The organism is Rathayibacter sp. Leaf299 (assembly GCF_001423055.1).
Taxonomy (GTDB): Bacteria; Actinomycetota; Actinomycetes; order Actinomycetales; family Microbacteriaceae; genus Rathayibacter; species Rathayibacter caricis.
This window is the reverse complement of sequence record NZ_LMNT01000002.1, coordinates 115,344-228,349: the sequence shown is the minus strand read 5'-3', so window position 1 is coordinate 228,349 and position 113,006 is coordinate 115,344. Positions and strand designations below refer to the sequence as shown.

The window sequence follows — 113,006 nt, the reverse complement described above, 5'->3', positions numbered from 1 at the left end:
GCGGATCGCGTCGCTCGGGCGGTGCGGGCGGAGGTTCCTGCCCTGGATCGTGATGGTGCCCGCCGAGACGCCGTCGGCGCCTCCGATCGCGCGGACCAGCTCGGTGCGGCCGGCGCCGACGATGCCGGCGATGCCGAACACCTCGCCCTCGCGGACCTCGAAGCTGACGTCCTCGAAGCGGCCGTTGCTGCCGGTGAGGCCGTCGATGCCCAGGACCACGCGGGGACGGGGCGCCGCGATCTCGGGGAACAGGCGCTCGACCGAGCGGCCGACCATCTGCTCGACGAGCTGGTCGGGGTGAATGCGGCCGTCCTCGTGCTCGGCGATCTTGCGGCCGTCGCGCAGTACGACGATGCGGTCGGCGATCTGCGCGATCTCGGCGAGGCGGTGGCTGACGTAGACGAACGAGACGCCCTCGGCGCGGAGCGAGCGGACGGTCGCGAACAGCGCGTCCGTCTCGGCCTGGCCGAGCGCGGCGGTCGGCTCGTCGAGGATGAGCAGGCGCGCGTTCAGCATCAGCGCCTTGGCGATCTCGACCTGCTGCGCGCCGGCGACGCTCAGCTCGCGCACGAGCTGGTCCATCCGGCCCTGGAAGCCCAGGCGGCGCAGGTGCACCTCGGCCTGCTCGCGCATGGCCTTCGCGTTCACGAAGCCGGCCCTGCCGGGCCAGCGACCGATGACCACGTTCTCGGCGACGGTCAGGTCGCCGAGCAGCCGGGTCTCCTGGTGGATCAGCCCGATGCCGGCGGCGATCGCCTCGGCGGGGCTCGACGGCGAGTACGGCTCGCCGCGCCAGGTCATCGATCCGCTCGTCGGCGCCGTGACGCCCGCGATGATCGAGGAGAGCGTGGACTTGCCCGCGCCGTTCTCGCCCAGGAGCGCGACGACCTCTCCCGGCCGGATCTCGAGGTCGACCCCGTCCAGGGCGGTCGTCCCGGGGTAGATCTTGGTCGCTCCGGTGACGACGAGCCCCGGCTCGGTCGAGCGCGGCGAGGTCTGCTGCTCCATGGTGCATCTCCTTCGATGTCGGCGGGAGGAAGAGGGGAGGCGGGCGGCGCCGGGTGGGCGCCGCCCGCCGGTGGTGGTTACGGGTGGGTGGTGATGAAGGGCTCGACGTTGTCCTTCGTGGTCAGGACACCCTCCTGCAGCTGCTCGGCGGGCACCTCTCCGCCGTCGGCCAGCTCGAGAGCCGACTCGAGGGCGAGCTTGCCCATGCCCTGGGTGGGCTGGGTGATGGTGGCGCCGAGGGTGCCGTCCTTCACGGCCTCCAGGCCCGCCTTGTCACCGTCGAAGCCGACGACGAGGATGTCGTCGCGTCCCGCGGCACGGGCGGCGGCGGAGGCGCCGAGCGCGAGCGCGTCGGCCCGGCCGAAGAAGACCGTGATGTCGGGGTTCGACTGCAGCATGTCGGTGGCGATGTCGTAGCCCTCGTCCTGCGCCCACTGGAGCGACGCCTGGCGGGCGACCTCCTTCATCCCGGGCGCCTTCTCGATGGCCGTGGTGAAGCCCTCGTCGCGCGCGAGCTCGGGCGTCGTGCCGACCTGGCCCTGGATGACGCCGATGTTGGCCTCTCCGCCGGTCTGCTCGACGACCCAGTCGCCGAGCGCCTCGGCCGCAGCGACGCTGTCGGTCGCGATGAAGGTGTCGCCGGGCGACCCCTCCGGGTTGCGGTCGACGGTGACGATCGGGATGCCGGCCGAGTTCGCCGCGCGAACGGGGACGGTCGCGGCGGTCGCTCCGGCCGGGATGTAGATGATCGCGCTGACGCCCTGGGTGATGAAGTCCTGGATCTGGCTGACCTGGGTGTCGGAGTCGCCCTTGGCGTCCGAGACGATGACCTTGACGCCCTGCGCCTCGGCCTCGGCCTCGACCGACTGGCGGATCTGGTTGAAGAAGTCGGCCTGGAGGTTCGCGACGGCCAGGCCGACGGTCTTCTCGCCGTCCTCGCCGCCGCCGGCGGTCGAGGCGCAGCCGGTGAGCAGGGCGGCTGCGGCGACGAGCGTCACGGCGCCCGCGGTGATCTTGCGGAACATGGTTCTCCTTGGTGGGGTGAGGGCGACCGACTCTGGTCGCCCCGGGAGGGGTGGGTGGGAGGGAGGGAGCGCTAGGCGCGCTTGCGGCGCAGGACGTCGGCCATGACCGCGATCGCGATCACGAGGCCGATGACGATCTGCTGGAGGAACGGCGAGACGCCGATGAGGTTCAGGCCGTTGCGGAGGAATCCGATGATCAGGACGCCGATCACGGTGCCGGTGATCCGGCCGACGCCGCCGGTGAGGCTCGCGCCGCCGATGACGACCGCCGCGATGACGTCGAGCTCGTAGCCGGTGCCCGCGGTGGGCTGGGAGGAGTCGAGGCGCGTCGCGAGGACGATGCCGCCGACTCCGGCGAGCGCGCCCGCCGCGACGTACACCCAGGTCGTGACCCGCTTCACGGGGATGCCGGCGAGGCGCGAGACCTCGGGGCCGCCTCCGATCGCGAACACCGACCGGCCGCCGACGCGGTACTTCAGGTAGGCCCACGCGGCGATGTACAGCGCGATGACGACCATGATCGTGACCGAGAAGAAGCCCAGGAAGCGGTTCGCCGAGAGGTTGAAGAACCACTCCGGGTAGCCGACGATCTGCTGGCCGTCGGTGATCATGTTCGCCAGGCCCCGCGCGATCGACATCATCGCGAGCGTGGCGATGAACGGCGGGAGCTTGGCGATCGTGATCCCGAGGCCGTTCAGCGCTCCGGCGAGACCGCCGACGGCGATCGCGGCGAGCATCGCCAGCGGCAGCGGCCAGCCGCCGTCGTGCGAGAGCCAGCCGAGCACCATCGTCGACAGGCCCAGGATCGCGCCGACCGAGAGGTCGATGCCTCCGGTGATGATGACGAGCGTCGCGCCGATGGCGAGGATGCCCAGCACCGTGACCTGGTCGACCACGTTGACGAGGTTGCGGGCGGTGAAGAAGTTGGGCGCCACGATCGACAGGACGATGAACAGGGCGATGAGGCCGATGAAGCTCCCGGCGCTCCCGCCGAAGTAGGAGGAGACCGGCCGTCGCCCTGTCGGGGTGATCACCGGGTCCTTCAGCAGTGGGGTCTGGATTGACATTGCATGCTCCGTTGGATGAGAGGAGAGAAGGAGGGAGGGGGCGGGACGGGTCAGTTCATGAACATGCCGCCGTCGATGTTGACGGTCTGGCCGGTGATGTACGAGGCGGCGTCGGAGGCGAGGAAGAGCAGCAGGTTCGCGACGTCGGCGGCCTCGGCGGGGCGCTTGAGCGGGATGTCGTCGATCCACTCCTGGATCAGCTCGCCCGGCGCGTAGTCGCCCAGCCGGCGGCCCCACTCGCGGTCGTTGTAGTCCCACATGTCGGTCTTGACGATGCCGGGGCAGTAGGCGTTGACCCGGACCCCGTCCTTGGCGAGCTCCTTCGCGAGCGACTGGGTGAGCCCGATCACTCCGAACTTGCTGGCCGCGTAGTGCGGAGTGAAGATGAAGCCCTGCCGCGCCTGGCCCGACGCGGCGTTGAGGATCACCGCGTGCTGGCTCTTGCGCAGCAGCGGAGCGGCCTCGCGGCAGCAGAGGAACATCGCCGTCGTGTTGACGGTCAGCACCCGCTGGAAGTCGGCCAGGCTCAGGTCGTCGAGGTCCGAGATGGTGATGATGCCGGCGTTGTTGACGAGGACGTCGAGGCGGCCCCAGCGCTCGGCGGCGTCGGCGAACACCGCGCGCACCGCCTCCTCGTCGGTGACGTCGGCGACGACTCCGTGCGCGTCGTACCCGGCCTCGCGCAGCTCCTGCGCGGCCTGCTCGACGACCGCGTCGCGGTCGATCAGCAGCACGGAGGCGCCGGACTCGGCGAAGGCGCGGGCGAGGGCGAGGCCGATGCCGCGTCCGGATCCCGTGACGGCGGCGACCCGACCGGTGAAGTGGTCGAGGTAGATCGGTGAGGCGACCGTGTCGGTCATGGCGTGCTCCTTTGCATGCGGGGAGAAGAAGAGTGGTGCGGGCTAGAGCAGCGAGTGCTCGCGGTGCTCGGCGGGCACGGGCGGCTGGTGGCGGGCCCGGGCGACCGCCTCGAGCCAGCGGGCCCGGCGGCGCTCGGCGGGCAGCGGATCCGCGGAGCCGGTGAACGAGAACCGCGCCGGACGCACGCTCTCGAGCCGGGCGGGGGTCCAGAGTCCGATCGAGAGGCCGGCGAGGTGCGCGACTCCGAGTGCCGACAGCTCGGCGACGGTGGACCGGGCGACGGTGCGCCCGCCGAGGTCGGCCTGCTGCTGCATGAGCCAGTCGTTCCGCGAGGGGCCGCCGTCGGCGAGGATCGTGTCGATCGGGCGTCCGGTGAGCGCCTCGGCGGCGCGCAGCACGTCGTCGATCTGCAGGACGATCGACTCGAAGGCCGCCCGGGCGAGGTGCGCCGGAGTGGTGCCGAGGTCGAATCCGGTGAGGACCGCGGTGGCCGCGGCGTCCCACCAGGGCGCGCCGAGGCCCGCGAAGGCCGGAACGAGGGCGACGCCGTGCGCGTCGTCGACCGTCCTGGCCAGCTGGTCGAGCTCGTCGGCGCTGCGGCCGAGCAGGCGCGAGAGCCACAGCACGGTCGCTCCGGTCGAGAGGACGTTGCCCTCGAACGCCCGGACGGCCCCGGTCGCCGGGTCGCCGAGCGCCCACGCGACGGTGCGGGCGAGGGTGTCGGAGTCGCCGAGGTCGCCGTCGGCCGAGATCCCCATGATCGAGGAGCCGGTGCCGTAGGTCGCCTTCACCGAGCCGGGCTCGCGGACGCCGTGGGCGAAGAGCGCGGCGTGCGAGTCTCCGAGCACGGCGTCGATGCGCACGCCCTGGGCGAGGGCCGCCACGCCGACGATCGGAGCGGTCGGCTCGTCCGACGCGGCGAGGCGCGGCAGCGCGGCCCGCGGGATCCGGAACAGGGCGAGCAGGTCGTCGTCCCAGTCGACCGTGCGGACGTCGAGCAGCTGGGTGCGGCTCGCGTTGCCCGCCTCGATCCGGTGCTCGCCCGTGAGCCGGGCGATCAGCCAGGAGTCGACCGTGCCCAGCGCGAGGCGGCCCGCGCTGCTGAGGCTGCGGTCGGGGTCGACCGCGTCGAGCAGCCACTCGAACTTGAGTGCCGAGAACATGGGGTCCAGCGGGAGGCCCGAGACGCGGCGCACCCACGGGCCGTCGCCGGCCGCGAGCAGCTCCTCCGCCCGGGCGAGCGTGCGCCGGTCCTGCCAGCCCAGGACGGGGCCGAGGGCCTCGCCCGTGACCCGGTCCCAGACGACCGCGGACTCGCGCTGGTTCGCGAGCCCGACCGACACGATCCGCTCGCCGAGCGTGCCCGCGAGCGTCTCGAGGGTGCTCGTGACGCTGCGGAGGATCTCCTCGGCGTCCTGCTCCACCCAGCCGGCCGCGGGGTGGAGCTGGCGGAGCTCGACGGCGGCCGACGCGATGATCGCGCCGGAGGCGTCGACGGCGACGGACTTCGTCGAGCTCGTGCCCTGATCGACCGCGACGACGACGGCGTCGTCGCGAAGGGAGTCAGCCATTGCTCACGGCTTCCCGCGCGGCGCGCGCGATGCCCTCGACGCTCAGCCCGAAGTGCTCGAGCAGGAACTCGGTGTCGCCCGTGGGTGCGAACTCGGTGAGCCCGAGGATCCGGAGGGGGACACGGGCACCGCCGCCGAGCTGCGACACGATCGACGCCACGCCGGCACCGAGGCCGCCGGCGATGTTCGCCTCCTCCGCCGTGACGATGGCGCGGGTCTCGTTCGCGGCGGCCGTGACGGCCTCGACGTCGAAGGGCGCGATGTAGGAGGCGTTCAGCACGCGGGTCGAGAACCCCTGGCCGTCGAGCAGCTCGGCCGCCTGGACCGCCCGCGACACGAGCGTGCCGGTCGCGATGATCGTGACGTCGGTGCCCTCGCGGACCGTCTGGAAGCGGCCGCGCTCGAGCGTCGACTCCGGAGTGGACACGTCGGGCACCTTGTGCCGGCCGACGCGGAGGAAGGTGGGGCGCGGGTCGGCGACGGCCTGGCGCACGGCGAGACGGGTCTGATGGCGATCGGCCGGGACGATGATGTCCAGTCCCGGCAGCGCGCGCAGCCAGCTGAGGTCCTCGACCGAGTGGTGGGTCGGGCCGAGCTCGCCGTAGGCCATGCCGGGCGACATGCCGCAGAGGATCACCTTGTGCTGGCTGTAGGCGACGTCGGCCTTGACCTGCTCGAGCGAGCGGCCGGTGAGGAACGGGCTCGCCGCACAGACGAAGGGGATGTACCCGGCGCTCGCGAGACCGGCCCCGACGCCGACGAGGGCCTGCTCGGCGATCCCGACGTTGATCAGCCGGTCGGGGAACTCGCTCTTGAACGCCCCGAGGTTGGAGGAGCCGACGGAGTCGTTGCAGACCGCGACGATGCGCTCGTCGGTGCGGGCGAGCTCGATGAGCTCCTCCGCGAACGCGACCCTGTTGTCGTAGGCGGCGACGGTCGACACGGTGGTCGTCTCCCTGCTCATGCGAGTTCCTCCAGTGCCAGGACGACCTGCTCGGCCGACGGGACTTTGTGATGCCATTCGACGCGGTCCTCGATGAAGGAGACGCCCTTGCCCTTGATGGTGTTCGCGATGACCGCGACCGGCTTGCCGGTGGTCGAGGGCCCGAAGGCCTCGAGGAGCTGGCCCCAGTCGTGGCCGTCGATGATGCGCAGCTCGAAGCCGAAGGCGAGGAGCTTCTCGTCCAGCGGGTCGAGCGAGGAGGTGTCCTCGGTGCGGGCACCCTGCTGGAGGCGGTTGCGGTCGACGATCGCGGTGAGGTTGTCGAGGCCGTAGTGGGCGGCCGTCATGAGGGCCTCCCAGTTGCTGCCCTCCTGCATCTCGCCGTCGCCCATGACGGCGAAGACGCGGGAGCCGTCCTGGCTGAGCTTGGCCGCGAGGGCCTGGCCGACGGCGACGGGCAGACCGTGACCGAGCGGACCGGTGTTGGTCTCGACTCCGGGGACCTTGTTGCGGTTGGGGTGGCCGTTGAGGGCCGAGAGCGGGGCCATGAACGTCGTGAGCTCGCTCGGGGAGAAGTAGCCGCAGCTCGCGAGAGTCGCGTAGAGCGCCGCGGCGCAGTGGCCCTTGCTGAGGATGAAGCGGTCGCGACCGGGCTTGGCGGGGTCGGACGGGTCGATGCGGAGCGTCGAGTTGAACAGCGTCGTGAGGATGTCGGTGACCGAGAAGTCGCCGCCGATGTGGCCGAGGCCGGCGGTGTCGATCATGCGGACGATGTCGCGGCGGGTGTGCCGCGCGCGCTCGTCGAGGAGGCGGTCGCGGACGTCGGCCGGCGCCTGTGCCAGTTCGGAGGTCAGCTCTCGCCATCGAGCGAGCTGACCGGTGTCGGCTTCGAGCATTTGAATACCTATTCAGTAGCGGGTGAACGTGCTGTCTGTGGTCGTGACTTTATACACGGGCGGCGCCGGATGGCAATGCTTTCGGGCGGATCGAGCCCGGATCGCGCTCGGTTCGCGCTCGGTCCGCGCTCGGTCCGCGCTCTTTGACACGCCCCGCGGCCTCGCGATACGCTCGGCGGGCACTTGTGTGAAACGATTCACGCACCCCTCCGAACGAAGGAGCCGCTCGATGTCGAGTGACGTCCCCCTCACCCGGGTCTGCTTCCAGCTCCAGGTGAAGCCCGACCGCCTCGAGGAGTACAAGGAGCGCCACGCGGCCGTGTGGCCCGACATGCTGAGGGCCCTGAAGGCCACCGGCTGGAACAACTACTCGCTCTTCGTCCGCGAGGACGGGCTGCTCATCGGCTACGTCGAGACGCCCTCGATCGTCGACGCGCAGGCCGCCATGGCCCGCACCGAGGTCAACGCCCGCTGGCAGGCCGAGATGGGCGAGTTCTTCGTCGACCTCGACGGCGCGCCGGACGAGGGCTTCCTCCCCCTGACCGAGGTCTTCCACCTGGAGGACCAGCTCGCGGCGCTCGACGCCGCTCCCACCCCTCTCGCAGAAGGACACGCCTCGTGACCGAACTCACCCCCGACGTCCTCGCCCAGCTCGAGCAGCAGGCGATCGAACTGCCCTCGTGGGCCTTCGGCAACGCCGGCACCCGCTTCAAGGTGTTCGCCACTCCCGGCACGCCCCGCACCATCGAGGAGAAGATCTCGGACGCGGCGACCGTCAACGAGCTCACCGGACTGGCGCCGACCGTCGCGCTGCACATCCCGTGGGACAAGGTGGACGACTACTCGGCGCTCGGCGACTACGCCGCGTCGAAGGGCGTGGCGCTGGGCACCATCAACTCCAACACCTTCCAGGACGACGACTACAAGTTCGGCTCGCTCACGCACTCCGACCCGGTGATCCGCCAGAAGGCGATCGACCACCACCTCGCCTGCATCGACATCATGGACGCGACCGGCTCGCGCGACCTCAAGATCTGGCTCGCCGACGGCTCGAACTACCCCGGCCAGCAGGACATCCGCGGCCGCCAGGACCGTCTCGCCGACTCCCTCGCGACCATCTACGAGCGCCTGGGCGCCGAGCAGCGGATGGTGCTCGAGTACAAGTTCTTCGAGCCCGCGTTCTACCACATGGATGTGCCGGACTGGGGCACCTCGTACGCGCACGTGGCCGCCCTGGGCGACCGCGCACTGGTCTGCCTCGACACCGGCCACCACGCTCCCGGCACCAACATCGAGTTCATCGTCGCCCAGCTGCTGCGCCTCGGGAAGCTCGGCTCGTTCGACTTCAACTCGCGCTTCTACGCCGACGACGACCTGATCGTCGGAGCCGCCGACCCGTTCCAGCTGTTCCGGATCCTCTTCGAGGTGGTGCGCGGAGGCGGCTACGGCCCCGACTCGCCCGTCGCATTCATGCTCGACCAGTGCCACAACGTCGAGGACAAGATCCCCGGCCAGATCCGCTCGGTGCTCAACGTGCAGGAGATGACAGCGCGCGCGCTGCTCGTCGACCGCGCGGAGCTCGAGAAGGCGCAGCTCGCGGGCGACGTGCTCGGCGCGAACGGGATCCTGATGGACGCCTTCTACTCGGACGTGCGCCCGGCCCTCGCCGCCTGGCGCGAGACCCGCGGCCTGCCCGCGGACCCGATGCGCGAGTACGCCGCGTCGGGCCGCGCCGAGCAGCTCGCCGCCGAGCGCGTCGGCGGCACCCAGTCCAGCTGGGGCGCCTGACGCCCCGCCTCCCCTGCTGATCGAGCATCCCGCGCAGCGGGCGTCTCGAGATCCCCGTCACCCGTACCCCCGGCGAACGCGGGTCTCGATACGCCCCTCCGGGGCTACTCGATCAGCAAGCGGGATCTGAGGGGACGCAGAACCAAGGCTGAGCGGCCGATGGCACGGATCGGCGCGGAACCGCGACGCTCAGCCTTACTTCTACAGCCCGGGCTGGCGCACCGCGCGACGTCCGGCGCCATCCCGCCCCGGCCCTCGCGTCGCTGCTACTGTGGAGTCAATCGACCCCCTCCCAAGCCTCTCCACGATGCTCACACGGGAGGGGCCTTTTCTTTGTCCCGAGGAGGCCGACGTGGGCCTCAAGCCCGGTCTCTCCTCCCCGCAGCTGGTGCGCCTTCTCCTCGACCGCGGTCTCGAGATCGCCGATCCGGACGCCTGCGCCCGCTTCCTCGACGTGCAGGGCTACTACCGGTTCTCCGGATACCTCCGGTACTTCCAGCGCGCACCCCACCGCGGAGACGACCGCTTCGAAGAGGGGAGCACGTTCGAGGCGGTCAGGGCGGTCTACGACGCGGACGCACTCCTCCGCGAGACGCTCACGGGCCCGCTGGCTCGTGCCGAGTTGCTCCTGAGGAGCCGGACTGCTCAGGCGATCGCCGAGATCCACGGTCCGTACCGCACCTACCTCGAGACGAGCTTCTACACCGACGCGCCGAGCGCGGAGCCGACAGCCGAGTCGTGCCTGAAGGACATCGAGCGGAGCAGGGAGCGGCACATCCTGCGATACAGGGACTCCACCACAGGCACGAGGTTCGACGAGCTGCCGGTGTGGTCGGCCGTGGAGGCCTGGTCGTTCGGCACGCTGTCGAAGTGCATCGAGCGCGGAGACGGAGGAGCGCTGTCCGCAGCAGTGGCAGCGCGTCTCGGCGCGGCCCGGTCCGGCTTCGCCTCCCGCGTGAGAGCTCTGGTCTACCTGCGCAACAGATGCGCCCATCACAGTTGCCTCTGGAACCACTCGCTCATCGATGCGGGCCCCACACCCAACAACGTCCGCGCGAAGGCGAAGCGCCTCGCCGGCCAGTTCGATCCGCGCTCAGTGCTCGACGCGGTCGCGTCTCTCGACGACATCCTCCGCCGGGGCGAGGGCGGGCTTCCCGCACTGCCCAGCCTGGTCGAGAAGCACGCCTCCCACGCAGTGCTGTGGCGGGGTCTCGCCGCACCGCAGAGCCCGCGCGATCACACCGCGGCCACCGCGCCCGCTCAGTGACGTGCTCGCTGCGGAGGCGCGCACCGCGTCGATCCGCTGATGCCTCACTTCTGCGGGTCGGGCCCGCGCACCGCGCGGCTCAGGGCCTCGATCACGTCGTGCGCCGCCTCGCGGCCCGCGCGGGTGGGCACCAGCGGGTAGACGTGGAGCTGGCCGACGGCCTCGTGCAGCTCGAACGGCACGCCGACCGCCGCGGCCTTCGCCGCCAGCAGGTGCACGTCGGGGTTCAGCACGTCGCGGGTGCCGGTGAACACGGTCAGCGGCCCGAGTCCCGCGTACTCCCCGAACAGCGGGCTCACCGCCGCATCGAGCAGGTCGAGCTCCCCGCGCCAGTGCTCCGCGAGCACGCGGCCGCCGGGGGTGCCGAGCCACGGATCGGTCGGCTGCACCTCCGGGATGCGCGGGTTGCTCCACGAGAGGTCCAGCGCCGGCGAGATCAGCACGGTGCGCGGCAGCACCACCCCCTCGTCGCGGAGCGCCAGCGCCGTCGACAGCGCGATCTGCCCGCCGGCGGAGTCGCCCGCGAGGCAGGTGGGTCCGTAACGCTCCAGGCTCCTGCGCACCAGGGCGAGCACACCGTCGCGCGCTTCGAGAGCGGTGCCGAACGGCACCAGCGGGTAGATCGGCAGCGTGACGGCGATCGACGCCTCCGCCGCGATGCGGGCCGCGAGCCGCCAGTGCTGCGGGTGGATCTCGTTGACCCAGCCGCCGCCGTGCGCGTACACCGTCCCTCCGACCACGCGGCCCCGCGGAACCAGCGTGTACACGGGCCATCCGTCGACGTGCTCGACGTCCACGCGGATCCCGGACGCCAGCCGCGCCGGCGGCCCGTACGGCGCGGGCCGCAGCTCCGCCTCGCGGATCCGCCGCCGGGCCCCCTCCTCGGTCACGAACGTGCGGTTCGCGCGGGCGAGCCGCAGCGCGAGCGGGACGAGGGCGTCGGGCACCGTGAGGGTCATCCCGCGAGCATCACCGACGGCAGTGGGCGGACGCTGGACGTCAGCGGCGCCGGTCAGCGGCACCCATTCGAGCTGGGGCGCCGGACGCCCCGCGCGTGTGCTTGCGCCTCCCGACGAGACGAGGGCACACGCGCAAGACCTCCATGCATAACGCAGTCGATCCTCACATAGGTACGGACGAGGCCCAGACTCCATTCGGCCCCGCGTATGACTGGGTGATCGTGCCGTTGACGCCTCTCCAGAACAAATTCTCGAAGCCGTTGCTCCGATAGATCAGCGCCATCGGAGACGCGACGCCGCTGGTCGAAGGCAGTTGAGAGGGCGTCGACCAGTTCGTCGAGTACCAGACGTGCCAGGGCGTGCCGTTCGTCGAGGCGTAAGCGACGTCTACCGTCGAGCCCGAGACCACTGCCACAGGGTCTCCGGACACGTTCGTGGCAAGAGACGTCCCAGTCGCCTGCCAAGCAGTTCCATCGAAGTAGGACTGGCGGAGCGTGCTGCCGTCACCGCGCCAGAAGACGTTGATCCGCGCCGCGCGGACGACGGCAGTCGGAGTGCCTGCGAGCGGGCCGTCCTGAGGGAGCGCCGTGGCCGGCTGCCAGGGTCCGCCGTTCGCTTGGTAGACGTGCTGCAAAGCTCGGTTCGCACCCGCGAAGAAGACGTCGACTCCAGCGTTGGTGATGACCGCGAACGGATCACTCGCAAGATTGCTCGCGAGGACGGGCGACACAGCCCAGGCTCCGTTCTGGAAGTAGCTCTGACAGAGGCCGCCGTTAACATTCCGATAGAAGACGTTGATGGTCCCGTCCGGCCTCCGCACAACCGAGGGGCGCCCGGCGATGTCGACCAGAGTCGGCAACACGGAATCCCCGGCCCAATTCGCCCCGGTGAACCAGTTGTGGTGAAGCTTGTTATCCGTTCCGCCGTAGAACACGTCGTGCGTGCTCGTTCCCGTGCTCACGACCGTAGGCGCGGTCTTCAGAGAACCGCCCAGCGATTCATTACCACTCCAGCCATTGCCGACGTTGTAGCGGTGATAGAGAGTCGGGTTGGAGTCGGATCCTCGCCAGTAAACGTCCATGGTCTCACCGCGCCCCAGCACGCTCATCGCGGCTTTCGCGGAGTCCGTGGAACTCGGTGCGGACGGCGAGAAATAGTCCCACGGATTCCGCCGCACTCCACTCGGATCTACGAGGTGCCAATGCAAGTGTTCGGCAACATTGCCTGTGTTTCCCGTATAGGCCACGACATCGCCCGCATTGAAATGCTGCCCGTCCACTCCGACGTAGGTGGAGAGATGCGAGAACACATCGTGCCAACCGGGATTGGAGTCGTGCTCGAATCGGCAGCTGTTCCCAGCGCTCCCGTTGTTGGGAACCCGCCGCATCGTGCCTGCAGTGCGCGCGATGACCGGAGTGCCAATGGCCGCGACGATGTCCACCCCGCCACGAGCGCCAGCGGTGCGGTTGAGATGATGCTGCCACGAGACATATGGATCGCGCTCATCGCTCGCGATGACTGTCGACGGACTGGCTTTCTGATAGTTGTTGAGCGCCATCATCGGACCTCTTCTTCGATCATCACGTCACGCACGGCAATTCCAGTCCTGCCATGTCGTGACCGCGACTTCCGCATCGGCGGGAGTCGCGGTCACGAGAACGGTCGCCGCACCTCCCGCGACTCCCGCTAGTACGACGAGACGTCGAGTAACAGTGGTTGCCCCCTCAGGAGCGAATGATTCGATCATTGCGCCATCTAAGCACTCTCGACTCCGGTCGAGTCAAACGTTTTTCCTCCAGGCGCGCGACGTCGCTGGAAAAAGAGCTCGACAACCGCCAACGATCAGTGCTTCGCGCTGGTTCAGGCACTCCTTCGGGGGTGTGTCGGAGGGAGGGAATGAGCGCTTCTCGCATTGGCCGATGAACTACATACGGGGGCTGGCGCGACTTAAGTCTCAGGAGTATTTCGAGTATACGCGTATTACCATTGAAAGATGTCGATCACCATCTTCGACGACGTGGATCACCGGCGAGGAACACAGGCATCGATCCCCGGACTCGCAATGCGGACCATCATCGGGTCCGCCCACTGCGGGGAGGGCTGTGGGAGCGCCGGGACAGCGAGAGCGCGATCCATCGACACATCCGGCGGATGAGTCACATGCGGCCAGTGTCCGCGGTCAGCCGCCCAGCGCCGACTCGCGGGCGACCATCCCCGGAGCGAGAACGGGGCGGCGGTCGGCGCCGTCTGAGCTCGAGCAGGTGCTGCGCGACCAGGCGTCCGCCCGCGACGTCGTCGACCGAGACGCAGGACTGCCGTAGCCCGCCGGCTCGCCCGCCTCCGTGCATCCCGCCAGAGCCCCCGCGAGCAGCACCGGCACAGCGATCGCCCGCCGCCTCACCGCGACGCCCCCACTCCGGCGCCGACGAGCACGTCGTCCATCCCGCCCTCGCGCCACTCGCGCAGCAGGCGGTGGAAGGCGATCGGTCCGGGGCTGTAGGAGGCGCCGCCGATCGAGCGGGTGCCCTCGCCGTTGTAGTACCCGGGCGTGCACTCGGCCTGGAAGGCGCGGGTGTCGGCGGCGGTCTCGTGCACGGTGCGCACCCACGCCTCCTCCGCCTCGACGCTCGGCTCGAGGTACCGCGCGCCGACCTCGCGGCCGCGGGCGATGACGGCGGCGATGTGCTCGGCCTGCTCGAGCAGGATGTGCGCGAAGTTCACCGAGTTGGCGTTCTGGATGCCGCTGAGGTGGAACAGGTTCGGGAAGCCGTGCGACGAGAAGCCGTGCAGCGTCCGCGGGCCGCGGCCCCACGCCTCCAGGAGCGTCCGCCCGCCCCGGCCGACGACCGGCAGCGTGCCCGACATCACCCCCGAGATCCCGACCTCGAAGCCGGTCGCGAAGATCACGCAGTCGACCTCGTAGGCGGTGTCGCCGACGACGACCTCGGTCTCGGTCATCCGCGTGATGCCGCCCGTGTCGGCCGTGTCGACGAGGCGGACGTTGGGCCGGTTGAAGGTGGGCAGGTAGGTGTCGCTGAAGCCCGGGCGCTTGCACATGTAGCGGTACCAGGGCTTGAGCGCCTCGGCGGTCGCGGGATCCTCGACGACGGAGTCGACGCGGGCGCGGAGGCGGTCCATCGTGTCGAGGTCGGCCAGCTCGTCGCGCAGCTCGCGCTCCTGGGGCGGCAGCGACGTGTCGACCGCACCCGAGAGGATCTGCCGCTGCAGCTCGACCGTCTTCGTCCAGCCGTCCTGCACGAGCGACTCGTCCACCGGCTCGCCGGCGAGCACCGCGAGGAAGTTCTCCATCCGCTCGCGCTGCCAGCCCGGGCGCAGCGACGCGGCCCACTCGGGATCCGTCGGCCGGTTGTCGCGGACGTCGACCGTGGACGGCGTGCGCTGGAACACGATCAGCTCCCGAGCGTCCTCGCCGACGTGCGGGATCACCTGGAGGCCGGTCGCGCCCGTGCCGACGACGGCGACGCGCTTGTCGGCGAGGCCGGTCAGGCCGCCGTCGGGCGTGCCGCCGGTGTAGCCGTAGTCCCAGCGCGAGGTGTGGAAGGTGTGGCCGCGGAAGGTCTCGATGCCCGGGATCCCGGGGAGCTTGGGCTGCGTGAGGGTGCCGGAGGAGGTGACCACGAACCGCGCGCGGAACCGGTCGCCGCGGTCGGTCTCGACCACCCACTCCTCCGCCTCCTCGTCCCAGGTGAGCGCCGTGGCGCGGGTCTGGAAGAGCGTGTCGCGATAGAGGCCGTACTGCTCGGCGATCGCGACCGCGTGCCGGCGGATCTCCTCCCCCGGCGCGTACCGCTCGGACGGCATCCCGCCGACCTCCTCGAGCAGCGGGAGGTAGACGGACGACTCGATGTCGCAGCGCACCCCCGGGTAGCGGTTCCAGTACCAGGTGCCGCCGACGTCGCCGGCCTCGTCCATCAGGCGGAGGGAGTCGACGCCCGCCTCGCGCAGGCGGGAGGCGGTGAGCAGTCCGCCGAAGCCGGCACCGATCACGAGCGCCTCGACCCGGTCGGTCTTCGGCTCGCGCTCGGTGCGCTCGGTGTACGGGTCCTTCGCGTAGTAGCCGAACTCGCCCGCCGCGCGGCGGTACTGCGTCGCGGCATCGGGGCGGGCGCGGCGGTCGCGCTCGGCGCGGTACTTCGCGCGGGCGGCCTCGAGGCGGCGCCGGTCGTCGGGGTTCAGGTCGGTCATGGTCGTCTCGCTTTCGTCACGCGGGTCGGCGCGATGACGAGGACCCGTGGCGGGACGACGGCGGGGAGTCCCCGCGTGCGCCGACACGACTTCGGATCGGATGTACTGCTGTGCTGGAGGAGCGGGCGTGGGCCGGGCGCGATCGGCCGCGTCCTGCGCGACCGACCGCTCCGGGCGCTACTGCACCGACCAGCCGCCGTCGGAGGCGAGGATCACGCCGTTGACGTTCGCGGAGTCGTCGCTGAGCAGCCAGGTGATCGACGCAGCCATCGTGTCGGCCTCGACCACCGGCGGGATCAGGGCCATGAACGGAGCGAGGCGCTCGCGGGCGAAGTCGGACGACATCGTGCCCTCGATCGCCGTGGCGGTGGGTCCGGGGGCGACCGCGTTCGTCCGGACGCCGGACGGGCCGTAGAGGAACGCCGACGACTTCGTGATCCCCACGACCGCGTGCTTGGACGCCGTGTAGGCGGTGCCGGCCGCGTTGCCGCGCAGCGACGCCTCCGAGGCGATGTTGACGATCGCCCCGCGACCGGCGGCGAGCATCGCCGGCAGCACGGCGCGGCTCAGCGCGAAGGTCCCGTCGACGTTCACCGAGAAGACCCGGCGCCAGAGCGCGTCCTCCGCCTCGTGCAGCGGAGTCATGCCGTCCATGATCCCGGCGATGTTCGCGAGGCCGTCGATCCGCTCGCCCGCCGCGGACACGATCGAGGCGACACCCTCGGACGAGGTGATGTCGGCGACGACCGTCACGACCGAGCCCTCCGGCGACGCCGCGGCGAGGGCCTCGACGCCGGTCGGCACGACGTCGACCGCGATCACGCGGGCGCCCTCGCGCACCAGGCGGCGGGCGGTCGCCCGGCCGATGCCGGAGCCCGCACCGGTGACGACGACCGTCTTGCCGTCGAACCGGCCGGAGCCGTCCTGCGACTCCTCCTCCGTCTCCTCGGGCGGGATGACTCCGCCGTTCGCCTGCTTCACGAGCGTGTCGACGAGCTCCTGCGGGAACACGCCACCGCCCAGCTCGACCATCGCGCGCAGCGACAGTCTCGCCGCGGGGCGCAGCGCCTCCTCCGTCTGGCCGCCCTGGGCGAGGATCCCGCGGAGGATCGGACCGCCGACGGCGTCGTCGAGCCACTCCTGCAGCGTGTTCTTGGAGGTGAGGGTCATGGGGTCTCCTTCGATCGGGGGTGATAGTGAATATCGCACCTGAGACTGAGTCTCACCCGCATATCCCCTCCGTCGGCGTCGCCGCTCCGAAGCACTCCTGGCGGGCGCTCCGGCCCGCCGCCTCCGGAAGGACCCCGCATGCCCATTCCCGCTGTCGACTACGCCCACATCCGCCTCACCGTCCGCGACATCGCCGTCTCGCGCGCGTTCTACGACTCCGTCTTCGGCTTCGACATCGCCTTCGAGGCGCCGCCCGCCGATGCGCCCGCCGAGGTGCAGGAGCAGCTGGCCTTCCTCTTCGGCGGAGTGATCTACTCCTTCCCCGGCGGACTGCTGGGCCTGCGCCCCGTGGCCGCGGCGGGCGACCGCTTCAACGAGGACCGCGTGGGGCTCGACCACCTGAGCTTCACCGTCGCCGGAGCGGACGAGCTGCGGGCCTCCGTCGCCGTCCTCGACGAGCTGGGTATCGCGCACGAGCCCGTCAAGGACACCGGGCCGCTGAGCATCCTCGAGTTCCGCGACCCCGACGGCATCGCGCTCGAGATCTCGGCCGCGAACTGAGCCGGGCCGGGGAGCCGGGACGCCACCGACTCCTAGGCTGACCGCATGACCGCACCGCTCCGCGACCGCACCCGCGCCCTGCTGCGGGCCGAGCTCGCCGACGCGGTGCTCGCCGTGTTCCTCGACCGCGGCTACTCCGCGGTGACGGTGGAGGAGGCCGCGCGCGAGGCCGGCGTCTCGCGTGCGACCTTCTTCCGCTACTTCCGCAGCAAGGAGGACGTGGTCGTGGCCGCCGTCGACGGCGACCGGGTCGACTACGCGGCACCGGTGCTCGCGCTGCCCGTCGGGGCCGCACTGTCCGGCTGGGAGCTGGTGCGCGCCTCCGTGGAGCCGGTCGTCGCCGTCGCGACCCGCGCGCCCGACGTCTACCGGGCGCGGCTGCGGCTGATCTCGAGCGAGTTCACGCTGAAGGCGCGCCTGCGCGAGCGCCGGGCCGAGGGAGCCGAGGCGCTGGCCGACGCACTCGTCTCGCGGGGTGTCGAGCCGCTCACCGCGCGAGTGCTGGCCGCCGCCGGCCTCGCCGCGGTCGACGTGGTGTGGGAGGAGTGGGCCGCGCACGAGGACGCCGACTTCCGCACGATGGTCGACGAGGCGTTCGCGCGGCTGACCAGGGGAGGGTGACCCGGCCGCCGCCGACGGACCACACTGGTGGCATGACCGCGACGTCGATGATCGACCCCTCCGTCCCTCCCTCCGGCGCGGGCTGCGTCGAGTGCGACCGCACCGGAGCGTGGTGGGTGCACCTGCGCCGCTGCGCGCTCTGCGGGCACATCGGCTGCTGCGACGACTCGCCCAACCGCCACGCGACCGCGCACTACGAGACGACCGGGCACGCGGTCATCCGCAGCTTCGAGCCCGGCGAGGACTGGTTCTGGGACTACCGCACCGGCGACTACGCCGACGGGCCCCGCCTCGCCGACCCGCAGGAGCACCCGCTCGACCAGACCGCGCCCGGCCCGGCGGACAGGCTGCCGGCGGACTGGCGCGAGCAGCTGGACGCCGGGCGCTAGCGAGGGCGCAACAGGCCGCTGGATCGACGACGCTCGAGCGGGGTGTGCGAGGCCGATGCGCGAGTGGATGCGCGGCCGCCGACCCGGGACACCGTGTCGCTCTGGCGGGAATCGAAGCGCATGCCGGCGTCTTCCGGCGATACGCTCGTGTTCGACGACCTCGACCTCATCGGCTGAGCCGACACCCGTCCTCCTCGACGATCCGGAACCGCAGCAGGTCCGACTCCTCTCCACTGCGGTACCCGACCCTCGCCCAGACAGCCCGGAAGGCCCGCCACCTCATGAACGACTCCCGCCGCCCCCTGGCCGGGCTCTCCCGCCGCACGATGCTCACCGGATCGATCGCCGGAGTCGGCACCGCCCTGGCCTACGCCTCCCCCGCCGCCGCCGCCGACTACTCGGTCATCCCGAAGCTCCCCGGGGAGATCTCGCGCACCGGCACGGTGCTCTCCCGCTCCGGCCGGAAGTCCTACGAGGTCGTCGACGTCCTCATCGCCGGCGACCGCGCCCGGCTCTTCGTGCCGCACGCTACCCGGCCGTCCCTCACCACGGGCGTCGGAGTCGTCTGGTACTACCACGCGCGCGGAGCCAACCACACCTCGCTCACGACCGCGTTCGGCTACACGGCCGATCAGCTCGTCGACCGCGGGTTCATCAGCATCTGCCCCACCTACGGCGGCAGCATCTGGACGAGCCAGCCCGCGATCGACCTGCAGAATCGCGTCGTCGAGTGGGTGACGGGACAGTGGAAGGTCGACGTCAGCTTCCTCCGCGCGAACTCGGGCGGAGGGCCATTGATGGCATGGGCGTACGCGAACGAGCTCGTCCCTCAGGTCCGGGGCGCCTACCACGCCAGTGCGACGTACGACATGGAGGAGAAAGCGACTCGCGACCCCGCGACCGTGATGCAGTACTACAACGACGACATGGCGCTCGTGGCCGCCACGAACCCGGCACGCATCCCGCAGTCGTCCTGGACCGGCGCGCGATACCGGATCACAGGGACCATGGACGACACCGTCGTTCCGTTCGAGAAGCACGGCGTCGCCCTGCACGCGGCGCTCCTCCCCGTGGCCAAGGAGGCGACCATCGTCCACCACACGGGCGAGGGCGCGGTCTACGGGCACATCGTCCCGAGCTTCACGAACAAGGACATGCTCGACACCTTCCAACGCTGGATGGCCGAAGGACCCGTCGACGACACCCCTCCGGCGGAACCGACCGCGCCCGGAGCGGGGACGTACGAGAACGGCTCGCCGCAGATCACGACCACCGGCACCTGGAAGACACTCTCCTCCCCGGCCGACAGCGGCGGCAGCATCAGCTACTCCACCTCCACCGGCGCCTCCGCAGCGCTCACCTTCACCGGCACCTCGGTCAGCTGGATCAGCCGCAAGACCTCCTCCTCCGGCATCAACGAGGTCTGGATCGACGACACCCTCGTCACCACCGTCGACCGCTACAGCGCCACCACGCGCTCCAACCAGACCGTCTGGACCAGCGGCACCCTCACCGCCGGCASCCACACCATCACCATCAAGCGCGGCTCCACCAAGAACCCCGCCTCCACCGGATCGAACATCGTCCTCGACGCCTTCCTCGTCACCGACACCCCCGCGCCCCCGCCGACCCCGGTCCCTGCGCCCATCGCCGACTGGTCGTTCGCCGAGAGCGCGGCACCCTACGCCTCAGCGGTGGCGGGCGCGCCCGCTCTCCAGCAGGGCCTGAAGTCGACCGCGACGCGGATCTCGACGCCCTTCGGCGGAGGAGTCCGGTTCAACGGCACCACCGACTTCCTCGTGGTCCCGAAGTCGGACATCGGTGTGCTCAACGTCGGCGCCTCGACCGGCGCGGTGACGGTCGCCGCGTGGGTGCTCAGCACCGACTCCAACAACGCCAACATCGCCGGGATCTGGGAGGAGTCGGCCGTCGGCCCCCTGCGCTCCTACGCCCTCTTCAACGACCTCCCCGACTACGGCGGCGACGACATGGTCTGCATGGAGGTGTCGAAGCAGGGCGGTCCGACTCCCGGCTACCCGTTCTCGATCGACTACTCGTCCGAACCGCGGAAGATGACGCGCGGGGTGTGGGAGCTGCACGTCGGCACCTACGACGGCGAACTCGCGATCGCCTACCTGAACGGCGAGTCGACCTCCTACCCGAGCTACACCGACAAGCAGGGCGCGACCTACGCGAAGAACCCGTACGTCTACCCCGACGGCCTCAACGCGGCTCCCGGCGACTTCATGGTCGGAGCGGTCGGCCGCGACGGCAAGCTGATCAACCTGCACAAGGGCAGCATCGCGCGGCTGCGCGTCTGGGACCGGGCGCTCACGGCCGACGAGGTGCGCGCTCTGCACGCGGCGGAGCGGGCCGACCTGGGGTAGCGCCCACTCCTCGAGAATCGTCGTACTCGAGCTCGAGTACGACGATTCGTGAGGACTCGAGCATGATCGGCCTTTCCGTCTCTCCCTTCGGCGGGGGCTGCGTCGAGTGCGACCGTGCACCACGAGACGACCGGGGCGCGGCGTCATCCGCAGTTTCGAGCCGGGCGAGGACCGGTTCCGGGACTCCCGGACCGACGACCACGCGGACGGGCCGAGGCTCGCGGAGACGCAGGAGCACCCGCTCGACCGGACCGCGCCCGGGCCGGCGGACCGCCTGCCCGCCGACCGGCGGGAGCAGCGGGAACCGGATGTCAGGCGGGCCGCGCGACCCGGGCTGAGGCGGTGGCCCACTCGAGCGCGAGGGCGTCGAGCGAGAGGTCGAGCGCCGCGGCGAGGGCCGCGACGGTACCGAAGGCCGGGCTGGGGAGCCGACCCGTCTCGATCTTGCGGAGCGTCTCGGGCGAGAGCCCGGCCTGACCGGCGATCTCGTTCAGGGTGCGCGGGCCGCGGGCACGCCGCAGCGTCTCGCCGAGCCGGCGGCCGGCCTCGAGCTGCTCGGGAGTGAGGGGGGCGCGGACCATCACGGCTGTCTCCTTCGTCCGGGCGGTGCAGTGTCGGTGGTATTTTCATACCGCCTTTCGGTATTACTGTACCGGCATGATCGAGCTGCACACCCCCGCCGAGATCGACGAGATGCGTGCGGCGGGCGCCTTCGTCCGCGACACGCTCGCCTCCCTCTCCGCACGCGCCGAAGTGGGCATGAACCTGCTCGAGATCGAGCAGGCCGCCCGCCGCGCCGTCGACGAGCGCGGAGCCGTCTCCTGCTACTGGGACTACGCGCCGTTGTTCGGGAACGGCCCCTTCCGCAACGTGATCTGCACCTCCGTCAACGACGCCGCGCAGCACGGACTCCCGCACGACTACCGGCTGCGCGACGGCGACGTGCTGAGCCTGGACTTCGCCGTGTCGGTCGACGGCTGGGTGGCCGACGCGGCGGTGACCACGATCGTCGGTCGGGCCCGGAGGAGCGACGAGGAGCTGATCCGCTCGACCCGCGACGCCCTCGCGGCCGGCATCGCGGCCGCCGTGCCGGGCAACCGCGTTGGCGACCTGTCGGCCGCGATTGGCGCGGTCGCCGCCTCCGCCGGCTGCCCGGTGAACCTCGAGTTCGGCGGGCACAGCGTGGGCCGCACGATGCACGGCGACCTGCACATCCCCAACGACGGGCGCGCGGGCCGCGGCTACCGGCTGCGGCCCGGCATGGTGATCGCGCTCGAGCCCTGGTGGTCGAGGACGACCTCGCGCATCCGGATGGACCCCGACGGCTGGACCGTGCGCACGGCCGACGGCAGCCGCGCCGCGCACACGGAGCACACGCTCGCGATCACGGAGGACGGACCGCTGGTGCTGACGGGGTGACGAGGGCCCGAGTCCGGCGCGCACCGGGTCGGGATCGACTCCGCAGGAGTTGTCGTACTCGAGGCCCAGCACGACGACTTCCGCGGACTCGATCGCACGCGGGAGGGCCCGCGCCCGCGCACCCGCCCACTCCTCAGAAGTCGTCGTACTCGAGCTCGAGTACGACGATTCGTGAGGACTGGAGCGGCCCGAGGTGGCACGCTCGACGCATGAGCGCGCAGAAGACCAGCCCCACCGACGCGAGCGTCGACGAGTTCCTCGCCGCGGCCGTTCCGGCCCGCCGCCGAGAGGACGGAGTCGCGCTCGCCGCGCTCTTCCGCGAGGTCACGGGCGCCGATCCGGTGATGTGGGGGCCGTCCATGGTCGGCTTCGGCAGCTACCGCTACGTGTCCCCCTCCGATCCGCGCCGCACCGGCGTCTGGCCGAAGACGGCGTTCTCGCCGCGCAAGGCGCAGCTCTCGCTCTACGGCCTCAAGGACCTGCCCGAGGGAGCCGCGCTGCTGCCCGAGCTCGGCCGGTACACCGAGGGCGCCGGCTGCGTCTACGTGCGCACCCTGGACGACGTCGACCTCGACGTGCTGCGCCGCCTCGTCGCGATCGCCTTCTCCCGGAGCGACGACCCCGCGGGTCCCGCCCGCTGACACCGGCGGATCACCCGCCTCGTCCATCCGGCGCGACACGTGTCGTGCGGACGGATGACGCCGGTGGGTCCCCGGGGACGACGACACGGCGCTCGGATCCGGGGATCGTGGAACAGGTCGGATCGCACCCCGCGCTCCGCACCCGAGGAGGATCCGATGTCGATCGCCACCGCTCCCGTCAGCACCGCAGAGGTCGGCCCCGCGCCCGGCGCCTCCGCCGTTCCCGCCGTGCGCATGCCGACCGCCGTCGCGCCGACCGTCGCGCAGCACCGTCTCCGCCGGATCGCCACCGCTCCCCTGCGCGGCGCCCTCTCGGTCGTGTTCGTGGCGTCCGTCGTGGCCGGGACCCTCTTCCAGGGAGTCGGCTACCTCAGCAACGTCGGCCTCCGCGCTCTCGACGAGCCGCACTCGCTCTGACCCCGCACCGAACCCGCATCCGCACCGACTCCGGAAGGCCCCCATGCTCTCGACCGATCCCGCCCGCCCCGACTCCGCCCTCGCCCTCCTCGGGTCCGTCGCAGTGCCGCTGACCGTCGTCGATCTCGGCGACAGCGTCGATTTCTTCCTCGCCACCGTCGCTCGCCGCGACTGAGCCGGCGGGGTCAGTCCCCTCCGCCGCTTCCTCCGCCGCCGTCGCCGCCCGAGGATCCGCCCGAGTCCGAGGAGCCCGACGATCCGCCCGAGTCCGAACCCGACGATCCGCCGTCGTCCCGTCCGTCGCCGTCGGACCGGTCATCGGAGTAGCCGCCCGCGGCAGCGGAACCACCGCCTCCGTCGCTCGCCCCGCCGCCGGGTCCTCCGCGACCCGAGCCGTTCAGCATCCCCCGCTTCTGCACCAGCAGCACGACGACCGACGCCAGCACGCCGAGTCCGCCGACCAGGGCCACGGCGATCGAGATCGCTCTCTCGTCCACGGGAACTCCTTCTCCGGGCACGCATCGGCCGTGCACCGCGGCCAGCCTAGGCACGTGCGTCCGGGCGCGGCCTCCGTCCCGCGGAGGAAGCCGGCCGCGTCGAGCCCTCGCGCTACGGTGTGCGGATGACGACCGAGAGACAGCCGACGATCCGCGACGTCGCGGTGCGGGCGGGCGTCTCCTACCAGACGGTCTCGCGCGTGCTGAACGACAGCCCGCAGCTGCGGCCGCGCACCCGGGAGCGCGTGCTCGCGGCGATCAGCGACCTCGGCTTCCGGCCGAGCGCGGCGGCGCGGGCGCTCGCGACGAGTCGCAGCGGGCTGATCGGGATCCTCGCCGCCGAGAGCCACAGCTTCTACGGCACCGCGACCGCGATGGCCGCGATCGAGCAGGCCGCGCGCGACGCCGGCTACCGGGTGCCCGTGGTCAACGTCGCCTCCCCCGACGCGGAGTCGCTCGCCGACGGGCTGGAGCACCTCCAGCGCGAGTCCGTCGAGGCGATCGTGGTGCTCGCCCCGCAGGAGCGGGCGCTCGAGGCCATCGAGAGCCTCTCGATCGGAGTGCCGTTCGTCACGCTCGGCGCGGCCGGACGGGGAGCGGATCCGCGACTCCTGGTCGATCAGGCCGCCGGCGGGCGGCTGGCCACCGAGCACCTGCTCACCCTCGGGCATCGGAGGATCGCGCACGTCGCGGGTCCGCAGCACTGGGTCGAGGCCCACGCGCGTCTCGAGGGGTTCACCACGAGGCTGGCCGAGGACGGCCTCGAGCCCGCCCGCGTGATCGAGGGCGACTGGAGCGCCGAGTCCGGCTACCGTGCCGGGCTCCGGCTGCTCGACGACGTCGCGGACCTCGACGCCGTCTTCGCGGGGAACGACCAGATGGCGCTCGGACTCCTGCACGCGTGCGCCGATCGGGGTGTGCGGGTGCCGGACGACCTGAGCGTCGTCGGCTTCGACGACGTCCCGGAGGCGGCCCACTACCTGCCGCCGCTCACGACGATCCGCCAGGACTTCGCCGAGGTCGGCCGTCGCACCATCGGCGTCGTCCTGGCCGAGCTGCGCGGCGAGACCGCGGCGGTCGACCTGCCCGTCGCCCCGCAGCTGGTCGAGCGGGCGTCGACGGCCCACTCGGACCGCTGAGCAGCAGAACCTCGGCTGGGAGTGCGCCTCAGCCACGATGGTCGCTGAGGCACGCTCGCAGCCGAGGTTCTGCACGCAGCCGCCTCGTTGCCAACCCCGCGGTGCGTCGCCTACTCTGACTCCTGGCTTTGTGAACGGTCACATCGCCCGAGCGAGGAGCACGATGGACCAGCGACGGCCCCTTTCCGCCCCCGGTGGAGACGCGATCACGAGCGGCGCGACCGCCCTCGGGATCGAACTCGGATCCACCCGCATCAAGGCGTGTCTCGTCGACGCCGCCGACCCGTCGGTCGTGCTGGCGACGGGCAGCCACGAGTGGGAGAACCGGTTCGTCGACCGGCGCTGGACCTACTCCCTCGAGGACGTCTGGTCGGGCCTGCAGGCGGCGTTCGCCGACCTCGTCGCCGACGCGCAGCAGCGCCACGGCGTCGCTCCCACCACGTTCGGGGCGCTCGGCGTCTCGGCGATGATGCACGGATACCTCCCCTTCGACGCGAGCGGCGAGCTGCTCGTGCCGTTCCGCACCTGGCGCAACACCAGCACCGGTCCGGCCTCGGAGCAGCTCACCGAGCTCTTCGGTGCGAACATCCCGCTGCGCTGGTCGCTCGCCCACTTCCACCAGGCCGTGCTCGACGACGAGCCGCACGTGGCCGACGTCGACTTCCTCACGACCCTCGCGGGCTACGTGCACTGGAAGCTGACGGGCCGCAAGGTCCTCGGAGTCGGCGACGCGTCGGGCATGGTCCCCACCGACCCGGCGACCACCGACTACGACGCCTCCGTGCTCGAGGCGTACGACGGCCTCGTCGCCGGCCGCGGCCTGCCCGCGCTGCGCGACCTGCTGCCCGAGGTGCTCCCCGCGGGCGCCGAGGCCGGCGAGCTCACCGCCGAGGGCGCGCTGCTGCTCGACCCCACCGGCGCGCTGCAGGCCGGCGTGCCGTTCTGCCCGCCCGAGGGCGACGCCGGCACCGGCATGGTGGCCACCAACTCCGTCGCCCCGCGCACGGGCAACGTCAGCGCGGGCACGAGCATCTTCGCGATGGTCGTCCTGGAGCGGCCGCTCGCGAGCGTCCACCACGAGCTCGACCTGGTCGCGACTCCGGCCGGCGACCTCGTGGCGATGGTGCACTGCAACAACGGAGCGAGCGAGCTCGCGACGTGGGTCGGCCTGTTCTCGCAGTTCGCCGCGGCGCAGGGCCTCCCGGCCGACAGCGACGCCGTCTACGGCACTCTGTTCCGCGCGGCGCTCGAGGGCGACGCCGACGCCGGCGGGCTCCTCGCCTACAACCACCTCGCCGGCGAGCCGATCGCGGGCCTGGTCGAGGGCCGTCCGCTCGTCGTCCGCACCCCCGACTCGCGCCTCACGCTGCCCAACTTCATCCGCGCGCAGCTCTACGGCGTCTTCGGCACCCTCGCGCTGGGCATGCGCGTGCTCGCCGAGGAGGGCGTCGAGCTCGACGCGATGTACGCGCACGGCGGCATGTTCCGCACGGCCGGAGTCGCGCAGCGCTTCCTCGCCGGAGCGCTCGACGCGCCCGTGGCCGTCGCCGAGACCGCGTCCGAGGGCGGACCCTGGGGCATCGCGGTGCTCGCCGCGTTCCGCCGCGACGGCGGGGGCGACCTCAGCGCGTACCTGACCGACCGGGTGTTCAGCGGCTACTCCTTCGACAGCGTCGCCCCCGACGCCGCCGACGTGGCCGGATTCGCCTCCTACCTCGAGCGCTACCGCGCCGGCCTCGCCGTCGAGCGCACCGCCGTCGAGACCCTCACCGACACCCGACCCACCGCACAGGGAGAGACCGCATGACCTTCGATCCGGCAATCGAGGAGGCGATCACGCGCGTCCGCGAGGACGTCGCCCGCCTGCACTCCGAGCTCGTCCGCTACGGCCTCGTCATCTGGACGGGCGGCAACATCTCGGGCCGCGTGCCCGGCGCCGACCTCTTCGTGATCAAGCCCAGCGGAGTCTCGTACGACGACCTCTCCCCCGAGAACATGATCCTGTGCGACCTCGACGGCGTCGTCGTCCCGGGCACGCCCGGCAGCGACCGCAGCCCGTCCAGCGACACCGCGGCGCACGCCTACGTGTACCGCGAGATGCCCGAGGTCGGCGGAGTCGTGCACACGCACTCCACCTACGCCACGGCCTGGGCCGCGCGCGCCGAGCCGATCCCCTGCGTGATCACCGCGATGGCCGACGAGTTCGGCGGCGAGATCCCGATCGGCCCGTTCGCGATCATCGGCGACGACTCGATCGGCCGCGGCATCGTCGCGACCCTGACCGGGCACCGCTCGCGCGCGGTCCTGATGCAGAACCACGGAGTCTTCACCATCGGCAAGGACGCGAAGGACGCCGTGAAGGCGGCCGTCATGGCCGAGGACGTCGCCCGCACCGTGCACCTCGCGCGCCAGGGCGGCGAGCTCGTCCCCATCCCGCAGGAGTCGATCGACGCCCTGTTCGACCGCTACCAGAACGTCTACGGACAGAACCCCACCGGAGCCATCGCATGAGCGTGTACCAGAGCATCATCCCCGACCTCGCCACCCGCACCGTCTGGTTCCTGACCGGCAGCCAGGACCTCTACGGCGAGGACACCCTCCGCCAGGTCGCCGAGCAGTCGCAGGCCGTCGTCGCCGAGCTCAACGCGGCGAGCGCCATCCCCGTCACCATCGAGTGGAAGCCGGTGCTGAAGAGCTCCGACGCGATCCGCCGCACCATGATCGAGGCCAACGCGGACGACTCCGTCGTGGGCGTCATCACCTGGATGCACACCTTCAGCCCCTCGAAGATGTGGATCCACGGCTTCGACGCGCTCGCCAAGCCGCTGCTCCACTTCCACACCCAGGCGAACGTCGCCCTGCCGTGGCAGGACATCGACTTCGACTTCATGAACCTCAACCAGGCCGCGCACGGCGACCGCGAGCACGGCTACATCCTCAGCCGGATGAGCGTGCCGCGGAAGACCGTCGTCGGCCACGCCAGCGACGCCCGCGTCACCGAGTCGATCGGCATCTGGTCGCGCGCCGCGGCCGGCTGGGCCGCCTCGCAGAGCATGAAGGTCGCCCGCTTCGGCGACAACATGCGCAACGTCGCCGTCACCGAGGGCGACAAGACCGAGGCCGAGATCCGCCTCGGCGTCAGCGTCAACACCTGGGGCGTCAACGAGCTCGTCGAGCGCGTCGACGCCGCGACCCCCGAGCAGATCGACGCCCTCGTCGCCGAGTACGTCGAGAGCTACGACGTGGTCGCCGAGCTGCTCCCCGGCGGCGAGCGCCACGAGTCGCTCCGCTACGGCGCGGCGGTCGAGATCGGCCTGCGCTCGTTCCTGGAGGAGGGCGGCTTCGAGGCGTTCACCGACAGCTTCGAGGACCTCGGCGGACTCCGCCAGCTCCCCGGACTCGCGGTGCAGCGCCTGATGGCCGACGGCTACGGCTTCGGCGGGGAGGGCGACTGGAAGACGGCCGTCCTCATCCGCATCGCCGCCGTCATGGGCGCGGGCCTCCCCGGCGGCACCAGCCTCATGGAGGACTACACCTACGACATGACGCCCGGCGAGGAGCTGATCCTCGGTGCGCACATGCTCGAGGTCTCGCCGACGCTGTCGTCGAAGCGCGCCACGCTCGAGATCCACCCGCTGGGCATCGGCGGCCGCGAGGACCCGGTGCGCCTGGTCTTCACCGCGGACGCGGGACCCGCCGTCGTCGTCGCGCTCAGCGACGTGCGCGAGCGCTTCCGCCTCGTCGCGAACGCCGTGCAGAACGTCGAGCCGCCGCAGACGCTGCCGCACCTGCCGGTCGGCCGCGCGGTCTGGCAGCCCGCTCCGGACTTCAGCACCAGCGCCGCCGCGTGGATCACCGCGGGAGCGGCCCACCACACGGTCATGACGACGCAGATCGGCGTGGAGGCGTGGGAGGACTTCGCCCGCATCGCCGGCGTCGAGCTGCTCGTCATCGACGAGGGCACCACGCTCCGCGGCTTCGAGAACGAGCTGCGCGCGAACGCGGCCTACTACCGCCTGTCGCAGGGGCTGTAGCCGCCTGCACCGAAGGGCCCGTCGCTGGGAGCGGCGGGCCCTTCGGCGTCCGCGGCCTGCTCCCGCCACCTCGCCGCGACCGCGAGCGCCTCGAGCAGCGGAGACCGTCGGGTCGGTCAGGCGGAGACCTCGAAGAAGTCGGGGAGCGGGCGGACGGCGCGCCTGGCGGCCGCGGCTCGGTGGAGAACACGCCTCCGCCTGCGCGGGTGCTGCCTCGACGCACGAGCAGCAGCCGGCCGCGTTGATGGCGCCGACGACGCTCCGTCGCTCCGCGCCGCCACCCACTGGGACGAGCCGGGCGTCGTGACGCGGAGTAGCGGCCCGGAGAGCCGCCCTTCACTCGGGCGGTTCCGCCGTGCTCGCGTCGGTCGTTCAGACCGCGTCGCGCAACGGGCTGCTCACGGCCGTCCGAACGAGTGCCGCGACCTCACGAGGAGTCGTGCACACGGACGGCGATCAGGACAGGCGTCGTCGCTCGAGGAGGACGGTGTCGCGCCAGGTCCCGGCGGCCGGTCCGTAGGTCATCAGCGCGATCCGCTCGCGCGTGCCGATCCGGCGGAAGCCGACGCGGTCGTGCAGGGCCAGGCTGGCGGTGTTCTCGGGGAAGACGCTCGACTGGATCGTCCAGAAGCCGGCGTCGTCCGCAGCGTCGATGAGCGCCCTCACGAGTGCTGCGCCGATGCCGCGGCCACGGGCGGCCGCGGCGACGTAGACGGAGTGCTCGACCACTCCGCGGTAGACGCGCCGACTGGAGACGGCTGAGAGCGCGGCCCACCCGAGGATCCGATCGCCGTCGACGGCGACCAGGCGCCCGACGTCGAGCTTCCCCGCATCGAACGCCTCCCAGGTCGGCGGTTCGGCCTCGAAGGTGGCATGCCCGGTCGCGATGCCCTCGCGGTAGGTCGCCTCGACCGCCGCCCAGTCCTCGGGGTTCATCGGCCGGATCGCGGTCACGAGCAGCAGCTTCCTCCGGCGGATCCGATGTCGGTGGAGCAGACGCCGGTCTCGGGGAGCACGAGCTGCACGCGCCGGGCCGCAGCGTGATCGCCCGCGAGCTCGTCCGCGATCGACCGGACCTGCTCGTAGCCGGTGACGAGGAGGAAGGTCGGCGCGCGGCCGTACGACTTCATCCCGGCGATGTAGAAGTTCGGCTCGGGGTGGGCGAGCTCGGCGACGCCGTGCGGGTCGACGGTGCCGCAGGAGTGCAGGTTCGGGTCGATGAGCGTCGCGAGGGAGCGGGGTGCTTCCACGATCTCGTCCAGGGAGACACGGATCTCGCGCAGCATGTCGAGATCGGGCCGGAATCCGGTGGCCTGCACGACGACGTCGGCTTCGACGCTCTCGCGCTCCTTCCGGCGGCGCCCGAGGACGGCGACCCGACCGGTGGCGGTCTTCTCGAGCCGGTCGATCTCGAAGCGGTCGAGGAGGGTTATCGCACCGTCGCGGACGAGCTGGTGGACCGTGCCGCCGAGCTTGCCGCGCTCCTTCAGCTCGTCGTCGCCGGAGCCGAAAACCCGCAGCGGACTGGTGCCACGGATCGCCCAGGTGATGCTCGTGCCCGGTTCCTCGCGGGCGAGTCGAGCGAGCTTGATCAGAGTGTTCGCGGCGGAGTGGCCTGCGCCGACGACGAGGACGCTCTTCCCTGCGAACCGGGCGCGGTCGGCGCCGAGAACGTCGGGAAGCGCGTAGCTGAGGTGCTCGGCGACGTCGGCGGCGCCGATCGGATCGAGGCCGGCCGATGCGAGGGCGTTGGGGGTCGAGTAGGTGCCGGAGGTGTCGATCACGGCGCGAGCGGTGACGTCGGTGACGCCCTCCGGGGTGTCCAGGCGCAGCAGGAACGGGGTCCCGGCGCGGCCGGTGGAGCGGGTGCGGTCCATGCCCTCGCGGCTCACGGCGGTCACGCGGGAGCGGTAGCGGACGATCGGGGCGAGCTGCGGGGTCGCCGCGAGGGGCGCGAGGTAGTCGCGGACGAACTCGTGCCCGGTGGGCAGCTTCTTCGCTGCGGGAGCCTCCCAACCGCTCGCATCGAGCAGGCGTCCGGCAGCGGAATCGACCAGGTACTCCCACGGGGAGAACAGGCGGGTGTGTCCCCACTGCTGCACGGCTGCGCCTGCGCTGTCCCCGGCCTCGTAGACGATGACGTCGAGGCCGCGCTCGAGCAGCTGCGCGGCGGCCGCGAGACCGACGGGCCCGGCGCCGATGACGGCGACGGGCAGACCGGTGAGGCGGCGCTCGTCGGTGCGGGGCGGGACGGTCAGCAGCAGGGTCATCAGGTGCACTCCTCAATATCGACGGTCATCGATGGACCGAGTCTGCCCCGGCATATCGATGACTGTCAATGTATGCGAAGGTGGAGACATGGCGATGACCGAGCTGACTCTCACCGCGGCGGCGGCCGCGTGCCGCGCGCCGCTCGGGCGCGAGCCGCTGAGCGCGGAGGGCGCGGAGCTGCTGGCGCGGGCGTTGAAGGCGATGGCGGATCCGGCGAGGCTCCGCCTGGTGTCGATCGTGGCATCGAGCAGCTCGGGCGAGGTGTGCGTCTGCGACTTCACCGAGCCGGTCGGGCTCAGTCAGCCCACGGTGTCGCACCATTTGAAGATCCTCGTGGACGCCGGGATCCTGGCTCGCGAGAAGCGCGGCACGTGGGCGTACTTCTCCCTCGTCCCGGGGGCCCTCGACTCCCTCGCAGGCATGCTCACCCGCGTCTGATCAGGCGGCCGTGACCCTCGCCGCGAGAGCGTCGACGCGCGCGGCGAGCTCGTCGTAGGCGGCATCGAACGCGGCGTCCGTGCCGGCGGGCACCGGATCGGGGATCGACCAGTGCAGCGCCTCCGAGCCGAGCTCCTCATGGGCGGCGTCGCAGACGGTGACGATGAGGTCGGTGTCGACGGCGACGTCGGCGAACTGCTGGGGGGCGCCGATGGGCAGCGGGAGGCCGTGACGTTCGGCGGCGGCGATCGCTCCGGCGGCCACCGCGATGGCCGGGTGGGTGCCGGCAGAGGCGGCGGGGATGGGGCTGCGCTGCGCCCAGAGCTGCGCAGCGAGTCGGGATCGGGCGGAGTTCGCGGTGCACACGAACAACACCCGCCGCGCTGCAGCGGTGGTCGACGGCCCGAGCTGATCGAACGCGCCCGGGATCAGGTGCACGTAGCTCCGGCGCCGGTCCGCCTCCGAACGGCGTCGGAGGATCATGCCCTCCCGCTCGAGCACAGCGAGGTGGTGCGCGACGAGGTTCGAGGGCATCCCGAGCCGGTCCTGCAGCTCTCGCGGCGCCAGGTCTCCGAGGGTGAGCAGGTCGGTGATCCGCAGGCGTGCGGGGTCGCTGAGGGCCGCGTGCCGAGCGGCACGCGTTTCCAGTTCGGTTCGCTCGGTGTTCATTGACTCAATCTTGACTGAGTGATCGCGAGCGGTCAAGATGACGAACGACATGGACACCACCTCCCCTCCTCCGCTCGCTCGTCGGGCCGTGGCCGAGTTCCTCGGCACGGGCCTGCTCGTGGCGATCGTCGTCGGCTCCGGCATCGCCGCGCAGACCCTCTCCCCGGACGACGTCGGCCTGCAACTGCTGGAGAACTCCCTCGCGACCGCTCTGGGACTCGCGGTGCTGATCCTCGTCTTCGGCCCTGTGTCGGGGGCGCACTTCAACCCGCTCGTCTCCGCCGTCGACGCGCTCCTCGGTCGCCGCGACCGCTCCGGCCTGTCGGGTCGTGAGCTGGCGGTGTTCCTCGGCGCGCAGCTGCTCGGCGGCATCGGCGGCGCGGTCCTCGCGAACGCGATGTTCGAGGTCCCGACCGCGATCGCGACGACCGAGCGCGTCACCGCCGGGCACCTGCTCGGGGAGGTCATCGCCACCGCGGGCCTGGTCCTCGTGATCCTCTCCCTCGCCCGCACGAACCGAGGCCCGCTCGCGGCCGCCGCGGTCGGCGCGTACATCGGCGCGGCGTACTGGTTCACGTCCTCGACCTCGTTCGCGAACCCCGCCGTGACCCTCGGCCGCGTCGTCACCGACACCTTCGCCGGCATCGCCCCCACCTCCGTCCTGCCCTTCGTCGCCGCGCAGCTCGCCGGCGCCGCGATCGGCGTCGGAATCGCCGTGTTCCTCTTCCCGGGCGCCGCCCGGGCCGCCGGGAGCCTCGTGGTCCCGGCCGCCTCGACCTCGTCACATGTCTGATCTGAAAGGCCTTCTGATGCATCTCGTCGCCATCGGCGGCAGCGACGCGGGGATCTCCGCCGCGCTGCGCGCCCGCGAGCTCGACCCGTCCGTCGACGTGACCGTCGTCGTCGCCGACTCCTACCCGAACTTCTCCATCTGCGGGATCCCGTACTACTTCTCCCGCGAGGTGCAGCCCTGGCAGTCCCTCGCGCACCGCACCCACGCCGACCTCGAAGCCACCGGCATGACCCTGCGCCTGGACACCTTCGCGACCGACATCGACGTCGCCGGACAGCAGCTCACCGTCCGCACCCCGGACGGGACGCTCGACCGGATCGGGTACGACGAGCTGGTCGTCGGCACCGGCGCCCTCGCGTCCTCCGCCGGGATCGTCGGCGTGGACGAGCTGGGGCCGGAGGACGGAGTGCACGTGCTGCACTCGATGGGCGACACCTTCGCCCTCGAGCGCTACCTCGACAGCCGCGACCCGCAGACCGCGATCATCGTCGGCGCCGGCTACGTCGGCCTCGAGATGGCCGAAGCCCTCACCGTCCGCGGCCTCCGCGTCACCCAGCTGCAGCGCGGCCCGGAGGTGCTCTCCACCCTCGACCCCGAACTCGGCGCCCTCGTCCACACCGAGCTGACCGAGCGCGGCGTCGAGGTGCTCACCCGCACCACCGTCGCCTCGATCGAGAAGACCGCGACCGGCCTCTCCGTGCACGCCGACCACGACGGCACACCCCTCACCCGCACCGCCGACGTCGTGCTCCTGGTCGTCGGAGTGAAGCCGAACACCGACCTGCTCGCCCGCGCCGGAGCCTCCCTCGGCGCCGGCCGCGCCGTCGTCGTCGACGAGGCCATGCGCACCGGCCTCCCGCACGTGTTCGCCGCGGGCGACGGAGTGACCACCCACCACCGCCTCCTCGGCACCACCTACCTGCCGCTCGGCACCACCGCGCACAAGCAGGGCCGCGTCGCGGGCGAGAACGCCCTCGGCGGCGACGCCCGGTTCGCCGGCTCGGTCGGCACGCAGGTCGTGAAGGTCTTCGATCTCGTCGCCTCCCGCACCGGCCTGCGCGAGCACGAGGCCCTCGCCGCCGGTTTCGCTCCGGCGACGACGACCGCGGTCGCGGACGACCACAAGCGCTACTACCCGGGCGCGCAGCCCATCACGATCCGCATCACCGGCGACACCCGCGACGGGCGCCTGCTCGGCGCGCAGCTCGTCGGCCGCCTCGGCACCGAGACGGCGAAGCGCGTCGACACCTATGCGACCGCCCTGTTCGCCGAACTCACCGTCGAGCAGGTCTCCGACCTCGACCTCTCCTACACTCCCCCGCTCGGCTCCCCCTGGGACGCCGTGCAGATCGCCGCCCAGACCTGGACCCGCACGAACACCGGAAGCAGCATCTCCGCATGACTCAGAAGCCCACCGTCCTCTTCCTCTGCCAGCACAACGCCGGCCGCTCCCAACTCGGCGCCGGCCTGCTCGAAGTCCTCGCCGGCGACCGCTACACCGCCACCTCCGCCGGGCTGTCGCCCGCGGACACGGTGAACCCTGCGATCGCCTCCACCGTCGCGGAGCTCGGCCTCGACATCAGCGACCGTGCCCCCCGCGCCGTCACCGTCGAAGACCTCGAGAACGCCGACATCGTGATCGCGATGAAGCCGGGGCTCGCGCTCCCCGCGACGCCGACCGGCCGATTCCTGGAATGGACGTTCCCCGACCCGACCGACTGGAGCGCCGAGAACGTCCGTCCCCTCCGAGAGGCCGTCGCCGCTCGGATCCGGACCGAGCTCCTCGACTAGGCGCGATACGCAGCGGCGCCGCAATGCCGCTGCAGAACGCCGGAACTCGCAGTTCTCAGCCGAGGACGACAGCGGCGCGCAGGCCCAAGACCCAGCTGGTGACCCCGCCGGCGAAGGCGACGACGATCAGCAGGCGCACCCAGCGAGAACGGGAGCGCCCGCTGAGCCCCACCGCCGCGAACGCGAGAACGAGGGTGAGGAGTGCGACGGGGAGGAGAGCCGGCCAGGCGACGGGGAACCCGATGCACGGGGGAGGGATCGGCTCGTTGCACGCGAGCACGAACCCGTCGAGGAGGAGGCCGGCGACGAGGGTGACGACGTTCGCGATCACCGCGGAGGGTCTGGTGGAGAGCGCCTGCACCTCTTCACCGTCGAGCCGGCGGGTGAACGACAGGGGGTCCGGTGCTACGCCGACCGCCTTCTGATCGGAGCGCACCGCCGGAGGACCGGTCGTCGGACGGGGATCCTCAGTCCGTTCACCCCTGCTGACAGGATGAGCGCATGGGGCGGCGTCCGTGGTGTCTGGCAGGTCTGGGGGTCATCGTGCTCGCCGTCGCGGGATGCGGTTCAGGAGCGTCCGGGTCGCCTTCCCCGGGGGAGCTGATCGGCTCCGGATCGGTGATCGAGTCCGGTCCGGGTTCGGGGGTGCCGCTGCTGTGCCTCTCCGCGGTGAGGGAGTCGGCGCCTCCTCAGTGCTCCGGTGACACGGTCGCGCTGATCGGCTTGGACTGGGACGCTCTTCCCGAGGTGCCGGAGACGGGCGGGACGCGCTGGTTCGACGGAACGCTGTACGGCACATGGGACGGGTCCGCGGTCACCCTCACTCGGCCGTTCGCGGTGGGAGACCAGTCCGGAGTCGATCAGGAGGATCCGTTCGCCTCGTCGGTCGGCTCGGCCGACTCCGAGACCCTCGCGCGGGCGCTCGAGGACCTCCACGCACGCCGGTCCGAGGATGCGAACCACGTGGACGCGGTGGAGTGGGACGGAATCGTCCACGCGATCGTCGTCTACGACGACGGCTCGATCCAGGCCGACCTCGATCAGGAGTTCGGGGCCGGAGTCGTCGTGGTCCGCTCTGCGCTGCGCCCGGTGTGACGAGCGAGTTTCGCCGGACCCGTCGTCTCAGGCCCGGCTGACGTCCACCTCCTCTTGATGGACGACCCGAGGAGAGTGTCTGCCACGCAGCGATCCGACGCCGCCCCGCCACAACGGAGCAGCACGACGATCCTCGCGATGGCCCTGATCGCTTCCGCGATCATCGGGCCGGAGTGACTCGCTTCACGCGATAAGCACTGCGGCGAGGCGATCAGCAGACGAGCACGACGTGCGGCCCTCCGAACCGACGCACGAGGGGCCCTCGCATGAACCGGGCGCGCGCGCCGTCGCCGTCGCCCTCACCTGCCTGGCCGTCGGCCCGGCTGCTCTGCTCACGCTCGCGTTCCTCCTCCTGCAGCTCCCACCGCTGGATCGCGACGACCACCCTGACTGGAGGGCACCCGACGCGACGACGACGGCGCCGCGGCTGCTCCTGTTCCTGCTCCCGCCGCTGGTCACAGGAGCGCTCAGCCGTCTCGTCGGGGGGAGGGACTCCCTCACCGGGTTCTGGCACTACGGCTCGATCTGCTTGCTGGTGATGGTTCCGTTCATCGGGGTGTTGGCCCTGTCGCTCGTGCGGTGAGGACGGCTGCGGCTGCGGCTCGGGCACAATCGGGTGATGGGGCGGATCATCTTCACGAGAGGCCGATGTCTCTCCGTCGGCGCCACTACAGCGGTGCTTCTTCTCGCAGGGTGCGCGGAGGCGCCACCGATCCCTGATCGGGTCGCCCCGACCGCCGTCGCCACCGCGACCGTCGAGCCGACGCGGAGCGGAGCCGAGGCACCGACTGCCGGCGGCACGCCGACGTCGGTGGCGTCCTCGGATGCACCGGAGCCGACACTGAGCGGCTGCCTGCCCGCCGAGTTCGCCGATCGGCCGCCGGTCGGCCTCGAACCGCAGCAGAGACCGGACGACCGGGGATCCCGCGAATACGCGACCGGGGAGCCGATCCTGGGACCGGACGGAGTACCGGTCGCCTACGTCGTCGGTTCCGGCGACATCCCGGAGTACATCGCGGACCGGTTCTGCCTCGAGGTCTCGTACCTGGACAGGATCAACGAGCCTCGACGCGGAAGCTCGGCCGAGCTGTTCGAGGGCGACACCCTGAACCTCGACGCTGCGACGGCGACGACGGTCGGAGACGTGAACGGCGTGATCAGGCAGAATCCTGTGTCGACGTCGCTCCCCGAGCAGCACGAACCCGTCTGGTGAGCGCTTCTCTCTCCGAGGAGCGCGGGCTGCGCGGGAGAGGAACGTCGCGCTCGCTCGTCCGGTGCCGGCGATGAGGTCGGGCCGATCAGCGCGGCTCCTTCCGTGCCTGCTGCGTGCGCTCCTCCCGGCCCTGCTCGTCCTCGTGGTCGTCAGTGCGCTCGTCGTGCAAGCCCTGGCCGGCTTCCAGCCGCTGACGAACGTTCTCGGGATGTGCGCGCGGCCCGTCGAGGTCCCGGTCGACACCTACTGGTACGCCGGGGCTGTGCTCGTGATGGCAGCCGGGGTGCTCGTCGCCTCCCGACTGAACCGGGCCGGCTCGGGAGTCCTCGCGGGGACGCTCCTCGCGGTCGGCGTCGTGAGCGCGGCACTCTGCACCTTCGCCGCGTTCTTGGGCACTGCGGTCTGGCAGTGGGGACACGAGGATTCGATCGATCCTCCGTCTGCTGCAGAGGCGTGGGGGCAGTTCGGCGTCAACGTCGCAGCAGCCGGGACGCCTGCGTACGCACTGATGCTCAGCGCCGTCCTGATGCTCGTCCGGCGGAAGGGCGTCCTGCTCTCCTGGACCGTCCCGCCGGCGGCGTTCCTCGCCTTCGTGCTGGCGAGTACGGCGTTCCAAGTCGCTCGAGCCTGGGTGGTCTGCTCCGCGGCCTGAACCGACGCGCCGGGCCGAGGCCGAGGGCCCCGCCGCTCGTCGGCGACGCGCTGCTAGCGTGCGCGACATGTCGGATGATCGGGCGCGGGCCGTCCTCTTCGCCGTCGCCGTGCAGCTCGCACGGTTCGGCGTCATCACGGGTGCACTCGCCGCGGCGGCCGCGATCGGCGTGCCCGTCCGGTACCTCGGCCGGACCGCGAGCGTCGCGTGCGCTACTTCCCGGATCGCGCAGCGATCATCGCCGCGATCCTGGAGCGCATCGGCGCTCGTCTGGCACCGTCCGACTCCGAGGAGCCCGGCGTCACCGGATCGGGCAGGGCCGCCTTCGCCTCCTGCAGGGAACGCCCTCGTCGGCCGATCGACGTCCGACCGGGATGCTGCGATCGATCTGTTCGAGCTGCGCCTGGAAGCCACCCGCAGATCTGTGGTGCACGACGCCCTCGCGCGATGGGCCTGGTCAGGGCTCGACGCCGACGTCGCCTTCCACCTCCAGCCAAAGCTTCTCGGCGACCGCGAGCACGTGGTCCTGTTCCACTACACGATCACCGGCCTGATCCTCGATCAGCTGACCGTTGCGGTCGATCCGGCGACCGCGCCGTCGACCACGATCGACCGGCTCGTGGACGGGCTCCTCCCCGAGAGCTGAGTCCCTCACGGCTCAGCACACGGCCCGACGGCGCCGCGTCGGCGCGCCGGTAGTCTCGACCGATGCTCTCGACCCTGCTCGTCACCGTGCCGTGGCTCGCGTTCGCCGTCCTCGTCGGCGTGATCGTGATCGCACCCTTCGCGGGCCGCGTGCTCGTCGCGCGGCCCCGGGCGACCGCCGCGCTGCTCTCCGCGGCGCTCGTCGCCGTCGCAGCGCTGACGCTCTACCCGGAGAGCGGCCGAACCGCACCGGAGGTCGCCTGCGCGGTCGAGTGGCCGACTCTCACGCCGACCGCCGTGGAGTCGATGGCGAACATCCTGCTGTTCGTGCCGGTCGCGTTCCTCGCAGGAGTGCGCTGGCGGCGACCGGTGGCGGCGATCGTCGGGGCGAGCGCGCTGTCCGCGGTCGTCGAGCTCGTCCAGGCCGTGGTGCCGGCCATCGGCCGTGCGTGCGACACGAGCGACGGGATCACGAACACCCTCGGCGCGGTCGTGGGCGGCCTTCTGGCCCACGCCGTGCTCTCCTGGCGACGACGACCCGCTCGCCTTCCGGGGAAGCGCTAGCGAGGTCGGCGGCGGCCCGGTACGGGCGGGGCGCGCTCCTCTCGGCGGGGCGGGAATCGGCTCCCGCACCGTCCTTCGTTGCGCGACACCACAAAGACTCCCCGTTCGGGGGGAAACGTCCATCCTGAGCGCGTAAACTCGGCACTTCGGAGCAGCCGGGGGTCGGGTGCCCCGCCGAGCGCGGGAGGGTCGCAGTGGCAGTCGGATTCCGCCAGGACGGGCCGCTCCGGGCGCTCGGACGGGCCCGACTGCAGCCGGTCAGCGACCTGTCGCTGGCCCGCGGACCCCGCCGCACGCGGCTCTCGGCTGCGATCTCGATGCCGTCCGGCCCCGGCCTGGTGCGTCCCTCCGCTCTCGCGCAGCCGTGGGAGGCGGCGCTCATCCGCCTCGTCCGCGCCGGCGCCCCTGCTCCCGAGCTGCACGCTGCGACCGCCACTGCACCCGAGGGGGCCCGACTGGCCGCCGTGATCGAGCTGGCCCGCGACGCCCTGGACCGGCCGGACGACGAGCGGGCACTGCGACTCGCGGGCTGGCTGGTGCGCAGCCGCTACGACCCGGGCAAGGACCCGTTCCTCAGCCGCTACGGGATCTCGCTCTCCGTCCGCCTCCCCCTCAGCGCGGGGCTCGACGTCACGGTGCCGCTCGAGACGGAGTCGCTGCGGCTGCTCTTCGCGGAGCTCGCCGCGGCGGAGGATCCAGCAGGCGCCGCGGCCGCGGTGGAGGCCCTCGCGCCGTCCACGCTCGCCGCGTCGAGTCTGACGGCGCTCTACTCCGCTCGCCGCCGCTGGTCGGACATCGCGCAGCTGACCTCCCGGATCGTGAACGTCGACGCGGCGTCGGCGGCCGCCCTCATCCGCCGCGGAGTCGCCCTGCGCGAGCTCGGGCTCATCGAGAGCGCGCTCGACGCCTTCGACAAGGTGGTGCGGCCCAACGTGACCACCGCCCGCCCGTTCGAGCTGCGCGCCGAGGCCCTGCTCGAGCGCGCCAGCACGCACCTCTCGGACGGGCGGCGAGCGCCGGCGCGACGCGACCTCGAGCGGGTCCTGCAGCAGTTCCCCGAGAGCACCGAGGCGCGCGAGCTGCTCGACGCCGCGCGTCGCTGAGAGCGCTCCTCCGTCCCGCCGTGCCCGGGTGGGGAGATGTCAACCGTCTCGCCGCCGATGCCTCCCCGACCTACCGTGACTACGGACCGGAGGAGGACCTGGATGGCTGTGACGCGGTTGACGCTCGACGGCGTCGACTACACGCTCGCACCCGAGATCGACCTGGACGCGCTGCGCTCGGCGCTGCTGGACGGCGTCTCGAGCGTCGGACGCTGGGTCGGATTCCCGTCGCTGAACCGCGGACTCGTGCACGCGCTGATCACCCCCTCGAGCAGCGTGCGCCTGGAGGAGCACCCCGACGCCCCGGTCGAGTTCTCCTGGGAGGGCGACCAGCAGGGGTACGACCTGGACTTCAGCTACGGGATCTCCTGACGGGTCCCGGCGGTCGGCCTTCTGGGAGACGTGGGTCTCGAGACGCCCTTGCGGGGCTGCTCGACCAGCGAGGCCGCGGGTGCCTCCACCCGGAGAGGACGCGGGAGGCGTGCGGAACCTCGGTCGAGAGGGCTCCTCAGCCGCGATGGTGGCTGAAGGGTGCTCCTGGCTGAGGTTCTGCGGCGGCCCTCCTCGGGTACGCGGCGGGCGCCGCGCCTCCCTCTGCTGATCGAGTAGCGCGCGGAGCGCGCGTCTCGAGATCCGCGATGTCCGGGAGTGGGTGGGTCTCGATACGCCCCTGCGGGGCTACTCGACCGGCAGCGGGGGGCGGCGGTACGGGGTCGCGACGCGGAACATCAGCGCCGCCGCGACCACGAGGAAGGCGGCGCCGATCAGCCCCGCGCCCGGCGGCTCGTCGGCGGAGGTGTGTCCGCCGTTGATCGCCGGAGTGAAGACGAGGTCGATCAGCACGCTCGACGCCAGCACGGCGACGAGCGCGAGGCCCGCGGTGCCGAGTCGCCTGCCCGCGGCGACGGAGCCGCCGATCACGGCGAGGGCGAGCAGCACCTCCGCGAACCACAGCCACAACGGCAGGAGCTCCAGCGGCGACACCGCCTCGTACTGCAGGACCGAGCACGCCGAGCTCTCGTACCCCTCGGACCAGCAGGGCCGCCAGAAGACCGCCGCGCCGATCCCCTGTGCCGCCGCGTGCGCCAGCAGCAGGACGCCGACCACGATCGACAGTGCGGCCAGCAGGATCGACTCCCGACGTCGTCGGACGGGGGCAGGCACGGTCCCGACGATCACCACGGGCGTCAGGCTAGAGACGGGCGGTGAACGGCGGGAGTCGCGCGGGCACCATTCAGGCGAGGAGCCGGACTCAGAAGTCGTCGAAGTCGATCGTCTCGCGGTCGGCGAGAGGCAGGGCGATCGGGTGCGCGACGAAGGAGTCGTCGGGGCGATTCTTGGCGATGCGCTTGCGCAGGTCGGCGACCGCGGCCTCGAGGACGTCGGACACCGACGGATCCTGGTCGATGTCGAGCTCGACGGGCACCGCGACGAGCTCACTGCTCGCGTCGAGGGTCATCCGCGCGTCGATGAGCTCGCCCTCGTCGGTGAACGCCGGCACGGTGACGGCCTCGGAGTGGTCGTGGCGGTTGATCGCGGTGACCAGTTCGAGGAGCGCGTCGGCGACCGCGTCCGTGGTCACGATGCACTTGGACGCGTAGGTGATTTCCTGCATGGGTCCACTCGACCAGCCGCCGCCGGGGCGAGCCAGCCCTTGCGCGGCGCCGCCGCCGTCGCCTAGGTCGGCGGGAGGAAGCAGCCCGCTCACGACGAACGGCCGCCGGGGAGCATGCTCCACCGACGGCCGTCCCGCCCGCGCCCGACCCGCTCGGGCACATCGATCCGCGCCCGACCTCAGCAGCTCCGAGCGGAGTAGGCGGTGACGGTGGTGCTGGAGACGCTCCGCCCCTCGATCACCGCGGTCCCGGTCACGCTCACCTCGCCTGCAGGCAGGGTCTTCAGGCGCGTGGTGAACGCCGAGGTCGTGCTCTGGGAGGGAGCGACTGCCGCGGCCGACTTGCTCCCGTACGCCGTCGACACGGTCACGGCCAGCGGTACGGCCTCGTCGTTGCGCACCGTCGTGGTGAGGACAGCCCTGCCCGAGATGCAGCGGGTGGAGGCGGTCGTCGTGTAGTCGACCTGTGTCGCCGCGGCCTGCACGGTGACGGAGTCCCAGACGAGCGGACCGGAGTCGAACTGCACGGCGATGCGCACCGACCCGGCGCCGGTCGTCGACGGCAGCGTCGTGCTGCCGCGCTGGTCGGCGTCGAACGCCACCGGACCGAGGTCCGCCACGGCGCCTGCGGCCGTCACGGAGTAGGCGCGACCGGTCGTCCCGGCGTGCAGGGGCGAGCCGTTGCGCGCCGTCTGACGCGCGTCGAGCGGGATGGTCGCTCCGGGAACGACCGGAGCGTCGCCGACGAGGGCGGCGAGGCGGGTGCGGTCGTCCAGCTGGGCGGGGACGGGCGCCTGCTGAACGAGCCGCCAGTCCTGGGAACCGTCCGTGGCCGACGCCTGCAACGTGGCGGGAGCGTTCGCGGTCCCCGCGGAGAGGTAGAGCCCGCTGTTGCGGGTCGACTGGAAGCGGACGAAGCCGTCCTGCCCGGGAACGGTGTTCCAGAGACCGGGAGCGCTGTTGTCGATCCACTGCCCGATGCGCTGCCCAGCACTGGCACCGCCGCCCCAGATCGCGGCCTCGCGCCCACCCGCCTTGTTGAGCAGGGTCAGTGCTCCGTCGGCCTTGCGGGTCAGGTGCCAGTACTGCGTGTCCGGATTCGACGCCGATCCGGCGGCCTCGGACGCGACGCTCGGACTGTCGGCGTTGCCGATGTTGTCGTCGTTCGAGTAGCTCCCGGTTCCGAGGACCTGACCGGTCCTGCGGTTCACGAGCTGGTAGTAAGCGCCCGCCGAGCGTCCGAAGTCGACGTCGGCGTGCCGGATCACCGGCTGCTCGGTCGGTCCGCCCCAGGCCGACTGCAGGATCAGGACGCGGCCCGTCTCACCGTCGTACTGGAGGTTGCGGCTGTAGCCGCCGCCGAGCGGCGTCTGGTACTCGGTCCAGCGGCCGAAGCTCGCGCCGTCGTTCACCCAGACGTTGCCACTGCCGGCCGCGTTGTAGGCGATCCGCCCGTCGGGCAGGTGCATCAGCACGGGGCTGCCGCCGGTCGACAGCGGCCTCGAGCCCGGAGTGACCGGGAGCTGGCTGATGTTCGTGCCGTCCGGGTCGCCGTCGGCGAAGAACCGCTCGGGGTCGTCCGCGATCTTGTAGCGGACGTTGTCGCCGCCGCCGAAGTACTCGAAGGTCATGATCCACTTGCCGTCGTTCGTGGGGGCGACAGTGGTCATGCCGGGGCGTGCGAAGCCGATGTGCTGGCGGCCGTCGAACGAGAAGCTCGGGCCGGAGACGTCGACGACGGGAGCACTCCAGGACGTGGAGCGACCGTCCCACGTCCTGTGGGCGAGGATCTGGCTCTGGTCGTCGCGCCCCGTCGCGTTGTCGGGAGTGCCGATCGGAACGCCCGTCGTGCGGTCGTAGTCGAGGTAGTCGTTCTCGTCCGAGTAGTAGGCGAGGAGCTTCCCCTGGTGCACGCGAAGGTGCGGCTCCCACAGCGGGTCCTGCTGACGCGTCGCGTTGGCCTGCGAGACGTTGCGGCCACCGGCGCCCGCGCTGCCGCCCTGCCAGCCGCCCGCCGCGATGATGTTGACGAACCGCCAGTCGGCGCCCTCGTTGCTGCTCGCGTAGAGGGCGATGGAGACGTCGCGGCGATCGCCGTCGTTGTCGGGCACCCAGGCGGGGTTCGAGGCCTTCTGCTCGCGGTAGAACTCGTCCTCGCCCGACACGACGGTCGCCAGTAGGAGCGTGCCCGCCGCGATGTCCCCGACGGTCTCGGGCATGACGTAGAAGTAGGGGTTGGTCCAGTTGCTGGAGTACTTGTCCATGGCCGGATCGCTCGAGAGCTCGGCCGGCGAGCCGAGCTCGGTCAGCGGCTGCCAGGTGTCGCCGTTGTCGTCGCTCTTGTAGATCGGCATCTTCTCGCCGATCGCGCCGCCGATGGAGTCCGGCGCCGGATAGTCGACGACGGTCGCCTTCTCGAACGCGGCGACGATGCGTCCGCTGGGCAGCTGGACCGACTTCGGGTACACGATGCAGTTGCCGCGACCCTTCAGACACGGCTCGTTCCCGAGCTGATAGACGACTCCGCCCTGCGGCGTGTACGCCTGGGCGGTGATCGTCGGGCCCGCGAGCAGCGCGGCGGCGACCGCCACTGCTCCGAGCAGCATCCCGGAGCGCCGGGACGTCGTGGTGAACCTCATCGTTCTCGTTCCTTCGGTCGTGGCTGGCGGACGAGGCGGAGCTCGAGTCGTCGCCGGCCCGGTCCTCGCCTCTGAGTCCCTCACCGCGCGATGTTGTCGATCACTTCGCGCGGCTTTCGCCAATGTTATCGACAACAGACCCGAGAAGCGCAAGCCTGCGCGCCACACTGGATCGACATCGGCCCGGCACCGGTGCTCGGAGGGGGAGGTCCATGGCGGAGGAATCGCTTCCCACGCGCGCGACCGCGAAGCAGGCGACGATCTACGACGTGGCCCGCGTCGCCGGAGTGTCGCACCAGACGGTCACTCGGTTCCTGCAGGGCTTCGAGGGCATCCGGCCCGCCACCCGATCGCGGGTCGAGGCGGCCCTCGCCGAGCTCGACTACCGCCCCAACCTCACCGCGCGCTCGCTGCGCGCCCGGCGCTCGCACCGCATCGGCGCCCTCACCCACGAGATCGACCAGGTCGGGCCGAGCAAGATCCTGCAGGGAGCGAGCACCGCCGCCCGCGAGGCCGGCTACGTCCTCGACATCGTCTCGCTCGACATGAGCGACTCCGCCGCGATCGAGGAGGCGCTCGATCTGGTCACCCAGCACGAGCTCGCCGGTGTCCTCGCCCTCGCCTCGACCGACGAGATGACCCGCGCCTTCCGCACGACCCGCTTCCGCGTCCCGGCGCACCTGGCCGTCGAGGAGGACGACGACGCGACCGGCTCTCCGTCGCAGCTGACCACTCAGGGCTTCCCGGCCCTCGTCGCGCACCTCGCCGACCTGGGCCACCGCGAGTTCCTGCACCTGGCGGGCCCGCCGACCTGGTCGGCCGCGCGCAACCGCCGCAAGGCCTACGAGAGCGCCGTGACCCGGCACGGCCTGCACTCGACGGCGGTGCTCGAGGGCGACTGGTCGGCTCGTTCCGGCTACGAGCTCGTCCGCGGCCTCGACGAGGTCCGCGCGACGGCGATCGTGGCCGCGAACGACCAGATGGCCCTCGGAGCGGTCCTCGCACTCACCGACCGCGGGCTGCGCGTGCCGGAGGACGTCAGCGTGACCGGCGTCGACGACATCCCGGAGGCGGCCTACCTCGTGCCGCCGCTGACGACCCTCCGGGTCGACTTCGCCGGTCAGGGCCGCTCGGCGCTCGGCGAGCTGCTCGCGCTGATCGACGGGGTCGACGCCGCACCGCACGTGACGCTCGCCTCCGAGCTCGTCCCGCGGCGCTCCTCCGGGCCCGCGCCGCACTGACGCCGCGTCAGCGGGCCGGGCCGGTCGAGGCGCGCACGACGAGCGACGGACGGGGCGCGCCCGCTCGATCGGCTGCGGCCGGATCCTCGATCCGGTCCAGGAGCGCCTGCAGCGCCTCCCTCCCCTGCGCCTCGAAGTCGAGCCGGAGCGTCGTCAGGCCGGGCGTGAAGTAGGCCGCCTCGGGAGTGTCGTCGACGCCCGTCACGCTGACGTCGCCGGGGACCGACGCGCCGCGTGCATCGAGGGCGTGCAGCGCACCCAGCGCCATCTGATCGTTCGCGGCCAGGATCGCCGTCGGCAGGCGCTCGAGGGCGGCGACCGCCTCGAATCCGGAGCGCGCCGACCAGTCGCCGTGCAGGATGCGGGCCGGGGGCAGGCCGTGCCGCTCGAGCGCCGCGACCACCGCGCGCAACCGGTTCCGGGCGGCCGACCAGGCGGCAGGGCCCGCGATGTGGACGAACTCCTCGTGCCCCAGTTCGACGAGGTGGTCGACGAGCTCGACGACGCCGTGACCGGACGCGGCGAGCGTCGCTCCGTCGGCCTCCTCCTCCGCGGCGATGACGACGGGGACGCCGAAGTCGGTGTGCTCGAACACCTCGCGCACGCCGTCCGTCGACGCGAAGGCCAGGAGCCCGGCGAGGTCGTGCCGGGTGAGCAGCTGGAGGGCGTCCTGCAGCTCCGCGGGGTCGGCCATGTCGAGGGTCACGACGTCGAGGAGGTAGCCGGCGTCGCGCGCGGCGCTCGTCGCGGCCTGGATGATGCGGTTCGGCCCGACCTGGCTCACCTCGTGCGTCAGCGCCCCGATCCGCATCGACCGCCCCGAGATGAGCGCCCGTGCGCTGAGGTTCGGCCGGTAGCGGATCGTCGTGAGCGCGGCCTCGATCTTCTGCTTCGTCGAGGGCCGCATGTCGAGGCCGCGCATGTAGCGGCTGACGGAGGCGTGCGAGACCCCGGCCACGCGGGCGATGTCGTAGATCGTGCCGGTCGTCGGAGGACCCGGGGTCCCGGGGTCGGTGGTCGTCGTCATGCGGTCCTCCGTCGGGGCGGTCTTGCTTTTTCCAATGTTGTCGATCACAATCGCCTCTGCCAACTGTTATCGAGAACAGTTCACCACGATGGAGTGCCCAGAGCCATGACTTCCGCATCGCCGACACTGCCGCAGCAGATCCTGCTCGGTGTCGCCTACTACCCCGAGTACCACGTCTCGGACCGGCTGATCGAGGACCTCGATCTGATGGTCGCGGCGGGCATCACCGCGATCCGGGTGGGCGAATCCGTCTGGTCGACCTGGGAGCCGCGCGACGGCGTCTTCGAGCTCGAGTGGATGCAGCGGGTGCTCGACGAGGCCCACGAGCGCGGCATCCGCGTGATCCTCGGCACCCCCACCTACGCGGTGCCGCCGTGGCTGCAGACCGCGCACCCCGAGATCGCCGGCGAGCGGCGCACAGGCGAGCGCATCGCCTGGGGCGCCCGCCAGGAGGTCGACTACTCGCACCCCGCGTTCCGCTTCCACGCCGAGCGCGTGATCCGCCGCATCATCGGCCGCTACGCCGCGCACCCCGCGGTCATCGGCTACCAGGTCGACAACGAGCCGGGCCTGGAGCTCCTGCACAACCACGGCGTCTTCACCGGATTCGTGCGCAGCCTCCGCGAGCAGTACGGCGACGTCGAGACGCTCAACCGCGAGTGGGGCCTCACCTACTGGTCGCACCGGATCGACGACTGGAGCGAGCTCTGGCGCCCCGACGGCAACACCTTCCCGCAGTACGACCTGGCGTGGCGCCGGTACCAGTCGGCGGTGACGACCAACTTCATCGCGTGGCAGGCCGGCCTCGTCCGCGAGTACTCCCGCGAGGACCAGTTCGTGACCACCTGCCTCCAGTACCCGCGCCGCGGCGTCGACGAGCGGGCCGTGTTCGAGGCCCTCGACATCGGAGCGGGCAACCCCTACTACGGCATGCAGGACCACCTCGAGATCGGTGTCGAGCACGAGCACCCGAACTACTGGACGACGTCCGGCGTCCCGGGCCTGCTGCGCCAGGCCGACCGGCTCTACGCCTCCCGTCAGCAGCGCTACCTCGTCACCGAGACGAACGCGCAGGCCATCGACACCGCCGACAACAACCTCCCGCCCTACCCGGGCCAGCTGCGCCAGTCGGCCCTCGCCTTCGTGGCGCGCGGCGCGGCGATGATCGAGTACTGGCACTGGCACACGCTGCCGTTCGGCGCCGAGACCTACTGGGGCGGGGTCCTCCCGCACAGCCTCGTCCCCGGCCGCGTCTACTCCGAGGTCTCGGCGATCGGACGCGACCTCGCCGCCCTCGGCGACGCGCTCGACGGCTACGTCCCGGATGCGGACGCCGCTGTGCTCTGGTCGACCTCGAGCCGGTACGCGCTGCAGTTCATGCCGCCGCTGAGCCGCGACGGCCGGCCCGACGAGGAGTCCTACGAGCGGATCGTCGACTCCTTCCACCGCGGGATCGTCGACGCCGGCGGCCAGGCGCGCATCCTGCACGTCGAGCAGGCGCGCGGCCTGGGCGCCGCCGAACTCGCCCGGCGCTTCCCCGTGATCGTGGCGGCGGCGCTGTACGTCTGCACCGACGACGACCTCGAGCTGCTGCGCGAGTACGCGGCACTGGGCGGCCACCTGGTCATCGGCCCGCGCACCGCCTACGGCGACGACGAGGCGCGCGCCCGCATCGAGCCCGCGCCGGCGCGCCTCGCCGGCCCGGCGCAGGTGGGCTACGAGGAGTTCAGCACCGTGCCGACGCCGGTCCCCGTGACCGGCTCGACCCTCCTCCCGCTCTCGGCCGACGCGCGGGCGACCCTGTGGATCGACGGACTCCTCCCGACCGGGGCGACCGTGCTCGCGAGCTACATCCATCCCCGGTTCGGCGACTTCCCCGCCGTGACGACCGCGCGGTACGACCGCGGCGACATCACCGTGGTCGGCACCGTGCCGGACCCCGAGCTCGCCCGGGAGGTCGTCCGCTTCGCGCTGACGGCGACGGAGCCGGTGGTCACCGCTCATCACCCCGCGGTGACGGTGTCCTCGGGCACCGCCTCCGGTTCGCGCTTCGTCTTCGTCTTCAACTGGGGCTGGGCCCCGCAGGCCGCGACGCTCGAGAGCGCGGCGGTCGATGCGCTCACCGGCCGGGAGCTCCCTCCCGGCACCACCGTGGAACTCGGACCCTGGGACGTCCGGGTGCTCCGCACCGATGCAGAGGAGACCGGCCGATGACCACGATGGTGGAGCGCCTCCGCTCCGACGACGACCGCCACGTGCCGGCGCCCCCGCGACCGACCAGGGCGCGCCGCGACTGGCGCGGCTGGCAGTTCACCGGCCCCTTCGCCGCCGTGTTCGTGCTCGTGTTCCTCGCTCCGCTGGCCTACGCGTTCTGGCTGAGCCTGTTCCAGAACCGGATCATCGGCGGCAACAGCTTCGTCGGCCTCGACAACTACGCCGCGGTCCTCTCGGATCCGCAGTTCTGGGACGGCTTCCTCCGGGTCGTGCTCGTGCTGCTCGTGCAGGTGCCGGTCATGCTGCTCCTCTCGCTGATCGCCGCCCTCGCGATCGACAGCGCGCGGCTCTACGCGTCGGGCCTGTTCCGGATGGTGATCTTCCTGCCCTACGCGGTGCCGGCCGTCGTCGCCGTCCTCATCTGGGGCTTCCTCTACGGGAACAACTTCGGGCTCACCGCCAACATCAACGACCTGCTCGGAGCCGAGGTCCTGCGACCGCTCTCGAGCCAGTGGATCCTCGCCTCGATCGGCAACATCGTCACCTGGGAGTACATCGGCTACAACATGCTGATCTTCTACTCGGCGCTGAAGACGATCCCCGCCGAGCTGTACGAGGCCGCCGAGATCGACGGCGCGCGCGGCTTCCAGGTCATCACCGCGATCAAGCTGCCCGCGGCCCGCGGCGCGATCGTGATCGCGACGATCTTCTCGATCATCGGCAGCTTCCAGCTCTTCAACGAGCCCAACGTGCTGAAGCCGCTCGCTGAGAACGTCATCTCGTCCTACTTCACGCCGAACATGTACGCCTACAACCTCTCGTTCGCCGGCCAGCAGTTCAACTCAGCGGCCACCGTCGCCATCGTCATGGGCGTCATCACCGCCACGATCGCCTACGTCGTGCAGCTGCGCGGCAGCCGGAAGGAAGACCAGTGAGCACCACCCTGCGCACCCTGAACCCGCGGGTCCGCCGCGCCGGATCGATCAGCCGGCCCCGCAAGTCCGTCGCGCTGACGCTGGTGATGCTGGCGTTCCTCCTCTACGCGCTCGTCCCGCTGCTGTGGCTCGTCATCAACGCGTCCAAGACGCAGGCCGACCTGTTCAGCTCGTTCGGACTCGGCTTCGGCGACAGCTTCGTGCTGGGCGAGAACGTCGTCGCGACCTTCGCCTACGACGACGGCATCTTCCTCCGCTGGCTCGGCAACACGCTGCTCTACGTGGTCGTCGGCGCGGGCGGAGCGACTCTGCTCGCCACCCTCGGCGGCTACGGTCTCGCGAAGTTCCGGTTCCCCGGCAAGAAGGCCTACTTCGCGGTCGTGCTGGGCGCGGTCGCCGTGCCGGGTACCGCGCTCGCCGTGCCGACGTTCCTGCTCTTCAGCCAGCTGGGCCTGACGAACACGCCGTGGGCGATCATCCTGCCGTCGCTGATCACGCCGTTCGGGCTGTACCTGGTCTGGGTCTACACGATCGACTCCGTGCCGACCGAGCTGCTCGAGGCCGCACGGCTGGACGGCGCGACCGAGATGCGCACGTTCTTCACCATCTCGCTGAAGCTGCTGACCCCCGGAGTCGTGACCGTCGCGCTGTTCTCGGTGGTCGCCACCTGGAACAACTACTTCCTGCCCCTGATCATGCTCAGCGACCCGACCTGGTACCCGCTCACCGTGGGTCTGAACCAGTGGAGCTCGCAGGCCAGCGGCGTCTCGGCCGAGCCGATCTACAACCTGGTCATCACCGGCTCCCTGATCACGATCGTCCCGATCGTCGTGATCTTCCTGTTCCTCCAGCGCTTCTGGCAGTCGGGCCTGAGCGCCGGAAGCGTCAAGGGCTGACCCCCCGGGTCCGCCCCGCGCACCTGCACCACCCTCCCGCACAGCACTCCCTCCCCACCACGAAGAAGTGAAAGGACCACCATGTTCGAACTCCGCCGAGGCACCCGGAGCCGCGTGCTCGCCGGGCTCGTCGTCGCCGGCATCTCCGCGATGTCCCTCGTCTCCTGCAGCTCCGACTCCGGAACCGGATCCGCCTCCTCCGGGTCGGCCGCCGACCTCGACGCCGCCCTCGAGCGCGGCGGCGAGCTCACCTACTGGACCTGGACGCCCACCGGCGCCGACCAGGCCGCCGCTTTCATGGAGGAGTACCCGAACGTCGAGGTCGAGGTCGTGAACGCCGGCACCGCGACGGACGAGTACACCAAGCTGCAGAACGCCATCAAGGCCGGCTCGGGAGCGCCCGACGTCGCCCAGATCGAGTACTACGCGATGCAGCAGTTCGCCCTGTCGGACGGACTGCTCGACCTCACCCCCTACGGGCTCGCCGACCTCGAGGAGGACTACACCGCGTCGACGTGGAGCGCCGTCAACCTCAACGGCGGCCTCTACGGCCTCCCGCAGGATTCGGGCCCCATGGTGATGCTCTACAACCAGGCGATCTTCGACCAGTACGGCCTCGCCGTGCCCACCACCTGGGACGAGTACATCGCCGAGGCGGCGAAGCTCACCGCCGCCGACCCGTCGAAGTTCATCACCAACGACGCCGGAGACCCCGGCTTCGCCGACCCCCTGATCTGGCAGGCCGGCGGACAGCCGTTCACGACCGACGGCACCGACGTCACGATCGATCTGCAGGACGAGGGCTCGAAGAAGTGGGCCGACACCTGGAACCAGCTCCTCGAGCCCGGCCTGCTCTCGCCGATCCCGACCTGGTCGGACGACTGGTTCACCGCGCTGGGCAACGGCACGATCGCGACGCTGATCACGGGAGCCTGGATGCCCGGGATCCTCGAGGGCTCGGTCCCCGACGGAGCCGGCGACTGGCGCGTCGCCCCGCTGCCGAGCTACGACGGCTCGGCCGCCACCGCTGAGAACGGCGGCAGCGCACAGTCCGTCATCGAGCAGACCGACGACCCGGCCCTCGCCGCGGCGTTCCTGCGCTGGCTGAACAACTCCGACGAGAGCATCGGCGTGTTCCTGGACGGCGGCGGGTTCCCCTCCACCACCGCCCAGCTCAACGACGACGCGTTCCTGAACGCGACCCCCGAGTACTTCGGCGGCCAGGAGATCAACAAGGTCCTCGTCGACGCCTCCGAGAACGTGGTCGAGGGCTTCGAGTACCTGCCCTTCCAGGTCTACGCGAACAGCGTGTTCGCGGACACGGTCGGCCAGGCCTACTCCAACGGCACCGACCTCAACGCGGGTCTCGAGGCCTGGCAGGAGAACCTCGCGACCTACGGCGAGTCGCAGGGCTTCACCATCACCGAGTAGCCGGACCGCTCCGCACGACGGCGTCCCCCTCCCCCGAGTTCTCGGGGAGGGGGACGTCGTCGTTCCTTGCGGACGCGCGCGGTCATCGCGGAGGAACGTCAGCGCCGGCCGACGCGAACCGCCCCGCGAGCACGCCGAACGCCGCCACCAGCTCCACCGGCCGCGCCCCTTCCACGTCCACGCCGAAGCGCCCGAAGGAGGCGGCGAGCGCCTCCCACGACCACGACCCGGCCGTGACGCGGCAGCTCCCGTCGCCGAGGTCCTCGACCTCCTCGGCGAACGGCAGCACCGCGGCGGCCGGACTGCGCAGCACCGCGCTCCCGACGCACGGCCACGCACCGTCGTCCGAGCCGCGGAACCGCGCCGAGAGGAACGCCGCCGGAGTGCCGCCCGGCACCGGTCGGCGTTCGAAGCGCCGCCGCGTCGACTCCGGATCCGAGACGCGATCGGCGCGGAACGTCCGCCAGTCCTCCCGGTCGAGGTCGAACGCGATCACGTACCAGCGCCCCTGCCGCGCCACCAGGTGGTGTGGCTCCACCCGCCGCCGTCCGCCCGAGCCCGAGCCCGAGCCGGAGTACGCGAACCGGAGCACCTCCGACGCCCGCACGGCCGCCGAGACCGCGACGAGCACCTCGGGCGCGACCGTCGGCCCCGGCACCGGCGCCGTCGTGAACCGCAGCGCGTCCAGCCGCTGCGCCAGCCGCGTCGGCAGCACCTGCCGAAGGGTCGCGAGGGCTCGCGCCGACGCCTCCTCGAGCCCGGTCCCGTTCGCCGAGGCCGAGCGCAGCGCCACGGCGAGCGCCAGCGCCTGCTCGTCGTCGAGGAGGAGGGGCGGCAGCTCGGTCCCCGCCTCCAGCCGGTAGCCGCCGTCGGGCCCCTTCGTCCCGCGGATCCGGTAGCCCATCTCCCGCAGCCGGTCGACGTCGCGCCGCACCGTCCGCGGCGTCGTGTCGAGCCGCTCCGCCAGTACTGCGCCCGGCCAGTCCCGCCGCAGCTGCAGGAGCGAGAGCAGCTGGAGCATCCGCGTACTGGGAGAGGGCATGTCCCGATGCTAGATCGAGAAGAGGACAGGATCCGTCCGCATCCCCCGGCACAGTGGGTACCGCCGGGAGGACGTCCCGGCCGATCGGAGGGAATCCCATGAGCATCACCACCACCACGCACCTCAACTTCCGCGGCGAGGCCCGCGCGGCGCTCGAGTTCTACCGCTCGGTCTTCGGGGGCCGGCTCGACGCCGTCACGAACGACCAGGCGCAGCTCACGACCGACCCGGCCGAGGCCGACCAGCTCTCGTGGGGGCAGGTCGTCTCGGAGGCGGGCTTCCGCGTGATGGCCTTCGACGTGCGCTCCGGCACCGCGTACGACCCGGGCACGAACCCGGTGTTCGTCTCGGTCCGCGGCACCGACGCCGACGAGATCACGGGCTACTGGGAGTCCCTCGCCGAGGGCGCCGAGATCGTCGCGCCGCTCGCCCCGTCCGGCTGGTCGCCGCTCTACGGCATGCTCCGCGACCGCTTCGGCGTCACCTGGGTCCTCGACGTCGAGGTCGCCTGGGCGGGCTGACCTACTCGGCTCCGCCCGTCTCGACGCGCGGGGCCGAGGCACGCGATCCGCCCCTGCTGCTCGGTCAGCGCTTCGTCGTCCGACGCGTCGGAGGGAGGAGGGCCCGCGCCGCGGCGCCGCCGCCGAGGAGGAGGATGACCGCATGTGCTCCCCGTGCCGCCGGCCCCCCGCATGACCGCCGCCCCGCGGCCCCTCCTCGTCAGGATGCGCCCGCGCTCCGTCGACGAGCAGCACCGCGCGTCGAGCCCGCTCGAACTGCTCGTCGACCTGACGTTCGTCGTCGCGATCGCCCAGATCGTGCAGCAGCTCGCCCACGCGATCGAGGAGGGGCACGCCGGCGAGACGCTCCTCCCCTTCGGCATGGTGTTCTTCGCCATCTGGTGGGCGTGGATGAACTTCACCTGGTTCGCCTCCGGCTACGACACCGACGACGTGCCGTACCGGCTGCTGACGCTCGCGCAGATGGCGGGCGTCCTCGTCCTCGCGGCCGGGGTGCCGACGGCGTTCGAGAGCGGCGACTTCACCGCGATCACGATCGGCTACGCGATCATGCGGATGGCGCTGGTCAGCCAGTGGGTCCGCGTCGCCGTGTCCTCGCCCGCGCACCGCCGCTCCGCTCTGCGCAGCGCGATCGGGTTCACCCTCGTGCAGGTCGGCTGGCTCCTGAGGCTCCTGCTGCCGGAGCAGGTGGCGATAGTGAGCTTCGTCGCGCTCGCGGCCCTGGAGCTGTGCGTCCCCCTGTACGCCGCGCGGAAGGGCGAGCCGAGCTGGCACCCGCACCACATCGCGGAGCGGTACGGCCTCTTCACGATCATCCTGCTCGGCGAGGGCGTGCTGGCGGCGGTGGCCGGGATGCAGGAGTCGCTGGCCGAGCGCGGGTTCAGCGCGCCGCTCGCGCTGGTCTCGCTGGCGGCGCTCGTGCTCGTCTTCGCGCTGTGGTGGCTGTCGTACCTCCACCCCTCGGGCGAGCTCCTCGAAGCGCGTCGCGGACTGTCGTACCGCTGGGGCTACGCGCACTACCTCGTCTTCGCGGCGCTGGCGGCGCTCGGAGCCGGGCTGGAGTCGGCCGTCGCGGCCACCGCCGGGCACCTCGAGGAGACGGAGCTCGTGCTCGGCGCCGCGGTGGCCGTCCCCGTGGCCGGATACCTGATCCTGCTCTGGGCGGTCCACCGTCCGCTCGGTGATCGCGAACCGCTCCGGGCCGCGATCGTGCTGCCCGCCGTCGCGCTGGTCGCCGCGGCACCGCTGACCGCGCCGGCGATCGGAGTGGCCGGCACCGTCGCCGTGATCGCCGTCGTCTGCGCGGGGCTCGTGGCCGCCGTCCTGGTGCGCGAGCGGGCGGGCGGCAGGCGGGCGTAGCGGGAAGCGTCCCTCCCGACCTGCGGATACGCTCGACCGCGCGGGCGTCTCTGCGGCGCGGAACGGGAGCGGCATGGCCACGGTGGACTCGGCGGAGCGGCGCGCGCGCCTGATCGGCCTGCTCGAGCGCGACGGTGCCGTGCGGCTCGACGACGCGGCGGCCGAGCTCGACGTCTCGACCATGACCGTGCGGCGCGACCTCGCCGACCTCGAGGCGGAGGGACGGCTCAGCCGGGTCCGCGGAGGAGCGGTGCCCGCGCTGCGCCCGCGCCCGTTCGCCGAGCGCCTGGCCGCCGGAGCCGCCGCGAAGCGCGAGATCGCGAGGAAGGCCGTCGCCCTCGTGCCCGCGAGCGGCGCGATCGCGGTCGACGCTTCCTCCACCGCCGGCACCCTGCTCGGCGCCGCCCCGGAGTCGCCGCAGCTGCTCGTCGCCACGAACTCGCTCGAGAACCACGCCTCGGCCCGCCGTGCCGCGCGCGCCCGCGTGGTGCTGATCGGCGGGGAGCTCGAGGAGGAGACCGACAGCTTCGTCGGCCCGCTCGCGTGCTCGAGCGCGGCCGAGCTGCACTACGACCGCTTCTTCACCTCCGCCTCGGCCGTGTCGATCGACGGGACCAGCGAGGTGACGCTGCAGGAGGCGCAGGTCAAGCGCGTCTTCGTCGCGTCGTCGAGCGAGACCGTGCTGCTCGTGGACTCGACGAAGCTTGAGCGCACGGCTCTGGCGCGGGCCCTCGCCTGGGACGCGATCAGCGTGATGGTGACGGAGCTCGACCCCGCGGACCCGCGCCTGGAGCCGTTCCGCGGGCTGGTCGAGCTGCGCTGACCGGAGCGACGCGCGGACTCCCCCCTCCCGCCTGCTGATCGAGTAGGCCGCGGAGCGGCCGTACCGAGATCCCCGTCCGCCGTACTTCTGGCGGGTGCGGGTCTCGATACGCCGCTGCGCGGCTACTCGACCAGCAGAGGGGGGCGCACCGCCGCCGATCGCGCGACCACCGGAGGGCGCCCCTCCCTTGCTGATCGAGTAGGCCGCGGAGCGGCCGTATCGAGATCCACCTCCGCCGTACTGCCGCCGTCAGCGGCGGGTCGGCGCCGCCGTCGAGTCGCGGACGATGAGCTCGGGGTTCAGCTGGATCCGGTAGATCGACCGGCGCGGGTTCTCGATCCGGTCGACCAGGAGGCGCACCGCCGCCTCGCCCACCTCGGCGCGGGGCGGGCTCACCGCGGTCAACGCGGGCGTGAACAGCCGCGCCACCTCGTCGTCGTAGGCGATGACCGAGAGGTCGCCCGGCACCGAGATGCCGCGGTTGAGCGCGAGATCGACGAACGCCATCGCCTCGGGGTCGGAGTGGACGAGCAGCGCCGTGACTCCCGTCGCCCGCGCGGTCTCGAGCGTCGCGTTCACGACCTCCGAGAACTCGGGGCTCGAGCGGTCGGGCAGCAGCTGCTCGAAGTGGTCGGCGGGGGTGAGGCCGAGGGACTGGCAGGCGCGCAGCCAGCCCGCCGTGATCTTGCGCGAGGTGGGCGAGGAGCGGGAGAGCACGAGCCCCACCTTCCGGTGCCCGAGCTCGGCGAGGTGGCGCGCGGCGAGTACGGCGCCGAGCGCGTGGTCGGTGGTGACCGTCTCGAGCTGCAGATCACCCTCGGGCTCGAGCGTGACGTCGCGCTCGACCAGCACCACCGGCACCGAGCAGTCGCTGAGCCAGCGGATGACCTCGCCCGAGTGCTCGGTGTCGGTGTTCGGCGCGACGATCAGCCCGCGCACGTCCCCCGACTTCAGGAGGCGCTCGAGGACGGGGCGCTCGTCCTGCAGCTCGTAGGAGGCTCCGCGCAGGATCACCTCGTAGCCCAGGCGCTCCCCCGCCTTCTCCATCCCGCGCAGAACGCCCGGCCAGTAGTAGGCGAGCGACGGGACCAGCACGGCGATCGAGCCGAGCGTCGCCGCGTCGCCTCGAGGCGAGCGGGGGGTCTCGGCCGAGGAGGCGAGGGCGACGGCGCCGCCGTGCACCCTGCTGAGCAGGCCCTCCCGCTCCATGTCGACGAGGTCGCGGCGGAGCGTCACGGTGGCCACTCCGAGCGCCTCCGTGAGCTGCGAGATCCGCACCGCTCCCTCCGAGGCGAGGGTCGTCAGGATGTGCGCGCGCCGCTCCGCGGCGAGAGGTCGTGGCAGCGTCTGATCGCTCATGTCCGGTCTCCGATCGATGTGTCCATTTGTAGCGGTAACCGGAGGAGCCCCGTCGCGCAGGCGGTGACGAGTGGGCTCACTCGATCGGTAATGATCATTTAACAGCACCGGGCGTCTTGCTGTGTCGCTTTTCGCTGTGTACGCTTCTGATTTGTTCGGCCCGCTGGCGGGCGAACTGACATCGATTCGAAGGAGAACGAGGTGGACCCTCAGGGCGACTGGTCGCGGGACCGCTGGGTCGGCTTCGCCGACTCCCTCCTCTCCTCCGCCATGGAGTACGCGTCCGACGGCCACGGCCGGATCCGCCTCCCGGGCGCCGAGGGCGGCTACGGCCGCGCGGTCGACGGGCTCGAGGGCTTCGCCCGCACCTTCCTCCTCGCCGGGTTCCGCATCGCGGGCGAGCGGGGCGTCGGCGTCGACCACCTGATCGACTTCTACTCCCGCGGCATCGCGACCGGCGTCGACCCCGACGCCGCCGACCGCTGGGTCCGCCTCGAGGAGCACGCGCAGGCGAAGGTCGAGGCCGCCTCGATCGCCCTCGTCCTCGACCTCACCCGTCCCTGGATCTGGGACCGCCTCGACGCCCTCACGCAGCAGCGCGTCATCGCCTACCTCGAGCCCGTCGTGGGCGACGACACCTACCCGCAGACCAACTGGGTCTGGTTCCGGATCGTCGTCCAGACCTTCCTCCGCTCGGTCGGCGGTGCGTGGTCGGCCGAGGACATCGCCGCCGACCTGGCCCGGCACGACTCCTTCGTGCGCGAGGACGGCTGGATGGCCGACGGCGTGGAGCGCGCCTTCGACCACTACGTGGGCTGGGCGCTGCACGTGTACCCCGTGCTGTGGTCGCGGATGCAGGGCGCGGCGGAGCTCGCCGCCGGGCGCCGGGCGCACGACACCGCGCAGCTCGACCGCTACCTCTCGGACGCGCTCGCCCTGACCGGCGGCGACGGCTCGCCGCTGCTGCAGGGCCGCAGCCTGATCTACCGCTTCGCCGCCGCGGCCCCGTTCTGGGTCGGCGTGCTGGCCGAGGTGCCCTTGCACTCGCCCGGCGCCCTCCGCCGCGCGGCGAGCGCCGTCGTCTCGCACTTCGCCGACCACGGAGCTCCGGACGAGCGGGGTGTGCTCACGATGGGCTGGCACCACGAGTGGCGCACGCTCGCCCAGTCGTACTCGGGCCCCGGATCGCCGTACTGGGCGGTCAAGGGGATGCTCGGCATCGCCCTGCCGGCCGACCATCCCGTATGGTCCGCCCCCGCCGAGCCGCTCCCGATCGAGCGCTCCGACGAGCTGCTGAGCATCGCCTCCCCCGGCTGGATCGTCTCGGGGACCCGCGACGACGGCATCGTCCGCGTGGTCAACCACGGCACCGACAAGGCGCTGGTCGGCACCGTCTCGGCGGACTCTCCGCTGTACGCCCGGCTGGGCTACTCGACGGCCGCGGCGCCGCTGCTCGACGAGCGCGGCTGGAGCGAGCCGCTCGAGCAGAGCGTCGCCCTCGTGGACGCGACCGGCGCCGGCACGGCCCGCACCGGCATGACCTGCACGGGGACGGCGATCGACGGCTCCGTCGGCCGCGCCGGATCGTCGTGGGACGCGCACTGGATCCGGGCGGCGGCCTCCTCGCACCGGCACGGCGAAGGCCTGTCCGGCAGCGCCCGCCTCGCCGGGCACCTGGTCGTCGACTCGCTCGTGCGCGGCCCGTGGGAGCTGCGCGTCGTGCGCGTCGAGTCGCTCGCCGACGACGTCCGACCCGAGGATCTGCGCCTGCGGATCGGCGGCTGGGCGACGGCCGGCGACGACGTGGCGACCGCGGCGGACGACTCCGGAGCCTCGGCCGCCTCGGCCGGCCGCACGAGCGCGGTCGCGCTGCTGTCGGGCGGCGCCGTCGACCCCGACGTCGTCGAGCGCGACGGTGCCTCGCCGCTCGGCCCCCGCGTCGCGGTGCCGGTGCTGAGCGTCCCCGTCGTGGTCGGCGAGCCCGTCGTCGCGCTGATCACCCTCACGGGTGCGGACGCGCCGCTCGCCGCCGCCGTCCGGGTCGCCCGCGAGGGCGACGACCTGCACGTGTCCGCGACCTGGCCCGACGGCCTGGTCACCGAGCACGTCCTCACAGACTCCGGAGGCGCCGCACGGCCGCTCCGGTACCCGCGGACCCGAGGTGGGGTCCTGCACGCCGATGCAAAGGAGCAGCACGCATGAAGAGAAGATTCGCCGTCACGGGGGTGGCCCTCGCCGCCGCCCTGTCCCTCACCGCCTGCTCGGGAGGAGGAGGCGGTGACGCCGCCGCCCCCGCCGACGGTCCCGTCACCCTGTCGCTCTCGGGCTGGAGCCTGAGCACGACGCCCGAGTTCCAGGCCCTGGCCGACGCGTTCAGCGAGAAGGACCCCGACGTCACGATCGAGGTCAAGGAGTACGACGCCACCAACTACGACACGCTGATGACCGCGGACCTCGCGGCCGGCAGCGGGCCCGACATCATCACGCAGAAGAACGTGAAGAACGTCGTCACCTACCAGTCGGGCGGCCAGCTGATGGACGTCTCGGACGTCGAGATCCCCGACTCCATCGGCGGAGCGGAGGCCTACGAGGTCGACGACAAGCAGTGGGCGACCCCCTACCGCCAGGACTCGTGGGTCCTCTTCTACAACAAGGACCTCTTCGACCAGGCCGGCGTCGCGTACCCCGACGGCTCCTGGACCTGGGACGACTACGAGTCGAACGCCGAGTCGCTGAAGACCGCGCTCTCGGCCGCCGGCAGCACCGCGAACGGCACCTACGGCCACAGCTGGCAGTCGACCGTCCAGGGCTTCGCCGCCGCGCAGACCCCCGACGTCGACATCCTCGGCGGCGACTACAGCTACCTCGAGCCGTACTACGAGCGCGTCCTCGCGCTGCAGGACGCCGGCGCGCAGGTCGACTACAACACCGTCGTCGCCAACAAGCTCACCTACCAGGCCGAGTTCGGCAAGCAGAACGCCGCGATGATGCCGATGGGCACCTGGTTCGTCGCGTCGCTGATCGCCCAGCAGAAGTCGGGCGACTCCGACACCTTCAACTGGGGCATCGCCCCGATCCCGCAGTTCGACGAGTCGACGACCGGTGAAGGCGACACCCCGGTGACGTTCGGCGACCCGACCGGCTTCGGCATCAACGCGAACATCGACGACTCCAAGGCGGCCGCCGCCAAGGAGTTCCTCGAGTTCGCCGCGAGCGAGGAGGGCGCGGAGGTCGTCGCGTCGCTCGGCATCACCCCGGCGCTCACCAGCGACGCCGTGGCCGAGGCCTACTTCGCCGTCGAGGGCGCACCCACCGACGAGCTGTCGAAGACCGCCTGGTCCGAGCACGACACCAAGCCGGAGAACCCCACCTCGGCCAAGACCGCGGCCGTGCAGAACATCCTGCTCGACCTGCACACCTCGGTCCTCTCGGGCTCCGCGAGCATCGAGGACGCCGTGAAGTCGGCGGACGACCGCGTGAAGAACGAAGTCGGCACCGACTGACTCCCCGCGGTGGCCGGCCGACCCCGGCCGGCCACCGCCTCCGCTCCACCCCGGCACAGCCTCAGCCCCAGCCCCGCCCAGACCTTGGAGGTCTCATGACGACCCTCGCCGCCGCCGACGCCGGCACGTCGACACCGCCGCCCAAACGGCGCCGCTCCGCGTACGCGGTGAGGAACACCCTCATCGGGTACACCTTCATCCTCCCGAACTTCCTCGGCTTCGCGGCGCTCACGCTCGTGCCGGTGATCACGCTCTTCTACATGTCGCTCACCGACTGGAACGTGTTCGGGCAGGCGAACTGGGTCGGGCTCGCGAACTTCCAGCGCCTGCTCGGCGACGGCAGCTTCCGCATCGCGCTGACCAACACGCTCTACTACGCCGCGTTGCACATCCCGCTGACGCTGATCGTCTCGCTCGGGCTCGCGCTGCTGCTCAACAACAAGCTCCGCGGTGTCGCGTTCTTCCGCACCGCCGCGTTCTTCCCCTACATCACGTCGATCGTCGCGATCGCGGTCGTGTGGAACCTGCTCTTCAGCCCCGAGTACGGACCGATCAACGAGATCCTCCGCGCGGTCGGCTTCTCGAGCCCGCCCGGGTGGCTGACGTCGTCGGAGTGGGCGATGCCCGCCGTCGTCATCATCAGCACCTGGCGCGACATGGGCTACTACATGATCCTGTTCCTCGCCGGCCTCCAGACGGTGCCGCGCGAGCTCCACGAGGCCGCCCGCGTCGACGGCGCGTCCGTCTGGCAGCGCTTCGTCAACGTGACGATCCCGTGCCTGCGGCCGACCACGTTCTTCGTCACCGTGATGCTGACCATCAACTCGTTCAAGATCTTCGATCTGATCCTGGTGATGACCCAGGGCGGGCCCGGCCAGGCCACCCTCGTGCTCTCGCAGTTCATCTACCAGAAGGGCTTCCAGGAGAACCAGTTCGGCTACGCGTCGGCGGTCTCGGTGGTCCTCTTCCTGCTCTGCATCGTCGTCACGCTCGTGCAGTTCTTCCTCAACAGAAGGAGTGAGTCCCGATGACCGGACTGCTGATCCCCGAGGGCGCTCCCGTCCTGCCGCGCGTCGACGAGCCGCTCGCGCCCCGCCGGAAGACCGCCGGCCGCTCCACCCTGTCGCGCGTGGGCCGCCTGCTCGGCTACGCCGTGATGATCCTCGCCGCGGCCGCCCTGCTGCTGCCGTTCTTCTGGATGATCATGAGCTCGCTCAAGACGCCGAACGACGTCTTCTCGGTGCCCGTGAAGTGGGTGCCCGACACGTGGGTCTGGAACAACTACGTCGACATCTGGGCGCAGTCCGGGATGCTCACGTGGATCCGGAACACGCTGATCCTGGCGGTCGTCGTGACCGTGCTGCAGGTGCTCACCGGCTCGTTCGCGGCCTACGGCTTCTCGCGGATGCGGTTCCCGGGTCGCGACGTGCTGTTCCTGATCTACATCGGCACCATCGCGGTGCCGTGGCAGTCGTACATGATCCCGCAGTTCATCCTGCTGTCGAACCTGAAGGTGTCGAACACCCTCTGGGCGATCATCCTCATCCAGGCGTTCGGCGCGTTCGGCGTGTTCCTGATGAAGCAGTTCTACGAGACGATCCCCGAGGAGCTCTCGGAGGCCGCGCGCCTGGACGGGCTGAGCGAGTACGGCATCTGGGCGCGGATCATGGTGCCGCTCTCGATCCCCGCGATCGCGAGCCTCACGCTGCTCACCTTCGTCGCCACCTGGAACGACTACCTCGGACCGCTGATCTACCTCCGCAACCCCGACCTCTGGACGATCCAGCTCGGACTGCAGAGCTTCGTCAGCACCCTCTACGACGCCAACTACGCGCTGCTGTTCGCGGGCCTGGTCATCTCGGTGATCCCCATCGCCGTGGTCTTCCTGCTCGGTCAGAAGTACTTCGTCGAGGGCATCGCGACCAGCGGATTGAAGGGCTGAGATGCGCCGCATCCCGCACGGCCTCTACGCCTCGCTCTTCGGAGTCGTCCACCTGATCCTCACGACCAACGTGCTGCTCGTGATCGGCTGCCTGCCGCTGGTGCTGCTGCTGATCACCACCGACCCGGCGCGGTCGTGGCCGCTGCTCGCGGCGGCCCTGCCGCTGTGCGCGCCGGCCGTCCGCGGAGCCTTCGCGGTCTTCGCCGAGCACGGCCGGGGCGGGACCCGCGTCGTCCGCACCTTCTGGGCCGCCTGGCGGCAGGGCTGGGGCCGCACCCTGGCCCTCGCGGCGGGGGCCACCGCGGTCGCCGCGATCGCCCTGGTCGACGTGCGGTTCCTCTCGACGTCGCAGATCGGAGTGGTCGTCGTGCCGCTCCTCCTGATCGTCGTGCTGCTCGTCGTCGGCACCGCCCCGGTCGTGCTGGTCGCGCTGATCGAGGCCCCCGGAGCCGCGCTGCTGCGTACCCTGCGGATCTCGCTGATCCTCGCCACCCGCCGCTGGCACCTGACCCTCGTGTCGTTGCTGGTCCTCGCGTTCCAGACGTACCTCTTCACCCTCTCGCCGGCCCTCGCCCTCGGCGTCTCGGCGGCGCCCGCCCTGTACCTCGTCTGGGCCGACGCGCGCTACACCCTCCTGCCCGCCCTCCCCGCCGACCAGCCGGTCGCCGCGTGAGCCACGACGAAGGACAGACCGTCATGACCACCACCCACCCGTCCTCCGCGAGGACGACGACGGAGCGGGCCCTGGCCGATGCGCTCGAGGTCGTGCGCCGCATGATCGAGCGGTTCGGCAGCGCCTACCCGGACGACACCACCACCGACGGCCGGTACGAGCTGCGCCCGGCGACGGCCGGATTCGCGGCGGGAGCCAACCGCGGCTGGACCACCAGCTTCTGGCCCGGCATGCAGTGGATCGCGTGGGAGCTCACCGGCGAGGAGGTGTTCCGCGGCGCGGCCGCCGGCCACCTCGAGGACTTCGCCCGGCGCCTGAACGAGGGCGAGGACCTCGACACCCACGACCTCGGCTTCCTCTACACGCTCTCGGCCGTCGCGCCGTGGCGACTGCTCGAGGACCCGCTGGGCCGCTCGACCGCCCTGGCCGCCGCCGACGTGCTGATGACGCGGTTCCTCGAGAACGCGGGCATCGTGCAGGCCTGGGGCGACCTCCGCGACCCCGCGCAGCGGGGACGGACCATCATCGACTCCCTGATGAACATGCCGCTGCTCACCTGGGCGGCCGAGCAGACGGGCGATGCGCAGAAGAGCGAGGCCGTGCGGCGCCACGTCGAGGCGCTGCGCACGCACATCCTCCGCCCGGACCACTCGACCTTCCACACCTTCTACTGGGACGCCGAGACCGGGGAGCCGCTGCACGGCGGCACCGAGCAGGGCGCCTTCGACGACTCCTGCTGGGCCCGCGGACAGGCCTGGGGGATCTACGGCTTCGCCATGAACCACCGCGTCTCGGGAGACCCGGCCGTGCTGGAGGCCTCGCGCGCGTGCGCCGACTACTTCCTCGCGCACCTCCCGGCCGACCTCGTGCCCTACTGGGACCTCGTCTACACCGACGGGAGCGACGCCCCGCGCGACAGCTCCGCGGCGGCGATCGCGGTCTGCGGGCTCTTCGAGCTCGCCTCCGTGGAGAACGACGAGGAGCGCGCCGAGCACTGGCGCCGGTCGGCGCACGAGCTGCTCGCCGCCCTGATCGAGCACTGCGCGCCCGCGACCCCCGAGTCGGCCGACACGGTCCTGCTGCACAGCGTCTACGACCTGCCGAAGGACGTGGGCGTCGACGAGGGCACCCTCTGGGGCGACTACTTCTACCTGGAGGCGCTCGTGCGCGCTTCGCGACCGGACTGGCGGCCCTACTGGTGAGACTCCTCCGCTACTCCTCGCCCGACGGCGACCGCACCGGCGTCGTCGTCGACGGCGACCGCGTGCTCGACCTGGGCGCGCTGCCCGTGAGCGGCCTGCTCGCCGACGACGCGCTCCTCGCCGATGCCCGCGAGCGCGCCGGGGCCGCGTCCGGCGACGACCTCCCGCGACTCGACTCCCTGCGCCTGCTGCCGCCGGTCGTGCCGGGCAAGATCCTCTGCATCGGCTACAACTACCGCGGCCACGTGCCCAGCGGAGGAGAGGACCGGCCGGTCCCGACGACTCCCGACGTCTTCGTGAAGACGCCCAACACGCTCTCGGCGCCCGGCGACCCCGTGACCCTGCCGGCGACCGCCACCGACGTCGACTACGAGGGCGAGATCGCCCTCGTGATCGGCCGCGCGGGCCGCGACATCCCGCTCGAGCAGGCCGCCGCGCACATCGGCGGCTACTCGCTGATGAACGACGTCTCGGAGCGCACCTGGCAGGGCCGCTCGAGCCAGTGGACCCTCGGCAAGTGCTCCGACGGCTTCGCTCCGCTGGGCCCCTGGCTCGTCACTCCCGACGACGTGCCCGACCCGCAGGACCTGCGCGTCGAGGTCGAGCGGGAGGGGCGGATCACCGTCTCGCAGAGCACCGCCGACCTCGTCTTCACGATGGCGGCGCTCGTCCACCACCTCAGCGAGGGCCTCACCCTCGAGCCCGGCGACGTGATCTCGACCGGCAGCCCGCAGAAGCTGCCCGACGCGCTCGCCGCGCACCGGCCGCTGGCCGACGGCGACTCCGTCACCGTGCGCGTCGACGGCCTCGGCTCGCTCACGACCCTCTTCCGAAAGGCAGGACGATGATCCTCGACAGCTTCCGACTCGACGGCCGCGTCGCCGTCGTCACCGGCACCAGCAAAGGCATCGGCCGCGGAGCCGCCCTGGCCCTCGCCGAGGCCGGAGCCGACATCGCCCTGATCGACCGCGGCGACGCCTCCGGTACCGCCGAGGCGATCAGGGCGCTCGGCCGCCGCGTCGTGCTGATCCGCCGCGACTTCGCCGCGGCGAGCGCCGACGAGCTGCACTCGGCGATCGACGAGGCCGTCGACGGGCTCGGGCGGATCGACGTGCTCGTCAACAACGCCGGCACCATCAAGCGCGCCCCGGCCGCCGAGCACAGCGCCGGCGACTGGGACGAGGTGCTCCGCGTGAACCTCGACTCGGTGTTCCACCTCACGCAGGCGGCCGGCCGCCGGATGATCGCGCAGGGCTCCGGCCGGATCATCAGCGTCGCGTCGATGCTGTCGTTCCAGGGCGGCATCACGGTGCCCGGGTACACCGCCTCCAAGCACGCCGTCGCCGGACTCACCAAGGCGTTCGCCAACGAGTGGGCCGCCTCCGGAGTGACCGTCAACGCGATCGCCCCCGGCTACCTCGCCACCGACAACACCGCGGCCCTGCGCGCCGACGCCGCGCGCGACGCCGCGATCCTCGCCCGCATCCCCGCCGGGCGGTGGGGACTGCCCGCCGATCTGCAGGGCGCCTTCGTCTTCCTCGCCTCCGACGCGTCGGCCTACGTCACCGGGACCGTGCTCCCCGTCGACGGCGGCTGGCTCGTGCGATGACCCCTCCCACCCGCGACACAGGAGCCTCCGACATGGACCAGCGCTACGCCACCAACCCCTCGCAGATCCCCGGGATGACCACCGAGGACCTCCGCTCGCACTTCCTCGTGCCCGAGATCTTCGTCGAGGGCGAGATCCGCCTCGTCTACACGCACCACGACCGCATCGTGCTGGGCGGAGCGACGCCCGCCGGCAAGCGGCTCGAGCTGACCGGCTACGAGGAGATCCGCAGCGAGACCTTCCTCGAGCACCGCGAGCTGGGCGTGATCAACGTCGGCGGGACCGGCACCGTGACCGCCGACGGCGAGACCTACACCCTCGTCACCGGCGCCTGCCTGTACCTGGGCCGCGGGATCGAGCGGGTCTCGTTCGAGGACGCCGACGGAGCCGCGCAGTTCTACCTGTTCTCGGCCCCCGCGCACACGGCCTACCCGACCGCGCTCGTGTCGCCGGGCGAGGGCACCGTGCGCGAGCTCGGCGAGCAGGCCACGAGCAACCGCCGCACGCTCAACCAGTACATCCACGAGAACGGCGTGCGCAGCTGCCAGATCGTCATGGGCGTCACGACGCTGCACGAGGGCTCGATGTGGAACACGATGCCCGCGCACACCCACGACCGCCGCACCGAGTGCTACCTCTACTTCGACCTTCCCGAGGAGGCCCGCGTCATCCACCTCCTCGGCGAGCGCCAGGAGACGCGCCACCTCGTGGTCGCCGACCGCCAGGCGATCATCTCGCCGAGCTGGTCGCTGCACTCCGGAGTCGGCACCGCGGCGTACTCGTTCGTCTGGGCGATGGCCGGCGAGAACCAGGCCTTCGACGACATGGATCCGGCGCCGGTCGCCGACCTGGCGTGAGCTCGTCGGGAGCGGCCGTTGCGCGCGGCGTGCTGCTGGCCATGGGCGAGACCATGGCCGTGGTCGTGCCGACGGACGGCTCGGTGGCGCAGGCGGACGGGTTCCTCGTCGACGCCGGCGGCGCGGAGTCGAACGTGCTCGCGCACGCGGCGGCCCTCGGAGTGCCGGCCCGCTGGCACAGCCGTCTCGGGGCGGATGCGCTCGGTGAGCGGGTCCGGCGCCAGCTGTCCGCGCGCGGCATCGACGTCTCCTCCGTGGTCGCCGATCCGGAGCACCCGACCGGGCTGTACGTGAAGGACCCGGGGCGGGGCGTCGTCTACTACCGCTCCGGCTCGGCGGCCTCTCGCCTGGACGAGGCGGACGCCGACGCGGCGCCGTTCGACGGGGTCGCGCTGCTGCACCTGTCGGGCATCACCGCCGCGCTCTCGGAGCCGGCCGACCGGTTCCTCCGCCGCGCCGCCCTGCGCGCCCGCGAGCTCGGGATCCCCGTGAGCGTCGACGTGAACCACCGCGCGGCCCTGTGGAGCGCCGAGGACGCGGCTCCCGCGCTCGCCGAGCTCGCCCGCCTCGCCGACGTCGTCTTCGTCGGCCGCGACGAGGCCGAGACCCTCTGGGGCACGCCGACCGCGACCGACGTCCGTGCGCTGCTCCCCGGAGTCGCGGAGCTCGTGGTCAAGGACGGCCACATCGGAGCGACCGTGTTCTCGGGCTCCGAGACGGTCTTCGAGCCGTCGCACGAGGTCGAGGTGCTCGATGCCGTCGGCGCGGGCGACGCCTTCGCCGGCGGCTACCTCGTGGCCCGGATGCTCGGCGCCGACCTCGGCGAGCGCCTGCGCAGCGGGCACGACCGCGCCGCACTCACCCTCGCCCTGTCGGGCGACTCCGTCGACGAGAGGACCGCACGATGACCACCGCGACCGCACCCGCCACCGAGTGGGCCAGGACGTTCGACACCGTCTTCGCGGGAGCACCGCTGATGGCGATCCTCCGCGGGATGGGCGTGGAGCGCTCGATCGCGCTCGCGACGACCGCGTGGGACCTCGGGATCGACTCCGTCGAGGTGCCGCTGCAGACCGCGGAGGACGAGATCGCCCTGCGCGAGGTGGCCCGACTGGGCGCGGAGCGCGGCAAGACCGTCGGCGCGGGCACGATCCTGCGCGCCGAGCAGGTCCCGGTGGCGCTCGCGGCGGGGGCCGGCTACCTGGTCTCGCCGGGGCTCGACCCGCTGATCGTGGCCGCGGCCGAGGCGGAGGGACTGCCGCTGCTCCCCGGAGTGGCCACGCCCTCGGAGGTGCAGCAGGCGGTCTCGCTCGGGCTCACCTGGGTGAAGGCGTTCCCCGCCACCTGGCTCGGCTCCGGCTGGTTCAAGCACATGCGCGGCCCGTTCCCGAATGTGCGCTTCGTCGCGACCGGCGGCCTCGACGCCCGCAACCTGCAGGAGTACCTCGACGCGGGCGTCCGCGTCGCCGCCGTCGGCTCCGCCCTCGAGGACCCGGCCCAGCTCGACCTCATGGGCGCCCTCCTCGCCCGTTCCGCCTAGCCCCTCCCCCGCGAGGGAACCCCGGACGGACGAGGGAGCCTGCTCACGCAGGCTCCCTCGACGTTCCGGGGTTCCCTACCGCCCGGCGCAGCCCGTGCCTGCTGGTCGAGCAGCCCCGCAGGGGCGTATCGAGACCCACCACCGCCGAAGGGGCGCCCCGAGGCCCACCGCCGGCGAACGGCGCGGGTCCCCGGGACGCCCCCTCAGGGCCGCCCGCTCAGCAGCGGAAGGCCGGGTAGTCGATCGACTGCTGCTTCGTGACGGGCTTGCCGTCGACGGTCGCGGAGACCGCGACTCCGACCGTGCCCGCGGCGGTGCTCGCCGAGCGCGTCGTCAGCGCCGCCACCGCGCTCTTCCCCGGAGCGACCGCCGTGAACGACTTGGCACCGAACGCGGTGGTCATCGCGACGTCCACCGGCACGGCGGCCGTGTTCGTCGCCGTGACCGTCAGCACGACCTTGCCCGCGACGCACCGGTTCTGGACCTTCAGGCCCAGGTCCGGCAGCGGCGACGGGACCGACGCGACCGCGACCCACGAGACGACGGGCTTCTCGCTCCCCGCCCCCTCGTTCGTGATCCGGTACTCCACGGTGCCCGCCTGCGCGAGCGTGAAGGTCAGGTCTCCGGAGAGTCGGGGCGTGGTGGCCGAGAGCGGCACGTTGCCCTTCGCCAGCTCCTGACCGCCGACCACGACCGTGTGGTTGAGCGTGCGGTTCAGCCCCCACCACTCCGTGAACCCGCCCGTGAGCGTGTAGGTCCCGGCCTCGAGCGGCAGTCGGTACACCTGCAGCGTCGTGTCCTGGTACAGCCCGGTCGAGTACTTGTCGTTCACGTCCGTGCCCGCCTTCACGCGCGTCCCGTCGGCCACGTAGCCCCACTGGTCGGCGGCGGTCGAGGCCCGGTCCGACACGGCGTTGCGGAGGTTCGGAACCGACCCGCTCACCGCGGTGTACTGCGGCGAGGAGGTCGCCGCGGTGCCGGAGTCGATCCAGTACACGAGCGAGTCGGGCACGATCTCGAACTTCGCGACGACGATGCCGCCGCCCGCGGTGGTGCCGCGGGCCGTCAGCGCCTCGTAGGGGGTGCGGGTCGCGGCGACGGAGTCGGCGCTCCAGGTCACCGGAGTCGCCGCACCGTCGAGGACGACCGTGGCGGGCAGGGCCGCCGTGGTGCTGAGCGCACCCTGGAACCCGACGTCGCGGGGCACGCTGCGCACGGTCACCAGGGCGAGTCGCGCGTTGTAGCCCGAGGTGCCGTCCGTGCCCAGAGCCACGTCCACCACTCCGGGGGCCGTCAGCGTCACCTGCTGCGAGATCGGCGTCGCCGCTCCCGTCGAGACCGCGGTGACCCGCTTCGCGGTGCCGCCGACGGTGACCGTCGACGCGAGGTTCGTCGTGAGCCCGGGCCGGGGAGCCTGGACCGTCGTGACCTCGTACGTGCCCGCGGGCAGGGTCAGGTGGTAGACGACGGGCCGGTTGAAATCGGCCGGGATGTAGGACGACCCCCAGTCGGCGGCGGTGCCCCCGGCGACGGCTCCGGTGGAGGTCGTCGAGTAGCCCCAGGTGCTGCCGGCGGTGGCGCCGTCCCACTTCTGGTCGGCCGCGCCGTTCAGGACGCCCGGCTGGGCCGCCTTCACCGCGGAGTACGCGGAGGGGGTGCCCGTGCCGGTGGCGCCGGAGTCGATGAAGTAGCGCAGGTCGGCCGGAGTGACGAGCAGCGCCAGGGTGACGCGCTGGTAGACGCCGGTCGAGGCGACCTTCTCGGTGGTGCGTCCGGTGACGGTGGCCGTTCCGAGCTCGGCCGCGGTGGCGAGCGCCTGCGCGGCGCTCGCGTCCCAGGTGATCGCCCGCTCGGCTCCGTCGACGACCAGCGTCGCCGGCAGCCCCTCGGCCTTGGTGCGGGACGCGAGACCGAGGTCGCGGACGTCGCTGCTGACCCCCTCCGGAACGAGCCGGGCGGCGGAGTCGGCGAGACGGGCGACCTGCGCGGCCGCTCCCTCCGCGTCGAGGCCGACGGCGGCGGGTCCGGCGACGGCCGCGCGGGCCGTCTCGCGGATGCTCGCGAACGGCGCCCACGTCTGCGGGGTCCACTCCGACTGCACGAACCCGTCGGCGGTGGCGAGGGCCGCGCGCAGTGCGGTGGTGTCGACGGCGCCGGAGTCGGTGCCGGCCGGCACGATGCCGACGGCGTCGACGTTCAGCACCGCGTCGTTCGCCGTGCGGAGGGTCACCGTGTGCTCCCCCGCGGGCAGGCCGCGGAGGGTGAAGGTCGTGCGCTCGCTGCCGGCCGCCCAGGTCGGCGCGTTCGCGACCACCTGCACGCCGTCGACGATCGCGTCCAGTCGGGCCGAGCCGTCGTTGGAGCCGAGCACGTCGATGCCCGTTCCCGTGAAGGTGTAGGTCAGCGACGCTCCCCGGCCCGTGCTCTTGGACGCGGTGCGCTGCCACTCGAACATGCCCTGGCCGTTCACGTGCGTCCACTTCGAGTCGAAGCGCAGCACCGGGGTCGAGACGTCGGCCCAGCTGGTCTGGTGCATGCCGTCGATCACGGTCGTGTAGTACGGCGTGAATCCGGGGACGCGCTCGATCCGCAGGTCGTCGAACTGCGTGAAGGTGAACGCGGAGCCGAGCTGCACGCGTCCGGCCGCCTGCGGTGCCGCGTCCGTGTACGACGTGATCTGCACGCCGTTGAGGTACGCGGTGTACACGCTGCCGGCCACCTGGACCGCGAGCGTGTTCCAGACTCCAGTGCCCGTCTTGAAGGCCGTGGCCGGAGTGTCGGAGGCCCTGCCCGAGGCGACGGCGGTGCCGTAGCGCAGCAGGCTCCAGGCGCCGGTCGCGTCCACCTTCAGCTCGGCCGCCGAGACGTTCGAGCCGTTGGCCGTGCCGCCCTGCTCGCGGGCGCCGAGGGTCGCGTAGGGCGTCCCTCCGGCCTCGAACAGCACGTCGACGGAGGCGCGGTAGTTCGCCCAGCGGTAGTCGCCGATGGTGGTCTTGGGGTCGCCCTGGTTCCAGGCGCTGCCGTTCATGCCGGTGCCGATCTGCTGGCGCAGCACGCGGTCGCGGGCCGGGTCGCCGGTGGCCACGGACTCGAACGCGCCGTTGGTGTCGTTCGTGTAGCGCGGGATCGCTCCGTCGTCCTCGGGCTGCACGGCCGGCGTGCCCGCGGGCTTCGTCTTCGCGCCGCGGCTGCCGAGGAAGCTCTCGTCGGACGGCGACAGCGCACCGGTGGCGGGGTCGTAGTCCTGGATCGCGGGCGCTCCGGAATAGTCGAAGTCGTCGGCGTAGAGGGTCGCGTCGGTGGTGACGCCGTTCACGGCTCCGGTCGCGTCGGTGTCGAGGACGTCGCGGCCGCCACCCGGAGCGGTGTACTCCGGCGCGGTCGGGAGCTGCGATCCGTAGCCGTCGCGCGCGGTCAGCGACCCGTCGGCCGACGCCGCGGCGTGGTCGAGCGTCGTCGCGGTCGCGGTCGACCACGGCTTCACGGTCACCGTGTAGGTGCCGCCCGCGTCGGCGGTGAGCTCCTGCACGGGGACGACGTAGTTGGCGTCGTAGGCCTCGCCGGCGTCCGCCGCACGGGTCTCCCAGACCTCCATCGTCGCGTCGGTCCCGAGCTGAAGACCGCTCGCGGTGATCGAGTAGGTCTTCGGGAACGGGCTGTCGTTGACCATCACGGTCGAGAAGTCCGACGCGTCGGGAGCGGCGAGCGTCGTGTACGAGGATGCTCCGGTCGAGGCGCCGCTGGGCGGGTTGCCACCGCCGAGGGCGCTGCCGGAGGCCTGCGGGATCCCGCGCCAGATGCCGGCGGTGTTGTCCTCGTTCTCCCAGCCGAGCTCGGCGAACTGCGTGTACTGCTCGACGGCCGCGAGTCCGCCGTCGTAGTAGAGCCAGCCCGACCACGGGTCGCGGGCGCTGACGAGCTCCTTCGAGGAGTACTGGAAGCCGTCGTAGAACGAGCCGATGGCGGGCTGGAAGATGTTGAGCGTCCGCAGCGACTTGGCGAAGCCCGAGGTGACCCAGTTGCTCATCTCGAGCGGGCCGTTCCCCCCGCCCATGCCGGTGCCGGTGCCGCCCTGGCCGTCGGCGTTGGTGTTGTTGGGGCGGTCGGCCGAGTTCGAGAACGTGGCCTGGCCCTCCGAGTTCCAGATCTCCTTGTCGTACGTCTGCGCGAACTTCTTCAGGTTCCCGTTGGCGTCGTCGGCGGTGGAGTAGTGGAACCCGACGACGTCGACCGCGTCGCGGAGGGAGGAGTCGGTCGTGGAGTTGAGCGCGTCGCCGAACGAGGTCGGCGGGGTGCCGACGGTGTCGGCCGCGACGGTCCTGATCGCGCGGTAGAGGTCCTTCTCGGTCTCGGAGGCGAATCCGCTGTTCGGGTCGCCGGCGCTGGCGCTCACGTAGCCCGTGGTGTCGCCTCGCAGCCAGCCCGAGAACGTCTTGTAGAGGTTCAGGTTGGGGTTCGTGGTCTCGTTCGTGTCCGGGTTGATCGAATCGACCATGACCCCGTACTCGCGGTACGCGGCGAGGACCGAGTTCTTGAACCAGACGTACTGGTCCGCGTCGCTCGTCACCCACGTGGGGCGGCTCCAGCGGAGCAGGCTGACGTGAACGTCGCCCTCCGCGACCTTCTGCGCGTCGGCGGCGAGCTGGAAGCCGGGCTCGCGGAGCACGTTCGGGTACTCGTCGCGCGAGCGCATCGTGGAGGGGTTGGGCCCGGTCGAGGTGTTGCGGTCGTTGCCCATCTCGATCTTGACCGTGGTCATGATCGGATGCGCTCCGCCGAACAGCGTCTCGAGCAGTTCCCAGTACTTCTCGGGCTGCTGCGACTTGTAGTCCAGCAGCAGCGCGCTGGTCGAGTTCGCCGAGAGGATCCCGAAGCCCTTGAAGGTCAGGGCGTTGCGGCTCTGAGCGGCGGCCGCGACGTCGGCACCGGTGACCGAGACGGCCTGGACGGTGGGAGCCGCCTCGGCCGACGGAGCGGGGACGACGGCGGTGCCGAGGAGCGCGCCGAGCGCTCCGAGCGCGAGCAGTCGACGTCCACCCCCTCGGTGTCGGCGCGACGCGCGGGCGTCGCGGCCGGGTGAACGGTCCGGGCGGGGGAGGATCGACATCTCGGGGCCTCGTCTTTGAGTAGGAGAATGGTTCTGATCACTTCTGGCGTGTAGTGCGCACGTAGCGACAGCGATGTCGCGAAGTGATCCACAGCGAACCTACCGAGGGGGCGGCGCGGAGGCAATGGATCCGCGGAATCCGAAGGGCTGTCGGGCGGGAGCGCACCCGATGTCCGACCTCGTTTCGATCACAATCGATCATCACCGGAAGGATCGGAGGCGGCCAACTCTCGTGTCGAGAGCCGTCGACCGCTGTTCGCGATCCCGTCATTGACCGCACCCTCGCACCCTGTTAGCTTCTGTAACACTTAACAAGTTCGTTCAATCAGACGGAGAAGTCATGGCCTCGTCCTCGACCGCCGCGGAGCTCATCGCCCGCTCCAACCGCCTCGGCGCCGATCCGGAGAACACGAACTACGCGGGAGGCAACACCTCCGCGAAGGGTGTCGAGACCGATCCCGTCACCGGAGAGCCCGTCGAGCTGCTCTGGGTCAAGGGCTCCGGAGGAGACCTCGGCACCCTGACAGAGTCCGGCCTCGCGGTCCTCCGCCTCGACCGCCTCCGCGCGCTCGTGAACGTCTACCCCGGCCTCGACCGCGAGGACGAGATGGTCGCCGCCTTCGACTACACGCTGCACGGCAAGGGCGGCGCCGCCCCCTCGATCGACACCGCCATGCACGGCCTCGTCGACGCCGCGCACGTCGACCACCTGCACCCCGACTCCGGCATCGCCTTCGCGACCGCCGCCGACGGCGAGCGGCTCACCGCCGAGGCCTTCGGCGGCACCGTCGCCTGGGTCCCGTGGCGCCGCCCCGGCTTCCAGCTCGGCCTCGACATCGCCGCCATCAAGGACGCGAACCCCGGAGTGATCGGCGCGATCCTCGGCGGCCACGGCATCACCGCCTGGGGCGACACGAGCGAGGAGGCGGAGGCGAACTCGCTCCGCATCATCGAGACCGCGGCCGCCTACATCGCCGAGCACGGCGCTCCGGAGCCCTTCGGCCCCGCCCTCGACGGCTTCGCCGCGCTGCCCGAGGAGGAGCGCCGCGCCAAGGCCGCCGCCCTCGCCCCGCACCTGCGCGCGATCGCCTCGCACGACAGCCCCCGGGTCGGCCACTTCACCGACTCCCCCGAGGTGCTCGACTTCCTCGCGAGCACCGAGCACCCGCGCCTGGCCGCGCTCGGCACCTCCTGCCCCGACCACTTCCTCCGCACCAAGGTGAAGCCGCTGCTCGTCGACCTGCCGTCGACCGCCTCCGTCGAGGAGATCCTCGAGCGCCTCCCCGCGCTGCACGAGGCGTACCGCGCCGACTACCAGGCGTACTACGACGCGCACGCGACGCCCGAGAGCCCCGCGATCCGCGGCGCCGACCCGCTGATCGTCCTCGTGCCGGGCGTGGGCATGTTCTCGTACGGAGCGAACAAGCAGACCGCCCGCGTGGCCGGTGAGTTCTACGTCAACGCCATCAACGTGATGCGCGGCGCCGAGGCCATCTCGACCTACGCGCCCATCGACGAGGCCGAGAAGTTCCGCATCGAGTACTGGGCGCTCGAGGAGGCGAAGCTGCAGCGGATGCCGAAGCCCAAGCCGCTCGCCTCCCGCATCGCGCTCGTGACCGGCGCCGCCTCCGGCATCGGCAAGGCCATCGCCACGCGCCTGGCCGCCGAGGGCGCCTGCGTCGTCATCGCCGACCTCGACCTCGCCAAGGCGCAGGCCGCCGCGGCCGAGCTCGGATCGACGGACGTCGCGATCGGACTCGCCGCGAACGTCTCGGACGAGGCCGCCGTGCAGGCCGCGATCGACGCCACCGTGCTCGCCTTCGGCGGGCTCGACCTCGTCGTCAACAACGCGGGCCTCTCGCTCTCGAAGTCGCTCTTCGACACCACCGTCGCCGACTGGGACCTGCAGCACAACGTGATGGCGAAGGGCTCGTTCCTCGTCTCGAAGGCCGCGGCCCGCGTGCTCGTCGACCAGAAGCTCGGCGGCGACATCATCTACATCTCGTCGAAGAACTCGGTCTTCGCCGGCCCGAACAACATCGCGTACTCGGCCACCAAGGCCGACCAGGCCCACCAGGTGCGCCTGCTGGCCGCCGAGCTCGGCGAGCACGGCATCAAGGTGAACGGCATCAACCCCGACGGCGTCGTGCGCGGCTCCGGCATCTTCGCCTCGGGCTGGGGCGCGAACCGCGCCAAGACCTACGGCATCGAGGAGGAGGACCTGGGCGCGTTCTACGCGCAGCGCACGATCCTCAAGCGCGAGGTCGTCCCCGAGAACGTGGCCAACGCCGTGTTCGCGCTCTGCACGTCCGACTTCTCGCACACGACGGGGCTGCATGTTCCTGTTGACGCTGGAGTCGCGGCGGCGTTCCTCCGATGAAGGCCGTCGCCGCCGTCGACCTCGGGGCGACCAGCGGGCGCGTCATCCTCGGCTACGTCGGCCACGACGAGCTGCGGATGCGCCACGTCGCGCGGTTCCCGAACCAGCCGGTGCGCACCCACGAGGGCGCCTCCTCCGCTCTGCACTGGAACATCCTGGAGCTGTACCGCTCGCTCACCGCGGGGCTGACGAACGCCCTGCGCGAGGAGCCGGAGGTCGTCTCGATCGGCGTCGACTCGTGGGCCGTCGACTACGCGCTGCTGCGTCAGGGCCGGATGCTCGGCGCTCCCTACCACTACCGCGACGAGCGGACGGCGCGCGGCGTGGCCGACGTGCACTCCCGCATAGGCGCGGAGGAGCTCTACCAGCGGAACGGCCTGCAGCACCTGCCGTTCAACACGCTGTTCCAGTTCGCGGCCGAGCGCGACGTGCTCGCGCTGGCCGATCAGGCGCTGCTCGTGCCCGACCTCATCAGCTACTGGCTGACCGGAGTCGCGGCGACCGAGATCACGAACGCCTCGACCACGGGCCTGCTGAGCCCGCACACCCGCGCGTGGGACGACGACCTCCTCACGCGCCTCGACCTTCCGCGCGGGATCCTCGCGCCGCTGATCGAGCCGGGCTCCCGGCTCGGCTCGCTCCTGCCCTCCGTCGCCGCCGATCTCGGCGCCCCGGAGAGCCTGAGCGTCGTCGCCGTCGGCTCCCACGACACGGCCTCGGCCGTCGTCGCGGTGCCCTCGACCGACGATCACGTGGCGTACATCTCGAGCGGAACCTGGTCGCTCGTCGGCGTCGAACTCGAGAAGCCGGTGGTCTCGCTGGAGGGTCGGGCCGCCAACTTCACCAACGAGGGCGGCGTCGACGGGCGCATCCGCTACCTGAAGAACGTCTCGGGTCTGTGGCTGCTGTCCGAATCCATCCGCACCTGGGAGAAGCAGTCGGGCGAGAGCATCGAGCTGCCGCTCCTGCTCGCCGAGGCCGCCGCGATCCGCGGGCGCATCACCACGTTCGACGCGGCCGACGAGCGCTTCGTCGCCCCGGGCAACATCCCTGGCCGCATCGTGGAGTGGTGCGTCGAGAACGGTCTGGAGCAGCCGCGCACCCGCGCGGAGTTCGTGCGGTCGATCCTCGAGTCGCTCGCCGAGGCCTACGCCGTGACGCTCGAGCAGGCCTCGGCCCTCTCGGGCGTGCGGATCGACGCGGTGCACGTGGTCGGCGGAGGCTCGCAGAACGAGCTGCTCTGCCAGCTGACCGCGGACCGCACGGGCCGCACCGTGCTCGCCGGGCCCGTCGAGGCGACCGCGATCGGCAACATCCTGGTGCAGGCGCGGGCGCAGGGTCTCGTCACCGGCTCTCTGGAGTCGCTCCGCGCGATCGTGCGGACGGCGTTCCCGCCGGTGCGGTACACGCCCCGCGCGCTGACGCCCCTGTCCCGCTGACGCCGCGCTCCACCTCCGGCTCGCAGGATCCTGTTCGGCTCGTCCGAGCCGCAGGATCCTGCGAGCCGAACGTGTTCCCGCGAGCCGGGCTCGAGCGGATCGACGATCCGTCGCTCACAGGCTCTTGCCAGGTCCGCACCGGTCCCGCTACGGTCGACGGAGCCGAACCCACGAAAGGAGCCGAGCATGCCGCACATCGCGCACATCACCGCCGGCTTCTCCGGCGTCCACTCCGCCTGACCGGTCGAGCCTCCCGCTCGTCATCGCTCAGACGGTGACGACGCTCGAGAAGCTCCCGGTCCCGCGGGTCCCCCGCGCGGATCGTCGTCCCGTCCCGGACCCACGCGGGTCCCGCACCGCCTTGGCGGCGGTGCCTCCGCGCGCCCTCGAGCGCGCTCCTCCTCGCGCCCTCGCGGCGCTCTTCGGCGCGCCCGCGCGCCTGCACGACAAGGACACCCTCATGAACACCGCACTCGGGGCGACCCGGTACGCCTCTCCCCCTCACCGCCGGTCCGCCGACCTGCTCGACCGCCTCGCCCTGCGGGTCGGAGTCGCGCTCGTCGCGTGGAGCCGACGCGAACGCCGCCTCCCCCTCAGCCACGCCGACGTCGTCGCCCTCCGCCGCGAGCGCGCCGACCTCCTCGAGCGCGAGCGGAGGCACCAGCTCCTCCGCCTCCCCCGCTGACCGCCGCCCGGCGCACGCGGATCTCGATACGCCCGCTCCGCGGGCTACTCGATCAGCGAGGCGCTCCCCGACCGGAGGCGCCCGATCAGCAGGGAATGCTCGCTGGTCGAGTAGCTCCGCAGGGGCGTATCGAGACCCACCGACGCCCGGGACAGCTCCGTCGTCAGCTGCTCACCCGTGGTCAGCGACCGGACAGCCGCAGCCCGACGAGCACGAGCCCCGCCGCCACGGCGGCAGTACCGAACGCGAGCATCGCGGCGCCTCCCACGGAGCCGAGCGTGAGCGACGCCACGACGATCAGCAGCACGCCGACGACCAGCAGAGCCGCGGTATACGCGGTGAGGGAAGTCCGATCATTCATGCACGGAGGCTAGCGGTCACCGGAACGGACCAGCACCGCTCCGCCTCGGCTCCACCGCTGCGGTGCACGTCGCGCCGGCTCTCTAGGATTTTCTACTGCTATCTAGTGTTTTTTTTAGACAGCGCTAGATTGTGATAGATGGAACCGGCACTCAACCCCTACGCACCCGGATCCGGCCTGCAGCCGCCTGCCCTCGTCGGACGTGAGATCGAGATCGATGCGTTCGATCTGCTCATCGCCCGCTCGCGAGCAGGTCGGCACAGCCGCGGTCTCGTCCTGCACGGCCTCCGGGGCGTGGGCAAGACCGTGCTGCTCAACACCTTCCGCTCTCAGGCGGAGCGCGCCGAGTGGCTGCTGGTCGACATCGAGGCGCAGGCGTCGGAATCCGGTCGGGAAGCCGCACGGCGCACTCTCGGACGAGAGATCTCGCTCGCCGCGCGCCGCCTGTATCGAGGTCGTGGGATGAGCGAGGCGGTCCATCGCGCCCTCGGCACGATCCGGTCCTTCAGCGCTCGACTCGGGGACATCGGCTTCGAGGTCGGAGTCGATCCTGCGAAGGGCCGCGCCGACTCGGGCCGGATCGATGTGGACCTTCTCGAGCTCGTCGAGGATCTGGTGCCTGCGTTGCACGAGCGCCAGATCGCCTTCGGTCTGTTCATCGACGAGATGCAGGATCTCGACGACGAACTGATGACGGCGATCGTCGCCGTTCAGCACCGCGCGGGACAACGGGAGTGGCCCTTCTACGTCACGGGCGCAGGTCTTCCGACCCTCCCCTCCAGGCTCAGCGCAGCCCGGTCGTACGCCGAGCGACTGTTCAACTACCGCGAGATCGGCCCGCTGAACGACACCGCCGCGAGACGAGCCCTCGTCGACCCCGCGCGGGTGCTCGGCGCCGCCTACGACGAGGACGCGGCGGATCTTCTCGTCGCTTCGTCCCGCGGCTACCCGTACTTCCTGCAGACATACGGTCAGGCTGCCTGGGATCTCGGGTTCGGACGACGGATCACGCTGGACGACGCCCGTGGAGCACTGTCCCGAGGGAACGAGGACCTCGACATGGGCTTCTTCCCGGCCCGATGGGACCGTGCCACTCCTGCCGAGCGGAACTACCTCGCCGCAATGGCGGTCGACGCAGGAGTCCCCTCGTCGACCACCGAGCTGGCGGAACGGTTGGGCGCGAAGCCCAGCCGACTCAGCCCCACGCGTCAGTCTCTGATCGAGAAGGGCATCATCTACGCGCCGGACAGAGGGCTGGTCGCCTTCACCGTTCCCGTGATGGACGAGTTCGTCCGTCGCCGCCAGCAGGGCTAGCTGCTCGCCCGCTGCACCGTCCACAGTTTCGGCTGAGAGCGGACTCGCGCGGTTACCGTGGAGCATGCTCCCGGCTCCGACCGATCGACTGCGCTTCCGCGAGATGCGCCTCGACGACCTCGACGATCTGGCCGCCCTCCTCGGCGATCCCGATGTGATGACGTACTACCCCGCTCCGAAGACCCGCGACGGAGCCCGGGAGTGGATCGCCTGGAACCTCCGCAACTACGCGGAGCACGGGTTCGGCCTGTGGATCGTGGAGACCCGCGACGGGGAGTTCGTCGGCGACTGCGGCCTCACCTGGCAGGACGTGAACGGGACGCCTGAGCTCGAGGTCGGCTATCACGTGCGTACCGCCCTCCAGGGTCGAGGTCTGGCGACGGAGGCGGCGGCCGCGTGCCGCGATCTCGCGCGGACGAGCATCGCGACGGAGACGCTGGTGGCGATCCTCCACCCCGACAACCGCGCCTCGGAGCAGGTCGCTCGGAAGATCGGCATGCAGCGCGCGGCGGACGACCTCGGCGGCGACCTTCCCGCGCGCACCGTGATGAGCATGCGGCTCAGCTGAGCCCTGAGGACGCTCGAGCAGCCGTCGCGGGCGGCCTCCCGCTCCTCCGCAGACCCCCCTTGAGGGTGACTGGGCGGCACTGCGCCGCGGCATGGCGGGCGAGGCCTCGGATCAGGCATGCGAGGGGCCTCGCATCTCGTGGAAGGATCCCTGTCAGGGGGGCTGCTGACCGGCTCACCGCTCGGTCTGACGGAAGGACCACGGGACCCGCCTTGCTCGACGCCACGACCCTCCGAGTCGCTTTCGGGGTCACCACGCTCACGCTGTTCCTCCTGTTCGCCTTCGTCACGTTCCGCACGACCCGCTCGGCCTTCAGCTTCTGGTGGTGCGCCGGGCTCGCCCTCTTCATGGCCGGCTCGCTCGCCTACCTCCGCGACTTCACTCCGGATCAGGTGTGGGCGAATCCGCTGGGCAACGGACTGATCGTGGCCGGCGCCGGCTGCGTGTGGATGGGCAGCCGTTCGCTGCGCACGAGGCCCACTCCGTGGTGGCTCGTCGTCGGCCCCGCCGTGCTGGTCACGGCCGTGTCGAGCGCCGACTCGCCGGCTGTGAACGACTGGTCCGGAGGCCCGCTGTACCTCGCTCTGATGGCGTCGCTCATCGGACTGTCGACCCGCGAGATCGCACTGCTGGACGCCGGGCACTCGCGCACCCGCTGGCCGCTGCTGCTCTCCTCCGGGGCCCTCGCGGTCTACTACGCGGCGCGGCTCGTCGCGTTCCTCGCGGCCGGACCGCGGAGCGACCTCTTCACCACCTGGTTCGGCACGCCGTCGACCACTCTGATCACGCTGATCCTCCTCGTGGTGGTGTCGTTCAGCATGGCGTCGCTCAGCGGCGAGCAGGTCGCCAAGGTGCTCTCGGCCCGGGCCGCGCGCTCGCGGCAGGAGCTCGCCGACGGAGGAGGGGTGCAGCGGCGTCTGCAGCCCAAGTCCGTCCCGGACCTCCCCGGCTACGAGGTCGCCGGTGCGTGCGTGCCCAGCGGAGCGGTCAGCGGCGACTTCTTCGACTGGCAGCGCACCGAGGACGGCCTCGTGGTGACGCTGGCCGACGTGATGGGCAAGGGCGTCGGAGCCGCGATGATCGCCGCCACCGTGCGCGCGTCGCTCCGCGTGGCCCTCCCCTCGCACGACCCCGGCCGCACGCTGGCCGCGGTCGACCGGGCCGTCGAGGCGGACCTCGAGGCGAACGAGGCCTTCGTGACCCTGCTGCACCTGCGGCTCGACGCGGCCACCGGAGCGATCACCTCCGTCGACGCCGGTCACGGCCTGGGCATCGTCTGCCGGGCCGACGGCTCCCGCGAGCGGATCCCGTCGCACAATCTGCCGCTCGGCGCGCTGGGCACGCAGGAGTGGCGCACCAGCAGCGTCCGCCTCGCTCCCGGCGACCTCCTGCTCGTCTGCAGCGACGGAGTGCTCGACCTCTTCGACGGGACCCTGGACTCGCTGACCCGCGTGGCGGACACCGCGACGGCCGGCGAGCCGAGCGCCTCCGCCGCCGTGGCGCGCGTCACGCGCCTGGCCGCCGACGGCACGCCGCCCGACGACGTGACCGTGGTCGCGATCCGCCGCACCGGCGCCTGACCCGGAGCGGCGCTTCCGGCCCGGCGCACCGCTCGCGCGAGTCGCCGCGGAACGGGCTGGGACATCTCTCGAAGGCCCGCTTCGCGTCGAGTCGCGCCGCCGGACGCTCGCGAGTGGACTCGATCCGGGGCCTCGTGACGCCCCGGAGCCCCTTCCGCGACGACTCGCGCCATCGGACGACGGACGCCGACCCCCGGCAACGCGGAACGGCCGGCCCCGCGGAGATCCGCGGCACCGGCCGTTCCTGCGCCTGAGCGCCGGGCTACCTCGTGCAGGCCACGTTGCTGATCGGGCTGCCGCCCGAGTTCGAGCAGCTCGCGACGTTGCCCCAGGTCGACCACGTCGACGGCTGGTGCACGTAGACCGGGTAGGCGGGGGCGTTCGAGACGCGGTTCGCGGTGACGACGTTGCCGTTGCCGGAGCCGTCGGCGCGGGTGATGATCGACACTCCGTACGTGCGCGGGTTCACGACCGTGTTGCCGGCCGCGATCCACTTCGTGCCCGAGAGCATGATCAGCGAATTCACGTCGGACGCCGTCCGGCTGGTGCCGGTGACCACGTTGCCGATGATCCAGCCGTCGCGGGTGCCCTCCTTCGCCTCGATCGGATCCGATCCCGCGTTGCTGATCACGTTGTCCATGACGGCGATGCGGTCGGTCCGGTCGGGGTCGCAGCCGTTGTACTCGCACCAGTTGCGGTCGGAGGTGCCCACGTAGACGCCCTCGCCGTAGGTGGCGGTGACCACTCCGGTGCGGGTGATCGTCGAGCCGACGATGAGCGAGTCGGTCGTCTGGTTGCGGAAGTGCACGCCCTCGTAGCCGATCTCGGTGACGGTCAGGCCGGCCATCTGCACGCCCTTGCTCGCCAGCACGTGGATGCCCTGGAACGAGTTCTTGACGGAGAAGCCGACGAGGTGGACGTCGTCGGCGCTGTTGAGGATCAGGGCCGTTCCCGAGCCCGTGCTGCCGCTGGTGAGCACGGCGTTCGGCGAACCGCAGAGCCAGACGCCCTCGCTGCTGGCCGGGATCGACCTCAGGGCGAACTTGCCGACGTAGACGCCGTCCTCGAGTCCGATCACGTCGCCGGGGCGGGCGCCGATCAGAGCGGTGTTCAGCTCGGCGGCGGTCCGCACCGTCTTGGTGGGCGTCGGGCAGTCGAAGGCGGCCTGCAGCGTCGCGCGGGTGCTCATCTGCTCGGCGGTGACGGTGGCCGGCTCGGTGACGGTCGACAGGCGGCCGTCGCTGTCGCGGGCGGTGATCCAGTAGGAGTAGGGCACTCCGAGCGCCGCGCTCTCGTCGCGGTACTGGCGCACCGGGTCGGTGACCGAGGCGATCGTCTCGTCCGTGGATCCGTCGGAGCGGTGCACCTCGTAGGAGACGACGTCCGAGGAGAACGGAGCGTTCCAGCCCAGGACGTAGCCCTCGACCAGGGGGAACGCCTCGACCCCGCCGACGGCCAGACCGTCGCCGGCCAGCTCGAAGGCGTCGATGATCAGGTTCTTGTCGCTCGAGGCCGAGTTCTTCCGACCCGTGTACGCGATCTTCACGGTGTGCATCGTGTCGTCGAGGTCGGAGCGCTCGAAGACGGGCACCTGGTACTTCGTGGAGGAGCTGTACCGGTCGACGGAGGCGACGCGCGTCCCGTCGATGTACACGTCCGCGATCCCGGAGGAGGGGGTCGTGCGGCTGAGCCAGCGGAACGCGGTTCCGACGAACGTGAACTGCACGCTGCCGGCGCTGTTGAGGTAGCCGATGCTGCCGCCGCTGTCGCCGCCGGTCATGGTGCGCCACGAGCCGGAGTAGTCCAGGTCGCCGTTGGTCTGCTCGACCCACGTCGGCGTCGTGCCGGTCGGCAGGAACGTCGAGTCGGTCGGGGTGGTCGGCGCGGTGGGGGTGGGCGTCGGGGTCGGAGCCGTCTTGATCAGGTCGAAGGCGTCGATCACGAGGTTCCGGTCGGTCGCGCTCGCGTTCTTCGATCCGGAGTAGGCGATCTTCACGGTGTGCACGCCGTCCGCGAGCCCGGTCTTGGTGAAGACGGGCACCTGGTACTTCGTGGTCGAGCTGTAGCGGTCGACGCTGCTGACGAGCTTTCCGTCGATGTACACGTTCGCGATGCCGGCCGACGCGGTGGTGCGGCTGAACCAGGTCACCGCGGTGCCGTCGAAGGTGAACTCGACGTGGCCGGCGCTGTTGAGGTACTTGATGCCTCCGCCGCTGTCACCGCCGGTCATCGACCGCCAGCTGCCGGTGTAGGAGAGCTTGGAGTGGCCGTCCTCGACCCGCAGCGGGTCGCTGCCGGTGGGGGAGAAGTCGGCGACAGGCTCGGGCGTCGCGGTGGGGGTCGCGGTGGGCGTCGCCGTGGGCGTGGCGGTCGGCGTGGGCGTGGCCGTGGGCGTCTCGGTCGGGGTCGCGGTCGGCGTGGCCGTGGCCGTGGGCGTCGCGGTCGGGGTCGCCGTCGGCGTCGGCGTCGCGGTCGGCGTGGCGGTCGGCGTGGCCGTGGGCGTCGCGGTCGGCGTCGCCGTCGGAGTGGCCGTGGGCGTCGGCTCGGCCGTCGCCGTCGCCGTGGGCGTGGGGGTCGGCGTCGCGATGGCCGTGGCCGTCGGCGTCGGCGTCGCCGCGACCGTGCGGACGAGGTCGAAGGCGTCGATGACGAGGTTGCCGTCACTGGCCCGCGTGTTCTTCGCGCCGGTGTAGGCGATCCTGACCGTGTGGACGCCGTCCGCGAGGCCCGTCTTCGTGAAGACCGGGACCTGGTACTTGGTCGTCGAGCTGTAGCGGTCGGCGGTGCCGGCCGGCTTCCCGTCGATGATCACGTCCGCGATGCCCGCCGACGCGGTCATCCGGCTGAGCCAGGTGAAGCCGGTACCCGCGAAGGTGAACTCGACGTGGCCGGCGCTGTTGAGGTACTTGATCCCTCCGCCGCTGTCGCCACCGGTCATCGACCGCCAGGTGCCCGTCCAGCGGAGCTTCGCGTGGCCGTCCTCGACGCGCATCGGAGAGGCCCCGGGCGTGAAGTCCGGCACGACCACCGGGGCGGTCGTCGGAGTCGTCGTCGGGGCGGTCGTCGGCGTCGCCGTGGGCGTGGGCGACGTGCTGCCCACCGGAGCGGTGGTCGGCGTCGGCGTCGGCGTCGCGGGCGGAGTCTCCTTGCCGAGCTCGAACGCGTCGATGATCAGATTGGCGCCCGTCGCCTTGCTGTTCTTCTTCCCCGTGTACGAGACCTTCACCGTGTGCACGGTGTCCGGAAGGCCTGTCTTGGTGAATACCGGCACCTGGTACTTGGTCGTCGAGGAGTACCGATCGACCGTGGCGAGAAGCTTTCCGTCGAGATAGACGTTGGCGATTCCCGACGTCGCTCCCGTGCGGCTGACCCAGCGGAAGGCGGTTCCGGTGAACTTGAATTGAACGTATCCGGTGCTGTTCAGGTATTTGATCGCACCGCCGCTGTCACCGCCGGTCATCTTCGTCCAAGAACCCGAATAGGTGAGGTCCGCACTCGTCTCCTGCACCCTGATGGGGGTGGAATAGGTGGGCTGCAGAGTCGCGGCCCAGGCGGGCTGCGCGAGGCCGCCGAAGGCGAGCACCGACACCAGAAGAGCGATGAGCGCGGTGATGATCCGCGATCGTCGGAAAGGCCTGTGACTATCGCGGGGGACAGCGGAAGAAGACGAGAGGGGCAACAGAACTCCGGCGGTATCCGAAAGGGAATGGGGTTGCTGCGAATCTAGTGATGTCCTAGTAATCGATAAGCAAGCGGAGGATCTGTCACCCGCATGCCCCCCGGAAGGGCCGCGTTTCCCTGAGGGCCGAATCATGCCCGAAACACGGGTGAATTCCCGACGCTGGTTAACCCCCCTGAAAGGGGATTTCCGAGGGTTAGGCACTCCCTTATCAATGTCCCCCTTTCGAGTACTCCTCTCTCCCGCGACCCGGGCACCCCCCTTCCTGCGAGACCGGGGCGAACCCCGCCCGCCGTCTGGCGACTCCGCGACGGTGAGGTTAGGCTTACCTTCGCAATCCACAGACCCCCGCTCCGAAGGACGCTCGTGCCCGCCATCCGCACCCCCCGCCGCCTCACCGCCGTCGCCTCGCTCGGCCTCACCGCCCTGCTGCTCACGGCCTGCTCCGGAGGCGCCGACGCCGGCACCGACGACGCCTCGCCGTCCGCGGCCGGCTTCCCCGTCACCGTCGAGCACGCGTTCGGCGAGACCACCGTCGAGTCGGCCGACCGCGTCGTCGCCACCAGCTGGACCAACCAGGACGTCGCGCTCGCGCTCGGCGTCACCCCGGTCGGCTTCACCCGCGCCTCCTACGGCGACGAGGACGGCGACGGACTGCTGGTCTGGACGAAGGAGGCCCTCGATGCGGCCGGCGCCGAGACTCCGGAGCTCTTCGACGAGACCGACGGCGTGCCCTTCGAGGCGATCGCCGACCTGACGCCCGACGTGATCCTCTCGGCCTACTCCGGCATCTCGCAGCAGGACTACGACACGATGTCGCAGATCGCCCCGACCGTGGCCTACCCGGGCCTGGCCTGGGGCACGACCTGGCAGGACTCCGCGAAGCTCGACGGCGCCGCCCTCGGGCTCGCCGACGAGGCCGAGGCGAAGGTCGCCGAGGTCGAGGACGAGATCGCCGCGACCGTCGCCGAGCACCCCTCGCTCGAGGGCACCACCTTCACCTACGGCTGGTACGACCCCACCGACGCGAGCTCCTTCACCTACTACACGCCCAACGACGCGCGGGTGAAGTACGTCGAGGACCTCGGCCTCGAGGTCGCGCCCAGCATCGTCGAGCTCTCGGGCGACTCCGAGGCGTTCAGCGGCACCCTCAGCGCCGAGAACGCCGACCAGCTCGACGCCGACGTGCTCATCGTCTACGGCGACGAGACCACCCTCCCGGCCCTGCAGGCCGATCCGCTGCTCTCCAAGATCCCGGCCGTCGCGCGCGGCTCGGTCTACGTCCTCACCGACGGCTCGTCCCTCGCGATGGCGACCTCCTCGCCCAACCTGCTGAGCATCCCGTGGGGTCTCGACGAGTACACGGCGGGGATCGCGGCGGCCGCCGACAAGGTGTCGTGAGCACCGACGCCTCCGCTCCTCCCCGGCGCCCCGCCCGCGACGACACTCGCGGGCGGGGCGCCGCTCGGCGCCTGCGCCCCTTCTGGCTCGGCGCCGTCGTCGTCGCGCTCGCCCTGGCCTCGATCGCCTCGCTGGTCTTCGGCTCGCGCGAGATCCCGCTCGCCGAGGTCTGGCCGGCGCTGACCTCGCCCGACCCGGCGTCCATCGTCGACGCCGCGGTGCAGAACCGCGTGCCGCGCACCGTGCTCGCCCTGCTGGTCGGCGCCTCCCTGGGCCTGGCCGGCGCCGTCATGCAGGGCATGACGCGCAACCCGCTCGCCGACCCGGGCATCCTGGGGCTGAACGCCGGGGCGTCGCTCGCGGTGGTCCTGGGCATCTCGGTCCTCGGAGTGACGACCCTCCCGCAGTACATCTGGCTCGCGTTCCTCGGCGCGGCCGCCGCGGGCGCCTTCGTCTACGCGGTCGCCTCGCTCGGCCGCGACGGAGCGACCCCGCTCAAGCTCGCCCTCGCCGGCGCCGCGACCGCCGCCGCGCTCACCTCGCTGATCAGCGCCGTGCTGCTCACCCAGGAGGAGACGCTCAACCGCTTCCGCTTCTGGCAGGTCGGCGGAGTCGGCGGCGCCGAGACCGGAGCGATCCTGCAGGTCCTGCCGTTCCTGGCCGTCGGCGCGCTGCTCGCGCTCGCCAGCGCCCGCGGCCTCGACGCCCTGGCGCTGGGCGACGACCTCGCGACCGGCCTCGGCCGCCGCGTCGGCCGCATCCGCCTGGTCGCCGGCATCGCCGCCGTGCTGCTGTGCGGCGCCGCCACCGCCGTCGCGGGACCCATCGGATTCATCGGCCTCGTGGTCCCGCACCTCGCGCGCCGCCTGACCGGGCCCGCGCACGCGTGGCTCCTCCCCGCCTCGGCCCTGCTCGGCGCCCTGCTCCTGCTCACCGCCGACGTCGTCGGGCGCGTCGTCGCGCGGCCCAGCGACGTCGAGGTCGGCATCGTCACCGCCCTGATCGGAGCGCCCGTGCTGATCGCGATCGTGCGCCGCTCGAAGGTGAAGGCCCTGTGAGCGCGGCCACGCCACTCCGCTCGTCCGGGAACGCCCCCGGAGACGCGCCCGGCATCGTGGCCGGGCGGAGCCTGCGCGCCCGCCGCACCGCGATCGGCTGCGCGGTCCTCGCCACCCTCGCCCTGGCGCTCGTGCTCGTGTCGCTCAGCGTCGGCACCACCGTCTACTCCCCCGTCGACGTCGTCCGGGTGATCCTCGGCGACACCGTTCCCGGAGCGTCCTTCACGGTCGGCACGCTGCGCCTGCCGCGCACGATCACGGCCGTGCTGGTCGGCACGGGCTTCGGGATGGGCGGCGTGATCTTCCAGACGCTGCTGCGCAACGCGCTCGCCAGCCCCGACATCATCGGCATCACGTCCGGGGCGAGCGCCGCGGCCGTCGTCGCGATCGCGTTCCTCGGACTGTCGGGCGTGGCCGTCTCGGTGATCGCCGTCACCGCGGGCCTGCTGACCGCGCTCGTCATCGCCGGGCTGGCGGGCAGCGGCGGAGTCGCGGGCGCGCGGCTGATCCTGATCGGCATCGGGGTGGGTGCGATGTTCCAGAGCGTGATCGCCTACGTGCAGACGCGCGCCGACTTCGAGGACGTGCAGGAGTCGCTGCGCTGGCTGACCGGCAGTCTCAACCAGGCGCTGTGGCCGGGCGTGCCGCCGCTCGCGCTGGCGATGCTCGTGCTGGTGCCGCTGGCGCTGCTGCTCTCGGGCCGGCTGCGGATGCTGCAGCTCGGCGACGACTCCGCCACCGCCCTGGGCGTCGCCGTCGGCCGCGACCGCGCCGCGCTGCTGGCCGTGGCCGTCGGGCTCGTCGCCGTCGCGACCGCCGCCACCGGCCCGATCGCCTTCGTGGCCTTCGTGTCGGGGCCGATCGCGCGGCGTCTCCTACCGGATGCGCGGTCCCTGCTCGTCCCCTCCGCTCTCGTCGGGGTGGTCGTGGTGCTCGCCGCAGACCTCGTCGCCCAGCACGTCGCGGGGCTCGCCTTCTCGGGCGCCCGCTTCCCCGTCGGAGTGGTGACGGGTGCCCTCGGCGCCCCGTTCCTGCTCTGGCTCCTCGCCCGCCGCAACCGCACCGGAGGCACTCTGTGACCGCATCGACCACGCCCGCCCCGTCCGCCGCGGGGGCCTCCTCCGTCTCTGCGGGCTCCGTCTCGGCGCACCGCACGCTCGCGGTCGATGCCGTCACGCTCGCCTACGACGAGCGCGTCGTCGTCGACGGCCTCTCGCTCGACGTGCCCACCGGCGCGATCAGCGTGATCGTCGGTGCGAACGCCTGCGGCAAGTCGACGCTCCTGCGCGCGATGGCGCGGCTGATCACTCCGCGGACCGGAGCCGTCCTGCTCGACGGGCAGGCGATCCACACGCTGCCGACCAAGCAGGTCGCGACGCAGGTGGGGCTGCTGCCGCAGACCCCGATCGCCCCCGAGGGCATCGCGGTGTCGGATCTGGTCGCCCGCGGCCGCTACCCGCACCGCGGCTGGTTCGGCCGGGGCTCCTCCGCCGACGACGACGCGATCGTCGAGGACGCCCTGCGCGCCACCGGCACCCTCGAGATCGCCGACCGCCCGGTCGACGAGCTCTCGGGCGGCCAGCGCCAGCGCGTCTGGATCGCCCTGGCCCTCGCGCAGCGCACCGACGTGCTCCTGCTGGACGAGCCGACCACCTACCTCGACGTCTCCCACCAGATCGAGGTGCTCGACCTGCTCACCGACCTCAACCGCACCCGCGGCACGACGATCGTGATCGTTCTGCACGACCTGAACCTCGCGGCGCGCTACGCGGACCACCTGTTCGCGGTGCGCGCCGGCGCGCTGTACGCCTCGGGGACTCCGGCCGAGGTCGTGACCTCGGAGGTCGTGCGCGCGGTGTTCGGGATGGAGTCGCGGATCATCGAGGACCCGGTCTCGCGCACGCCGCTGGTGCTGCCGATCGGCCGGCACCACGCGGGCTGAGGGGCGACCCACTCCTCGAAAGTCGTCGTACTGGAGCGCGAGTACGACGACTTTCGCGTAGTCGACGCCACCCGAGCCCGCTTCGCGTCCACTCGACACCGGGGGATGCGCGCACGGACCGGCTCGGACGGTGTCACCGAGCACCGTCGACGAGCTCGGCGTTCCCTCCCGAGCCCCGATCGGCCAGGATCGGAGGCGTGCCGATCCGCGACCTCGCCCCCTCCGACCTCGCGTCGCCGCGGTTCCTCGAACTGCTCCGGCTGGCCGCCGAGCTGCCGGAGGAGGAGCTCGCGCGCCTCCGCGACGAGGAGCTGCCGGCGCTGACCGTGATCGGAGCCGTCGAGGACGGCCGGCTGGACGCGTTCGCCGCCGCGCGACCCGTCGAGGGAGGCCTCGAGATCGAGTACGTCGCGTCACTGGTCCGAGGGTGGGGGTCGGCCCTCGTCCGCGAGCTGCAGCGGACGCATCCGGGAGCCGCGATCGTCGCCCGGACCGATGACGACGCGATCGGCTTCTACCGGCGCCTCGGATTCACCGACGCACCCGCCCCCGTCGACCCGCGCTGGCCCGACCGCCCGCGGTACCGCTGCACGCTGGCGGTGGCGTCGTGAGGCGGGTGCCGCGCACCGTCGCCGCTCTCGCGCTCCTGGGCGGCCTCGCCGCCTGCACCGCCGCTCCGGAGCCCGAGCTGGTCGGCGCGTACGGCGATCTGCACGTCGCTCCCGACGGATCGATGGAGTTCTGCACGTTCGACATGGACCCGGGCTTCGACGGTCCCGCCGAGCCGTGCTTCGACGGCATCGAGACGGTCGGGATCGACCCCGACGGCCTCGAGGAGGCGCCCGGCGGCTTCGTCGTCGTCCAGAGCGACGACCGACGCCACGAAGGCTCGGCGTCCGGAACTCCCCGACGCGCACCCGACGGGACCCTCATCCACTCCGCCTTCCTCATCGGCACGATCGAGGACGAGGTCTTCGAGGTGACCGGCTACGGCACCGACCGCTACCCGCTGCCGGCCGAGTACCACGAGCCGACCCTCGACGAGCCCGGCGGGTTCCTCGCTCCCGTCGTGCCTGTCCCGCGATGACGGGCCCGCGGCCTACTCGATCCGCAAGGATGCCGGCGCACGTGCAGCTCGAGCCGCGCTGATCATCCGGAGTCGCCGCGGCTGACGAGCCCCACCGGCGCGTCCAGCACCACCCGCCCGTCGAGCGCCAGCCGCTCCAGGAACGCCTCGTCGTGACTCACCACGACCAACCCGCCCCGCCAGGCGGCGAGCACGTCGACGAGGTGGTCGGTCGTGGCCAGGTCGAGGTCGTTCGTCGGCTCGTCGAGCACGAGCAGCTGCGGAGCCGGCTGCGCGAGCACGAGCCCCGCGAGAGCGGCGCGGAACCGCTCGCCGCCCGACAGAGTCGATGCCGTCCGGTCGACGATCGCGCCCCGGATCAGCAGCCGCGCGAGCGCGTTGCGCAGCTCGCCGGTCGGCACGGCGGGAGCCGCGCGCGCGACGTGCTCGAGCACCGTGCGGTCGTCGTCGAGCAGCCCCTCCCGACGCTGCGGGAGCCAGCCGACGCGGTCCGTGAGCGCGATGGCGTGCGTGTCGGCGATCGGATGCGGACGCGCCTCCGCCCGCACGAGCTGCTCGAGCAGCGTCGTCTTGCCGGTCCCGTTCGCGCCGACCACGGCGATCCGCTCGGACCCCTGCAGCACCGTGGTGCGGCCGCGCACCGTGATCTCGGCGAGCCGCCGCCCCGCCGGCACCCCCGGATCCGGCAGCTCGATGCGCACCGCGTCGTCGTCCCGCACCGCGCGCGACGCGGCGTCGACCTGCTCGTGGGCGCGCGCCTCCGCCTCGCCGCGACCGGATCGGAGGCGCCCGGCCGTCCCCTCGGCCCTGTTCTTCCGGGCGTTCGCGAGGATCTTCGGCATCGACTCCGCCGATCGGGCGCCCGCCTTCGCCCGCCGCGCGATGGTCGTCTCGGCCTCGATCCGCTGCCGCTTCTCGGCGCGCAGCACCTGGTCGGCGTCGCGCAGATCGCGCTCGGCCGCGGCGCGCACGACGGCGAGCCGCTCCTCGAAGTCCGAGAAGGTGCCTCCGGAGGTGCGCAGCGCGCCGCCCCGCAGCTCGGCGATCTCGTCGACGTGCTCGAGCAGCTCGCGGTCGTGGCTGACGACGATCAGCGTGCCGCGCCACCGGTCGACGAGGTCGAGCAGCAGACCGCGCGACCGCCGGTCGAGGTCGTTGGTCGGCTCGTCGAGCACCGCGATCGGCCTGTTGCGGAGGCGGACGCCCGTGACGGCGGCGAGGACGGCCTGCCCGCCCGACAGGGTCGCGACGGGCCGGCGCAGGTCTTCCGGAAGCCCCGCCTCCCCGAGCGCGGCGACCGCCCGGGCGTCGAGGTCCCAGTCGTCGTCGAGCACCTCGAAGTGCCGTGGATCGGCGTCCCCGCCGAGGATCGCGTGCAGGGCGTCGAGCTTCCCGCGGATCCCGAGCAGATCGGCGACGGTGTCGTCGGGTCCGCGCCGGAGCCGCTGCGGCAGCAGATCGACCGGCCCCGTCGTCGAGACGGTGCCGTGCGTCGGGGCGAGGTCGCCGGTGACGAGTCGGACGAGCGTGGACTTGCCGGCTCCATTGGCTCCGACGAGCCCGGTGCGGCCACGGCCGAACGCGGTGGTGACCCGGTCGAGGACGACGTCGCCGTCGGGCCAGGCGAACGAGCAGTCGGTGAGGACGACGGAGGGTGTGATGGTGGAGGGCACGGTGCTCCCGGTGATGGTGTGTCGGCGCGTGACGACCACCGGGCTCCCGGCGTGCAGGAGCCTCGCCCTCAGCGGGCGGGCACGGGGGTCGTCAGTGCGAGGTCAGCGTCTGCGTCGTGGACGCAGTACCGGTGCTGATGCGCAAAGGACCGTCTTCCGTGCGGGGAGCCCCCGTGTCCGCGAGCCGTCCGGTCGGCCGGTGAGGTGGCCGCACCGACGTCGCGGCTCGCGACGAGGTACCCCAGCACGGTACGCGCGGGGCGCGGGAGGGCGCAAGGTGCGGCACCGGCGGCGCCGCGACGACGCGCCCCTTCATCGGGCGCGACACCTCTCGGCCGTCCTTTCCGGGATCGGGGTTCTCCGACCTCCGAGAAACCGGATCCGAGCACTGCGAAGAACCAGCCCCTCGTGTCCGACGCCTCACCTGTAGTCGGCGCTTCACGGGCCGGTCGCCGTGCCGATGAGCACCGTCTCGGTGTCGGCCCCGTCGAAGTGCGCCGCGCCGGCTTGAACCCAGAGGAAGGAACCGGCGGGATACCGCTCGAGACGCGAGCGGTCGAACGTCTCGCCGTAACCCAGCAGGAGCTCTCCGCGCGCGACGAAGAGATGAGCGGCAGCGCTGTGCGAGTGAGGTGCGTCGAAGAACAGCAGCGGGATCTAGAAAGCGTAGGTGAACTGCACGTCCGCGTCCCAAATGCCGACGAGTTCTGCGCGCAGGAGCGGTGCCGGGCCCGCGATGCTCTCCAGCGACTCGTCCGGGGTCCGCTCTCGCGACGCAACCGACACCATCGGAGGCACGGCGCGCTTGGCAGAACAAAGCAGCGATGCTCGCACGAGCAGTACGACAGTGGTCTCCGGATCCGGGCAGCGAATCGGCGGGTTGCCTGAAATCTGAATCGCACTCAAGCAACAGCGCAGCGCAGCGCCTTTCGAGAGCGTCGCCGAAATGCGGAGAGGGCCGGCCCCCGCGGGCGCCGGCCCTCTCCGACCAGCTCGAGCTAGTCTTCAGCACTCTGCCCGCGAAGCAGCCAGACGGCCCCCCAGACGTGCAGAGCGAGGAACGCGATGAAGAGTCCGATGAATCCGGCGAAGAAGAATGCCGGGTCGGTATCCGCCGATGTGGGATTAGCTAGAGCCCACACCATCTCTGGCAATGCGTATGCGGCCATCAATGACAGCGAAAAAGTCAGCACCAACGGCAACAGTATGGCGATCTTCTTCATCAGCTGACTCTCTTTCTCAAGGGGCGGCAGTTGGCAGTGACGTGGACGATAGCACCTCAGCAGGCATAGGTGTGCATCGTGTAGTTGAAGCTGTTGTGAATCTGGTGCCACCTGCCATCGCCGCGCACGCGAGCGGGTGCCTGCTTGGTTCCGGCCTCGGTGTACCACCAGGCGCAGGCACCTGGCATGAGCTTGTAGCCGTCGGCGTCCGACATGAACGACTTCGACGACTGGCCGGGCGACAGAGCGGCGATCTTGCCGGACGGCGCTGAGCCGCTCCATGCAGAGCCGACGAACACGGTACGTGTCGAGTCCTTTGCGCTGTGGACGATGCCACACCACCCGAAGCTGCATTCGGAAGCCTGGGCAGAGGTGGCGACGACCGCCCCTGCGCCGAACACCCCGAAGATCACCGCCGCGGCCGCGGCCACCTTCGTGATGCGGCTCTTTCTCGCGGAGCTATAGCTCATGAACATGCGATTCCCCAATCCCTCAGCGATGTGTTGGTTGCTGATGCGAGGAACGCTAACTAAACATGACGACTTCTCACATGAGAGGAGCCTCAGGGATAAGGATGTGGCGTGAATAGAGACGCCGATGGCGCAGGCCGGACAATGATCGTCACTGCCTGCGGTGTCTCGCCGCCGTGCTTCTCTACCTCACGGAAGAGAGATCGCGACATTCCGGCATCGTCTGCCGTGAATCGAGATGCGTCAGTCGGCGGCTAGGTGGAGTAATCCGTCGCCGACTACCGTGACGGTTTTCACCTGTGCGGCGCTATGTCGGCTTGATTCGCCTCGGCCGGTTACGCCGAATCACTGCGCCCCATCGCAGTGCCTCAGCGGCTCTGTGCGGGGAACATGAGGGAGAGGGCTGCATCGGCTTCAATCGGTTTGTCGCCTTCATACCCGTTTCAAGGCATCTTCGCCGGGCACTCCTCGCCGTCAGCACCACAAGAAGACCCGTCGTCCTGCACGGCATCTGCGGGCGCCCCGTTGCCTACTACTGTCATCGAGAGCACGGCCCGCACCGCGCGCGCCGCAGAACGGAGCAGCATGATCGCGATCGATCTCACCGGGAAGACGGCACTGGTCACCGGATCCGGGCAGGGCATCGGGCTGGCGATCGCCGTCGGACTCGCGAGGGCCGGGGCGGACGTCGTCGTCAACGCCCGCTCGCAGGGCTCGATCGACACGGCCGTCGCGGAGGTGCTGCGGCAGGTTCCGGAGGCGTCCGTCCGCGGAGTCGCCGCCGACCTCGCGACTGACGAGGGCACCGCGGCGCTGCTCGAGGCGGTCCCGACCGTCGACGTTCTCGTCAACAACCTCGGGATCTTCGGCAGCGCCGATCCGCTCACGATCAGCGACGACGAGTGGCGGCGCTACTTGGAGGTGAACGTGCTGACCGGCGTGCGCCTGACGCGCGCCTACCTGCCCGGCATGATCGAGCGGGGCTGGGGGCGCGTGCAGTACATCGGGAGCGACTCCGCCGTCGCGACACCGGCCGAGATGATCCACTACGGGGTGTCGAAGACGGCGCTGCTCGGAGTGGCGCGGGGCTTCGCGAAGGCGGCGTCCGGCACCGGAGTCACGGTGAACAGCGTGCTCGCGGGCCCGACGCACACGGGCGGGGTCGAGGACTTCGTGCACGAGCTGGTCGATGCGTCGCTCCCCTGGGACGAGGCGCAGCGCGAGTTCATGCGGCTGCACCGGCCGAACTCGCTGCTGCAGCGGCTGATCGAGCCGGAGGAGATCGCGAACATGGTCGTGTACCTCGCGTCGCCGCTCGCCTCGGCGACCACGGGCGCGGCGGTGCGGGTCGACGGCGGGTACATCGACGCGATCGTGCCGTAGCAGTGGAGAAGCAAAGGGAACGAGGCCGGCTACGGCTCGTGCCTTCTAGGACAGCTCGCCGTCGTCACGGCCCCTGCGAGCGGTAGGTCAAACTGCTCACCCACGTCGCCGGACTCTGCACCCGCCGCTCGAGACGCTGCGTCTCGCTGACGAGCGACCGACTACCGTTCAGGACTCCCCGGTCTCCGGCAGCGCATTGAGGCTCAGTCGGTGAGGTCCTGCAGAGCAGCATCGATCACGGAACCGGGTAAGACCTCTCGCGCGTTGAGTATCTCCATGCCGAGCAGCCGGCCGCCCTCATCGAAGTCGAGAATCACTTCCCCCAGACCTCCGGGAGTCGCGATCGAAGGGAGCTGCTGGGCGGCCGAACCGTCCGCGATGCGGTCCGCAACCATGATGTACGCCGCGTTCGCAGTCGGATCGTACGTGACGCGCATCGCTCATCCCTTCGTGAGCGTGTCGATGTCACCGCTCGTGTCGTCCATGATGGCGCGGATCCTCTTCTTGCCGGATCCCTTCGTGAAGATCGATGTCCCCTTGTTCCCGGCCGCCTTCGTGCCGTTCTGCACAACCTGCTCGATCGGGCCCTGCATCGCGCTGCACGAATTGCGACGCCTCCCTCCCCTGGGACGAGCCGCAGCGCCAGTTCATGCGGCTGCACCGGCCGAACTCGCTGCTGCAGCGGCTGATCGAGCCGGACGTGCGACCGGCGCGAGCGCTACCCGCGGTCGATCGCGGACCGATCCGCCCCGCTCGCACGTCGCACCGGCGCGACCGATCCCGCCTCGCGCCACGATCCCCCGATGCGCTCCTGCACGAGCGGCGCGGCCGGGTCCTCGAGCCGTGCGAGCAGCGCCTCCACTCCCCGCCGCCCCAGCTCGTGCGCCGGTGAGACGAGCACGTCGAGCTCGGGATCGCCGAAGTCGGCGACGTCGGGGGTCGAGGCGAGCAGCACGATCGACACGTCCTCCGGCACACTCACTCCGCGGTGCCGCAGCTCGTGGGCGAGCCCGAGGGCGATCCCTCCGTCGAACACGAGCACCGCCGTCACGTCACCGAGCTCCGCGGCGAGCGCACGCCCGCCGCGCGCCGACTCCTCGACCTCGAGCAGCACTCCGGAGAGATCCCGCTCCCCCGACAGCCGCCGGAAGGTCTCGCGCGCCCGGGCGTCGGCCCCGAAGCCCTCGACGCGCTCGGGACCCCCGAGCACTAAGGCGATGCGCTCGTGACCGAGCGACGACAGGCGCGCGAGCGACTCCTCGACCATGCCCTCGATGTCGATGTCGACCCAGTCGAGAGCGGAGGGGTCGCGCGTGCGCCCGATCAGCGCGAAGGGCGTCCCGGAGTCGCGCAGCACGTCGACCCGGTCGTCGTCGAGGGCCACCTCCATCAGCACGACGCCGTCGACGAGACCGTCGGCGCGGAGGCCGGCGAGGCGCTCGGAGGAGTCGAGTGCGGGCCAGAGGACGATCGAGTAGCCGCGCTCGGCCGCCGCCTCGGCCGCTCCGGCGAAGAAGAGGGTCGCGGTGTTCAGCAGGCGCGGGCGCACGAGCGGGAACACGACCGCGAGGATCATCGAGCGGCGGCGGGCGAGCGCTCGGGCGAGGGCGTGCGGGCGGTAGTCGAGCTCGGCCATCGCGTCGACGACGCGCTGACGCGTCTCGGCCGTCACCGGCTTGGAGTCGTTGACGACGAACGAGACGGTGGCGATCGAGACGCCGGCGCGCTCGGCGACGTCGCGCATGGTCGCCATGGTGCTCCTCCGATCGACGCCCCTCGCGGTTGACGATCGGCGGTGACGTCCATCATCCTGGATGGAGCGGTAAAGCGGTTAACCCCCTTCCGCGACCCGTCAGTGCCGACCAGCGAAGGACCCTCCCGTGACCACACCCTCCTCCCCCGTCCGCGTCCTCGTCTGGGGCGAGAACCGCCACGAGCAGATCGAGGAGGAGGTGCGCGCGATCTACCCGGACGGCATGCACACGACGATCGCCGCGGGCGTCTCCGAGAACCTCGGCGACCGCGCGGAGGTGTCGACCACGACCCTCGACGAGCCGGAGCACGGCCTGACGGAGGAGGTCCTCGCGGCCACCGACGTGCTCGTCTGGTGGGGGCACGCCGCGCACGGCGAGGTGGCCGCCGAGGTCGTCGAGCGCGTGCACCGCCACGTGCTCTCGGGCATGGGACTGGTGGTGCTCCACTCCGGCCACTGGTCGAAGATCTTCGGCAAGCTCATGGGCACGACCTGCACGCTGCGCTGGCGATCGGAGCAGGACCGCGAGCTGGTCTGGACCGTCGACCCGACGCATCCGATCGCCCAGGGCGTGCCCCACCCGTTCGTGATCCCCCAGCAGGAGATGTACGGGGAGTTCTTCGACGTGCCCGCGCCCGACGAGCTGATCTTCCTCTCGACGTTCTCGGGCGGCGAGGTGTTCCGCTCGGGGATGACCTGGAAGCGGGGGCACGGCAAGGTGTTCTTCTTCTCGCCCGGCGACCAGGACTACCCCGTCTACCACCACCCCGACGTGCGGCGCGTGATCGCGAACGGAGTGGAGTGGGCGCGCACCCTCCGCCCCGAGCGCACTCTGCCGGTGCTGCAGCGGTACGAGACCGAGGACTTCCACAACGGTCACGACTACGAGGGGGCGCTCGTCCGATGAGCGCTCCCGTGCGCATCGTCCAGGTCGGCGCGGGAGCGATGGGGCGCGCCTGGCTGCACGCACTGCGCGACTCGGCCGACGTCGAGCTGGTCGGCCTCGTCGACCTCGACACCGACCTGGCCGAGCGGGCCGCGGCGGAGGAGGGGGTCGCTCCGGTCGCGATCGGCACCTCCGTCGCCGAGGTCGCCGCGCGCTCGGGCGCCGAGGCCGTGGTCAACGTCACTGTGCCGCGCGCGCATCTGCCCGTGAGCACCGAAGCGCTGTTCGCCGGACTGCCGGTGCTCTGCGAGAAGCCGATCGCGCCGACCGTCGCCGAGGCGCTCGTGCTCGCGGCGACCGCGGAGGCCTCGGGGCGGCTGCTGATGACCAGCCAGTCGCGCCGCTACTACGCCGCGATCGCCGCGTTCCGCGCGCAGGTCGCCGAGCTCGGGACGCTCGGCAGCGCCTCCGTCGAATTCGCGAAGGCACCGCACTTCGGCGGGTTCCGCGAGGAGATGCCGCACGTGCTGCTCGTCGACATGGCGATCCACGCGTTCGACGCGGCGCGGTACGTCCTCGACCGCGACCCGGTGTCGGTCTACTGCGAGGAGTACAACCCGGAGTGGAGCTGGTACGCCGACGGCGCGGCGGCGACCGCGGTGTTCGAGTTCGCCGGAGGGGTGCGCTTCACCTACACGGGCAGCTGGTGCGCCGACGGATTCGAGACGTCGTGGAACGGCAGCTGGCGCGTGAACGGCGCGGGCGGCACGGCGCGCTGGGACGGGGACGGGGCGCCGGAGCTGCAGGCGCGGGAGTCCGCTGCGGCGCGGACCGGAGTGCTCGAGCCGGTGCCGGAGGAGATCCGCGGCTCGCTCGCCGAGTTCGTCTCCGCGCTGAGCACCGGGCGCACGCCGTCGGGCGAGGTGCACGCGAACGTGCGGAGCCTGGCGATGGTGGAGGCGGCGGTGCGCTCCTCCGAGACGGGCGCGCGCGTGCGGATCGACGACGTGCTGGAGGGCGCGTACGCCGAGGCGCTGGGGCTGGCGCGCGACGAGCGCGTGCGCTCCGCGCTGGCGGCGTGGGGGACGGCGGCCGCAGGGCTGGCGGCTCCCCTGCTGGTCGAGTAGCCGCGCAGCGGCGTATCGAGCGGCGAAGCCGCGTTGCGTCTCAGTGGTGAGGGAAAAGTCGGCTGCCTGCAGCCGACCCAACCACTCGCAGGAGGTGACTTTTCCTAAGAGACCCACCCCTCTGGACCACGTGAATCTCGATACGCCCGCTCCGCGGGCTACTCGATCAGCAGGCATCCCCCAGTGCCTGCGTCAGTCGTCGCTTCCCGTCCACGTTCCTTCGAGGCGTTGAAGCACTCCGAAGCGCTGCTCAGCAGTCATGGTTCCGTCGAACTCGAGGACGAAGCGGTCTGATCTGTAGAAGTCCGCGTCACTGAAGACGACGTCCTGTCGCGCGTGGTCGAGCGTGTCGAACCGGTAGATCGACACGCCGTCACCCTGAACGCCCTCGACGCATCCCCGACGGTCGCCGCAGGCGTCAGCACTCGGCGCCGACTCTGCTGTGAAGCCGGGGACGCCATCGTGCACGACGTCGACGAGAGTGATGCCGCGGCGGGAATCGTCGAGAAGTCTCGCCGAGGCCCACGCGACGCCACCGGCGAACACGACGCCGATCATGAACCCCGTGGCAACGGCGACGAGGGTTCTCCGCCGCCGTGATCTGTCAGCCAGGTTCATCACCAATTGCACTTGTGGCTGAGCACGTCGGCCCAGTTCGCGTTAGCGGGACGGACCGCTTCGAGATCCCAGTGGATCCCTGCGCCGATGATGGCCCGACCCCAGAGTGCATGGCACTGGTCCTGCTGATACATGCTTCGACTGTTCCTCACTGCTGACCATGAGGAGGCGAACTCCTCCCATCCGGCGGTGCTCAAAATGGTGTAGCCGAGGTTCCCGGCTCCCATCGCGACACCCCACGCCGTCAGTCGGCCAGAGTAGACGGCGCGTCCCTGAAAGGCCCCTTTCCGATTGACCGTCATGGGAGAGAAGAGTCGCTGGCCCAGCCACGGGTCGGCCGTGATCGGGTACTGGTACTCGCCTGAGTCGTGCTCCACGACCTGCGTGATGACCGAACCCGTGACTTCGTAACGAGTGGGGACGGCGACGCCCGCGGCGTCGTAAGCCCATGCCGGTGCCACGCCGAGGGCCATCGTGCCGTCTGGAGCGATGGCCAGTAGCGCTCCGTTCCCGGCATCGGACAGCGCGGTACCAGCCGGCAGATCGACGCCTACCGAGTACGCCCGCGGCGCGCTCGGCGTCTCGATGACGGTCACGACCTGCAATGAGCCGTCCGAGCGACTGAGAGGAATCGTTTGAGACCCGTCGCCGTTGTCGATGACTTCGATCCCCGCGCTCGAGACGCTCACCTCCACTGCGTTCTGGGCAGCGACCAGATCGACGGCAAGAGGATCCTCGCCTCCGTTCGTGACTGCGACATCTGTCGCTTCGTGTAGCGCAGCGCTGTCACTCGACGAGGTTCCGGGCGCACCGGCGCCGGGTTCTGCAGCGGCGCCGACACCCTGTAGGACTGGGATCTCGGTCGGAACCTTACTCAGAAGTTCGACCACGCCGTCCGCACCGGCGCTCGACGCGGGCGACTCCGCAGATGCGAGAGTGGCCGCGCTCAGGGCGAGCGCGACGGACAGCGCCACGCAGATCAAGTGGGTTTCTTCATTTGTTCTCCTGAGAATGAGCATCCTTCATATTAGAGATCAGGTTTCCGGGCGTCATGAAGGGAGAAATGGGGACAATTCGGGGTACGGAGCCGCTCGACGACGCGTCCTGCACGTCGATGCCCATTCGAGTGGGCCCCGATGCATGACGGCGTCTCTCGCATGCACGGCCGACCAGGCCTAGCGCGTGCGACGCTCCAGCCGGTGCCGGCGGAGATCCGCGGCTCGCTCGCCGAATTCGGTTCCGCGCTGCGCACGGGCTTAAGGTCGGGCGAGGCGCACGGGAACGTGCGGGGCCCGGCTCTTGTGGAGGCGGCTGGCCGCTTCCCCGAGACGGGCTTGGGGGTGCGTGTCGAGGACGCGCTCGGACGCGCTCGGAGGCACTGGGACTGGCGCGCGACGAGTTCGCGCGCTCCGCTCTGGTGGCGTGAATACGGCGGCGGGGCTGGCGGCCGCCCCTCCCTCGCTGGTCGAGTAGCCACGCAGCGGCGGATCGAGCCCCCACTCCCCTCCGGACCACCCGGATGCTGAGCTCGATTCGCGCAGGCACCGCGCGTTCACGTCGCGGCGACCGCGCGTTCACCCGGGCCGACCAGCGTGGACGGGTTCCCTTCGAACCCGCTCAGGAGACCCGTGCCCCGTCCTCATGCCCCCCGCCGCGCCGCCGGCGCCGCGATCGTCCTCACCCTCGCGAGCTGCACGCTCGGAGCCGCCCTGCCCGCCGCGGCGAGCGGCGACTCCTTCTTCACCCGCATCGCCACCGTGCCCGCGTACCTCAACGCCGCCGACCCGGCCGTCGACTCCGCCGTCGCCGAGATCTCGAGCGCGTCGCCCGACGGCCGCCTCGTGTACTCGACCGACTCGGCCGGTCAGCGCATCAACGTCCTCGACATCAGCGACCCCGAGTCGCCGGAGCCGCTCGGCGGCACGGGTGTCGGCGGCGAGCCGACCTCCGTCTACGCGACCGGCGAGTACGTCCTCGCGGTCGTCGACACGAGCGACGGCGACTTCGCGAACCCCTCCGGTCACGTGAGCGTGCTGCACGCCTCCGATCTCGCGCCCGTCGCGACGATCGAGCTCGGCGGACAGCCCGACTCCATCGACGTCACCACCGCCGGCGACACCGCCGTCATCGCGATCGAGAACCAGCGCGACGAGGAGTCCACCCCCGAGGGCGCCGAGGAGGGCGACCTGCCGCAGGCGCCCGCCGGCGAACTCGTCGTCATGGACCTGGCCGGGGACCCCTCGACCTGGGTCGCCGAGCACGTCTCCCTCACCGGGCTCGTGGGCCTCGACACCCCTGAGGACCCCGAGCCCGAGTACGTCTCGATCAACCCCGCCGACACGGCCGTCGCCGTGACCCTGCAGGAGAACAACGCCGTCGCGATCGTCGACCTGGCCTCGCGCGAGGTCCTCACCTCCTACTCCGCGGGCACCGTCTCGGTCGACGGCATCGACACCCTCGACGACGACACGATCTCGCTCACCGGATCGATCACCGACGTCCCGCGCGAGCCCGACGCCATCGGCTGGGTCGGCGACGAGCACGTCGCGATCGCGAACGAGGGCGACTGGAAGGGCGGCACGCGCGGCTGGTCGATCCTCGACGCGGCCACCGGAGCGGTGCAGTGGGACGCGGGGAACACCTTCGACCACCTCGCCGTGAGCCTCGGCCTCTACCCCGACAAGCGCTCCGACGCGAAGGGCTCCGAGCCCGAGGGCCTGCTCTCGGCGACCTTCGACGGCGTGCCCTACGTCTTCGTCGGCGCCGAGCGCGCCAACTTCGTCGCGGTCTACGACGTCTCCGACCCGACCGCGCCGCGCCTCGTGCAGGCGCTGCCGTCGACGCCCGGTCCGGAGGGGCTGCTCGCCCTGCCCGAGCGCGACCTCCTCGTCGTCTCGAGCGAGACCGACGACGCCGAGGCGGCGCTGCGCGCGACCGTGCAGCTGTACGCGCTCGGCGCCTCCGCCCCCGCGTTCCCGACGCTCGTCTCGGCCGACGCCGACGGATCGCCGCTGCCCTGGGGCGCCCTCTCCGGGCTCTCGACCGACCCGGCCGACGCCGACCGCCTCTACGCGGTGAGCGACAGCGTCTACGCGCCGAGCACGATCCACTCGATCGACACCTCCGTCACCCCCGCGGTGCTGGACGCGACGACGACCGTCACCGAGGCGGGTGAGCCGGCCGCCCTCGACCTCGAGGGCATCGCGGCGCGCACCGACGGCGGCTTCTGGGCCGTGACCGAGGGCGAGACCGGGCCCGAGAACGCCCTGCTGCGCCTCGACGCGTCCGCCGCGGTGCTCGAGCGCATCGTGCTCCCCGCCGAGGTCGCCGACGCGCTGGGCTCTCAGGGCTTCGAGGGCGTCACGATCGAGACCGGTGCCGAGGGCGAGATCGTCTGGACCGCGCTGCAGCGCGAGGCCTCGATCGACGCGGACGGAGTGGTGCGCCTCGGCCGCTACGACGTCGCCGCCGGCACCTGGAGCTTCTTCGGCTACCCGCTCGAGGCTCCGTCCGGAGTCGAGGGCGACTGGAACGGCCTCTCCGAGATCACCCTGACCCCGGCGGGCACGCTCGCCGTGATCGAGCGCGACAAGCGCAACGGTCCGGATGCGTCGCTCAAGGCCGTCTACACGGTCCCGCTCCCCACGGGCGCGGGTGCCGCGGTCGGCGAGGAGCTGCCGATGCTCGAGAAGACGCTCGCCGCCGACGTGCTGCCGGCGCTCGAGGCGGGCGACGGCTGGACCCAGGAGAAGCTCGAGGGGCTCGGCATCACGGGCTCGGGCGAGGTCTTCGTGGTCACGGACAACGACGCGGTCGACGACGCGAACGGCGAGACCGTGCTGGCGTCGCTCGGCTCGGCGGAGTCGGTCTTCGGCGCGGCGGTCGTGCCGGAGCCCACGCCGGTTCCGACGGGCGAGCCGACCGTCGCACCGACGGCGGAGCCCACCACGGCACCCACCGCCGAGCCCACGGTCGCGCCCACCACGGCCCCTACAGCGGCCCCTACAGCGGCCCCCACCGCCGCGCCGGCGCCGCACGCCACCACCCCGGCCGCGGCCGTCCCGCCGCGCGCCCCGGCGAAGCCGACCGGCGGACTCGCCAGCACCGGCGTCGAGGGCGGCTGGCTCACCGTCGCGGCCCTCGGACTGCTGGCCGCCGGCGCCGTCGCGCTCGGACTCGGACGCCGCCGCACCGCGCGCTGACAGCGCTGAGCCGAGGAGCCGGCTCCCGCGAGACGCCCCGCGCGTCCCCGGGAGTCGGCTCCTCCGTCGTCGAGGCGCCGATTCCGGCCGGCCCCGCGCAAAACATCAGCCGAGAAGGGGGTCTGTCGCCTGACAGCGGACAGACCCCCCGCGCAGCCGACGTACCGCAGCAGCCCGCCCCCGCGCCCGTAGTCTGGAGTCCCCGCCCGGTCGCGGGTCCGACGATCGAAGAGGCCGCCCCAGCGTGAACGTCCGCGAGCTCCTCACCCATCCCGAGCTCCAGCTGACCCTGGTGACCGGCGACGAGGTGCAGCTCTCGCGCGCGATCTCGGGCACCTACACGATCGACCTCCCCGATCCGGGCCGCTTCCTCTCCCCCGGCGACGTCGTGCTCACGAGCGCGCTGTGGACCTCCGGCCGCGAGAGCGTCGAGCGGTTCGTCGGCCAGGTCGCCGATCGCGGAGTCGTGGCGATCGTCGTCGGCCTCATCGCCGTCGGCACGCTCCCCGCCGGCATGGCCGAGGTCTGCCGGCGGCACGGAGTCGCGCTGCTGACGGTCTCGCCCGAGGTCTCCTTCAAGACGATCGGCCAGACCGTCGCGGGGGTGCTCGCGCAGGCCGACCTGCCCACTCTCGGCCGCGACGCCCGCTTCGCCCGAAGGCTGCTCCAGGACCTCGCCGCGGGCGAGGGCGTGCACGCCGCCCTCCGCGCCTTCTTCGAGGAGTTCGCGCACGGCAGCTGGGTGATCGACCGCTCCGGCGTCCTCGTCGCGTCGGCGGGCGGCATGCCGTCCCCCGCCGAGTCCGGATCGGCCTGGGACGCCTCGCTCGCCTCCTCCGACGACCGCTGGGACGTCGCACCCGGCAGCCGCACCCTGTCCCGGAAGGCCCTGTTCTCCTCCTCCGGCGAACGGCTCGGCGTGCTCGTGGTGACCGGCGATCAGAGGGGCTGGTCGGAGGAGTCGGCCGACGCCGCCGATCTGCTCGCGAGCACCGTGTGCGGTCGCCTCGCGCTCGCCCGCCGCCGCGAGCAGGAGGCGGCGGGTCCGCTGCTCGACCTTCTCCGCGCCGTCGAGAACGACGAGCTGCCGGACGGCGAGGTCTCGGTGCGGCTGCGCCTGCTCGGGGTGCGGCTGGGAGCGCCTCTTCGGGTGGTGGTGGCCCGCTCGGACGATCCGTCGCTCCCTCCCGAGGCGCTGCTGCGACCGCTGCGCGAGGCGGGCGAGCGCGAGCACGCTCTGGCCCTCGGCGGCGTGCTCGACGGAGGCGCGGTGCTGCTCCTGGGCGATCCGCGCGACGAGGAGAGGCAGCCGGGGCCCGCCCTCCGCGCCGCCGTCGAGGCCGAGCCGTGGCTCCTGCGCGGGCGCCGGGTGTCGATCGGCGTCGGTGACGGCTCCCGCTCCGTTGGGCAGCTCGGAGCCTCGCTGCTCGCCGCCCGCGCCCGGGCGACCGCGGCCGCCGGCTCCTCCGCAGACCCGGTCACGGTGCTCGCGCACACGGTGCCGGTCTCGAGCGGCGCCCTGCTCGAGCTGATCTCGCCGCGCACCCGCGCCGCGTTCGCCCGCGAGGTGCTCGGCGAGCTGGTCCGCTACGACGACGAGCACCGCTCCGACATGGTCGAGACCCTGCGCGTGTTCCTCGAGAGCGGAGGCACGTGGCGCCGGGCCGCGGACCTCCTGCACCTGCACGCCAGCACCCTGCGCTACCGCGTGCAGCGCATCGAGGCGCTGACGGGCCGCGACCTCGGCTCGATGTCCGACCGCGTCGACCTGCACCTGGCACTGCGCTACCTCTGAGCGGGAGGCGAACCGCCCGAGGACTCTCCACGCAGCGCGGAAACCCGGGCCCCGTCGTGCGGGATCTCCCGGGGTTCACTTCCGGATCCACCGCGATGGACCGACCCGGCGATTCTCACACGCCCCGCCACCCGCACGACGGGACCCGCCACGGGGCGCTGCGGGTTCGGAACAGCCGGAGCCCCTACGCCGTCGCCGCGTGCGCGTCGATCCGCGCGAGCAGCTCCTCCTGGACCTCGGGCGACGCCCACGAGCCGAGCACCGAGTTGCGCGCCAGCTGCACCAGCTCGTCGCGGGTGAAGCCCGCGCGGGAGGCCAGCGCGAGGTAGTTGTCGGCGACGTACCCGCCGAAGTACGCCGGGTCGTCGGAGTTGACCGTCACCCGCACGCCGCGCTCGAGTAGCGCGCGCAGCTCCATCGCCTTCATGTCGCTCGAGACGAACGAGTTCGACAGCGGGCAGCAGGTCAGCGCGAGTCCGCGCTCGAGCACGCGCTCGACGAGCTCGGGAGCCTCGACGATGTTCGTGCCGTGGTCGATGCGGTCGACGCCGATCTCCTCGAGCACCTGGCGCAGGTGCTCGACGCTGTTGGGCTGGTCGACGTCGCAGTGCATGGTCAGCCGGAGGCCGGCCTCACGGGCGAGCGCGAACACCTCGCGGAACTTCGCCGGCGGATTGCCCGGCTCGTCGGAGTCGAGCCCCACGCCGATCAGGCGGTCGGCGAACGGCAGCGCGCGCTCGAGCGTCTCGCGCGCGCTCTCGGCCGACAGATCGCGCAAGAAGCAGAGGATGAGCCCCGCGTCGATCCCGAGCGCGGCCGCGTCGACGGCGGCGCGATGGTAGCCGCCGATCACCGACTCGAACGGCACGCCCCGCGAGGTGTGCGCCTGCGGGTCGAAGAACACCTCGGCGCGCACGACCCCGTCGGCGGCGGCGCGGCGGAAGTACTCCGTCGCCAGGTCGTAGAAGTCCTGCTCCTCGCGGAGCACGTCCATCGCCGGGTAGTAGACGGCGAGGAACGAGGCGAGCGAGTCGAAGTCGTACGAGAGCGCGGCGGGCACCGGCAGGCCGTTCCGCTGAGCGAGCCGGGCGCGCAGCTCCGGCTCGAGCGTGCCTTCGAGGTGCACGTGCAGCTCGGCCTTGGGCAGGCCGCGGACGAAGGAGTCGAGGGTCACGGGGACCTTCCTGTTCAGCGGGCCGTCGCGATGAAGTCCATCGCGACGAGGGGTCCGGGCAGCGCTGCGCCGAGCACGGTGCGCGCGGGCGGATCGACGGGGAAGCGCTCGGCGTAGACGGCGGAGGAGGCGGCGAAGTCGCGCTCGAAGTCGGTGAGGATCATCGTGATCCGCACCACGTCGCCCAGCTCCAGGCCGAACTCGGTGCCGAGCAGCCGTTCGATGTTGTCGAGCGCGGCGGCGGTCTGCGCCGCGACGCCCTCGGGCACCGAGCCGTCACCCGGCGCGAACGGTCCGATGGCGGATCCGTAGACCACTCCGTGCGCCTCGACCGCGTGGCTGTAGGCCCCGCGCGGCGCACCGAGCGCCTCGGCCGAGACGAACCGGCGGGGTGCGGCGGTCATCGGAGCGATTCCGGCAGCGCGCCCGACACGACCCGGCCGCGGGACACGACGGCCACGATGCTCTCGGCCCGCAGGTCGTCGATGCTCTCCCACGGGCGCCCGCGCAGCACGACGAAGTCGGCGCCGAAGCCGGCCGCGAGCCGCCCGACGCGCGCGCCGAGCCCGACGACTGCCGCCGCGTCGGACGTCGCCGCGATCAGCGCACGCTCCGAGCTCCAGCCGAACGCGGTGCGCATCCGCCGCACCTCGTCGAGCTGCTCGCCCCAGTCGACGTAGACGCCGTTCGCGTCGGTGCCGAGCACGAAGCGCACCCCGGCCTCGCCCGCCGCGAGGAACCCGGCGTCGCGGGTGGCGACGACGTCCTGCGCCTTGAGCGACGCCTCCGGGGACGACGGCGCCCGACCGGCGGCGATCACGTCGTTGATGAAGAGGGTGGGAGCGACCGGCAGGTTCCGCTCGACGAGCGTCGCCCAGTGCTGCGGACCGATGGCGGTGCCGTGCTCGATCGAGTCGACGCCGAGCGCGAGCGCGCGGTCGAGGCCCTCGACGGAGTGCGTGTGCGCGGCGACGGGCATGCCCAGCGCGTGCGCCTCGTCGATCGTCGCGGCGATCTCGGCGTCGGTCTGGTTGCGCCAGCCGACCCGGTCGCCCATCGAGAGCACTCCGCCGCTCGTGTAGATCTTGATGCCGTCGGCGCCGGCCCGCGCCCAGGTGCGGACCAGTCGTCGGCACTCGTCGGGGCTGTCGGCGACGCGGTCGCGGTGCGGGTAGTGCGGAGGCACGAACAGGTCGCCGTGTCCGGCCGTCATGCCGACCGCGCCGTGCGTGACGAGCCTCGGCCCGTCGGCGATGCCCTGCTCGAACATCCGCGCCACGGTCATCTGCAGCTCGTCGGCGCCGAGATCGCGCAGGGTCGTGACTCCGGCGCGGGCCGCCTTGCGCGCGTTGTTCGCGATGTGGAACACCCGCTCCTCGCGCGGGGTGATCAGCGGCCAGGAGGCGAAGTCGGCGGTGCCCGCGCCCGAGTAGGCGCCGAGGTGCACGTGGGTGTCGACGAGGCCGGGGATGATCGAGAGACCCTCCTCCGCGCCGTGCGCCTCGACGGGGTCGACGGAGACGATCTCGTCGCCGTTCCACGCGAGGGCCGCCGTGCCGAGGGCGCGCCGCCCGTCCCAGATCGTGCCGGTGATGGTGTTGCCGCTCATGCCGCTCCTCTAGTCCTGTCCGCCGAAGCGGACGGCCGCCAGTCTCTCGCCGATCGCCACGACGGCGTAGGCCGCGACTCCCAGCGCCGTGATCACCGCGAGCGACGCCCACAGCTCGTCGTAGCGGAAGCCCGCTGAGGCGCGCTGCACCGCTCCGCCCAGGCCCTTCCCCGTGGCCAGCCACTCGGCCAGCATCGCGCCGCTCAGAGCGGAGGGGACCGCCACTTTGGCGGCCGCGAAGATCGCCGGCACCGCGGTCGGCAGGGCGACCTTGAGCAGCACGTCCAGCGGCGAGCCTCCGTAGACCGTCACCAGCTCGAACGACTCGCGCGAGAGCGAGCGCAGCCCGAACACCACGGTCACGAGGGCCGGGAAGAACACCGCGACCGCTCCGACCACGGCGACCGCCGCGATCCCGTTGCCGATCGCGAGCGTGATCAGCGGAGTGACCACGATCAGCGGCATCGACTTGAGCAGCATCGCGATCGGCATCACGGTGGCCTCGAGCGAGCGGACGAGCACGAAGAGCACCGCGATCGCGAGGGCGACGAGCATGCCCGCCGCGTAGCCGATGAAGGCGTCGAGCGCGGTGACGCCGAGGTTGCCGAAGACGACCGCGCGGTTCTCGGCGGCGTCGGCCTCGACGAAGAGGTAGGTCGCTACATCGGTGGGCGTCTTGCCCAGGAGGGGCGAGATGTCGGCGATCGCGAGGAACGCGTACCAGAACGCGATCGAGAGCAGCGCGGCGATCGCGAGCGGCACGAGCTCGGCGCGGACGATGCGGAGCGCGAGGCGCGGCGTGAGGTCGCGGGCGCGGCGGGCGGGAGTGCGCTTGGCGCTCATACGACTCCTCCCGTGCGGCGCAGGACCGAGCGGCGGGTGGCGCGCGGCGTGCCGGTCACACGCGGCATGACCCAGCGTCCGACGGCCGCGATCAGCGCGTAGCCGAGGATCGTGACGACTCCGCTCAGCACCGCGAAGGCCCAGGCGCGCTCGACGTCCATCTGGCGCTGCGCGACCGCGAGCGCGACTCCGAGGCCCGTCGTCACTCCGCCGAGGTACTCGCCGAGCACCGCACCGAGGATCGCCGCTGGCACCCCGACCTGGAGCGCCGTGAGCGTCGCGGGCACAGCGGCGACGGCCTGCACCTTCACGATCTGCGCCCAACGGCCGCCGCGGTAGGCCGAGACGAGGTCGAGCGCGGTGCGCGGAGCCGAGCGGACGCCCAGCAGCGCGCCGATCAGGGTGGTGAAGAAGACCAGCAGGGCGGCGAGGAAGATCGAGGTGGTCCGGCCGCCGAAGATCACGAGGATCACGGGTCCGACCGCCGTCAGCGGGAGGCAGTGGCTGATCACGCCGATCTGCTCGATGACCCGGTGGGTCCACGGCAGCAGCAGCGCGACGACGGCGAGCGCCAGTGCCGCGAGGGTGCCCCAGAGGTAGCCCCAGCCGGCCGCGAGCACGGTGTCGCCGACGTTGCGGAGGTAGAAGAGGGGGCCGTCGCGGAGGAACGCGGCCACGATCGCGCCGGGGCTCGGCACGGCACGGCTCTCGCGGTAGACGGTCTCGGCCAGGATCCACCAGACCGCGACGAACACCCCGAGCCCGGCGAGGACGCGCCGGTTCGTGCGCAGCCAGGTCACCCCTCGTCCTCCATCGCCACGCCGTGCTGAGAGAACAGCAGGTCGGTGATGCGGTCCTCGATGGCGTGGAACTCGGGACTGCGGAGCATCTCGACCGTGCGCGGACGCGGCAGGTCGATGTCGATGACCTCGACGATGCGCCCGGGCCGGGGCGACATCACGGCGACCGTGTCCGAGAGGAGGATCGCCTCGGCGATGCCGTGCGTCACCATCAGAGTGGTCGCCGGCCGCGCGGTCCAGATGCGCTGCAGCTCGAGGTTGAGCCGCTGGCGCGTCATGTCGTCGAGCGCGCCGAACGGCTCGTCGAGCAGGAGCAGATCGGGCTGCACCACGAGGGCGCGGGCGATCGAGGCGCGCTGGCGCATGCCGCCCGAGAGCTGCGACGGGTAGGCGTCCTCGAAGCCGGTCAGACCGACCAGGTCCAGCAGGTCCGGGATGCTGTCGCGCTTGGACGCCTGCCGCGTCAGCTCGAGCGGCAACCGCACGTTGGAGCGCACCGAGCGCCAGGGCAGCAGCGCCGAGTCCTGGAACGCGATGCCCAGCTCGGCCTTCCGCTTCGTGCCGACGACGGGAGTGCCGTGGATCGAGACGGAGCCGGTGGTCGGCTTCTCGAGCCCGGCCAGCATCCGGAGGATCGTCGACTTGCCGCAGCCCGAGGGGCCCAGCAGCGACAGGAACGACCCGCGCGGAGTGACGAGGTCGACCTCGGCGAGCGCCTGCACCGACCGGGAGCCCAGGTCGAAGCGCTTGCTCAGGCCCGACAGGCGGATGCCCTCGGTGCCGTTCTCGATGGTGGTCAACGTCTCGTCCTCTCGCGCGGGTCGTCAGGGAGTGCTCGGGGCTCAGCCCTCGAGCAGCTCCGGGTGCTCCTCGTAGACCTCGTCGATCAGCGTGGTGTCGAAGAGCTCGTCGGCGTCGAGCTCGATGCCGGTCAGCGCGAGGGAGGCGACCGACTGCTCCTGCAGCTCGTCGCTGATGGTGAGCAGGCCGTTCTCGTCGGTCTCGGGAGTGCTGATCAGCTCGGTCTGGGTGACCATGACCTGCGCCTGCTCCTCCACCTTGTAGTTCTGGTCGGCGGCGTAATCGGCGACCACGGTCTCGGCGGTCGCCTCGGGGTCGGCGACGGCGTCCTGCCAGCCCTGCACGAGGGCGAGCAGCAGCGCCTTCACCTTCTCGCGCTCGTCGTCGATGCTCGCCTGAGCGACCACGATCGTCTCGCCCACCATCGGCAGGCCGGTGTCGGCGAGCAGGAACTGCTGGGCCGAGAATCCGCGCTGGTTGAGCGTGTTGGCTCCGGCGGTCGCGTAGCCGATGTAGCCGTCGACCTGGCCGGTGGTCAGCAGCGTGGAGTCGGTGAGGGGCACGCGGTTCACGTCGGACTCGTCGATGTCGTTGGCGGCGAGGAACGCGCGCCAGACGAGGTCGTTGCTGTCGCTCACTCCGATGGTCTTGCCGACCATGTCCTCGGGGGTCTCGATCGGAGCGTCGGTCAGCGAGACGATCGCGAACGGGTTCTTCTGGTAGGTCGCTCCGACGATCTTCATCTCGGCGCCCTCCGAGATCGCGGGGCCGGTGATCAGAGGGGAGGAGACGCCCGCGAACGCGGATCCGCTCGCGATGGCCGTCTCGGCGCCGGTCGCGCCGGTGCCGCCGGGGGTCAGGGTGACGGAGTCGAAGCCGGCGTCGGCGAAGTAGCCGTTCGCGTCGGCGAGGTACTCGCCCGCGAACTCGACGTGGGGGACCCAGGAGAGCTGCATCGCGGCCTCGCCGAACGAGCCCTCCTCGCCCGAACCGGAGGCGCTCGCGTCGGAGCCGCTCGAGCAGGCGGTCAGGGCGGTCGTGGTGGCCAGGGCCACGGCGAGCGCGCCGAGCACGGCGCGGCGACGCGAGCGGGTGAGGACGGTGAGGGGCATGCGGGCTCCAATGAGGCGTCGGATGGGGGATGGGGCGGGCCCGGGGGAAGGCGGGTTCCAGTCGACCGCAGTCGGGCGCCCGGCCGCCTCGTCGCACGGAGGATTTACCCGGCGGCGCACCGCCCGCTCCTCGATGCACGGGGAAACCGTGTTGCGGTCAGGTTTCCTGCCTGCCACTGCGGGTTTCGACTCCGCTGCCGGTGGAGGCGCTCGCGCTCTTTTCACGTTCTACCTGCACGATTCGAGGAACAGCACCCGGTCGCCCGCAGCTCGACCTGAACGCGGGCCGCTCCCGCCCCTCCTCGGAGCGCAGCAGCCTGCAGAACATCAGCTGGCGAGGGGGTCTGTCGGCTGACAGCGGACAGACCCCCTTCGTGGCTGATGTTCTGCAGCCGGTGCGCGGCCGGC

Annotated in this window: 104 protein-coding genes (1 of these 104 only partly in view); 63 read left to right on the top strand and 41 right to left on the bottom strand. The window is 71.7% G+C overall.

Annotation, left to right across the window (positions count from 1 at the left end):
* The 7 genes from ASF48_RS08345 to ASF48_RS08315 form a co-directional block, all read right to left on the bottom strand.
* Positions 1-1,008, bottom strand: partial view of a sugar ABC transporter ATP-binding protein gene (locus ASF48_RS08345; protein WP_055789692.1) — the 5' portion only. It extends 501 nt beyond the left edge of the window; 1,008 of the gene's 1,509 nt are visible here — the first part of the coding sequence; it begins with the start codon at positions 1,006-1,008; its stop codon lies off the left edge, out of view.
* Positions 1,009-1,085: 77 nt separating this feature from the next.
* Complete coding sequence (locus ASF48_RS08340) at positions 1,086-2,033, bottom strand: substrate-binding domain-containing protein (protein WP_055789689.1); 948 nt, start codon at positions 2,031-2,033, stop codon at positions 1,086-1,088.
* A 71-nt stretch (positions 2,034-2,104) separates the two neighbouring features.
* Positions 2,105-3,100 carry an ABC transporter permease gene (locus tag ASF48_RS08335; protein WP_055789685.1) on the bottom strand — a complete coding sequence of 332 codons (996 nt, stop codon included), beginning with the start codon at positions 3,098-3,100 and terminating at the stop codon, positions 2,105-2,107.
* 50 nt (positions 3,101-3,150) lie between these two features.
* Positions 3,151-3,960, bottom strand: a complete 810-nt coding sequence (locus ASF48_RS08330) for an SDR family NAD(P)-dependent oxidoreductase (protein WP_055789682.1) — start codon at positions 3,958-3,960, stop codon at positions 3,151-3,153.
* A 42-nt stretch (positions 3,961-4,002) separates the two neighbouring features.
* Complete coding sequence (locus tag ASF48_RS08325; RefSeq protein ID WP_055789678.1) at positions 4,003-5,532, bottom strand: FGGY family carbohydrate kinase; 1,530 nt, start codon at positions 5,530-5,532, stop codon at positions 4,003-4,005.
* Positions 5,525-6,496 carry a transketolase family protein gene (locus ASF48_RS08320; RefSeq protein ID WP_055789675.1) on the bottom strand — a complete coding sequence of 324 codons (972 nt, stop codon included), beginning with the start codon at positions 6,494-6,496 and terminating at the stop codon, positions 5,525-5,527. Before ASF48_RS08320 ends, ASF48_RS08325 begins: the two co-directional genes overlap by 8 nt.
* Complete coding sequence (locus ASF48_RS08315; RefSeq protein ID WP_082481138.1) at positions 6,493-7,371, bottom strand: transketolase; 879 nt, start codon at positions 7,369-7,371, stop codon at positions 6,493-6,495. Before ASF48_RS08315 ends, ASF48_RS08320 begins: the two co-directional genes overlap by 4 nt.
* A gap of 229 nt (positions 7,372-7,600) precedes the next feature.
* On the opposite strand from ASF48_RS08315, the gene ASF48_RS08310 reads away from it, so the two are divergent.
* The 3 genes from ASF48_RS08310 (at position 7,601) to ASF48_RS08300 (ending at position 10,426) form a co-directional block, all read left to right on the top strand.
* Complete coding sequence (locus ASF48_RS08310; protein WP_055789672.1) at positions 7,601-7,993, top strand: L-rhamnose mutarotase; 393 nt, start codon at positions 7,601-7,603, stop codon at positions 7,991-7,993.
* Entirely contained in the window at positions 7,990-9,159 is a 1,170-nt protein-coding gene (gene rhaI, locus ASF48_RS08305; RefSeq protein WP_055789668.1) for an L-rhamnose isomerase, read from the top strand. The genes ASF48_RS08310 and rhaI overlap by 4 nt, the downstream gene beginning before the upstream one ends.
* A 352-nt stretch (positions 9,160-9,511) precedes the next feature.
* Positions 9,512-10,426, top strand: coding sequence for an Abi family protein (locus ASF48_RS08300; RefSeq protein ID WP_235577214.1), 915 nt, complete (start codon positions 9,512-9,514; stop codon positions 10,424-10,426).
* 44 nt (positions 10,427-10,470) lie between these two features.
* On the opposite strand, the gene ASF48_RS08295 is transcribed toward ASF48_RS08300, so the two are convergent.
* From ASF48_RS08295 to ASF48_RS08275, 4 genes are all read right to left on the bottom strand, one after another.
* Positions 10,471-11,385 carry an alpha/beta hydrolase fold domain-containing protein gene (locus ASF48_RS08295; protein ID WP_055789662.1) on the bottom strand — a complete coding sequence of 305 codons (915 nt, stop codon included), beginning with the start codon at positions 11,383-11,385 and terminating at the stop codon, positions 10,471-10,473.
* Positions 11,386-11,548: 163 nt separating this feature from the next.
* A complete protein-coding gene (locus ASF48_RS18975) occupies positions 11,549-12,946 on the bottom strand; it encodes a peptidoglycan DD-metalloendopeptidase family protein (protein ID WP_082481137.1) in 1,398 nt (465 codons plus the stop codon).
* Between the two features lie 836 nt (positions 12,947-13,782).
* Positions 13,783-15,591 (bottom strand): flavin-containing monooxygenase, encoded by a 1,809-nt coding sequence (locus tag ASF48_RS08280; RefSeq protein WP_055789652.1) that lies wholly within the window; start codon positions 15,589-15,591, stop codon positions 13,783-13,785.
* A 177-nt stretch (positions 15,592-15,768) separates the two neighbouring features.
* Positions 15,769-16,761, bottom strand: a complete 993-nt coding sequence (locus ASF48_RS08275; RefSeq protein WP_055789649.1) for an SDR family oxidoreductase — start codon at positions 16,759-16,761, stop codon at positions 15,769-15,771.
* 138 nt (positions 16,762-16,899) lie between these two features.
* Between ASF48_RS08275 and ASF48_RS08270 the strand changes: the two genes are divergently transcribed.
* The 4 genes from ASF48_RS08270 to ASF48_RS08255 all read left to right on the top strand — a co-directional run bounded on the left by ASF48_RS08270 (position 16,900) and on the right by ASF48_RS08255 (position 20,719).
* Positions 16,900-17,322, top strand: a complete 423-nt coding sequence (locus tag ASF48_RS08270) for a VOC family protein (RefSeq protein ID WP_055789647.1) — start codon at positions 16,900-16,902, stop codon at positions 17,320-17,322.
* A 45-nt stretch (positions 17,323-17,367) separates the two neighbouring features.
* Positions 17,368-17,943, top strand: a complete 576-nt coding sequence (locus ASF48_RS08265; RefSeq protein WP_055789643.1) for a TetR family transcriptional regulator — start codon at positions 17,368-17,370, stop codon at positions 17,941-17,943.
* A 32-nt stretch (positions 17,944-17,975) separates the two neighbouring features.
* On the top strand, positions 17,976-18,332 hold the full coding sequence (locus ASF48_RS08260) for a UBP-type zinc finger domain-containing protein (protein WP_055789639.1): 357 nt from the start codon (positions 17,976-17,978) through the stop codon (positions 18,330-18,332).
* Between the two features lie 281 nt (positions 18,333-18,613).
* Positions 18,614-20,719 carry a LamG-like jellyroll fold domain-containing protein gene (locus tag ASF48_RS08255; protein WP_055789636.1) on the top strand — a complete coding sequence of 702 codons (2,106 nt, stop codon included), beginning with the start codon at positions 18,614-18,616 and terminating at the stop codon, positions 20,717-20,719.
* Positions 20,720-21,030: 311 nt separating this feature from the next.
* Here ASF48_RS08255 and ASF48_RS08250 read toward each other — a convergent pair whose 3' ends face one another.
* Positions 21,031-21,300 carry a helix-turn-helix domain-containing protein gene (locus ASF48_RS08250; protein ID WP_055789633.1) on the bottom strand — a complete coding sequence of 90 codons (270 nt, stop codon included), beginning with the start codon at positions 21,298-21,300 and terminating at the stop codon, positions 21,031-21,033.
* Positions 21,301-21,376: 76 nt separating this feature from the next.
* On the opposite strand from ASF48_RS08250, the gene map reads away from it, so the two are divergent.
* The 4 genes from map (at position 21,377) to ASF48_RS20025 (ending at position 23,371) form a co-directional block, all read left to right on the top strand.
* Positions 21,377-22,138, top strand: a complete 762-nt coding sequence (gene map, locus ASF48_RS08245) for a type I methionyl aminopeptidase (RefSeq protein ID WP_055789626.1) — start codon at positions 21,377-21,379, stop codon at positions 22,136-22,138.
* Between the two features lie 209 nt (positions 22,139-22,347).
* On the top strand, positions 22,348-22,779 hold the full coding sequence (locus ASF48_RS08240) for a DUF1801 domain-containing protein (protein ID WP_055789623.1): 432 nt from the start codon (positions 22,348-22,350) through the stop codon (positions 22,777-22,779).
* Between the two features lie 156 nt (positions 22,780-22,935).
* Positions 22,936-23,196 carry a hypothetical protein gene (locus ASF48_RS08235; RefSeq protein WP_055789621.1) on the top strand — a complete coding sequence of 87 codons (261 nt, stop codon included), beginning with the start codon at positions 22,936-22,938 and terminating at the stop codon, positions 23,194-23,196.
* A gap of 43 nt (positions 23,197-23,239) precedes the next feature.
* A complete protein-coding gene (locus ASF48_RS20025) occupies positions 23,240-23,371 on the top strand; it encodes a hypothetical protein (RefSeq protein ID WP_268788504.1) in 132 nt (43 codons plus the stop codon).
* A 10-nt stretch (positions 23,372-23,381) separates the two neighbouring features.
* Here ASF48_RS20025 and ASF48_RS08230 read toward each other — a convergent pair whose 3' ends face one another.
* Positions 23,382-23,693: a hypothetical protein gene (locus ASF48_RS08230; protein ID WP_055789618.1), complete on the bottom strand. Its 312-nt coding sequence runs from the start codon at positions 23,691-23,693 to the stop codon at positions 23,382-23,384.
* A 125-nt stretch (positions 23,694-23,818) separates the two neighbouring features.
* On the opposite strand from ASF48_RS08230, the gene ASF48_RS08225 reads away from it, so the two are divergent.
* From ASF48_RS08225 to araA, 4 genes are all read left to right on the top strand, one after another.
* On the top strand, positions 23,819-24,832 hold the full coding sequence (locus ASF48_RS08225) for a LacI family DNA-binding transcriptional regulator (protein ID WP_055791376.1): 1,014 nt from the start codon (positions 23,819-23,821) through the stop codon (positions 24,830-24,832).
* 163 nt (positions 24,833-24,995) lie between these two features.
* Positions 24,996-26,639, top strand: coding sequence for a xylulokinase (locus tag ASF48_RS08220; RefSeq protein WP_055789614.1), 1,644 nt, complete (start codon positions 24,996-24,998; stop codon positions 26,637-26,639).
* Positions 26,636-27,343 (top strand): L-ribulose-5-phosphate 4-epimerase, encoded by a 708-nt coding sequence (locus tag ASF48_RS08215; RefSeq protein WP_055789610.1) that lies wholly within the window; start codon positions 26,636-26,638, stop codon positions 27,341-27,343. Before ASF48_RS08220 ends, ASF48_RS08215 begins: the two co-directional genes overlap by 4 nt.
* Positions 27,340-28,866, top strand: a complete 1,527-nt coding sequence (gene araA / locus ASF48_RS08210) for an L-arabinose isomerase (protein WP_055789607.1) — start codon at positions 27,340-27,342, stop codon at positions 28,864-28,866. The genes ASF48_RS08215 and araA overlap by 4 nt, the downstream gene beginning before the upstream one ends.
* A gap of 456 nt (positions 28,867-29,322) precedes the next feature.
* Here araA and ASF48_RS08205 read toward each other — a convergent pair whose 3' ends face one another.
* Both ASF48_RS08205 and ASF48_RS08200 read right to left on the bottom strand, forming a co-directional pair.
* Positions 29,323-29,802 carry a GNAT family N-acetyltransferase gene (locus tag ASF48_RS08205; RefSeq protein WP_055791373.1) on the bottom strand — a complete coding sequence of 160 codons (480 nt, stop codon included), beginning with the start codon at positions 29,800-29,802 and terminating at the stop codon, positions 29,323-29,325.
* A 14-nt stretch (positions 29,803-29,816) separates the two neighbouring features.
* Positions 29,817-31,136 carry an FAD-dependent oxidoreductase gene (locus ASF48_RS08200; RefSeq protein ID WP_055789603.1) on the bottom strand — a complete coding sequence of 440 codons (1,320 nt, stop codon included), beginning with the start codon at positions 31,134-31,136 and terminating at the stop codon, positions 29,817-29,819.
* 94 nt (positions 31,137-31,230) lie between these two features.
* On the opposite strand from ASF48_RS08200, the gene ASF48_RS08195 reads away from it, so the two are divergent.
* Positions 31,231-31,575, top strand: a complete 345-nt coding sequence (locus ASF48_RS08195; RefSeq protein ID WP_442965561.1) for an ArsR/SmtB family transcription factor — start codon at positions 31,231-31,233, stop codon at positions 31,573-31,575.
* Here the strand turns inward: ASF48_RS08195 and ASF48_RS08190 are convergent, their stop codons facing one another.
* Positions 31,576-32,244, bottom strand: coding sequence for an arsenate reductase/protein-tyrosine-phosphatase family protein (locus tag ASF48_RS08190; RefSeq protein WP_055789595.1), 669 nt, complete (start codon positions 32,242-32,244; stop codon positions 31,576-31,578). It abuts the gene before it with no gap.
* Positions 32,245-32,293: 49 nt separating this feature from the next.
* On the opposite strand from ASF48_RS08190, the gene ASF48_RS08185 reads away from it, so the two are divergent.
* The 3 genes from ASF48_RS08185 to ASF48_RS08175 are packed head-to-tail and all read left to right on the top strand — an operon-like array spanning position 32,294 to position 34,828.
* A complete protein-coding gene (locus ASF48_RS08185; protein WP_200930997.1) occupies positions 32,294-33,037 on the top strand; it encodes an aquaporin in 744 nt (247 codons plus the stop codon).
* A 16-nt stretch (positions 33,038-33,053) separates the two neighbouring features.
* Positions 33,054-34,439, top strand: a complete 1,386-nt coding sequence (locus tag ASF48_RS08180) for an FAD-dependent oxidoreductase (protein WP_055789589.1) — start codon at positions 33,054-33,056, stop codon at positions 34,437-34,439.
* Positions 34,436-34,828 carry an arsenate-mycothiol transferase ArsC gene (locus ASF48_RS08175; protein ID WP_055789579.1) on the top strand — a complete coding sequence of 131 codons (393 nt, stop codon included), beginning with the start codon at positions 34,436-34,438 and terminating at the stop codon, positions 34,826-34,828. Before ASF48_RS08180 ends, ASF48_RS08175 begins: the two co-directional genes overlap by 4 nt.
* Positions 34,829-34,883: 55 nt before the next feature.
* Here the strand turns inward: ASF48_RS08175 and ASF48_RS08170 are convergent, their stop codons facing one another.
* On the bottom strand, positions 34,884-35,264 hold the full coding sequence (locus ASF48_RS08170; RefSeq protein ID WP_055789576.1) for a hypothetical protein: 381 nt from the start codon (positions 35,262-35,264) through the stop codon (positions 34,884-34,886).
* A 65-nt stretch (positions 35,265-35,329) separates the two neighbouring features.
* Here ASF48_RS08170 and ASF48_RS08165 point away from each other — a divergent pair, with 65 nt between their 5' ends.
* The 8 genes from ASF48_RS08165 to ASF48_RS08130 all read left to right on the top strand — a co-directional run bounded on the left by ASF48_RS08165 (position 35,330) and on the right by ASF48_RS08130 (position 40,472).
* Positions 35,330-35,923: a hypothetical protein gene (locus ASF48_RS08165; RefSeq protein ID WP_157603109.1), complete on the top strand. Its 594-nt coding sequence runs from the start codon at positions 35,330-35,332 to the stop codon at positions 35,921-35,923.
* Positions 35,924-36,152: 229 nt separating this feature from the next.
* Entirely contained in the window at positions 36,153-36,506 is a 354-nt protein-coding gene (locus ASF48_RS08160) for a hypothetical protein (protein WP_055789573.1), read from the top strand.
* Between the two features lie 228 nt (positions 36,507-36,734).
* Positions 36,735-37,136 (top strand): hypothetical protein, encoded by a 402-nt coding sequence (locus ASF48_RS08155; protein WP_157603108.1) that lies wholly within the window; start codon positions 36,735-36,737, stop codon positions 37,134-37,136.
* A gap of 70 nt (positions 37,137-37,206) precedes the next feature.
* Entirely contained in the window at positions 37,207-37,788 is a 582-nt protein-coding gene (locus tag ASF48_RS08150) for a hypothetical protein (RefSeq protein WP_055789565.1), read from the top strand.
* 67 nt (positions 37,789-37,855) lie between these two features.
* Complete coding sequence (locus ASF48_RS19370; RefSeq protein WP_157603107.1) at positions 37,856-38,434, top strand: TetR/AcrR family transcriptional regulator; 579 nt, start codon at positions 37,856-37,858, stop codon at positions 38,432-38,434.
* A gap of 62 nt (positions 38,435-38,496) precedes the next feature.
* A complete protein-coding gene (locus ASF48_RS08140) occupies positions 38,497-38,997 on the top strand; it encodes a VanZ family protein (protein WP_055789558.1) in 501 nt (166 codons plus the stop codon).
* A gap of 194 nt (positions 38,998-39,191) precedes the next feature.
* The gene (locus ASF48_RS08135) at positions 39,192-40,100 is read left to right on the top strand and encodes a tetratricopeptide repeat protein (protein ID WP_055789556.1); all 909 of its coding nucleotides are present in this window, start codon (positions 39,192-39,194) and stop codon (positions 40,098-40,100) included.
* A 102-nt stretch (positions 40,101-40,202) separates the two neighbouring features.
* Positions 40,203-40,472 carry a hypothetical protein gene (locus tag ASF48_RS08130; RefSeq protein WP_055789551.1) on the top strand — a complete coding sequence of 90 codons (270 nt, stop codon included), beginning with the start codon at positions 40,203-40,205 and terminating at the stop codon, positions 40,470-40,472.
* A 306-nt stretch (positions 40,473-40,778) separates the two neighbouring features.
* On the opposite strand, the gene ASF48_RS08125 is transcribed toward ASF48_RS08130, so the two are convergent.
* The 3 genes from ASF48_RS08125 to ASF48_RS08115 form a co-directional block, all read right to left on the bottom strand.
* Entirely contained in the window at positions 40,779-41,282 is a 504-nt protein-coding gene (locus ASF48_RS08125) for a hypothetical protein (protein ID WP_055789547.1), read from the bottom strand.
* 70 nt (positions 41,283-41,352) lie between these two features.
* Positions 41,353-41,715, bottom strand: a complete 363-nt coding sequence (locus ASF48_RS08120; RefSeq protein WP_055789542.1) for a hypothetical protein — start codon at positions 41,713-41,715, stop codon at positions 41,353-41,355.
* Positions 41,716-41,894: 179 nt separating this feature from the next.
* Positions 41,895-44,354 (bottom strand): RICIN domain-containing protein, encoded by a 2,460-nt coding sequence (locus tag ASF48_RS08115; protein ID WP_200930996.1) that lies wholly within the window; start codon positions 44,352-44,354, stop codon positions 41,895-41,897.
* Positions 44,355-44,566: 212 nt separating this feature from the next.
* Between ASF48_RS08115 and ASF48_RS08110 the strand changes: the two genes are divergently transcribed.
* Entirely contained in the window at positions 44,567-45,595 is a 1,029-nt protein-coding gene (locus ASF48_RS08110; RefSeq protein ID WP_055789538.1) for a LacI family DNA-binding transcriptional regulator, read from the top strand.
* Positions 45,596-45,602: 7 nt separating this feature from the next.
* Here the strand turns inward: ASF48_RS08110 and ASF48_RS08105 are convergent, their stop codons facing one another.
* Positions 45,603-46,622, bottom strand: a complete 1,020-nt coding sequence (locus ASF48_RS08105; protein WP_055789536.1) for a LacI family DNA-binding transcriptional regulator — start codon at positions 46,620-46,622, stop codon at positions 45,603-45,605.
* Between the two features lie 105 nt (positions 46,623-46,727).
* Here ASF48_RS08105 and ASF48_RS08100 point away from each other — a divergent pair, with 105 nt between their 5' ends.
* The 4 genes from ASF48_RS08100 (at position 46,728) to ASF48_RS08085 (ending at position 52,098) form a co-directional block, all read left to right on the top strand.
* Positions 46,728-48,836, top strand: coding sequence for a beta-galactosidase (locus ASF48_RS08100; protein ID WP_055789533.1), 2,109 nt, complete (start codon positions 46,728-46,730; stop codon positions 48,834-48,836).
* The gene (locus ASF48_RS08095) at positions 48,833-49,771 is read left to right on the top strand and encodes a carbohydrate ABC transporter permease (protein WP_082481135.1); all 939 of its coding nucleotides are present in this window, start codon (positions 48,833-48,835) and stop codon (positions 49,769-49,771) included. The genes ASF48_RS08100 and ASF48_RS08095 overlap by 4 nt, the downstream gene beginning before the upstream one ends.
* An 86-nt stretch (positions 49,772-49,857) precedes the next feature.
* Positions 49,858-50,667, top strand: coding sequence for a carbohydrate ABC transporter permease (locus tag ASF48_RS08090; RefSeq protein ID WP_055791367.1), 810 nt, complete (start codon positions 49,858-49,860; stop codon positions 50,665-50,667).
* 81 nt (positions 50,668-50,748) lie between these two features.
* Positions 50,749-52,098 carry an ABC transporter substrate-binding protein gene (locus ASF48_RS08085; RefSeq protein ID WP_055789531.1) on the top strand — a complete coding sequence of 450 codons (1,350 nt, stop codon included), beginning with the start codon at positions 50,749-50,751 and terminating at the stop codon, positions 52,096-52,098.
* Positions 52,099-52,180: 82 nt separating this feature from the next.
* Here ASF48_RS08085 and ASF48_RS08080 read toward each other — a convergent pair whose 3' ends face one another.
* Positions 52,181-53,140, bottom strand: a complete 960-nt coding sequence (locus ASF48_RS08080; protein WP_055789528.1) for a helix-turn-helix transcriptional regulator — start codon at positions 53,138-53,140, stop codon at positions 52,181-52,183.
* A 98-nt stretch (positions 53,141-53,238) separates the two neighbouring features.
* Between ASF48_RS08080 and ASF48_RS08075 the strand changes: the two genes are divergently transcribed.
* From ASF48_RS08075 to ASF48_RS08065, 3 genes are all read left to right on the top strand, one after another.
* A complete protein-coding gene (locus ASF48_RS08075; RefSeq protein WP_055789524.1) occupies positions 53,239-53,661 on the top strand; it encodes a VOC family protein in 423 nt (140 codons plus the stop codon).
* A gap of 171 nt (positions 53,662-53,832) precedes the next feature.
* Complete coding sequence (locus tag ASF48_RS08070) at positions 53,833-55,020, top strand: low temperature requirement protein A (protein ID WP_200930995.1); 1,188 nt, start codon at positions 53,833-53,835, stop codon at positions 55,018-55,020.
* A gap of 73 nt (positions 55,021-55,093) precedes the next feature.
* On the top strand, positions 55,094-55,843 hold the full coding sequence (locus tag ASF48_RS08065; RefSeq protein ID WP_055789521.1) for a DeoR/GlpR family DNA-binding transcription regulator: 750 nt from the start codon (positions 55,094-55,096) through the stop codon (positions 55,841-55,843).
* A gap of 249 nt (positions 55,844-56,092) precedes the next feature.
* Here ASF48_RS08065 and ASF48_RS08060 read toward each other — a convergent pair whose 3' ends face one another.
* The gene (locus ASF48_RS08060; RefSeq protein WP_055789519.1) at positions 56,093-57,202 is read right to left on the bottom strand and encodes a substrate-binding domain-containing protein; all 1,110 of its coding nucleotides are present in this window, start codon (positions 57,200-57,202) and stop codon (positions 56,093-56,095) included.
* Positions 57,203-57,403: 201 nt separating this feature from the next.
* Between ASF48_RS08060 and ASF48_RS08055 the strand changes: the two genes are divergently transcribed.
* The 11 genes from ASF48_RS08055 (at position 57,404) to ASF48_RS08005 (ending at position 68,528) form a co-directional block, all read left to right on the top strand.
* Entirely contained in the window at positions 57,404-59,404 is a 2,001-nt protein-coding gene (locus tag ASF48_RS08055; protein WP_055789515.1) for a DUF2264 domain-containing protein, read from the top strand.
* Positions 59,401-60,705 carry an extracellular solute-binding protein gene (locus ASF48_RS08050; RefSeq protein ID WP_055789512.1) on the top strand — a complete coding sequence of 435 codons (1,305 nt, stop codon included), beginning with the start codon at positions 59,401-59,403 and terminating at the stop codon, positions 60,703-60,705. Before ASF48_RS08055 ends, ASF48_RS08050 begins: the two co-directional genes overlap by 4 nt.
* Before the next feature lie 95 nt (positions 60,706-60,800).
* A complete protein-coding gene (locus ASF48_RS08045; protein ID WP_055789508.1) occupies positions 60,801-61,736 on the top strand; it encodes a carbohydrate ABC transporter permease in 936 nt (311 codons plus the stop codon).
* Positions 61,733-62,647, top strand: a complete 915-nt coding sequence (locus tag ASF48_RS08040; protein WP_055789503.1) for a carbohydrate ABC transporter permease — start codon at positions 61,733-61,735, stop codon at positions 62,645-62,647. The genes ASF48_RS08045 and ASF48_RS08040 overlap by 4 nt, the downstream gene beginning before the upstream one ends.
* Before the next feature lies 1 nt (position 62,648).
* Complete coding sequence (locus ASF48_RS08035) at positions 62,649-63,320, top strand: DUF624 domain-containing protein (RefSeq protein WP_055789501.1); 672 nt, start codon at positions 62,649-62,651, stop codon at positions 63,318-63,320.
* A gap of 23 nt (positions 63,321-63,343) precedes the next feature.
* Positions 63,344-64,522: a glycoside hydrolase family 88 protein gene (locus ASF48_RS08030; RefSeq protein WP_055789498.1), complete on the top strand. Its 1,179-nt coding sequence runs from the start codon at positions 63,344-63,346 to the stop codon at positions 64,520-64,522.
* Positions 64,519-65,370, top strand: coding sequence for a fumarylacetoacetate hydrolase family protein (locus ASF48_RS08025; protein ID WP_157603106.1), 852 nt, complete (start codon positions 64,519-64,521; stop codon positions 65,368-65,370). Before ASF48_RS08030 ends, ASF48_RS08025 begins: the two co-directional genes overlap by 4 nt.
* Complete coding sequence (gene kduD / locus ASF48_RS08020) at positions 65,367-66,131, top strand: 2-dehydro-3-deoxy-D-gluconate 5-dehydrogenase KduD (RefSeq protein ID WP_200919725.1); 765 nt, start codon at positions 65,367-65,369, stop codon at positions 66,129-66,131. The genes ASF48_RS08025 and kduD overlap by 4 nt, the downstream gene beginning before the upstream one ends.
* Positions 66,128-66,988, top strand: coding sequence for a 5-dehydro-4-deoxy-D-glucuronate isomerase (gene kduI / locus ASF48_RS08015; protein ID WP_235577213.1), 861 nt, complete (start codon positions 66,128-66,130; stop codon positions 66,986-66,988). The genes kduD and kduI overlap by 4 nt, the downstream gene beginning before the upstream one ends.
* The gene (locus ASF48_RS08010; RefSeq protein WP_235577212.1) at positions 66,985-67,896 is read left to right on the top strand and encodes a sugar kinase; all 912 of its coding nucleotides are present in this window, start codon (positions 66,985-66,987) and stop codon (positions 67,894-67,896) included. The genes kduI and ASF48_RS08010 overlap by 4 nt, the downstream gene beginning before the upstream one ends.
* Positions 67,893-68,528 carry a bifunctional 4-hydroxy-2-oxoglutarate aldolase/2-dehydro-3-deoxy-phosphogluconate aldolase gene (locus ASF48_RS08005; protein WP_055789492.1) on the top strand — a complete coding sequence of 212 codons (636 nt, stop codon included), beginning with the start codon at positions 67,893-67,895 and terminating at the stop codon, positions 68,526-68,528. The genes ASF48_RS08010 and ASF48_RS08005 overlap by 4 nt, the downstream gene beginning before the upstream one ends.
* Before the next feature lie 217 nt (positions 68,529-68,745).
* On the opposite strand, the gene ASF48_RS08000 is transcribed toward ASF48_RS08005, so the two are convergent.
* Positions 68,746-73,635: a hypothetical protein gene (locus ASF48_RS08000; protein ID WP_055789489.1), complete on the bottom strand. Its 4,890-nt coding sequence runs from the start codon at positions 73,633-73,635 to the stop codon at positions 68,746-68,748.
* A 340-nt stretch (positions 73,636-73,975) separates the two neighbouring features.
* Here ASF48_RS08000 and ASF48_RS07995 point away from each other — a divergent pair, with 340 nt between their 5' ends.
* The 3 genes from ASF48_RS07995 to ASF48_RS19365 all read left to right on the top strand — a co-directional run bounded on the left by ASF48_RS07995 (position 73,976) and on the right by ASF48_RS19365 (position 78,139).
* Positions 73,976-76,015: a bifunctional rhamnulose-1-phosphate aldolase/short-chain dehydrogenase gene (locus ASF48_RS07995; protein ID WP_055789486.1), complete on the top strand. Its 2,040-nt coding sequence runs from the start codon at positions 73,976-73,978 to the stop codon at positions 76,013-76,015.
* Positions 76,012-77,454, top strand: a complete 1,443-nt coding sequence (locus ASF48_RS07990) for a rhamnulokinase (protein ID WP_055789483.1) — start codon at positions 76,012-76,014, stop codon at positions 77,452-77,454. The genes ASF48_RS07995 and ASF48_RS07990 overlap by 4 nt, the downstream gene beginning before the upstream one ends.
* A gap of 460 nt (positions 77,455-77,914) precedes the next feature.
* Positions 77,915-78,139 (top strand): hypothetical protein, encoded by a 225-nt coding sequence (locus ASF48_RS19365; protein ID WP_157603105.1) that lies wholly within the window; start codon positions 77,915-77,917, stop codon positions 78,137-78,139.
* A 181-nt stretch (positions 78,140-78,320) separates the two neighbouring features.
* Here ASF48_RS19365 and ASF48_RS19360 read toward each other — a convergent pair whose 3' ends face one another.
* Positions 78,321-78,500, bottom strand: coding sequence for a hypothetical protein (locus ASF48_RS19360; protein ID WP_157603104.1), 180 nt, complete (start codon positions 78,498-78,500; stop codon positions 78,321-78,323).
* A 138-nt stretch (positions 78,501-78,638) separates the two neighbouring features.
* Here ASF48_RS19360 and ASF48_RS07980 point away from each other — a divergent pair, with 138 nt between their 5' ends.
* From ASF48_RS07980 to ASF48_RS07970, 3 genes are all read left to right on the top strand, one after another.
* A complete protein-coding gene (locus tag ASF48_RS07980) occupies positions 78,639-79,814 on the top strand; it encodes an AAA family ATPase (protein WP_055789479.1) in 1,176 nt (391 codons plus the stop codon).
* Between the two features lie 64 nt (positions 79,815-79,878).
* Positions 79,879-80,382, top strand: a complete 504-nt coding sequence (locus ASF48_RS07975; protein WP_055789474.1) for a GNAT family N-acetyltransferase — start codon at positions 79,879-79,881, stop codon at positions 80,380-80,382.
* Between the two features lie 212 nt (positions 80,383-80,594).
* Complete coding sequence (locus ASF48_RS07970) at positions 80,595-81,962, top strand: PP2C family protein-serine/threonine phosphatase (RefSeq protein WP_055789471.1); 1,368 nt, start codon at positions 80,595-80,597, stop codon at positions 81,960-81,962.
* 262 nt (positions 81,963-82,224) lie between these two features.
* Here the strand turns inward: ASF48_RS07970 and ASF48_RS19780 are convergent, their stop codons facing one another.
* Positions 82,225-85,551, bottom strand: coding sequence for a right-handed parallel beta-helix repeat-containing protein (locus tag ASF48_RS19780; RefSeq protein WP_055789468.1), 3,327 nt, complete (start codon positions 85,549-85,551; stop codon positions 82,225-82,227).
* Between the two features lie 456 nt (positions 85,552-86,007).
* On the opposite strand from ASF48_RS19780, the gene ASF48_RS07960 reads away from it, so the two are divergent.
* From ASF48_RS07960 to ASF48_RS07935, 6 genes are all read left to right on the top strand, one after another.
* Positions 86,008-87,042 (top strand): iron-siderophore ABC transporter substrate-binding protein, encoded by a 1,035-nt coding sequence (locus ASF48_RS07960; protein WP_055789465.1) that lies wholly within the window; start codon positions 86,008-86,010, stop codon positions 87,040-87,042.
* Complete coding sequence (locus ASF48_RS07955) at positions 87,039-88,100, top strand: iron chelate uptake ABC transporter family permease subunit (protein WP_082481131.1); 1,062 nt, start codon at positions 87,039-87,041, stop codon at positions 88,098-88,100. The genes ASF48_RS07960 and ASF48_RS07955 overlap by 4 nt, the downstream gene beginning before the upstream one ends.
* Positions 88,097-89,179: a FecCD family ABC transporter permease gene (locus tag ASF48_RS07950; protein WP_055789462.1), complete on the top strand. Its 1,083-nt coding sequence runs from the start codon at positions 88,097-88,099 to the stop codon at positions 89,177-89,179. The genes ASF48_RS07955 and ASF48_RS07950 overlap by 4 nt, the downstream gene beginning before the upstream one ends.
* The gene (locus ASF48_RS07945) at positions 89,176-90,042 is read left to right on the top strand and encodes an ABC transporter ATP-binding protein (RefSeq protein ID WP_055789459.1); all 867 of its coding nucleotides are present in this window, start codon (positions 89,176-89,178) and stop codon (positions 90,040-90,042) included. The genes ASF48_RS07950 and ASF48_RS07945 overlap by 4 nt, the downstream gene beginning before the upstream one ends.
* 197 nt (positions 90,043-90,239) lie before the next feature.
* Positions 90,240-90,653, top strand: a complete 414-nt coding sequence (locus ASF48_RS07940; protein ID WP_055789457.1) for a GNAT family N-acetyltransferase — start codon at positions 90,240-90,242, stop codon at positions 90,651-90,653.
* Between the two features lie 5 nt (positions 90,654-90,658).
* Positions 90,659-91,129 carry a hypothetical protein gene (locus ASF48_RS07935; RefSeq protein WP_055789452.1) on the top strand — a complete coding sequence of 157 codons (471 nt, stop codon included), beginning with the start codon at positions 90,659-90,661 and terminating at the stop codon, positions 91,127-91,129.
* Positions 91,130-91,191: 62 nt separating this feature from the next.
* Here ASF48_RS07935 and ASF48_RS07930 read toward each other — a convergent pair whose 3' ends face one another.
* The 3 genes from ASF48_RS07930 to ASF48_RS07920 form a co-directional block, all read right to left on the bottom strand.
* On the bottom strand, positions 91,192-92,802 hold the full coding sequence (locus ASF48_RS07930; RefSeq protein WP_055791350.1) for an ATP-binding cassette domain-containing protein: 1,611 nt from the start codon (positions 92,800-92,802) through the stop codon (positions 91,192-91,194).
* Between the two features lie 998 nt (positions 92,803-93,800).
* The gene (locus tag ASF48_RS07925; protein WP_055789449.1) at positions 93,801-94,025 is read right to left on the bottom strand and encodes a hypothetical protein; all 225 of its coding nucleotides are present in this window, start codon (positions 94,023-94,025) and stop codon (positions 93,801-93,803) included.
* A gap of 56 nt (positions 94,026-94,081) precedes the next feature.
* On the bottom strand, positions 94,082-94,501 hold the full coding sequence (locus ASF48_RS07920; protein WP_055789446.1) for a hypothetical protein: 420 nt from the start codon (positions 94,499-94,501) through the stop codon (positions 94,082-94,084).
* A gap of 582 nt (positions 94,502-95,083) precedes the next feature.
* Here ASF48_RS07920 and ASF48_RS07915 point away from each other — a divergent pair.
* Positions 95,084-95,878 (top strand): SDR family NAD(P)-dependent oxidoreductase, encoded by a 795-nt coding sequence (locus tag ASF48_RS07915; RefSeq protein WP_055791347.1) that lies wholly within the window; start codon positions 95,084-95,086, stop codon positions 95,876-95,878.
* A gap of 203 nt (positions 95,879-96,081) precedes the next feature.
* Here the strand turns inward: ASF48_RS07915 and ASF48_RS07910 are convergent, their stop codons facing one another.
* The 3 genes from ASF48_RS07910 to ASF48_RS07905 all read right to left on the bottom strand — a co-directional run bounded on the left by ASF48_RS07910 (position 96,082) and on the right by ASF48_RS07905 (position 97,631).
* The gene (locus tag ASF48_RS07910) at positions 96,082-96,315 is read right to left on the bottom strand and encodes a DUF2283 domain-containing protein (protein WP_055789443.1); all 234 of its coding nucleotides are present in this window, start codon (positions 96,313-96,315) and stop codon (positions 96,082-96,084) included.
* A gap of 3 nt (positions 96,316-96,318) precedes the next feature.
* On the bottom strand, positions 96,319-96,471 hold the full coding sequence (locus ASF48_RS19650) for a hypothetical protein (RefSeq protein WP_162238029.1): 153 nt from the start codon (positions 96,469-96,471) through the stop codon (positions 96,319-96,321).
* A gap of 125 nt (positions 96,472-96,596) precedes the next feature.
* On the bottom strand, positions 96,597-97,631 hold the full coding sequence (locus ASF48_RS07905) for a LacI family DNA-binding transcriptional regulator (RefSeq protein ID WP_082481130.1): 1,035 nt from the start codon (positions 97,629-97,631) through the stop codon (positions 96,597-96,599).
* Positions 97,632-97,758: 127 nt separating this feature from the next.
* Here ASF48_RS07905 and ASF48_RS07900 point away from each other — a divergent pair, with 127 nt between their 5' ends.
* Both ASF48_RS07900 and ASF48_RS07895 read left to right on the top strand, forming a co-directional pair.
* Complete coding sequence (locus tag ASF48_RS07900) at positions 97,759-98,538, top strand: ThuA domain-containing protein (protein ID WP_055789439.1); 780 nt, start codon at positions 97,759-97,761, stop codon at positions 98,536-98,538.
* On the top strand, positions 98,535-99,644 hold the full coding sequence (locus ASF48_RS07895) for a Gfo/Idh/MocA family protein (RefSeq protein WP_055789436.1): 1,110 nt from the start codon (positions 98,535-98,537) through the stop codon (positions 99,642-99,644). The genes ASF48_RS07900 and ASF48_RS07895 overlap by 4 nt, the downstream gene beginning before the upstream one ends.
* Before the next feature lie 192 nt (positions 99,645-99,836).
* Here the strand turns inward: ASF48_RS07895 and ASF48_RS07890 are convergent, their stop codons facing one another.
* The gene (locus ASF48_RS07890) at positions 99,837-100,262 is read right to left on the bottom strand and encodes a hypothetical protein (RefSeq protein WP_157603103.1); all 426 of its coding nucleotides are present in this window, start codon (positions 100,260-100,262) and stop codon (positions 99,837-99,839) included.
* Positions 100,262-101,281 carry a hypothetical protein gene (locus ASF48_RS07885; RefSeq protein ID WP_157603102.1) on the bottom strand — a complete coding sequence of 340 codons (1,020 nt, stop codon included), beginning with the start codon at positions 101,279-101,281 and terminating at the stop codon, positions 100,262-100,264. Before ASF48_RS07885 ends, ASF48_RS07890 begins: the two co-directional genes overlap by 1 nt.
* Before the next feature lie 609 nt (positions 101,282-101,890).
* Here ASF48_RS07885 and ASF48_RS07880 point away from each other — a divergent pair.
* Both ASF48_RS07880 and ASF48_RS07875 read left to right on the top strand, forming a co-directional pair.
* Positions 101,891-104,464 (top strand): esterase-like activity of phytase family protein, encoded by a 2,574-nt coding sequence (locus ASF48_RS07880; RefSeq protein ID WP_082481129.1) that lies wholly within the window; start codon positions 101,891-101,893, stop codon positions 104,462-104,464.
* A gap of 244 nt (positions 104,465-104,708) precedes the next feature.
* On the top strand, positions 104,709-106,259 hold the full coding sequence (locus ASF48_RS07875) for a PucR family transcriptional regulator (RefSeq protein WP_055789428.1): 1,551 nt from the start codon (positions 104,709-104,711) through the stop codon (positions 106,257-106,259).
* Positions 106,260-106,443: 184 nt separating this feature from the next.
* On the opposite strand, the gene add is transcribed toward ASF48_RS07875, so the two are convergent.
* Genes add through ASF48_RS07840 form a run of 7 tightly spaced genes read right to left on the bottom strand, consistent with a single transcriptional unit; the run spans position 106,444 to position 112,598 of the window.
* Positions 106,444-107,433 (bottom strand): adenosine deaminase, encoded by a 990-nt coding sequence (gene add, locus ASF48_RS07870; RefSeq protein ID WP_055789425.1) that lies wholly within the window; start codon positions 107,431-107,433, stop codon positions 106,444-106,446.
* 14 nt (positions 107,434-107,447) lie between these two features.
* Entirely contained in the window at positions 107,448-107,837 is a 390-nt protein-coding gene (locus ASF48_RS07865; protein ID WP_055789420.1) for a RidA family protein, read from the bottom strand.
* Complete coding sequence (locus ASF48_RS07860; RefSeq protein ID WP_055789417.1) at positions 107,834-109,042, bottom strand: amidohydrolase family protein; 1,209 nt, start codon at positions 109,040-109,042, stop codon at positions 107,834-107,836. The genes ASF48_RS07865 and ASF48_RS07860 overlap by 4 nt, the downstream gene beginning before the upstream one ends.
* Before the next feature lie 9 nt (positions 109,043-109,051).
* Positions 109,052-109,885, bottom strand: a complete 834-nt coding sequence (locus tag ASF48_RS07855; protein WP_055789415.1) for an ABC transporter permease — start codon at positions 109,883-109,885, stop codon at positions 109,052-109,054.
* Complete coding sequence (locus ASF48_RS07850; protein WP_157603101.1) at positions 109,882-110,685, bottom strand: ABC transporter permease; 804 nt, start codon at positions 110,683-110,685, stop codon at positions 109,882-109,884. Before ASF48_RS07850 ends, ASF48_RS07855 begins: the two co-directional genes overlap by 4 nt.
* A complete protein-coding gene (locus ASF48_RS07845) occupies positions 110,682-111,485 on the bottom strand; it encodes an ABC transporter ATP-binding protein (RefSeq protein WP_055789413.1) in 804 nt (267 codons plus the stop codon). Before ASF48_RS07845 ends, ASF48_RS07850 begins: the two co-directional genes overlap by 4 nt.
* Positions 111,486-111,527: 42 nt before the next feature.
* Positions 111,528-112,598 carry an ABC transporter substrate-binding protein gene (locus ASF48_RS07840; protein ID WP_055789410.1) on the bottom strand — a complete coding sequence of 357 codons (1,071 nt, stop codon included), beginning with the start codon at positions 112,596-112,598 and terminating at the stop codon, positions 111,528-111,530.
* Positions 112,599-113,006 lie beyond the last annotated feature (408 nt).

Bases quoted from the DNA above. Each gene is read 5' to 3' on its own strand.
- ASF48_RS08340 (WP_055789689.1), bottom strand. From the start codon at position 2,033: ATGTTCCGCAAGATCACCGCGGGCGCCGTGACGCTCGTCGCCGCAGCC.
- ASF48_RS08335 (WP_055789685.1), bottom strand. From the start codon at position 3,100: ATGTCAATCCAGACCCCACTGCTGAAGGACCCGGTGATCACCCCGACA.
- ASF48_RS08330 (WP_055789682.1), bottom strand. From the start codon at position 3,960: ATGACCGACACGGTCGCCTCACCGATCTACCTCGACCACTTCACCGGT.
- ASF48_RS08325 (WP_055789678.1), bottom strand. From the start codon at position 5,532: ATGGCTGACTCCCTTCGCGACGACGCCGTCGTCGTCGCGGTCGATCAG.
- ASF48_RS08320 (WP_055789675.1), bottom strand. From the start codon at position 6,496: ATGAGCAGGGAGACGACCACCGTGTCGACCGTCGCCGCCTACGACAAC.
- ASF48_RS08315 (WP_082481138.1), bottom strand. From the start codon at position 7,371: ATGCTCGAAGCCGACACCGGTCAGCTCGCTCGATGGCGAGAGCTGACC.
- ASF48_RS08310 (WP_055789672.1), top strand. From the start codon at position 7,601: ATGTCGAGTGACGTCCCCCTCACCCGGGTCTGCTTCCAGCTCCAGGTG.
- ASF48_RS08295 (WP_055789662.1), bottom strand. From the start codon at position 11,385: ATGACCCTCACGGTGCCCGACGCCCTCGTCCCGCTCGCGCTGCGGCTC.
- ASF48_RS18975 (WP_082481137.1), bottom strand. From the start codon at position 12,946: ATGATGGCGCTCAACAACTATCAGAAAGCCAGTCCGTCGACAGTCATC.
- ASF48_RS08280 (WP_055789652.1), bottom strand. From the start codon at position 15,591: ATGACCGACCTGAACCCCGACGACCGGCGCCGCCTCGAGGCCGCCCGC.
- ASF48_RS08275 (WP_055789649.1), bottom strand. From the start codon at position 16,761: ATGACCCTCACCTCCAAGAACACGCTGCAGGAGTGGCTCGACGACGCC.
- ASF48_RS08270 (WP_055789647.1), top strand. From the start codon at position 16,900: ATGCCCATTCCCGCTGTCGACTACGCCCACATCCGCCTCACCGTCCGC.
- ASF48_RS08265 (WP_055789643.1), top strand. From the start codon at position 17,368: ATGACCGCACCGCTCCGCGACCGCACCCGCGCCCTGCTGCGGGCCGAG.
- ASF48_RS08260 (WP_055789639.1), top strand. From the start codon at position 17,976: ATGACCGCGACGTCGATGATCGACCCCTCCGTCCCTCCCTCCGGCGCG.
- ASF48_RS08250 (WP_055789633.1), bottom strand. From the start codon at position 21,300: ATGGTCCGCGCCCCCCTCACTCCCGAGCAGCTCGAGGCCGGCCGCCGG.
- map (WP_055789626.1), top strand. From the start codon at position 21,377: ATGATCGAGCTGCACACCCCCGCCGAGATCGACGAGATGCGTGCGGCG.
- ASF48_RS08240 (WP_055789623.1), top strand. From the start codon at position 22,348: ATGAGCGCGCAGAAGACCAGCCCCACCGACGCGAGCGTCGACGAGTTC.
- ASF48_RS08235 (WP_055789621.1), top strand. From the start codon at position 22,936: ATGTCGATCGCCACCGCTCCCGTCAGCACCGCAGAGGTCGGCCCCGCG.
- ASF48_RS20025 (WP_268788504.1), top strand. From the start codon at position 23,240: ATGCTCTCGACCGATCCCGCCCGCCCCGACTCCGCCCTCGCCCTCCTC.
- ASF48_RS08225 (WP_055791376.1), top strand. From the start codon at position 23,819: ATGACGACCGAGAGACAGCCGACGATCCGCGACGTCGCGGTGCGGGCG.
- ASF48_RS08220 (WP_055789614.1), top strand. From the start codon at position 24,996: ATGGACCAGCGACGGCCCCTTTCCGCCCCCGGTGGAGACGCGATCACG.
- ASF48_RS08215 (WP_055789610.1), top strand. From the start codon at position 26,636: ATGACCTTCGATCCGGCAATCGAGGAGGCGATCACGCGCGTCCGCGAG.
- araA (WP_055789607.1), top strand. From the start codon at position 27,340: ATGAGCGTGTACCAGAGCATCATCCCCGACCTCGCCACCCGCACCGTC.
- ASF48_RS08205 (WP_055791373.1), bottom strand. From the start codon at position 29,802: ATGAACCCCGAGGACTGGGCGGCGGTCGAGGCGACCTACCGCGAGGGC.
- ASF48_RS08200 (WP_055789603.1), bottom strand. From the start codon at position 31,136: ATGACCCTGCTGCTGACCGTCCCGCCCCGCACCGACGAGCGCCGCCTC.
- ASF48_RS08195 (WP_442965561.1), top strand. From the start codon at position 31,231: ATGACCGAGCTGACTCTCACCGCGGCGGCGGCCGCGTGCCGCGCGCCG.
- ASF48_RS08190 (WP_055789595.1), bottom strand. From the start codon at position 32,244: ATGAACACCGAGCGAACCGAACTGGAAACGCGTGCCGCTCGGCACGCG.
- ASF48_RS08185 (WP_200930997.1), top strand. From the start codon at position 32,294: ATGGACACCACCTCCCCTCCTCCGCTCGCTCGTCGGGCCGTGGCCGAG.
- ASF48_RS08180 (WP_055789589.1), top strand. From the start codon at position 33,054: ATGCATCTCGTCGCCATCGGCGGCAGCGACGCGGGGATCTCCGCCGCG.
- ASF48_RS08175 (WP_055789579.1), top strand. From the start codon at position 34,436: ATGACTCAGAAGCCCACCGTCCTCTTCCTCTGCCAGCACAACGCCGGC.
- ASF48_RS08165 (WP_157603109.1), top strand. From the start codon at position 35,330: ATGGGGCGGCGTCCGTGGTGTCTGGCAGGTCTGGGGGTCATCGTGCTC.
- ASF48_RS08150 (WP_055789565.1), top strand. From the start codon at position 37,207: ATGAGGTCGGGCCGATCAGCGCGGCTCCTTCCGTGCCTGCTGCGTGCG.
- ASF48_RS19370 (WP_157603107.1), top strand. From the start codon at position 37,856: ATGTCGGATGATCGGGCGCGGGCCGTCCTCTTCGCCGTCGCCGTGCAG.
- ASF48_RS08140 (WP_055789558.1), top strand. From the start codon at position 38,497: ATGCTCTCGACCCTGCTCGTCACCGTGCCGTGGCTCGCGTTCGCCGTC.
- ASF48_RS08130 (WP_055789551.1), top strand. From the start codon at position 40,203: ATGGCTGTGACGCGGTTGACGCTCGACGGCGTCGACTACACGCTCGCA.
- ASF48_RS08120 (WP_055789542.1), bottom strand. From the start codon at position 41,715: ATGCAGGAAATCACCTACGCGTCCAAGTGCATCGTGACCACGGACGCG.
- ASF48_RS08115 (WP_200930996.1), bottom strand. From the start codon at position 44,354: ATGAGGTTCACCACGACGTCCCGGCGCTCCGGGATGCTGCTCGGAGCA.
- ASF48_RS08110 (WP_055789538.1), top strand. From the start codon at position 44,567: ATGGCGGAGGAATCGCTTCCCACGCGCGCGACCGCGAAGCAGGCGACG.
- ASF48_RS08105 (WP_055789536.1), bottom strand. From the start codon at position 46,622: ATGACGACGACCACCGACCCCGGGACCCCGGGTCCTCCGACGACCGGC.
- ASF48_RS08100 (WP_055789533.1), top strand. From the start codon at position 46,728: ATGACTTCCGCATCGCCGACACTGCCGCAGCAGATCCTGCTCGGTGTC.
- ASF48_RS08095 (WP_082481135.1), top strand. From the start codon at position 48,833: ATGACCACGATGGTGGAGCGCCTCCGCTCCGACGACGACCGCCACGTG.
- ASF48_RS08090 (WP_055791367.1), top strand. From the start codon at position 49,858: ATGCTGGCGTTCCTCCTCTACGCGCTCGTCCCGCTGCTGTGGCTCGTC.
- ASF48_RS08085 (WP_055789531.1), top strand. From the start codon at position 50,749: ATGTTCGAACTCCGCCGAGGCACCCGGAGCCGCGTGCTCGCCGGGCTC.
- ASF48_RS08080 (WP_055789528.1), bottom strand. From the start codon at position 53,140: ATGCCCTCTCCCAGTACGCGGATGCTCCAGCTGCTCTCGCTCCTGCAG.
- ASF48_RS08075 (WP_055789524.1), top strand. From the start codon at position 53,239: ATGAGCATCACCACCACCACGCACCTCAACTTCCGCGGCGAGGCCCGC.
- ASF48_RS08070 (WP_200930995.1), top strand. From the start codon at position 53,833: ATGACCGCCGCCCCGCGGCCCCTCCTCGTCAGGATGCGCCCGCGCTCC.
- ASF48_RS08065 (WP_055789521.1), top strand. From the start codon at position 55,094: ATGGCCACGGTGGACTCGGCGGAGCGGCGCGCGCGCCTGATCGGCCTG.
- ASF48_RS08060 (WP_055789519.1), bottom strand. From the start codon at position 57,202: ATGAGCGATCAGACGCTGCCACGACCTCTCGCCGCGGAGCGGCGCGCG.
- ASF48_RS08050 (WP_055789512.1), top strand. From the start codon at position 59,401: ATGAAGAGAAGATTCGCCGTCACGGGGGTGGCCCTCGCCGCCGCCCTG.
- ASF48_RS08045 (WP_055789508.1), top strand. From the start codon at position 60,801: ATGACGACCCTCGCCGCCGCCGACGCCGGCACGTCGACACCGCCGCCC.
- ASF48_RS08040 (WP_055789503.1), top strand. From the start codon at position 61,733: ATGACCGGACTGCTGATCCCCGAGGGCGCTCCCGTCCTGCCGCGCGTC.
- ASF48_RS08035 (WP_055789501.1), top strand. From the start codon at position 62,649: ATGCGCCGCATCCCGCACGGCCTCTACGCCTCGCTCTTCGGAGTCGTC.
- ASF48_RS08030 (WP_055789498.1), top strand. From the start codon at position 63,344: ATGACCACCACCCACCCGTCCTCCGCGAGGACGACGACGGAGCGGGCC.
- kduD (WP_200919725.1), top strand. From the start codon at position 65,367: ATGATCCTCGACAGCTTCCGACTCGACGGCCGCGTCGCCGTCGTCACC.
- kduI (WP_235577213.1), top strand. From the start codon at position 66,128: ATGACCCCTCCCACCCGCGACACAGGAGCCTCCGACATGGACCAGCGC.
- ASF48_RS08005 (WP_055789492.1), top strand. From the start codon at position 67,893: ATGACCACCGCGACCGCACCCGCCACCGAGTGGGCCAGGACGTTCGAC.
- ASF48_RS08000 (WP_055789489.1), bottom strand. From the start codon at position 73,635: ATGTCGATCCTCCCCCGCCCGGACCGTTCACCCGGCCGCGACGCCCGC.
- ASF48_RS07995 (WP_055789486.1), top strand. From the start codon at position 73,976: ATGGCCTCGTCCTCGACCGCCGCGGAGCTCATCGCCCGCTCCAACCGC.
- ASF48_RS07990 (WP_055789483.1), top strand. From the start codon at position 76,012: ATGAAGGCCGTCGCCGCCGTCGACCTCGGGGCGACCAGCGGGCGCGTC.
- ASF48_RS19365 (WP_157603105.1), top strand. From the start codon at position 77,915: ATGAACACCGCACTCGGGGCGACCCGGTACGCCTCTCCCCCTCACCGC.
- ASF48_RS19360 (WP_157603104.1), bottom strand. From the start codon at position 78,500: ATGAATGATCGGACTTCCCTCACCGCGTATACCGCGGCTCTGCTGGTC.
- ASF48_RS07980 (WP_055789479.1), top strand. From the start codon at position 78,639: ATGGAACCGGCACTCAACCCCTACGCACCCGGATCCGGCCTGCAGCCG.
- ASF48_RS07975 (WP_055789474.1), top strand. From the start codon at position 79,879: ATGCTCCCGGCTCCGACCGATCGACTGCGCTTCCGCGAGATGCGCCTC.
- ASF48_RS07925 (WP_055789449.1), bottom strand. From the start codon at position 94,025: ATGAAGAAGATCGCCATACTGTTGCCGTTGGTGCTGACTTTTTCGCTG.
- ASF48_RS07920 (WP_055789446.1), bottom strand. From the start codon at position 94,501: ATGTTCATGAGCTATAGCTCCGCGAGAAAGAGCCGCATCACGAAGGTG.
- ASF48_RS07910 (WP_055789443.1), bottom strand. From the start codon at position 96,315: ATGCGCGTCACGTACGATCCGACTGCGAACGCGGCGTACATCATGGTT.
- ASF48_RS19650 (WP_162238029.1), bottom strand. From the start codon at position 96,471: ATGCAGGGCCCGATCGAGCAGGTTGTGCAGAACGGCACGAAGGCGGCC.
- ASF48_RS07905 (WP_082481130.1), bottom strand. From the start codon at position 97,631: ATGGCGACCATGCGCGACGTCGCCGAGCGCGCCGGCGTCTCGATCGCC.
- ASF48_RS07895 (WP_055789436.1), top strand. From the start codon at position 98,535: ATGAGCGCTCCCGTGCGCATCGTCCAGGTCGGCGCGGGAGCGATGGGG.
- ASF48_RS07890 (WP_157603103.1), bottom strand. From the start codon at position 100,262: ATGAACCTGGCTGACAGATCACGGCGGCGGAGAACCCTCGTCGCCGTT.
- ASF48_RS07885 (WP_157603102.1), bottom strand. From the start codon at position 101,281: ATGCTCATTCTCAGGAGAACAAATGAAGAAACCCACTTGATCTGCGTG.
- ASF48_RS07865 (WP_055789420.1), bottom strand. From the start codon at position 107,837: ATGACCGCCGCACCCCGCCGGTTCGTCTCGGCCGAGGCGCTCGGTGCG.
- ASF48_RS07860 (WP_055789417.1), bottom strand. From the start codon at position 109,042: ATGAGCGGCAACACCATCACCGGCACGATCTGGGACGGGCGGCGCGCC.
- ASF48_RS07855 (WP_055789415.1), bottom strand. From the start codon at position 109,885: ATGAGCGCCAAGCGCACTCCCGCCCGCCGCGCCCGCGACCTCACGCCG.
- ASF48_RS07840 (WP_055789410.1), bottom strand. From the start codon at position 112,598: ATGCCCCTCACCGTCCTCACCCGCTCGCGTCGCCGCGCCGTGCTCGGC.